The sequence below is a fragment of the Rhodanobacter aciditrophus genome (genome assembly GCF_050026795.1).
Classification (GTDB): domain Bacteria; phylum Pseudomonadota; class Gammaproteobacteria; order Xanthomonadales; family Rhodanobacteraceae; genus Rhodanobacter_A.
Genome location: NZ_JALBWP010000010.1, coordinates 515,377 through 630,719, shown reverse-complemented (window position 1 = coordinate 630,719; position 115,343 = coordinate 515,377). Strand labels below are relative to the sequence as shown.

Annotated in this window: 86 protein-coding genes (1 of these 86 running past the window's edge); 42 read left to right on the top strand and 44 right to left on the bottom strand. The window is 67.4% G+C overall.

The genetic code is table 11. From position 1 onward, the window contains the following. The 3 genes from ACQGNW_RS07620 to ACQGNW_RS07610 form a co-directional block, all read left to right on the top strand. Positions 1-449 carry the 3' portion of an NAD-dependent epimerase/dehydratase family protein gene (locus tag ACQGNW_RS07620; protein WP_426662534.1) on the top strand. 304 nt of this gene lie to the left of the window's left edge, so only the last 449 of its 753 coding nucleotides appear in the window; its start codon lies beyond the left edge, outside the window; its stop codon occupies positions 447-449. Then, on the top strand, positions 446-1,423 hold the full coding sequence (locus tag ACQGNW_RS07615) for a glycosyltransferase family 2 protein (protein ID WP_426662533.1): 978 nt from the start codon (positions 446-448) through the stop codon (positions 1,421-1,423). The genes ACQGNW_RS07620 and ACQGNW_RS07615 overlap by 4 nt, the downstream gene beginning before the upstream one ends. Positions 1,424-1,624: 201 nt before the next feature. After that, positions 1,625-3,739, top strand: coding sequence for an acyltransferase family protein (locus tag ACQGNW_RS07610; protein WP_426662532.1), 2,115 nt, complete (start codon positions 1,625-1,627; stop codon positions 3,737-3,739). Positions 3,740-3,864: 125 nt separating this feature from the next. Here ACQGNW_RS07610 and ACQGNW_RS07605 read toward each other — a convergent pair whose 3' ends face one another. The 7 genes from ACQGNW_RS07605 to ACQGNW_RS07575 all read right to left on the bottom strand — a co-directional run bounded on the left by ACQGNW_RS07605 (position 3,865) and on the right by ACQGNW_RS07575 (position 13,985). After that, positions 3,865-4,743, bottom strand: a complete 879-nt coding sequence (locus ACQGNW_RS07605; RefSeq protein ID WP_426662531.1) for a glycosyltransferase family 2 protein — start codon at positions 4,741-4,743, stop codon at positions 3,865-3,867. After that, positions 4,721-5,116 carry a GtrA family protein gene (locus ACQGNW_RS07600; protein WP_426662530.1) on the bottom strand — a complete coding sequence of 132 codons (396 nt, stop codon included), beginning with the start codon at positions 5,114-5,116 and terminating at the stop codon, positions 4,721-4,723. Before ACQGNW_RS07600 ends, ACQGNW_RS07605 begins: the two co-directional genes overlap by 23 nt. Before the next feature lie 102 nt (positions 5,117-5,218). Continuing rightward, positions 5,219-7,030: a hypothetical protein gene (locus ACQGNW_RS07595; protein ID WP_426662529.1), complete on the bottom strand. Its 1,812-nt coding sequence runs from the start codon at positions 7,028-7,030 to the stop codon at positions 5,219-5,221. Between the two features lie 168 nt (positions 7,031-7,198). Continuing rightward, entirely contained in the window at positions 7,199-10,381 is a 3,183-nt protein-coding gene (locus ACQGNW_RS07590) for a glycosyltransferase (RefSeq protein ID WP_426662528.1), read from the bottom strand. Then, positions 10,378-11,784 carry an ABC transporter ATP-binding protein gene (locus ACQGNW_RS07585; RefSeq protein ID WP_426662527.1) on the bottom strand — a complete coding sequence of 469 codons (1,407 nt, stop codon included), beginning with the start codon at positions 11,782-11,784 and terminating at the stop codon, positions 10,378-10,380. Before ACQGNW_RS07585 ends, ACQGNW_RS07590 begins: the two co-directional genes overlap by 4 nt. Beyond that, positions 11,774-12,520, bottom strand: a complete 747-nt coding sequence (locus tag ACQGNW_RS07580; protein WP_426662526.1) for an ABC transporter permease — start codon at positions 12,518-12,520, stop codon at positions 11,774-11,776. Before ACQGNW_RS07580 ends, ACQGNW_RS07585 begins: the two co-directional genes overlap by 11 nt. 298 nt (positions 12,521-12,818) lie before the next feature. Further along, complete coding sequence (locus tag ACQGNW_RS07575; protein ID WP_426662525.1) at positions 12,819-13,985, bottom strand: trans-sulfuration enzyme family protein; 1,167 nt, start codon at positions 13,983-13,985, stop codon at positions 12,819-12,821. 194 nt (positions 13,986-14,179) lie between these two features. Between ACQGNW_RS07575 and rfbB the strand changes: the two genes are divergently transcribed. The 6 genes from rfbB to ACQGNW_RS07545 all read left to right on the top strand — a co-directional run bounded on the left by rfbB (position 14,180) and on the right by ACQGNW_RS07545 (position 20,447). Beyond that, positions 14,180-15,229, top strand: a complete 1,050-nt coding sequence (gene rfbB, locus ACQGNW_RS07570) for a dTDP-glucose 4,6-dehydratase (protein WP_426662524.1) — start codon at positions 14,180-14,182, stop codon at positions 15,227-15,229. Continuing rightward, a complete protein-coding gene (gene rfbA / locus ACQGNW_RS07565) occupies positions 15,226-16,110 on the top strand; it encodes a glucose-1-phosphate thymidylyltransferase RfbA (RefSeq protein ID WP_426662523.1) in 885 nt (294 codons plus the stop codon). The genes rfbB and rfbA overlap by 4 nt, the downstream gene beginning before the upstream one ends. Beyond that, positions 16,107-16,664, top strand: a complete 558-nt coding sequence (rfbC, locus tag ACQGNW_RS07560; protein WP_426662522.1) for a dTDP-4-dehydrorhamnose 3,5-epimerase — start codon at positions 16,107-16,109, stop codon at positions 16,662-16,664. The genes rfbA and rfbC overlap by 4 nt, the downstream gene beginning before the upstream one ends. Beyond that, positions 16,661-17,596, top strand: a complete 936-nt coding sequence (rfbD, locus tag ACQGNW_RS07555) for a dTDP-4-dehydrorhamnose reductase (RefSeq protein ID WP_426662521.1) — start codon at positions 16,661-16,663, stop codon at positions 17,594-17,596. The genes rfbC and rfbD overlap by 4 nt, the downstream gene beginning before the upstream one ends. A gap of 109 nt (positions 17,597-17,705) precedes the next feature. Then, the gene (locus ACQGNW_RS07550; protein ID WP_426662520.1) at positions 17,706-19,118 is read left to right on the top strand and encodes a mannose-1-phosphate guanylyltransferase/mannose-6-phosphate isomerase; all 1,413 of its coding nucleotides are present in this window, start codon (positions 17,706-17,708) and stop codon (positions 19,116-19,118) included. A gap of 120 nt (positions 19,119-19,238) precedes the next feature. Further along, positions 19,239-20,447 (top strand): sulfotransferase family protein, encoded by a 1,209-nt coding sequence (locus ACQGNW_RS07545; RefSeq protein WP_426662519.1) that lies wholly within the window; start codon positions 19,239-19,241, stop codon positions 20,445-20,447. Between the two features lie 121 nt (positions 20,448-20,568). Here ACQGNW_RS07545 and ACQGNW_RS07540 read toward each other — a convergent pair whose 3' ends face one another. Both ACQGNW_RS07540 and ACQGNW_RS07535 read right to left on the bottom strand, forming a co-directional pair. Next, positions 20,569-21,357 (bottom strand): SURF1 family protein, encoded by a 789-nt coding sequence (locus tag ACQGNW_RS07540; RefSeq protein ID WP_426662518.1) that lies wholly within the window; start codon positions 21,355-21,357, stop codon positions 20,569-20,571. A 96-nt stretch (positions 21,358-21,453) separates the two neighbouring features. Continuing rightward, positions 21,454-22,785: an MFS transporter gene (locus ACQGNW_RS07535; protein WP_426662517.1), complete on the bottom strand. Its 1,332-nt coding sequence runs from the start codon at positions 22,783-22,785 to the stop codon at positions 21,454-21,456. A 222-nt stretch (positions 22,786-23,007) separates the two neighbouring features. Here ACQGNW_RS07535 and cyoA point away from each other — a divergent pair, with 222 nt between their 5' ends. Genes cyoA through cyoD form a run of 4 tightly spaced genes read left to right on the top strand, consistent with a single transcriptional unit; the run spans position 23,008 to position 27,059 of the window. Next, the gene (cyoA, locus tag ACQGNW_RS07530) at positions 23,008-24,015 is read left to right on the top strand and encodes a ubiquinol oxidase subunit II (RefSeq protein ID WP_426662516.1); all 1,008 of its coding nucleotides are present in this window, start codon (positions 23,008-23,010) and stop codon (positions 24,013-24,015) included. Between the two features lie 22 nt (positions 24,016-24,037). After that, entirely contained in the window at positions 24,038-26,068 is a 2,031-nt protein-coding gene (cyoB, locus tag ACQGNW_RS07525; protein WP_426662515.1) for a cytochrome o ubiquinol oxidase subunit I, read from the top strand. Further along, positions 26,065-26,682 carry a cytochrome o ubiquinol oxidase subunit III gene (gene cyoC, locus ACQGNW_RS07520; protein WP_426662514.1) on the top strand — a complete coding sequence of 206 codons (618 nt, stop codon included), beginning with the start codon at positions 26,065-26,067 and terminating at the stop codon, positions 26,680-26,682. Before cyoB ends, cyoC begins: the two co-directional genes overlap by 4 nt. After that, the gene (cyoD, locus tag ACQGNW_RS07515) at positions 26,679-27,059 is read left to right on the top strand and encodes a cytochrome o ubiquinol oxidase subunit IV (RefSeq protein WP_426662513.1); all 381 of its coding nucleotides are present in this window, start codon (positions 26,679-26,681) and stop codon (positions 27,057-27,059) included. The genes cyoC and cyoD overlap by 4 nt, the downstream gene beginning before the upstream one ends. A gap of 124 nt (positions 27,060-27,183) precedes the next feature. Here cyoD and glmS read toward each other — a convergent pair whose 3' ends face one another. The 5 genes from glmS to ACQGNW_RS07490 form a co-directional block, all read right to left on the bottom strand. Then, on the bottom strand, positions 27,184-29,013 hold the full coding sequence (gene glmS, locus ACQGNW_RS07510) for a glutamine--fructose-6-phosphate transaminase (isomerizing) (RefSeq protein WP_426662512.1): 1,830 nt from the start codon (positions 29,011-29,013) through the stop codon (positions 27,184-27,186). Positions 29,014-29,116: 103 nt separating this feature from the next. Further along, positions 29,117-30,487, bottom strand: a complete 1,371-nt coding sequence (locus ACQGNW_RS07505; RefSeq protein WP_426662511.1) for a pyridoxal-phosphate dependent enzyme — start codon at positions 30,485-30,487, stop codon at positions 29,117-29,119. 163 nt (positions 30,488-30,650) lie between these two features. Then, positions 30,651-30,878 carry an HP1242/YdcH family protein gene (locus ACQGNW_RS07500; protein WP_426662510.1) on the bottom strand — a complete coding sequence of 76 codons (228 nt, stop codon included), beginning with the start codon at positions 30,876-30,878 and terminating at the stop codon, positions 30,651-30,653. Positions 30,879-31,349: 471 nt separating this feature from the next. Continuing rightward, positions 31,350-31,961, bottom strand: a complete 612-nt coding sequence (locus ACQGNW_RS07495) for a hypothetical protein (RefSeq protein WP_426662509.1) — start codon at positions 31,959-31,961, stop codon at positions 31,350-31,352. Further along, on the bottom strand, positions 31,958-32,620 hold the full coding sequence (locus tag ACQGNW_RS07490; protein ID WP_426662508.1) for a DUF4398 domain-containing protein: 663 nt from the start codon (positions 32,618-32,620) through the stop codon (positions 31,958-31,960). The genes ACQGNW_RS07495 and ACQGNW_RS07490 overlap by 4 nt, the downstream gene beginning before the upstream one ends. Positions 32,621-32,702: 82 nt before the next feature. Between ACQGNW_RS07490 and ACQGNW_RS07485 the strand changes: the two genes are divergently transcribed. Next, positions 32,703-33,830, top strand: a complete 1,128-nt coding sequence (locus ACQGNW_RS07485; RefSeq protein ID WP_426662507.1) for a PilT/PilU family type 4a pilus ATPase — start codon at positions 32,703-32,705, stop codon at positions 33,828-33,830. A gap of 84 nt (positions 33,831-33,914) precedes the next feature. On the opposite strand, the gene maiA is transcribed toward ACQGNW_RS07485, so the two are convergent. Beyond that, entirely contained in the window at positions 33,915-34,577 is a 663-nt protein-coding gene (gene maiA / locus ACQGNW_RS07480; protein WP_426662506.1) for a maleylacetoacetate isomerase, read from the bottom strand. Between the two features lie 125 nt (positions 34,578-34,702). On the opposite strand from maiA, the gene ACQGNW_RS07475 reads away from it, so the two are divergent. Together ACQGNW_RS07475 and ACQGNW_RS07470 are read left to right on the top strand one after the other, a co-directional pair. Then, positions 34,703-35,884 carry a phosphoglycerate kinase gene (locus tag ACQGNW_RS07475; RefSeq protein ID WP_426662505.1) on the top strand — a complete coding sequence of 394 codons (1,182 nt, stop codon included), beginning with the start codon at positions 34,703-34,705 and terminating at the stop codon, positions 35,882-35,884. Further along, a complete protein-coding gene (locus tag ACQGNW_RS07470; RefSeq protein WP_426662739.1) occupies positions 35,884-36,516 on the top strand; it encodes an HAD hydrolase-like protein in 633 nt (210 codons plus the stop codon). Before ACQGNW_RS07475 ends, ACQGNW_RS07470 begins: the two co-directional genes overlap by 1 nt. A gap of 159 nt (positions 36,517-36,675) precedes the next feature. Here ACQGNW_RS07470 and tkt read toward each other — a convergent pair whose 3' ends face one another. Next, on the bottom strand, positions 36,676-38,676 hold the full coding sequence (gene tkt / locus ACQGNW_RS07465; RefSeq protein WP_426662504.1) for a transketolase: 2,001 nt from the start codon (positions 38,674-38,676) through the stop codon (positions 36,676-36,678). Between the two features lie 256 nt (positions 38,677-38,932). Between tkt and ACQGNW_RS07460 the strand changes: the two genes are divergently transcribed. Continuing rightward, the gene (locus ACQGNW_RS07460) at positions 38,933-39,544 is read left to right on the top strand and encodes a porin family protein (RefSeq protein ID WP_426662503.1); all 612 of its coding nucleotides are present in this window, start codon (positions 38,933-38,935) and stop codon (positions 39,542-39,544) included. A 252-nt stretch (positions 39,545-39,796) separates the two neighbouring features. After that, positions 39,797-40,390 carry an outer membrane protein gene (locus ACQGNW_RS07455; RefSeq protein WP_426662502.1) on the top strand — a complete coding sequence of 198 codons (594 nt, stop codon included), beginning with the start codon at positions 39,797-39,799 and terminating at the stop codon, positions 40,388-40,390. A 119-nt stretch (positions 40,391-40,509) separates the two neighbouring features. On the opposite strand, the gene ACQGNW_RS07450 is transcribed toward ACQGNW_RS07455, so the two are convergent. From ACQGNW_RS07450 to ACQGNW_RS07415, 8 genes are all read right to left on the bottom strand, one after another. Next, the gene (locus ACQGNW_RS07450; protein ID WP_426662501.1) at positions 40,510-41,514 is read right to left on the bottom strand and encodes a class I fructose-bisphosphate aldolase; all 1,005 of its coding nucleotides are present in this window, start codon (positions 41,512-41,514) and stop codon (positions 40,510-40,512) included. Positions 41,515-41,649: 135 nt separating this feature from the next. After that, positions 41,650-42,090 carry an energy transducer TonB gene (locus ACQGNW_RS07445; protein ID WP_426662500.1) on the bottom strand — a complete coding sequence of 147 codons (441 nt, stop codon included), beginning with the start codon at positions 42,088-42,090 and terminating at the stop codon, positions 41,650-41,652. 94 nt (positions 42,091-42,184) lie between these two features. Then, entirely contained in the window at positions 42,185-43,657 is a 1,473-nt protein-coding gene (gene pyk / locus ACQGNW_RS07440; protein WP_426662499.1) for a pyruvate kinase, read from the bottom strand. A 111-nt stretch (positions 43,658-43,768) separates the two neighbouring features. Next, positions 43,769-44,587, bottom strand: coding sequence for a S1/P1 nuclease (locus ACQGNW_RS07435; RefSeq protein ID WP_426662498.1), 819 nt, complete (start codon positions 44,585-44,587; stop codon positions 43,769-43,771). A gap of 69 nt (positions 44,588-44,656) precedes the next feature. Next, on the bottom strand, positions 44,657-47,890 hold the full coding sequence (locus ACQGNW_RS07430; RefSeq protein ID WP_426662497.1) for an efflux RND transporter permease subunit: 3,234 nt from the start codon (positions 47,888-47,890) through the stop codon (positions 44,657-44,659). After that, positions 47,887-48,978, bottom strand: coding sequence for an efflux RND transporter periplasmic adaptor subunit (locus tag ACQGNW_RS07425; protein WP_426662496.1), 1,092 nt, complete (start codon positions 48,976-48,978; stop codon positions 47,887-47,889). The genes ACQGNW_RS07430 and ACQGNW_RS07425 overlap by 4 nt, the downstream gene beginning before the upstream one ends. 18 nt (positions 48,979-48,996) lie before the next feature. After that, the gene (locus ACQGNW_RS07420; RefSeq protein ID WP_426662495.1) at positions 48,997-49,209 is read right to left on the bottom strand and encodes a YgaP family membrane protein; all 213 of its coding nucleotides are present in this window, start codon (positions 49,207-49,209) and stop codon (positions 48,997-48,999) included. Positions 49,210-49,239: 30 nt separating this feature from the next. Continuing rightward, positions 49,240-50,526 carry an NAD(P)/FAD-dependent oxidoreductase gene (locus ACQGNW_RS07415; protein WP_426662494.1) on the bottom strand — a complete coding sequence of 429 codons (1,287 nt, stop codon included), beginning with the start codon at positions 50,524-50,526 and terminating at the stop codon, positions 49,240-49,242. 168 nt (positions 50,527-50,694) lie between these two features. Between ACQGNW_RS07415 and ACQGNW_RS07410 the strand changes: the two genes are divergently transcribed. Next, on the top strand, positions 50,695-51,066 hold the full coding sequence (locus ACQGNW_RS07410; RefSeq protein WP_426662493.1) for an ArsR/SmtB family transcription factor: 372 nt from the start codon (positions 50,695-50,697) through the stop codon (positions 51,064-51,066). On the opposite strand, the gene ACQGNW_RS07405 is transcribed toward ACQGNW_RS07410, so the two are convergent. Further along, the gene (locus tag ACQGNW_RS07405) at positions 51,012-51,896 is read right to left on the bottom strand and encodes an MBL fold metallo-hydrolase (RefSeq protein ID WP_426662492.1); all 885 of its coding nucleotides are present in this window, start codon (positions 51,894-51,896) and stop codon (positions 51,012-51,014) included. The two genes, ACQGNW_RS07410 and ACQGNW_RS07405, sit on opposite strands and share 55 nt — an antisense overlap. Positions 51,897-52,344: 448 nt before the next feature. On the opposite strand from ACQGNW_RS07405, the gene gap reads away from it, so the two are divergent. After that, positions 52,345-53,346: a type I glyceraldehyde-3-phosphate dehydrogenase gene (gap, locus tag ACQGNW_RS07400; RefSeq protein ID WP_426662491.1), complete on the top strand. Its 1,002-nt coding sequence runs from the start codon at positions 52,345-52,347 to the stop codon at positions 53,344-53,346. Positions 53,347-53,465: 119 nt separating this feature from the next. Here gap and fdxA read toward each other — a convergent pair whose 3' ends face one another. After that, positions 53,466-53,789, bottom strand: coding sequence for a ferredoxin FdxA (fdxA, locus tag ACQGNW_RS07395; protein WP_426662490.1), 324 nt, complete (start codon positions 53,787-53,789; stop codon positions 53,466-53,468). A 180-nt stretch (positions 53,790-53,969) separates the two neighbouring features. Here fdxA and ccoN point away from each other — a divergent pair, with 180 nt between their 5' ends. From ccoN to ACQGNW_RS07355, 8 genes are all read left to right on the top strand, one after another. Further along, entirely contained in the window at positions 53,970-55,436 is a 1,467-nt protein-coding gene (gene ccoN, locus ACQGNW_RS07390; protein ID WP_426662489.1) for a cytochrome-c oxidase, cbb3-type subunit I, read from the top strand. 219 nt (positions 55,437-55,655) lie between these two features. Next, positions 55,656-56,309 carry a cytochrome-c oxidase, cbb3-type subunit II gene (gene ccoO, locus ACQGNW_RS07385; RefSeq protein WP_426662488.1) on the top strand — a complete coding sequence of 218 codons (654 nt, stop codon included), beginning with the start codon at positions 55,656-55,658 and terminating at the stop codon, positions 56,307-56,309. After that, entirely contained in the window at positions 56,306-56,488 is a 183-nt protein-coding gene (locus ACQGNW_RS07380) for a cbb3-type cytochrome oxidase subunit 3 (RefSeq protein ID WP_426662487.1), read from the top strand. Before ccoO ends, ACQGNW_RS07380 begins: the two co-directional genes overlap by 4 nt. Beyond that, entirely contained in the window at positions 56,485-57,396 is a 912-nt protein-coding gene (ccoP, locus tag ACQGNW_RS07375) for a cytochrome-c oxidase, cbb3-type subunit III (protein WP_426662486.1), read from the top strand. Before ACQGNW_RS07380 ends, ccoP begins: the two co-directional genes overlap by 4 nt. Further along, positions 57,377-57,589, top strand: a complete 213-nt coding sequence (locus ACQGNW_RS07370) for a hypothetical protein (RefSeq protein ID WP_426662485.1) — start codon at positions 57,377-57,379, stop codon at positions 57,587-57,589. Before ccoP ends, ACQGNW_RS07370 begins: the two co-directional genes overlap by 20 nt. Continuing rightward, on the top strand, positions 57,586-59,811 hold the full coding sequence (locus ACQGNW_RS07365) for a heavy metal translocating P-type ATPase (RefSeq protein WP_426662484.1): 2,226 nt from the start codon (positions 57,586-57,588) through the stop codon (positions 59,809-59,811). The genes ACQGNW_RS07370 and ACQGNW_RS07365 overlap by 4 nt, the downstream gene beginning before the upstream one ends. Beyond that, positions 59,808-59,996, top strand: a complete 189-nt coding sequence (ccoS, locus tag ACQGNW_RS07360; RefSeq protein ID WP_426662483.1) for a cbb3-type cytochrome oxidase assembly protein CcoS — start codon at positions 59,808-59,810, stop codon at positions 59,994-59,996. Before ACQGNW_RS07365 ends, ccoS begins: the two co-directional genes overlap by 4 nt. Then, the gene (locus ACQGNW_RS07355) at positions 59,993-60,403 is read left to right on the top strand and encodes a group III truncated hemoglobin (protein WP_426662482.1); all 411 of its coding nucleotides are present in this window, start codon (positions 59,993-59,995) and stop codon (positions 60,401-60,403) included. Before ccoS ends, ACQGNW_RS07355 begins: the two co-directional genes overlap by 4 nt. A gap of 63 nt (positions 60,404-60,466) precedes the next feature. Here ACQGNW_RS07355 and pgeF read toward each other — a convergent pair whose 3' ends face one another. Both pgeF and rluD read right to left on the bottom strand, forming a co-directional pair. Continuing rightward, a complete protein-coding gene (gene pgeF, locus ACQGNW_RS07350; protein ID WP_426662481.1) occupies positions 60,467-61,216 on the bottom strand; it encodes a peptidoglycan editing factor PgeF in 750 nt (249 codons plus the stop codon). Positions 61,217-61,333: 117 nt separating this feature from the next. Next, positions 61,334-62,308, bottom strand: coding sequence for a 23S rRNA pseudouridine(1911/1915/1917) synthase RluD (gene rluD, locus ACQGNW_RS07345; protein WP_426662480.1), 975 nt, complete (start codon positions 62,306-62,308; stop codon positions 61,334-61,336). Between the two features lie 94 nt (positions 62,309-62,402). Between rluD and ACQGNW_RS07340 the strand changes: the two genes are divergently transcribed. After that, positions 62,403-63,269: an outer membrane protein assembly factor BamD gene (locus ACQGNW_RS07340; protein ID WP_426662479.1), complete on the top strand. Its 867-nt coding sequence runs from the start codon at positions 62,403-62,405 to the stop codon at positions 63,267-63,269. A gap of 72 nt (positions 63,270-63,341) precedes the next feature. Here ACQGNW_RS07340 and ACQGNW_RS07335 read toward each other — a convergent pair whose 3' ends face one another. Beyond that, positions 63,342-64,964: an NAD+ synthase gene (locus ACQGNW_RS07335; RefSeq protein WP_426662478.1), complete on the bottom strand. Its 1,623-nt coding sequence runs from the start codon at positions 64,962-64,964 to the stop codon at positions 63,342-63,344. Positions 64,965-65,047: 83 nt separating this feature from the next. Further along, the gene (locus tag ACQGNW_RS07330) at positions 65,048-65,665 is read right to left on the bottom strand and encodes a LysE/ArgO family amino acid transporter (protein ID WP_426662477.1); all 618 of its coding nucleotides are present in this window, start codon (positions 65,663-65,665) and stop codon (positions 65,048-65,050) included. Positions 65,666-65,767: 102 nt separating this feature from the next. Here ACQGNW_RS07330 and ACQGNW_RS07325 point away from each other — a divergent pair, with 102 nt between their 5' ends. Further along, on the top strand, positions 65,768-66,667 hold the full coding sequence (locus ACQGNW_RS07325; RefSeq protein ID WP_426662476.1) for a LysR family transcriptional regulator ArgP: 900 nt from the start codon (positions 65,768-65,770) through the stop codon (positions 66,665-66,667). A gap of 238 nt (positions 66,668-66,905) precedes the next feature. On the opposite strand, the gene sucD is transcribed toward ACQGNW_RS07325, so the two are convergent. Next, positions 66,906-67,781, bottom strand: coding sequence for a succinate--CoA ligase subunit alpha (sucD, locus tag ACQGNW_RS07320; protein WP_426662475.1), 876 nt, complete (start codon positions 67,779-67,781; stop codon positions 66,906-66,908). 14 nt (positions 67,782-67,795) lie between these two features. Continuing rightward, positions 67,796-68,956, bottom strand: a complete 1,161-nt coding sequence (gene sucC / locus ACQGNW_RS07315) for an ADP-forming succinate--CoA ligase subunit beta (protein ID WP_426662474.1) — start codon at positions 68,954-68,956, stop codon at positions 67,796-67,798. Positions 68,957-69,274: 318 nt separating this feature from the next. On the opposite strand from sucC, the gene ACQGNW_RS07310 reads away from it, so the two are divergent. After that, positions 69,275-70,918 carry a sensor histidine kinase gene (locus ACQGNW_RS07310; RefSeq protein ID WP_426662473.1) on the top strand — a complete coding sequence of 548 codons (1,644 nt, stop codon included), beginning with the start codon at positions 69,275-69,277 and terminating at the stop codon, positions 70,916-70,918. Between the two features lie 16 nt (positions 70,919-70,934). Here the strand turns inward: ACQGNW_RS07310 and ACQGNW_RS07305 are convergent, their stop codons facing one another. Next, a complete protein-coding gene (locus ACQGNW_RS07305) occupies positions 70,935-71,894 on the bottom strand; it encodes a LacI family DNA-binding transcriptional regulator (RefSeq protein WP_426662738.1) in 960 nt (319 codons plus the stop codon). A gap of 295 nt (positions 71,895-72,189) precedes the next feature. On the opposite strand from ACQGNW_RS07305, the gene pgmB reads away from it, so the two are divergent. From pgmB to ACQGNW_RS07270, 7 genes are all read left to right on the top strand, one after another. Continuing rightward, on the top strand, positions 72,190-75,267 hold the full coding sequence (gene pgmB / locus ACQGNW_RS07300) for a beta-phosphoglucomutase (RefSeq protein WP_426662472.1): 3,078 nt from the start codon (positions 72,190-72,192) through the stop codon (positions 75,265-75,267). Positions 75,268-75,317: 50 nt separating this feature from the next. After that, positions 75,318-77,846, top strand: coding sequence for a TonB-dependent receptor (locus ACQGNW_RS07295; RefSeq protein ID WP_426662471.1), 2,529 nt, complete (start codon positions 75,318-75,320; stop codon positions 77,844-77,846). 190 nt (positions 77,847-78,036) lie between these two features. Beyond that, positions 78,037-79,302: an MFS transporter gene (locus ACQGNW_RS07290; RefSeq protein ID WP_426662470.1), complete on the top strand. Its 1,266-nt coding sequence runs from the start codon at positions 78,037-78,039 to the stop codon at positions 79,300-79,302. A 50-nt stretch (positions 79,303-79,352) separates the two neighbouring features. Beyond that, entirely contained in the window at positions 79,353-81,596 is a 2,244-nt protein-coding gene (locus ACQGNW_RS07285) for a glycosyl hydrolase family 95 catalytic domain-containing protein (RefSeq protein WP_426662469.1), read from the top strand. Positions 81,597-81,678: 82 nt separating this feature from the next. Then, positions 81,679-83,496, top strand: coding sequence for a tetratricopeptide repeat protein (locus ACQGNW_RS07280; protein WP_426662468.1), 1,818 nt, complete (start codon positions 81,679-81,681; stop codon positions 83,494-83,496). A 67-nt stretch (positions 83,497-83,563) separates the two neighbouring features. Next, positions 83,564-85,225 carry a trehalase family glycosidase gene (locus ACQGNW_RS07275; protein WP_426662467.1) on the top strand — a complete coding sequence of 554 codons (1,662 nt, stop codon included), beginning with the start codon at positions 83,564-83,566 and terminating at the stop codon, positions 85,223-85,225. A 243-nt stretch (positions 85,226-85,468) separates the two neighbouring features. Next, on the top strand, positions 85,469-86,863 hold the full coding sequence (locus ACQGNW_RS07270; protein ID WP_426662466.1) for a sigma-54-dependent transcriptional regulator: 1,395 nt from the start codon (positions 85,469-85,471) through the stop codon (positions 86,861-86,863). A gap of 921 nt (positions 86,864-87,784) precedes the next feature. Here ACQGNW_RS07270 and ACQGNW_RS07265 read toward each other — a convergent pair. The 4 genes from ACQGNW_RS07265 to ACQGNW_RS07250 form a co-directional block, all read right to left on the bottom strand. After that, positions 87,785-89,347 carry a response regulator gene (locus ACQGNW_RS07265; RefSeq protein WP_426662465.1) on the bottom strand — a complete coding sequence of 521 codons (1,563 nt, stop codon included), beginning with the start codon at positions 89,345-89,347 and terminating at the stop codon, positions 87,785-87,787. A gap of 33 nt (positions 89,348-89,380) precedes the next feature. Next, positions 89,381-89,827 carry a response regulator gene (locus tag ACQGNW_RS07260; RefSeq protein ID WP_426662464.1) on the bottom strand — a complete coding sequence of 149 codons (447 nt, stop codon included), beginning with the start codon at positions 89,825-89,827 and terminating at the stop codon, positions 89,381-89,383. Continuing rightward, the gene (locus tag ACQGNW_RS07255) at positions 89,824-91,620 is read right to left on the bottom strand and encodes a sensor histidine kinase (protein WP_426662463.1); all 1,797 of its coding nucleotides are present in this window, start codon (positions 91,618-91,620) and stop codon (positions 89,824-89,826) included. The genes ACQGNW_RS07260 and ACQGNW_RS07255 overlap by 4 nt, the downstream gene beginning before the upstream one ends. Positions 91,621-91,734: 114 nt before the next feature. Further along, entirely contained in the window at positions 91,735-94,071 is a 2,337-nt protein-coding gene (locus tag ACQGNW_RS07250) for a GH92 family glycosyl hydrolase (RefSeq protein WP_426662462.1), read from the bottom strand. Between the two features lie 146 nt (positions 94,072-94,217). Here ACQGNW_RS07250 and ACQGNW_RS07245 point away from each other — a divergent pair, with 146 nt between their 5' ends. From ACQGNW_RS07245 to ACQGNW_RS07230, 4 genes are read left to right on the top strand one after another with little or no spacing between them, the layout of a single operon-like run. Next, entirely contained in the window at positions 94,218-95,276 is a 1,059-nt protein-coding gene (locus tag ACQGNW_RS07245) for a LacI family DNA-binding transcriptional regulator (RefSeq protein ID WP_426662461.1), read from the top strand. 22 nt (positions 95,277-95,298) lie between these two features. Then, on the top strand, positions 95,299-96,621 hold the full coding sequence (fucP, locus tag ACQGNW_RS07240; protein WP_426662460.1) for an L-fucose:H+ symporter permease: 1,323 nt from the start codon (positions 95,299-95,301) through the stop codon (positions 96,619-96,621). A gap of 8 nt (positions 96,622-96,629) precedes the next feature. After that, the gene (locus ACQGNW_RS07235) at positions 96,630-97,604 is read left to right on the top strand and encodes a carbohydrate kinase family protein (RefSeq protein ID WP_426662459.1); all 975 of its coding nucleotides are present in this window, start codon (positions 96,630-96,632) and stop codon (positions 97,602-97,604) included. Between the two features lie 11 nt (positions 97,605-97,615). Beyond that, complete coding sequence (locus tag ACQGNW_RS07230; protein WP_426662458.1) at positions 97,616-98,848, top strand: AGE family epimerase/isomerase; 1,233 nt, start codon at positions 97,616-97,618, stop codon at positions 98,846-98,848. 173 nt (positions 98,849-99,021) lie between these two features. On the opposite strand, the gene ACQGNW_RS07225 is transcribed toward ACQGNW_RS07230, so the two are convergent. From ACQGNW_RS07225 to ACQGNW_RS07195, 7 genes are all read right to left on the bottom strand, one after another. Continuing rightward, positions 99,022-102,024 (bottom strand): TonB-dependent receptor plug domain-containing protein, encoded by a 3,003-nt coding sequence (locus ACQGNW_RS07225; protein WP_426662457.1) that lies wholly within the window; start codon positions 102,022-102,024, stop codon positions 99,022-99,024. Positions 102,025-102,411: 387 nt separating this feature from the next. Continuing rightward, complete coding sequence (locus tag ACQGNW_RS07220; RefSeq protein WP_426662456.1) at positions 102,412-103,779, bottom strand: alpha-L-fucosidase; 1,368 nt, start codon at positions 103,777-103,779, stop codon at positions 102,412-102,414. A gap of 3 nt (positions 103,780-103,782) precedes the next feature. Beyond that, complete coding sequence (locus ACQGNW_RS07215) at positions 103,783-106,227, bottom strand: GH92 family glycosyl hydrolase (protein ID WP_426662455.1); 2,445 nt, start codon at positions 106,225-106,227, stop codon at positions 103,783-103,785. Between the two features lie 36 nt (positions 106,228-106,263). Continuing rightward, a complete protein-coding gene (locus ACQGNW_RS07210) occupies positions 106,264-107,712 on the bottom strand; it encodes a glycoside hydrolase family 125 protein (protein ID WP_426662454.1) in 1,449 nt (482 codons plus the stop codon). Then, positions 107,709-110,306: a glycoside hydrolase family 3 C-terminal domain-containing protein gene (locus tag ACQGNW_RS07205; RefSeq protein ID WP_426662453.1), complete on the bottom strand. Its 2,598-nt coding sequence runs from the start codon at positions 110,304-110,306 to the stop codon at positions 107,709-107,711. The genes ACQGNW_RS07210 and ACQGNW_RS07205 overlap by 4 nt, the downstream gene beginning before the upstream one ends. Next, a complete protein-coding gene (locus ACQGNW_RS07200) occupies positions 110,303-112,924 on the bottom strand; it encodes a beta-mannosidase (RefSeq protein ID WP_426662737.1) in 2,622 nt (873 codons plus the stop codon). Before ACQGNW_RS07200 ends, ACQGNW_RS07205 begins: the two co-directional genes overlap by 4 nt. A gap of 308 nt (positions 112,925-113,232) precedes the next feature. Continuing rightward, complete coding sequence (locus ACQGNW_RS07195) at positions 113,233-115,191, bottom strand: serine hydrolase domain-containing protein (protein WP_426662452.1); 1,959 nt, start codon at positions 115,189-115,191, stop codon at positions 113,233-113,235. Between the last annotated feature and the right edge of the window lie 152 nt (positions 115,192-115,343).

Sequence of the window (115,343 nt, the reverse complement as noted above, 5' to 3'; positions counted from 1 at the left end):
TAAGCAGGGCGGCGAATCCTCACACGCTCACCAACTTCTTGCGCGACCGCATCGTAACTGGGGAGCATTTCACCGTCTGGAGCCGCGCCGAGCGTAACCTCATCGATATCGATGACATTGTCGACATCGCCGTCCACTTGATCCGGTGCCTCCCCCAGGAGGCAACCGCCGTTTCTGTCGCATCGCTACGATCGTTGCTCATGCCGGAAATCATCCAGATCTTCGAGCGCGTGCTCGGGCGCAGCGCAAATTGCACCTACCAGGATGCAGGCGCTCCCCTGAGCATCGACACCACAGTGGCCAGGGAAATCAGCCTCGAGCTCGGCATCGAGCTCGGCAATGGCTATGCCGAACGGATCATCAACAAGTATTACGCTACAGATTCAGTCTTCGCCTCAGACAAGTCCATCAATACTACGCAAGACAGCACACGGACGACCTCATCGTGAACATCGACGACCTCGCAAGCCATCAGACTAACGCGCCCCTGGATGTCTCCGTCGTGGTTCCGGTGTATGGCGGAAGCTCGGCCCTGGCCGAGCTGTGCGGCAGACTGGACGCCACCATGCGGGCCGCCGGCCTCGAATACGAAGCGATCCTTGTTGACGACCGTGGCCAAGCTGAGGCCTGGGGCATCATCTGTGCGATCGCAGCGCAAAAGCCGCAAGTACGCGGCCTGCGTCTAGGGCGGAATTTCGGGCAGCATGCGGCGACCATATGCGGCATCGCGCATGCTCGCGGCAAATGGATCGTCACGATGGATGACGACTTGGAGCATCCACCAGAATCAGTGCCAAAGCTGCTCGCTGCCGGGGACGAGGATCATCCCTTGGTGTACGGCGTTTTCAAGAAGCGCACCCATGCCGCCTACCGAAACATCAGTTCTGAGCTGATGCGTCGCACACTGAAGCGCGCATTCCCAGATCTCAACGAAGATTACTGCTCCTTCCGTGCCATCCGATCTCCGTTGGCAAAACAGCTCGATCGTTTCGGCCTGAACCGGCCCTACATCGACGGCATGCTTTCTTGGCTGACCTCATCCACGCGCAGTGTCGAAGTACCTCATGAACAGCGTCAGCATGGTGAAAGCACCTACACCATGCGTAAGCTGCTCTCACATGCCACGAACATCTTCGTCACGTTCTCCTATTTGCCATTGCGCATCGCAACTTTTGCCGGGGCTGGGCTGGCTGGTATCAGCTTCCTATATCTACTTTATGTAGTGTACGGAAAGCTGAGTGGCCAGATCACCAACCCCGGCTATGCCTCACTGATGTCGGTCGTACTATTCGCATGCGGCATCCAGTTACTGATATTAGGCGTGGTCGGTGAATATGTCGGACGATTGATGGGGGCAACCTTCCGCCGCCCGGTATATGTCGTGGACGGCGACACCGGCAGTCAGAAAGCACCCCAACCCTGAGTCGAAAAAATCGATTGGGACGGGCGTTGTCGCTTTTGGTGTCGGCAGAATCACCGTGAAATCTCGGATCAAAGATAATCGACGAGATTGACTCAGGACTAAATCCTGGCCTTCGACAAAGCCTGGGGCCGTACCAGTCGCGCGAAACCCACAGTTTCGACAAACTGTGCTGATGTGGGTACATCGCTCCTATAGTCATCGATGCCGCGGCGCGTAACGTCCATACGGAGTGAACTTGTGCGGCTTCATTTCATCCTCACCGACTCAATGAACACACGCAGCCAAACCTACATGCCTCACTTGGATGGACTCCGCTGCCTTGCGGTTATGTCCGTGCTGCTGTTCCACTTCGGCGTGCCAGGATGGAGAGGCGGCTACGTCGGTGTCGACATCTTTTTTGTTATCAGCGGCTACCTGATCACCAGAATCATCACCAGCGAGGTAGTCGACACAGGTAAATTCAACTTCCGCAACTTCTACGCGCGTCGCGTGCGTCGCATTCTTCCGGCACTAATTGGCACATCTGTCGTCACCACAATATTGGCGATCGCCAGCCTCACTCCGGCAGATCTAGTCGCTTACGGCAAATCCCTTGCTGCGTCGGCACTCTCGTTATCGAACGTCCTGTTCTGGTCTGAAAGTGGCTACTTCGATGCCGCATCCAAGACCAAGCCGTTACTTCATACTTGGTCGCTCAGTGTGGAAGAGCAGTTCTACTTGCTCTGGCCAGCTTTTATATATCTGAGCCACCGCTTCTTTGGTCGGAGGGGACTTGTCTGGAGTATAGCCATCGCTGGCATTGTGAGCTTCATAGCCAACTACCTAACCGTCGCTACTCACGGCGTCGGCTTCAAGTCCGACCTGTTCTTTCTGCCCCAATACCGCGTCTTCGAATTTGCCATTGGTGGCGTCGGCAGCCTTCTTATGAAAAAGCTGCCGCGATCACGCAGCCTGCACGAATTCATAATGGGCCTCGGGCTTGTATTGATCGCGTATTCGATTGCCTGGCTTCGGGACGGCATGGTGTTCCCTTATGTCAAAGGTATTGCTCCGTGCCTAGGTGCCTTGCTGATCATCGCGGGATCGGAGGCAAAGACAATCGGCACGCTGTTCACAAACCGGCTAGCAGTGTGGATCGGCACGATCAGCTATTCGCTATATCTAACCCATTGGCCCATCGTCGTTTTCGTTGGGCAGTACCTGCCAACAGCACCTTGGGCGACTCAGTTCACCTTGATGGCGGCGCTGTCTTTTGTGACCGCCACCGCCTTACACCGCTTTATCGAAACTCGCTTCCGTTACAAAGGGCCATCGACAGGACGCCTGAAGCTCGTCCCCAAGATTCTTGCCATCTCCGTAGCCATGAGCCTGCTTGGCGTGGTGGTGCTCGCCTCCAATGGGATGTTGTGGCGCTACAGCTACTTCACTCCCGGTTCCCTGTCTGACGACAAGACCGCCTTGATCAAGGACCAAGCGGACTCCTCGAAGCATCACGCCGCAAACACGACGCCATCGTTCCATCCGCTCAGCTCGGCGGACATCGATGCCGGCAAGGGGCGTCGCTTCAGAGACCTTGCGATGGCGTGCAATATCGAGGTGCTTAGCGATCCAAACCGGTGCTTCATGAATCGTCCTGTCCAGGTTCTTTTCTTTGGTAACTCACACGAGCCCGATGCCTTTAATGCTTTCAACCACATCTACGGCAAGGATCAGCGCGTCAATTTGATCAACTTTGGTACCGTAAACGATTGCGACATGGTTCTCCACGGCGACACCGCATATTCACCGCGACATGAGCTTGGTTGTGACAAACGCTTCGCAACATTGAGCGACAAAAATTTCCTGAAACACATTTCTGTCGTGGTCTACAACACCCACATGGGCTTCGATCTGGTCGCAAAGGATCTATGGCGTGTCTTGGCGATGATGAAGCGGAAGAATCCGTCTATTCATATCATAGCAATCGGCTCATATCTGCAGACGACAATTGACTGCTCGACCCTCTACAACAAGTACAAGACATACGATGCCTGCAAGAGCAGCAAATTTGTTAACCATTTCGGCCCTAACGAACGCGCAGCATCACCCATTCCACAGGTGAAGTCCCTCGATTACATCTACATAAGCAAGTATGAACTGTTCTGCAAGAATGGCGTACTATCCACCTGTACTGTTTTTGCCAACGGTGAACCAGCATTCTACGACCAAGATCATCTTTCCATGGGCTTTGCCCAATACATGGGTGACAGGATTGTGGAAACACACAGGGATGACCTTATTCGCGCTGGACTCCCAGCCCCCTCGGAACGCAAGTGATCACCGTTACTTGACTGTAGTCCGAACTGGAGGGAAGACCTTGGCGCGCTGAAGTGATTCAACGTGGCCAGGCTACTGTTCTCACCGGATTCACCACCTGATTGATTACATTTTTCCGACGCAGGTCACATGCGAGCACGCAGAAGCATGTACACAAACCTCCGAACATAAGCCATTGCCGTGGCCTTTGCGTCGCCGTACATCACATCTGTCCATGACAGCAGGTTTTCGTACTCGGAATATAGGGCCGCATGGAACTCTCTGGCTTGCCGCGCCTGCTCTTTCACCAGCTGTACACTCCATTGCCCCGCACTGATCCTGAAACTAGCTAGAACCCGTGGCAAGGCAACCAGATCCCCGTGCAACATGATCCGCGTATAGGTCGCTTGGTCTATCAAGTATGGAAACCGGTTATCCCACCCCCCTTCCTTCAGCAGGATATCTCGCCTGAAAAGCACGCATGCGGGTTCGCCAAAGATATTTGTTCCGGCTCGCACAGCCACTCTTGCGGCAACCCTGCCCGATATCAAACCACTCAAACCGGACAAGCCCCGCCGTTGCAGAATCAATTTGCCGGTCGAATCGACCAGCGAGCGAGGTGAAGCGACTAACACCGCAGATGGGTTGGCATCCAGCGCAGCGACTTGTTCGCTCAGCGCTGTTGGTGCGAGCAGGTCGTCACCACATACGAGCTTTATTAGCTCACCGCGCGCATGCTCTGAAACTCGATTCCAATTCGCTAACGCACCACCTCCGGCAGGTGTCGGCGGGAGGGCCCTTACACGGGGGGCCGTCGCATATGTGCTGATGATTTCACTCGTTCCATCCGTGGAGGAGTGATCTGCAAGGATCAACTCGAAATCACGATAGTCCTGGGCCAGGATCGATTCGATGGTCTGCGCCAGAAACCCAGCATTGTTATAGGCCGGGACTACGACAGAAACCCTGGGGGGCTTGCCGTCGCCCGCCACCGCGTTGCCATTAGCCCCGTCGGAATGAGACATGCTTGTGCCCGAGATAGTTAAAAATCACGATGAAACAGGTCACGCCGATCTGTACCGGGATTGCCGGCCAGCCGAGCACATCAGCTAGCACCGTCAAGGCCACCAGGTTGATGAGCAGGGATGTCAGGTTCGTCCCGGCAAACCTTACGAAATCAAGCCAGAGATGCCCTTTGACACGAAAGACGAACAACCGATAGGCAAAGAATGCGAGGATCAGCGACACGCTCCATGAAATCCCAAGGCACAACGAAGACGGTACACTTCGTCCAAGGAGCAGCACCAATCCTACAAACAACGCCGTGCTGAACAGCGTGTTGATCCCACCGACCAGCAGGAAAAGGAAGCGTTGGTCTGTCAGCAGCTTGCGCAACATGTTTTCACTTTTAAAGTCTCGTGATGACTGCGGAACAGGTGTAAGCACTCGGATGACGTCAGCCCACCTTCCCGCGACAAGGTTATTGACTACGTGGCACAACTAACGCTGTGCCGGCAGGTCGGTAGCGCCTGTCCCACAGGCAAATGCGTAACTGGCCAGGTAGGCCCCCAGACTTCGCGTGTCAGAGGATGCATTCGACATGTTCGCCGGTGTCGTCGTTGCCGACACTGAAAGATCGATGGCCCTTGCCACCTTGGAACTCCCAAGAGAAACCTGTACGTGCTGTCCAGGCACCAAGTTGACCTGCCTCCTGGAAGCGCCGTCCAAGATAGTTAACGTGCGTGCGGAAAAGTCTGCCGGAAGATAAATCCCGACCACGAGGTCGCAGCCGCAATCCGGAACCTGCATGCTGGCATCCTTGCCCATCCACGTGCCATGCGCTTCCTGCGCATACCAGCCACTCATGAATTGCACACCACTAGCTTCGCATTCGCTCACGGGTCGATTTGAAAACAGCGCGAAATGGTGTTCGCGCAAAACCTGATCCCCCAATCGGGCATTATCAAGCGGGGACTGCAACAGATTGGCAGCCGCCAGATCAGGCACCCCGGCTCTCAGAGCATCGTTCATAGCCTTGAATACCTGAGCCCGATACGGCGCGATGATCCATTCCTGCTTGTAGTCAAGCCTTTGTCCTTCGCCGACGACGAGACAGAGCGCCAGGAAGCCTATCATCGAAAAAACGGACTTCTTAGCCTCACCACGGATCAGGCTTTCATACCAAAGCCATATCAGACCCACGCAGAAAAGCATGATGTCCATGTAATAGCGGGAGGCCATGACAGCAGCAGGACCGTCATGACCCCTTGCCACGCTGACCGATACCGCAGTGAAGAAGCCGTAAGCAAGCAGATAGATCGGGAGCAGCGAACCAGTGCCAGAAGTGCTCCGCCAGAACCGTGAGAGCACCAGACCGGCAGCCGCCACGAGCATGCATGCACCGATCAATTCGGGAGCATGCAGGGAGATAACGTAACCCTGCATCGCCTCTTGGTCGATTACGCTTGAACCAAGTGCATAGAGTACGAGATCAGGAACATGGATCAATGCCGAAGATTTTGCGTTGGGGGGAGTCCCCCACATGCTCGCCACCACATACACCAACTGGGCAATCAGCAAGGTAACCAGTGGAATGGATTTGGCAATTTGCTCCCGCAGGCTCTTCTGCTTGAACGACGCGATCATTGCAGCCGCGCTCGCGGCCGCGACAGCCGCCACAAAGGCATAGGACCAGCCCATCCCAATGATCAGAACCACAACAGGCCCGGCCATGGTCAAGCCAAGACTGGCAATCCGCGTGACCCGCCGCCCAGGTGCTGCGCGCAGGTACCAGGCATGGATGGAGAAATAGATCACGAACGACAGGTTTTTAGTCCAGAGCGGCAGCCCCAGATCCAGGGTGAAGAGCTCCCAGCCAGCCCGACCGAAACAGACCGTGGCGATCAGCACCGAAACGGCCGCTTGAAGCACCAGACTAGCAACGGAGTGATTAATATCAGTCCGCTTGGTCGCCGAAACAAAATTGAACAGCAAGACCGCCGTCAGCAATGCTATGGCTATACCCGTCATCCTGTTGGCTAGGAGGACATTCATCGAGAAAAGCTTGATATTCGCGAGCAAGAAAAGCTGGTTGATGAAGCCCTGATGCTGGCCGCCTTTCCCCCAGATTTCGAGGAACGGCATGCGCCCAGAAAGCCATTGCTCCAGCTGATACACCAGCCTCAAAGTGTCCATGAATGGGGCATCTGGATGCGCACGCGTCACATACGCTTGATGAGCTACGGAAAAACAAACCACGATCACCAAGGCAACGAGATATCCGATGGCGTTCTTTCCTTTGACAATCTTCATGCTTCCAGTACCTGCAAGTAGGTTTCCCGGATGGGATCGTGGAGATTCGGGTGACGGCCCAGCCAAGGCCTCCCGAGGTCGACGGTCGATGGCGCGACGCCGTTAGCTAGGTGTAACGGGCGGACATAAACCCGCTGAAAATCATGAAAAACTGAGCCACAAAACGGCTCATCCAAGCTGGTCGCCAATCACGTTATAGACGGCTTCGGTCGAAAATCTTTCCAGAATGAATTTCTGCGAGTGTTCCGATCGACGCAGCCACTCGGTATCGTCATCGAGCAGGCCAAGGACACTCGCCGCGAAGCGCTCCGCGTCCTCCTCGACGTAAACAAACTCTTTCGCATCCGCTAGGCCTTGCAGTCCGGTAGGGGTGGTCACTATCGGCACGCCGCTCCACATTGCTTCCAGAACCTTGCCTTTCATGCCACCGCCAAATCGGAGCGGTACGACGATAACCCTTGCCCGCTTGTAAAGAGATGCGAGCACGTTATCGCTTACAAAGCCTGTAACATGGACTTTGTCTCCGGCAAGGGCCTTGACAGCGTCCGTGGGCTTCGAGCCAGCGAGCGTCACTTCGATATCCGGGCGAGCCTTCCTGACATGCGGAAGCACTTCCTGGACGAACCACTTGGCGGCATCGATGTTCGGCGGATGGCCGAAACCGGCCACAAACAAGATGCCCCTGCGCTCGGCCAAGTTATCACGGACGCCTGCAGGTATCCCGTCATAGGCGTAGAGCGGAATCGTGCGCGCATTTACCGACACACGATTGGTCTCGCCCCATTGTTCTACGAATACCGTTTCATGACTTGACGGATAGTAAATCACATCAGCTTTTTTCCAGAGCTCTTCTTCCATCACTCTGAATCGCTCCAGCTCGTCTTGGGCCTCTGCCGACGGCTGCACCTTAATTTCTTCGCTGAGCCGAAGATGATGGATATCGTGACCATAGTACAACCGCCGAGCCGAGCTCTTGGCCATCACGGCATCGATGAAATTCACGCTGATATGCGGCCGGCTGAAGATGACTGCGTCGATGCTCTGACCGTTCTCTTCAATCCAGCGGTCGAAAGAGCCGACATACTCCCTGCCGTAAAGCACCTCCACCCCTGCGTCCTGCAACGGTTGCGCGTACGCTGCGTCATACCACATGTTCTCCGGCCAGAATTTCACCGAGTAACCGCGTGACACGAGCAGCATCAGTAGCTGGTACATGGCACGCGAACCCGCATCGCAATCCGGCTGCGGAATGTAGTGGTCAATAACGAGCACAACCTTGCGGAGTTGACTACGATCGCGAGCCAGGAACGGCCGGTCCGCATTGGCAAGATTTTCGCGATCAAGCACTTCTCGCCAGCGCTCGCGAAACTTCTTCTGGTTCGCGACCTGGTAGGCCTTGACACCGGCACCGGTGTCGGTGCCATGCGATATTCCCTCGTAATGAACAACGACCGATTTCGGTTCGAACACTACCTGCAAGCCCGCAGCCCGTACTTTGAAAGCAAGGTCCGTATCTTCGAAATATGCCGGGAGGAATAGCTCGTCGAAACCTCCAAAGGATTCGAACAAATCGCGCTCAACCAAAATCGAGGCGCCGGAGACGTAATCCGTCTCGCGCGTATAGTTGTAAATACTGCGCGTCGGATCATCGAGGCGCCCGTAATTCCACGCGCTGGCGTCCTTCCAGACTATGCCCCCCGCCTCCTGCTGCCGGCCATCTGGGTAGACCAATTTAGAACCCACAAGACCGCAGCGTGGCCAATGTTGCATCGTGGTTACAAGCGCGTCGAGCCAACCTTCCGTGACCACGGTATCATTGTTGAGGAAATAGAGATAGCGACCGCGAGCCAGTGAAGCCGCCCGGTTACACGAGCGGATGAAGCCTAGATTCTCCACGTTCACTTCGTAACGCAGCCCGGGAACTGCCGCCAACGCATGGATATCTGTATCCCCCGAAGCATCCTCGACAACAATCACCTCGCACGCATTAGCCGGCAGGTGCTGCATGATCGACCGCAGGCAAGCAACGGTATAGTCCAAACGCCCATAGGCAGGAATAATAATGCTGACGACCGGCCGCTCGGTCGCTGGAATAACAAGGCCTTCGAGTACGCGCTTTGCTTCAGACACGCCTAGAAGTTCGGGCGGCCGAATCACCGTCTGCGCCTCCATAGTCTTGCGGATAAGCCACCTCTTGGCCGCACCCTTGAATGGCCGAAGCAGCCTCGCGCCGGCCAGCCCGCTTCCGTGCAATGATGCAACAACGCCAGCCCAATCCCCACGCAACAGCCGGCCAGCGAAACGCAACGGCCTTGTCATGCGCCATGACCGGGAGCGCTGCAACGCTTGGAGCTGCTCTCTAAGCTGCCATATCTCTTCACGCAGGCCACGAGCTTCTTCTGTAGCCGCCCCTCTTAGCTCAGCCATCTGCCGACGCACATCCAATTGAAGATCAGCATGCGTAGCACGCGCCAAGGCCAACTCCCTATCGACTCCTTGTGCCCATCTGACCGCCTCGTTCTTTTCATTTTCCAATCGACGAATATGCTCGCCGGCGACAGCCAACTCGCCGTCCAGCTTCTTCGCCCAATGAGCCACTTCGCGATGATGGGTGTAAAGATCTTCGGCCTCGGAGAACAATACGGAAGGTTTCAGCCGTTGGAAGACAGCCTCATTCACTGCACCGGCGATTGCGATGAAATAGACCGGGTCGGCCAACGATGCTGCGCGCTCGACGACTTCCGAACCAGTGTCGGTCATTGCTACGAGATAGCGAGCCTCCTCATCGGGCGCAAGGGTAAAGATCGACGAACCTACGGCAAGCCGCTGTCCGAAATAGACGATCCGATCAAAACGTCTCCTCAACGTTTCATCAAATTCGTTGAAATCAAGCTCCTTGACGTGATATTCGTTGTGATGTCCAGCCAACTCGGAATAAACTGTGCGGTTGGGCGAAGACATGACCAGTACGCCATCAGGTCGCAAGACCCGGCGAATCTCGGCAACCATTTCGTCATGCCGATCGTGATGCTCGATGGTCTCAAACGAGATGACGACGTCGATACTGCCATCGGGCAACGGAATCCGTGCCGCATTGCCTTGCATGTAATCAAGGCAAGGAACATCCCTATATGTGGCCCTGGCGTGGCGCACAGCCTCTTCCGAAATATCCACGCCGATAACCTTGCGGGCGGCGCGTGCCAACATGGCGCTGCCGTAACCTTCGCCACATGCGATGTCCAGCACATCTTTTCCGTCGACCAGCGGCGCACACCAAGCGTAGCGATGTAGATGTTCGTGCCTGATCTCACCTGCCTCAGTTGGCACGTACCGCTCACCCGTGAACTTCATGCGTTCGCCCCCGCCCGCTCAATTTCGATGGCCTGCATGGGAATGCCAACCAATCCATGACGCATGGTGCTTTCACTGGCCCTGAAAGCTAGAGCATCGTGAATCCAATGTTGTTGGGTGTGCTCCTGTTGTGTACCGGTAGCCACCGCCACATCGATCGAATAGTCGCCGCTCCGCAATATCGGCATGCGAAAGCGGAAACGAGCCTGTAGCCGTTCGCCGGCCACAGCTTGAATCAGGGCATCCTGATAAGTGATGTAGGTGTTGTCACCGAATAAGCGCTGCCCCAGACGATCTTTGATATAGAACCCGAACACGGGCCCGTCTATCGGCCAGAGCACATCCGCTTCGATCAGCAAGTCAACCAACTCACCGCCACAAGTCAACTGACACAGCTGGCCGTCTTCACCACACAAGCGCACATCCCTGATGCGTAGCGCTCCAGCGCCGAACTCGGAGTTTATCCGGCTTTCGTCGAACTCGAATATCTCGATCAGATTACGTTGTGCTTTGCCATTCAGAATGTCGATCCGTGAATCAACGATGTCGGTTGCCGCTCTTCCCCTACCAATGGCGTCCACCTCAGATCCCTTCGCGGCAGAGACACGCAGCGCGACCTTCTGACCCGTGGAATTTCGATCGTTCGCATGCTGCTCAGCCAGGTACTGCTCAACCACATCCCGCGCAGTCCCGTCCATCACCATGCGCCCGGATTCCAACCACACTGCCCTGTCGCACAGATTGAGCACAGCGCTTGTGTCGTGGCTGACGAAAAGCAGCGTCCCGCGCTGCTGAAAATCGCGCAGGTATCGCATGCACTTTTGTGTGAACCGGACATCTCCTACGCTAAGTGCTTCGTCGATGATCAGTGTCTCGGCATCTACGTGAGCTGCAATCGCGAAAGCCAAGCGCACATACATACCACTGGAATAGGTTTTGACCGGCTGATCAATGAAGCCACCGATGTCGGCAAAATCCACAATCTCTTTGAAGCGCCGGCGCAACTCATCCTCCGCAATGCCATAGAGCAAGCCACTCAGGAAGACGTTTTCCTTGCCCGTGAATTCGGGGTTGAAGCCCGCTCCCAGTTCAAGCAAGGCCGCGATCCGACCGGACACATGCACTGTTCCCTCGGTCGGATGCAGAGTTCCACAGATCATCTGCAACAGCGTGGACTTGCCAGACCCGTTGCGACCGATGATACCAACGGTCTCGCCCCGCCGCACACTGAAGCTCACCTCGCGCAACGCCCAGAATTCCTCGAAATACTTGCGCTCTCCCCGACCCGCAGCCTTCCACAGACGCGGCAACATCATCTGTTTGAGTCGGTCCGTGGGTTGCGCGTAGATCTCATAGCGCTTCCCGAGACCCTGGATACAAATGCTCAGGTCGTCAGAGGACATCGGCGAATCCCTTGCGCGTGCGTTCGAACCACACAAATGCAAGCCATGCGAATAGGCACGAACAGATCGCATAGCCTCCGAGCAGTAGCCATGATGGCTGTTGGCCCCATACCAATACGTCCTGTGACGATTCCACGATCACAGTCAGCGGATTAAGCAGCATCAAATCTTGGTATTGCACAGGGACCATGGTGCGCGGATACATAATCGGAGCCGTAAACATGAGCGCCATTGTCATAATGCCAACCGCCTGCTTCAGGTCGCGCAAGAAGACACCCAGCGATGCAAATAACCACATCGTACCCACGAGAAACGGCACGAAGCATGCTAGTACAATCGGGAACAGCACGACGGTCCCCGGTATGGAACCATCCGCCAGCAGGGAGATGATCAGCAGAACCAGAGTCGACACAGCCAAATGAAACAGCGCGGATCCTAGTGTGCTCCACGGCAAGGTCTCTAGTGGAAAGACGACCTTTTTGACGAAGTTGGTGTTTTCCACAATTAACATCGGCGCGCGATTTGCGCAGTCTGCGAACAATGCGTTGATGTTAAGCCCGGCAAAAAGAATCACCACAAATTCAACATGACCGCCGGTCTGCCCATTCCAACGGGACTTGAAGATGTAACCGAACACGAATCCGTAGATCGCCAGCATCAGCAGAGGGTTGAAGAAGGACCACAGCAAGCCTATGAATGACCCTCGATAACGACCGATCACGTCGCGCTTAGCCATTTGTAATACGAGCGCGAAATGACGGCGTAGCGCCCGATAAGGCGCAGTTGGGTCCGAAAGGTGATAAGCTGAAATCATTTGAATCTGTCACCCCTAAAAAAACATGGAATCAGCCCACCTGAGGCAATACGGGCCTGTGGTTACAGTCCGGCGACACAGAATTGCTTGGAGGCCGTGAGGCCGGAATCTACCGAGGCCTGAGATCCAATCTGTAGATGCAACAATACAGTGTTGCATTGCGGACCAAATAAGCCAGGCATTCCATAGCGCCGCTTGTTACTGATCGTGGGTGTCAAAATTACCCTAGGGCAACCTCCAACTCGCTTCGTAGATCCGCTACGTCCTCGACCCCTACCGACAGACGGATTAATCCATCACTGATCCCCAGCCGCTTGCGGTTGGCCGCAGGCACCGAAGCATGCGTCATGATCGCCGGGTGTTCGATGAGGCTCTCCACACCACCCAGCGACTCGGCCAGCGCGAACAGCTCGCAGCGCTCCAGCATGCGGCGCGCCTTCTTCAGGCCACCCTTGACCTCGATCGTGACGATGCCGCCGAAACCGTGCATCTGGCGCTTCGCCAGCGCGTGCTGCGGATGGCTTTTCAGGCCCGGGTAGATCACCCGTTCGACCGCCGGATGCTTCTGCAGCCAGCCTGCCAGTTCCAGCGCGCTGGCGCAGTGCTGGCGCATGCGCAGGTGCAGGGTCTTCAGCCCGCGCATCGCCAGGAAGGCATCGAACGGACCGGCCACCGCGCCCACCGAGTTCTGCAGGAAGGCCATGCGTTCGGCCAGTCCCTTGCTGCCTGCCGCCACGATGCCGCCGACCATGTCCGAATGGCCATTGATGTACTTGGTGGCCGAGTGCAGCACCAGGTCGGCGCCGAACTCCAGCGGGCGCTGCACCATCGGCGAACAGAAGGTGTTGTCCACCACCATGATCAAGCCATGCTTCTTGGCGAACGCGGCAACCTTGGCCAGGTCGACCAGCTTCAGCGTCGGGTTGGTGGGCGTCTCGGCCCAGATCATCCGGGTGTTCGGCTTCAGCGCCGCCTTCAACGCCGCCGTGTCGTTCAGGTCGACGAAGCTGAAATCCAGCCCCGCCGAGCGCCGGCGCACGCGCTCGAACAGGCGGTAGCTGCCGCCGTAGAGGTCGTCCATCGCGATCACGTGGCTGCCCGAGTCGAGCAGGTCCAGCACGGTGGCTGCCGCCGCGAGGCCGGAGGCAAAGGCAAACCCGGCCACGCCCCCCTCCAGATCCGCCACGCAGCGCTCGTAGGCCATGCGCGTAGGATTCTGCGTGCGCGAATATTCGTAGCCCTTGTGCTTGCCGGGGCTTTCCTGCACGTAGGTGGAGGTGGCGTAGATCGGCGTCATGATCGCGCCGGTCGAGGGATCGGGGTGCTGGCCAGCGTGGATCGCGCGCGTTCCGAGTCCGTGGCTGGCGGCGGGGATTTTCTTGGGCATGGCAGGCAACCGTACTGGGCAGCAGCCCTGGAACAGGCCGCCACGATCGATGGATCGCGCATTGTACCTTCGCGACGCGCGTTTGCCTTAACAATCAGTGGTGCCAAGGCTGCCCGTGGCCTACCCACGTATTTGATGGGCGAATAGGCCATGCGAGAATCGGGTTTTGTCGCCCAACGGATCAACTGCCACCCATGGAAACCCTTCTGGTCACCGGCGGCGCCGGCTTCATCGGCGCGAACTTCGTGCTGCAGGCGGTGGCCGACGGCCTTACCGTGGTGAACCTCGACAAGCTCACCTATGCCGGCAACCTCGACACCCTCGCCTCGCTGGACGGCAACCCCCGCCACGTGTTCGTGCAGGGCGACATCGGCGACCGCGCCCTGGTGGCGAAGCTGCTGGCCGAGTATCGGCCCGACGCGATCGTGAATTTCGCCGCCGAATCGCATGTCGACCGCTCGATCGACGGCCCCGCCGAGTTCGTGCAGACCAACGTGGTGGGCACGCTGGGCCTGCTGGAGTGCGCCCGCGACTACTGGCGCGGCCTCGAAGGCGGCGCGCGCAACGGCTTCCGCTTCCTGCATGTATCCACCGACGAGGTGTACGGCTCGCTGGGCGAGACCGGCAGTTTCAGCGAGACCACGCCGTACGCGCCGAACTCGCCGTATTCCGCCTCGAAGGCCGCTTCCGACCACCTGGTGCGCGCGTTCCACCACACCTACGGTCTGCCCACGCTCACCACCAACTGCTCGAACAACTACGGGCCGTTCCAGTTCCCCGAGAAGCTGATCCCGCTGGTGACCGCCAAGGCGCTGGCCGGCGAGGCGCTGCCGGTGTATGGCGACGGCCTCAACATCCGCGACTGGCTGTTCGTGGGTGACCACTGCGGCGCGATCCGCCGCGTGCTGGAGGCCGGCCGCGTGGGCGAGACCTACAACGTGGGCGGCAACGCCGAGCGCACCAACATCACCGTGGTGAAGACGATCTGCGCCCTGCTGGACCAGCGCCGTCCGCTCGCCGACGGCCGCAAGCGCGAATCGCTGATCACCTACGTGAAGGATCGCCCCGGTCACGACCGCCGCTACGCGATCGACTCCTCCAAGCTGCAGAGCGAACTGGGCTGGAAGCCTTCGCAGACCTTCGAGAGCGGCATCGCCGCCACGGTGGACTGGTACCTCGCGAACCAGCCGTGGGTGCAGCGCGTGCTGGACGGCAGCTACCGCATGGAGAGGCTGGGCGCATGACGACCAAGGGCATCATCCTCGCCGGCGGCTCCGGCACCCGCCTGCACCCGATCACCCGCGCGGTGAGCAAGCAGCTGCTGCCGGTGTACGACAAGCCGATGATCTACTACCCGCTGGCCACGCTGATGCTGGCCGGCATCCGCGAAGTGCTGGTGATCAACACGCCGCACGAACAGGACATGTTCCAGCGCCTGCTGGGCGACGGCTCGCAATGGGGCCTGGACATCCGTTATGCCGTGCAGCCTTCGCCCGACGGTCTGGCGCAGGCGTTCACCATCGGCCGCGACTTCGTCGCCGGCCAGCCCAGCTGCCTGGTGCTGGGCGACAACATCTTCTATGGCCACGGTTTCACCGAGCGCCTCAAGCGCGCCGCCGCGCGCGCGCGCGGCGCCACCGTATTCGGCTACTGGGTGAAGGATCCCGAGCGCTACGGCGTGGCCGAATTCGACGCCGCGGGCAGGGTGGTCGGCCTGGAGGAGAAGCCGGCACAACCGAAGTCGCACTACGCCGTCACAGGCCTGTACTTCTACGACGGCCGGGTGTGCGACTACGCCGCCTCGCTGCAGCCCTCGCCGCGCGGCGAGCTCGAGATCACCGATCTCAACCGCTGCTACCTCGACGATGGTTCCCTGCACCTCGAACAGCTGGGCCGCGGCTTCGCGTGGCTGGACACCGGCACCCACGAGTCGCTGATGGAGGCCGGCAACTACATCGAGACGATCGAGAACCGCCAGGGCCTCAAGGTGTGCTGCCCGGAGGAGATCGCCTACGTCAACGGCTGGATCGGCGCCGAACAGCTGCTTGCGCTGGCCGCGCCGCTGGCCAAGACCGGTTACGGCCAGTACCTGCAGCAGCTGGTCCGGCAGGGGCAGGCGCGATGAAGGTGATCGAGACGCGCCTGCCCGGCGCCGTGGTGATCGAGCCGCAGGTGTTCGGCGATGCCCGCGGCTTCTTCTACGAAAGCTACAACGAGGCCAAGTATCGCGAAGCGGGCATCGATCGCCGCTTCGTGCAGTCCAACGTGTCGCGCTCGGCGCGCGGCGTGCTGCGCGGCCTGCACTACCAGTGGCCGAACCCGCAGGGCAAGCTGGTCAGCGTGCTGGAGGGCGATGTGTATGACGTGGCGGTGGACATCCGCCAGGGCTCGCCCACCTTCGGCCAGTGGGCAGGCGTGATGCTCACTGCCGACAACCATCGCCACTTCTGGATACCTGAGGGCTTCGCGCACGGCTTCTGCGTGGTCTCCGAGTTCGCCACCTTCAGCTACCAGTGCACCGCGCTGTACGACCCCAAGGCCGATGCCGGCATCCGCTGGAACGACGCGGCACTGGGCATCGACTGGCCGGTGGCCGAACCACTGTTGTCGGACAAGGACGGCAAGGCGCCGCTGCTGGCCGAGGTGCCGGCCGAACGCCTGCCGGTGTACGCGGCATGAGGATCCTGCTGCTGGGCGCGAACGGTCAGCTCGGCCGCAACTTCGTCGAGGACGGCGGCCTGGTCGCGCGCGGCGAACTGATAACTGCCAGCCGTGATGGCCAACGCTACGATGGCGCCACCATCGAGACCGCCGACCTCGCCGCACCCGATACCCTGCCTGCCCTGCTAGACCGCCTGCATCCCGACGTGATCATCAACGCCGCCGCCTACACCGCGGTGGATCGCGCCGAACAGGAAGAGTCGCTGGCCACCCGCGTCAACGGCGAGGCGGCGGGCGTGCTGGGCCGCTGGGCCGCTGCGCACGGCGCATTGGTGGTGCACTACTCGACCGACTACGTCTTCGATGGTACGGCTAGCGCCCCCTACCCCGTCGACGCGTCCACCGCACCGCTGGGCGCCTACGGCCGCAGCAAGCTGGCCGGCGAGCTGGCGCTGCGCGACAGCGGCGCGGCGCACTTCATCTTCCGCACCGCCTGGGTCTATGCGCCGCACGGCCACAACTTCCTGCGCACCATGCTGCGCGTGGGCGCCGAGCGCGACGAACTGCGCGTGGTGGCCGACCAGATTGGCGCCCCCACCAGCACCGCGCTGATCGTGGCCGGCACGCTGGCCGCGCTCGATGCGTGGCAGGCCGGCGATGCCACGCGGCGCGGCGCGCTGGAAGGCATCCACCATCTGGTCGCCAGCGGCCACACCAACTGGCACGGCTTCGCCACGGCCATCTTCGACGGCGCGCACGCCCGCGGCCTGCTGCCGCGTCTGCCGCGCGTGGCGGCCATCGCCACGGCGGATTACCCCACGCCGGCCAAACGCCCGGCATGGTCGGTGCTGGACAATACCGGCTTCGCCCAACGCTTCGGCTATGCTTTGCCCGATTGGCAAGACGGCTTGCACGACGTGCTGGACGCGCTGTCGCACCAGCGCACATGACACCTGTAGGGCACCCCCTGTGCGCGAAGGGCTTAATCGCACACAAGGTGCGCCCTACACGCCAAGCCATGACGCCTTGGACCAACACACTCTTGCAGGTCGATCCACCATGCTCATTCCCCTGATCCTCAGCGGCGGCAGCGGCACGCGACTGTGGCCCGTATCGCGCAGGAACCTGCCCAAGCAGTTCCTCTCGCTGGCTGGCCACGGCACGCTGTTCCAGCAGACTGTGGCGCGCACGCGCCGGTTGCCCGGCGTGGCCGCCCCCATCGTGGTGGCCAGCGAGGATCACCGTTTCCTCGCCGCCGAGCAGCTGCGCGACGCCGGCGTCGAGGGCGGCGCCGTGGTGCTGGAGCCGCTGGCGCGCAACACCGCACCGGCGATCGCGCTGGGCGCGCTGGAGGCGCTGAAGCGCGATGCCGATGCACTGCTGCTGGTGCTGCCGGCCGACCACCTGATCGGCGACACTGCCGGCTTCGTCGACGCCGTGCAGCACTCGCTGCCGGCGGCCCGGCAGGGCTGGCTGGTCACTTTCGGCATCCGCCCGGACCGGGCCGAGACCGGCTTTGGCTATATCCGCCGCGGCGAGGCCATCGGCGACGGTGCGTTCCGCGTCGAGCGCTTCGTGGAGAAGCCCGACCTCGCCACCGCCGAGGGTTATCTTGCCGACGGCGGCTACGACTGGAACTCCGGCATGTTCCTGTTCCGCGCCGACCGCTACCTGGAAGAGCTCGGCGCCCACGCACCAGCGATGCTGGCGGCCGTGCGCGCCGCGCATGCCGCCGCCCACGCCGACCTCGACTTCGTGCGCGTGGACCGGGAACTCTTCGCCAAGGTGCCGGAGGATTCCATCGACTACGCGGTGATGGAAAAGACTGCGCGCGCCGCCGTGATCCCGGTAAGCTGCGGCTGGAGCGACATCGGCTCCTGGTCGGCGCTGTGGCTGGCCGGCGAGCGCGACGCGGACGGCAACCTGCGCGAGGGCGACACGCTCACTGTCGACACGCACAACTCGCTGCTGCGCTCGCACGACCGCCACCTCATCGCCACCGTGGGCGTGGACGACCTGGTGGTGGTGACCACGCCGGACGCCACGCTGGTCGCCCGCCGCGACGCGGCGCAGGACGTGAAGAAGGTCGTCGAGCAGCTGAAGGCTGCGGGCCGCAGCGAACACTCCTTCCATCGCGTGGTGCACCGCCCCTGGGGCAGCTACGACTCGCTGGAAGCCGGCGAGCGCTTCCAGGTGAAGCGCATCGTGGTGAAGCCCGGCGCCGCGCTCAGCCTGCAGAAGCACCACCACCGCGCCGAACACTGGATCGTGGTCTCCGGCACCGCCGAGGTCACCTGCGACGACCAGGTGTTCCTGCTCGGCGAGAACCAGAGCACCTACATTCCGCTCGGCAGCAAGCACCGCCTGCGCAATCCCGGCAAGGTGGCGCTGGAACTGATCGAGGTGCAGTCGGGCAGCTACCTCGGCGAGGACGACATCGTGCGCTACGACGACGTGTATGGCCGCGCGTGAACACGATAGGAGCATGGATAAGTACCATTCAGGCTCTGCGGATCAACACACGGATCTCGCAAAGGGCCTCAAAGTGTGAGAAGTTTCCCATGAAGTTTGATCGGCGAGGGAGCGATCAACATGGCAAATTTCCAGACAAGGGGCGGCAAGGGACCAATCTTCGTTGTCGGCTCACCTCGATCCGGCACGAGCATACTCACTTGGTGCCTCGGACAACACGCAAACATCCTTCCACAGGAAGAGTCGGTGTGGATGGGCGAATTAGCGGTGAGTCTCGGCGTGCAATTCCAGGTCGGGCATAAACGTGGCGAACGCTCACAACTGAGCGCTATAGGTGTCGATAGGGACGTCTTTTTCAGCACCTTCGGTGACGCCATCAATGACTTGATTCTTCGTCATCGTAGTAGTCTGGAACAAAATAGTCTGCTCAGCGCCGAACAAGACCCACTGCAGGTTCACTCCGCCTTTAGCGTATCGCGCTCAAGTCTTGAACCGAAGTTGCGCTGGGTTGACGGCACACCAGAATATTCCCTGTATATCTGCGGGCTCAGGAAACTTTTTCCGGATGCGAAATTCGTGCACATCGTGCGCGACGTGAAAGCCGCGGTCAATTCGCTACTGAATTTCAGACCGGACGGCCATCTTGCATTTGTGGAAACCGAGCAGCAGGCTTACGAATATTGGCTACGCACCGTGCAGGCTTGCGTACAGGCAGAGCAGGCGCTTGGCTCGCAAGTCGTCCACAGGCTGCGTTACGACGATTTGGTACAACGCCCCGAATGGGCCATTCGCAGAGTGCTTGAGTTCTTGGGCGAGCCCTTCATGTCCGCGTGCATCGAGCCGCTGGTCACCCAGATCAACAGCTCGAAGGTTCCCGAGAATTTTCGCGCATCGGATCCGCAAACCGATACAAACCTAGTCGGGCAAGCCCAACAATTGAGCGAGCAATTGCAGCAGCCCCCTGTGGATCATCCGCCGTCCTCTTACGCCATGCATGAATTCGTGGCAGCTTTCAGCCAACGCGTAGCCTACGCGGCAGGGCTTGATACGCAGTACGGATTGGCAAACCATGAAATAGGCAGGCTTGCCGCAGTCATTTCGCGATTGTTGATGAAATTGAACTGGTGCGGGGTGATGCTGGCTGCTCAGCTGCTGCTGGCGATCGCCGTGAATCTGGCCGTAGTCACATCAAGGCAGACTCTTCCCACTACTGACAAACTACTTTGGCTCATCACATCCGTGATCTGCACCGGAGCCTATGTCGTAATCCGTCCAACCAGTTTGAGGCACCTTGTCGCGAGAATCATCCATAAGAGTTTGCAGAAATAGGAGCTTCTTGTCCGCTGGTCAATGCAATGTGATGGGCTTACGACGACGCGGTGTTGCAACATCGCTATCCGGCGATTGAGGTCTCCGCCGGAGAAGTCCATCAATCGGCTGCATTATTCCACTACGCGGAATCCGTGGAAGCCTGCTTGCGCCGCAACCGCCATTCGTCCCGCGCCACGTAGCCCGCCGCGCCCAGCACCATCAGCGCCAGCAGGTACCAGGTGATCAGGTAGTTGAGGTGGTGGTTCGGGAAATGGATCACCGTCATGCCACCGCGCGGCCAGGCGGACGCTGCCGCGCCCGGCGCGGCATCGGCATCCACGAAGTACGGCGCCACGTCGGCGAGGCCGCGGGCCTTGGCGATCGCCGCCACGTCGCGGGTGTACCAGGTGTCGGCGGCGGGGTCGTTGCGACGGAACAGGCCGGAGGGTTCGCTGATCCGCAGCAGGCCGGTGATCGTGACCTGGCCACCCGGCGCAGGCGGGCAACGCCCCTCGAGATCGCACCAGCCGTCGGGAGCGAAGCCGCGGTTCACCAGCACGATGCTGCCATCGTCGCGGCGCAGTGGCGTGAGTATCCAGTAGCCGCTGCCGGCATCGGTCGCCGTCCACACCCGCGTCTGGCGGCCGCCGAGCCAGGTACCGGAGAGCCGCACGTGGCGATATTCGGCGTTGGCTGCCGTGATGCCGGCCCAATCCGCCCTGGCAGGCGCCGGCACCGGCGGCGCATGCACGCGTTCGTTGACGCGGGCGATCAGCGCCGTCTTCCAGGCCAGCCGGTGCACCTGCCAGGTGCCCAGCGCCACGAAACTGGCGAACAGCAGCAGTCCGAGCAGCGCCAGCAACGTCAGCGCGAGCGGCCCCCGCACGTTGCGCGTGGTTTCGTCCAACGAGGTGTCTGCATCTGGCATGGCCGCGCATGATCGCACCAAGCCCCGGCCATCACCACCGGCGACGGCAAAGGCCCGCACCGGGCGGCCTTGCCGCTCCTGCACCGGGCGCACCGGTCAATCGTTGGGAAGCCCGCCGGAACGCCGGCTGATCCACAGGGCGGCCAGCGTGCCGACTGCCCCGGAAAGCAGGTACAACCCCACGTAGGGAACCCCGGCATACCGGGCCAGCGCAAGCGCCACCAGCGGCGCAAAGCCGGCGCCGATCAGCCAGCCAAGGTCCGAGGTGATCATCGCGCCGCAGTAGCGGAACTCCGGCAGGAAGTTCGAGCTCACCGCACCGGCGGCCTGTGCGTGCGTGAAGCCGAGCAACGCATAACCGAGGACGATGAACAGGTAGCTGTTCACCGTGCCGCCGGAGAGCAGCAGCGCGGTCCACCCGCTGTAGACCGCGATCAGCACGCCACCGGCCGCCAGGGTGGTGCGCCGGCCGAACCGGTTCGCCACCCGGCCGGACAGGAACATGCACGGCAGGGCGACGAAGGCACCGATGATCTGCACCACGAGGAATCCGACCACCGATTGCTGCGTGAACAGCAGCGCCCACGACAGCGCGAAGATGGTCACCAGGTGGAACATCGCGTAGCTGGCCAGCGGGGCGAAGGCACCGAGGGCGATGTTGTCGCCCTGCGAACGCACCAGCTCGCGCATCGGCGAAGGCTCGAGATCACGCTCCTTGAGCTGTTCCACATAGCGGGGCGCGACCACCATGCGCAGGCTGGCAAACAGGGACACCACGTTGATGGCGAACGCCGCGAAGAACGGATAGCGCCAGCCCCAGTCGATGAACTCCTGGTGCGAAAGGCTGGCCCAGATATAGGCAAACAGCGCTGCCGCCATGATGAAACCGACCGGATCGCTCAACTGGGGCAGCATGGCGTACCAGCCGCGCCGATTCTTCGGCGCCTTGAGCGCCATCAGCGAAGCCAGTCCGTTCCAGCTACCGCCCAGCGCAAAGCCCTGCCCGAAGCGCAGCACCGCCAGCGCCAGGATGGCGGCCCAGCCGAATGTCGCGTAGCCGGGCAGGAACGCCGTACCCGCGGTCGCCATGCCGAGCAGGAACAGCGCGATGGTGAGCTTGGTGGGCAGCCCGAAATGACGCTGCAGCACCAGGAAGAACATCGAACCCAGCGGCCGCGCGATGAAGGCCAGCGCGAATATCGCAAACGAGTAGAAGACCCCATCGATCTGGCTGGCGAAGGGAAAGAACACGGCCGGGAACGCCAGCACGCAGGCGATGCCGAACACGAAAAAGTCGAAGGATTGGCAGGCGCGTCCCACCAGCACGCCGACAGCGAGATCTCCCGGCGTCATCTGCTCCGCATGGGTGTTGCCGCCATGCGCATGGACGGCCAAACCGGGAACCGACTGGGTGCTGCTGGTTGGCATGGCGATTCCCTGGCGACGATCGTGCAAGAAATTGCTGGACAGACCGGCTGCGACATCGCGCAACGCGGCGACCTGCTGCATCTGGCCGCCACGACATCCCTTTGCGGCTCCGACCATTTCCGGCATGCCGGATCGGTCGGTCAACGCGTTCGACGAGGGTAGTATAGACCTGCCTTTCGAGAGTAGTGTAGGCAACACTTCGTTGCCGATGCACACGCGCCCATGACAGTGAAACGTCTTCGCGGCCTGCTGTTGTCTCCGCTTGCGCTGCTCGGCGGCTGCCGCCTGGCGCTGCTGGATCCGTCCGGCGACGTGGCCCGCCAGCAGAGCGACGTCATGATCGTCACCACGGTCATCATCGCGCTGATCATCGTGCCGGTGCTCGTCGCGATCGGCATCATCGCTTGGCGTTACCGGGCCTCCAATCCGAAGGCCCTCTATGACCCGGATTGGGATCACTCGCCGCAGCTGGAGCTGGTGGTGTGGGCCGCTCCGTTGCTGATCATCATCGCCGTCGGCGCGATCAGCTGGATCGGCACCCACCAGCTCGATCCCTATCGTCCGCTCGACCGTGTGGCCAAAGGGCAACCCGTGGCAGCCGGCACCAGGCCACTGGAAGTGGATGTCGTGTCGCTGCGCTGGAAGTGGCTGTTCTTCTATCCGCAGTACGGCATCGCCACGGTGAACGAGCTGGCGGCGCCGGTAGACGTGCCGATCCGGTTCCGGCTCACCTCCGACGCCATGATGGATGCGTTCTCGGTGCCGGACCTGGCCGGCATGGTCTACACCATGCCCGGCATGCAGACGATGTTGCATGCCGTCGTCAACGAGCCGGGACGGTACCCGGGCTTCTCGGCCAATTACAGCGGCGCGGGCTTCACCGACATGCGCTTCGGCTTCGAGGGCATGAGCCCGCAGGATTTCGACGCATGGATCGCCAGGGTCCGCGCAGGCGGCACCGACCTCGATCGCGCAGCCTACGCGGTGCTGCGCCGGCCCCAGCGCGATGCGCCGGTGCAGTATTACGCCCGCTTCGAGCCCGACCTCTACACCCGCATCCTCGATCGCTGCGCTGGTCCCGGCCAGCAATGCATGGACCACATGATGTCGGCCGGTGATCCCGCCGGCGACGCCATGCAAGGCATGCGCGACCGCCCCACGCACGCCGGTGCCGCCTCGCTGGCGGATGCCGGGAAGACGCTCCCCGCGCAGGCTGCGGAGGCGCACTGACCTGCTTGCGGAGATTCACGCCATGCCCGAAGCCATGCCCCACCGTGCCACCGTCTGGAATTTCCTGTTCGGGCGGCTGACGCTCGATTCGCTGCCCTTCCTGAAGCCCGACCTCGAGGGCCGCATCGTCCTGGCGACCTTGATCGTGGTGGCGCTTGGCGGCCTGGCCATCCTCGGCCTGGTCACCAGGAAACGGCTGTGGGGCTACCTGTGGCACGAGTGGTTCACCAGCGTGGACCACAAGAAGCTCGGCATCATGTACATGATCCTCGGCACGGTGATGCTGCTGCGCGGCTTCTCCGACGCGATCATGATGCGCGCGCAGCAGGCCTACGCCTTCGGCCCGCAGATGGGCTACCTGCCGCCCGAGCACTACGACCAGATCTTCACCGCGCACGGCGCGATCATGATCTTCTTCGTGGCGATGGCCTACATCGTGGGGCTGATGAACTACGTGATGCCGCTGCAGATCGGCGCACGCGACGTGGCGTTCCCGTTCCTCAACAACCTGAGCTTCTGGTTCACGTTCTGGGGCGCCATCCTGTTCATGGTGTCTCTGTTCGTCGGCGACTTCTCGACCGCCGGCTGGCTGGGCTACCCGCCGGTGTCGGAGCTGCAGCAGGGCCCCGGCGTCGACTACTACATCTGGGGCCTGCAGTTGTCCGGCGTGGGCACGCTGCTCACCGGCGTCAACTTCGTCACCACCATCCTGAAGATGCGCGCGCCCGGCATGTCGATGATGAAGATGCCGGTGTTCAGCTGGACCACGTTGTGCACCAGCGGCCTGATCCTGGCGACATTCCCGGTGCTCACCGCCACCCTGCTGCTGCTCTCGCTGGACCGCTATCTCGGCACCCACTTCTTCACCACCGGCTTCGGCGGCAACGTGATGATGTACATCAACCTGATCTGGGTGTGGGGCCACCCGGAGGTGTACATCCTGATCCTGCCGATCTTCGGCGTGTATTCGGAGATCGTGCCCACGTTCTCGGGCAAGCCGCTGTTCGGCTATTCCTCGATGGTCTACGCCACCGTGGCGATCATGATCCTGTCGTACCTGGTGTGGTTGCACCACTTCTTCACGATGGGCTCGGGCGCCGACGTCAATTCGTTCTTCTCGCTGACCACGATGATCATCTCCATTCCCACTGGAGTGAAGATCTTCAACTGGCTGTTCACCATGTACCGCGGACGCGTGCGCTTCACCGTGCCGATGCTTTGGACGATGGGCTTCCTGTTCACCTTCACCATCGGCGGCATGACCGGCGTGATGCTGTCGGTGGCGCCGGCCGACTTCCTGCTGCACAACAGCCTGTTCCTGATTGCGCACTTCCACAACGTGATCATCGGCGGCGTGGTGTTCGGCGCGTTCGCGGCGATCAACTACTGGTTCCCCAAGGCGTTCGGCTTCAGGCTCGACGAGTCCTGGGGCAAGGCCAGCTTCTGGTTCTGGCTGGTCGGCTTCTGGGTGGCGTTCACGCCGCTGTACATCATGGGCCTGATGGGCGTGACCCGGCGCCTCAGCCACTTCGACAACCCGGCGCTGCAGCCGTATTTCATCGTCGCCGCGTTCGGCGCCTTGCTGATCGCGCTGGGCATTCTCGCGTTCGTGGTCCAGATCGCCGTCAGCATCCTGCGGCGCAAGGCCTACGCGGTGGGCGGCGACCCGTGGAACGGCCGTACGCTGGAATGGTCCACCTCGTCGCCGCCGCCGGCCTACAACTTCGCGTTCGTCCCGAACGTGCATGCACGCGACGCCTGGACGGACATGAAGAAGCACGGCTTCCAGCGCCCGCTGGAAGGCTTCCGCCCCATCCACATGCCGAAGAACACGGCCGCCGGCGCGATCATCGGCGCGCTGTCCTTCGCGTGCTGCTTCGGCCTGGTCTGGTACATCTGGTGGCTGGCCGCGGCGTCGTTCGCGGGCGTCGTCGTCGCATCCGTCGTCCACACCTTCAACTACCACCGCGACTACCACATCCCCGCGGACGAGGTGCGTCGGTTCGAACACACCGGCAACTGGCAGCCTGAAGCGCAGGGGGCAGGCGCATGAACACCACGGTTGCCGATACCGCGCCCTCGCGCTTCCTCTGCCACGAAGAGCCGCATGCGCACAGCGGAACCCTGCTCGGGTTCTGGCTCTACCTGATGAGCGACTGCTTCATCTTCGCGTCGCTGTTCGCCTGCTACGCCGTGCTCGGCACCAGCACCGCCGGCGGCCCCTCCGCCGCCGAGGTGCTCGACCTGCCAGGCCTGGCGGTGAACACTGCCCTGCTGCTGGTGTCGTCGGTGACCTTCGGCTTCGCGATGCTGGAGATGGCCCGGAAGAGACAGCGCGCCATGCTGGCCTGGCTTGCGGTGTCCGGCCTGCTGGCCGCCGGCTTCGTGACGCTGGAGATCCACGAGTTCGCCGGCATGATCGCCGAAGGTGCCGGCCCGGACCGCAGCGCGTTCCTGTCCTCGTTCTTCACCCTGGTCGGCACGCACGGGCTGCACGTGTCCATGGGCATCCTGTGGCTGCTCGTGCTGATGGTGCAGCTGGGCAAGTTCGGCCTGACCGAGGCGAACATCCGGCGCCTGCAGTGCCTCAGCATGTTCTGGCACTTCCTGGACCTGGTGTGGGTCGGCGTCTTCAGCTTCGTCTATCTGGCGGGAGTGCTGCGATGAGCCATCCGTCTTCCTCAGCCCACGGCGACGACACCATGCACGTGCACCAGGGCAGCCTGCGCGGCTACCTGACAGGCTTCGTGCTGGCGGCGATCCTCACCGTCATCCCGTTCTGGCTGGTGATGGGGCGCGTATTCCAGAACCACTGGCTGACCATCACCATCGTGCTGCTGCTGGCCATCGTGCAGATCCTCGTGCACGTCATCTACTTCCTGCACCTGGACACGCGCTCGGAAGGCGGCTGGAACATGCTGTCCTTCGTCTTCACCATCGTGCTGGTGGTGATCGTGCTGGGCGCATCGATCTGGGTGATGTACAACGAGAACTCGCTGATGATGCCGATGTCGTCGCAGTACCGGCACCAGACGGCGGGGTGATAGGCAGCGGGCGCGTCGCGAAACGAAAAGCCGGCGGATGCCGGCTTTTTTGCCCGAGAGGCACGGCCATGGACGGCCGCCCGCTTGGTCCTCGCGGTCAGGGATCACTGCGAGGATTCCGCACCTACTCCACCGTCACCGACTTCGCGAGATTGCGCGGCTGGTCCACGTCGGTGCCACGCAGCACGGCCACGTGGTAGGCCAGGAGCTGCAGCGGCACGGTGAACACCGCCGGAGCGATGAAGTCGCCGCCGGCGTCGATGCGCAGCAGGTGGCCGCGCGCGGCATTGCCGTCCATCGGCGCCGCGTTGTCGGCGAACACGATCAGCTCGCCGCCGCGCGCGCGCACTTCCTGCAGGTTGGACTTCAGCTTGTCCAGCAGCGGACCGCTGGGCGCCACCGCCACCACCGGCATGTCCTCGTCCACCAGCGCCAGCGGTCCGTGCTTGAGCTCGCCCGCGGGATAGGCCTCGGCGTGGATGTAGGAGATTTCCTTGAGCTTGAGCGAACCTTCCAGCGCCACCGGGAACTGCGCACCGCGCCCCAGGAACAGCGCGTGGTGACGCGGGATGAAATGTGCGGCCAGCTCCACGATCTGCGGCTCCAGCGCCAGTGCACGCTCGATCGCGCGGGGCAGCGCCTGCAGTTGCGCGCAGAGGTCCGCGTAGCGCGCGTCGTCCAGCCCGCGCTGCCGCGCCAGCTGCAGGGAGAGCAGCGCCAGCGCCGCGAGCTGGGTGGTGAAAGCCTTGGTGGAGGCCACGCCGATCTCGGGGCCGGCGCGGGTCATCAGCTTGAGGTCCGCCTCACGCACCACCGAGGATTCGGGCACGTTGCAGATCGCCAGCGTGCCGAGATAGCCGCGCCGCTTCGACTCGCGCATCGCGGCCAGCGTGTCGGCGGTTTCGCCGGACTGCGAGATCGCCACGAACAGCGTGCCCTCGGGCACCACCGCCTCGCGGTAGCGGTATTCGCTGGCCACCTCGACGGCCACCGGCAGGCGCGCGTATTCCTCGATCCAGTATTTCGCCACCAGGCCGGCGTGGTAACTGGTGCCGCAGGCGACGATGTGCACGCCGCGTACCTTCGCCAGCAGCGCGTCGCCGCCCACGCCGAAGACGTTCGGCAGCACGCCGTTCGCGCCCAGGCGCGACTCCAGCGTGTCGGCCACCGCGCGCGGCTGCTCGAAGATCTCCTTCTGCATGTAGTGGCGGTATTCGCCGCGCTCCACTGCATCGGCGGACAGCTCGCTCTCGTGCAGTGCGCGCTCGACCGGCCGACCGTCGAGGCCGAACACCTGCACGCGGTCGCGGGTGATCTCCACGACGTCGTCCTCGTCGAGGTAGATCATCTTGTTGGTGACCTGGACCAGCGCCTGTGCGTCGGAACCCAGGAAGTTCTCGCCGATGCCCACGCCCACCAGCAGCGGCGCGCCGCGGCGGGCGCCGACCACGCGGCCGGGCTCGTCGCGGCTGATCACGGCGATCGCGTAGGCGCCTTCCAGCTCGCGCACCACGGCCAGTACCGCCTCGCGCAGGCCCAGGCCTCCGGCGAGGCGCTCGTCGATCAGTGCCGCGATCACCTCGGTGTCGGTCTCGGAAGTGAACACGTGGCCGCGCGACTTGAGCTCCTCGCGCAGGCTGGCGTAGTTCTCGATGATGCCGTTGTGCACGATGGCGACACGGCCGGCGATGTGCGGGTGCGCGTTGGCCTCGTTCGGCACGCCGTGGGTGGCCCAGCGCGTGTGCGCGATGCCGGTGCCGCCGGGAAACGGCGCTGCCAGGTACTGCGCCTCCATCTCGCGCACCTTGCCCTTGGCGCGCACGCGGTGGATCTCGCCGCCTTGCAGCACGGCCAGGCCGGCCGAGTCGTAGCCGCGGTATTCCAGCGCCTTCAGCCCGGCGATCAGCAGCGGCGCCACGTCACGCTGGGCGGCGGCGGCAACGATTCCACACATGGCGGGAACTCCTTGACGGTTGGCGGTTGTCGGCCCGGCCGACGCAGGCAGCGACTGTGCCGCCTGCGCGTTTCAGCCAACTTTCGACACCCTTGCCGGACAGTCAGTTCACCTTGCGGCGCAGCCAGTTCAGCAGGTCGATGCGGGTGATCAGGCCCATGAACTGCTCGCCATCCATCACGATCGCCACGTGGCCGCGCTCGAACACCGGCAGCAGCGATTCGATCGGCGAACGCACGTCGAGCATCTGCAGGTCCGTGATCATCGCCACCGACACCGGGTCGCGGAAGCGCGTCTCGTCGGCGTGCACGTGCATCAGCACGTCCGACTCGTCGACGATGCCTACCAGCCGGTTGCCGTCCATCACTGGCAGCTGCGAGACGTCGTACAGCTTCATCCGGGTGTAGGCGGTGATCAGCAGCTCGTGCGGGCCGATCACCACGGTGTCGCGCTTGGCGAACGGACGCAGCAGCAGGTCGCGCAGGTCGCCGTGCTGCTCGCGTTCGAGGAAGCCGTTGTCCAGCATCCAGTAGTCGTTGTAGAGCTTGGAGAGGTACTTGTTGCCGGTGTCGCAGACCAGGGTCACCACGCGCTTCGGCGCGGTCTGCTCGCGGCAGTACTTCAGGGCGGCGGCCAGCAGCGTGCCGGTGGAGGAACCGCCCAGCACACCCTCCTTCGCGAGCAGTTCGCGCGCGGCGAGGAAGCTCTCCTTGTCGGAAATCGCGTAGGCCTTCTTCACCCGCGAGAAGTCGCTGATCGGCGGCAGGAAGTCCTCGCCGATACCTTCCACCAGCCAGCTCGACGACTTGGCGGAGAGCGTGCCCTCGTTGATGTACTGGGCGAGGATGGAACCCACCGGGTCGGCCAGCACGATTTCGGTGTGCGGCGAGGTCTTGGCGAAGTACTGCGACAGCCCGGTCAGGGTGCCGGACGAGCCGCAGCCCACCACGATGGCGTCGACGCGGCCGTCCATCTGCTCGAGGATCTCCGGCCCGGTGCTCTCGATGTGCGCGCGCGGATTGTCGGGATTGCCGAACTGGTTGATGAAGTAGGCACCGGGAGTCTCGCGCGCGATGCGCTCGGCCATGTCCTGGTAGTACTCGGGGTGGCCCTTGGCCACGTCGGAACGGGTGAGCACCACCTCGGCACCCATCGCCTTGAGGTTGAAGATCTTCTCGCGGCTCATCTTGTCCGGCACCACGAGAATCAGTCGGTAGCCCTTGGCCTGCGCCACCAGCGCGAGGCCGAGGCCGGTGTTGCCGGCGGTGCCCTCGACCAGGATGGCGCCGGGCTTGATCTTGCCGGCCTTCTCCGCGCCTTCGATCATCGACAGGCCGATGCGGTCCTTGATCGAACCGCCGGGGTTCGCGCTCTCCAGTTTCAGGAACAGCCCGCACGGCCCGGTATCGAGGCGCTGCGCGCGCAGCATCGGGGTGTGGCCGATCAGTTCGAGAACGCTTTGCTGCACCGTCATGGAGGCTCCGTCGCGTGGCTGGCCGGTGCGCGTCGGCGGCACCGGAGAGAGACCCCATGATAGCCGAGCGTGGCGAACGGACCGGGCGAAAATGCCGCGGCCCCGGCCATCTTCCTGGGCGGAAGCTGCCGGGGCCGTCGTGGCCACTGGATTCAGAAGGCGCTCAACTGGAAAGCTGGCGGCGCCCTTCCCACATGCGCTCCAGGCGCGTCCTGGCATGCAGCTTTTCCTTCTTCATGCAGGCGAGGGTGATGTCGTCGAGTGGCAGCACGCCGATCTCGGCGTCGTGCACCTTGCTGTCGAGTTCCCGATGGTGCTGATAGAGGCGGCGGAATTCCGCATCCGCCTTCATCAATGCTTCGACGTCATCACGCTGCTGGTTTTCGAACATGGTCCAACCTCCTCGTGAGTGAGCATGCGGGCGCACGGGCGCCCGTCCGCCGCCCCTGATCACGCGCACGCTCCCGCCCGCCCGCGCCGGCAAGCCGGCTGGCGGGCGGGAAACTGGCGGGGGAATGGTGCATGGTTCGGGCCGACGGTCATGGAGCGGAACGGCTCCACTGGGGTTGACCCTACTCCGCCCGGAAAAGTGCCGCAAGCCTTCGCGGCGGTGATCGACGACGCACTGCCGAGACCTTGTGAAATCCCCATAAAAAGCTGTCGGAACAGCTTGTTGCAGCTACCCGGAAATGACACGGCGCCGCTCTCGCGGCGCCGTGTTCGAGGTGCATCGGTAGCGGCCTTCATTGAACAGTGCAGCCAGGGATGGCGCCCCGTTTGATTCCCGCAATCAGGGACGATTGCAAAGACCACTGGCTGCCCATTTGACCTCCGTGATCATGGACGATCGCAAAAGTCAAACCTACGGCTTGCCACCGCTGTCCTGCTGCATCTGCGCGCGCATCGCCTTGGCGGCCTTCGCGGCCAGCTCGGCCTCGCGCTTGGCGGCGCGCGCCACCCGGCTCTGCGCCGCGGCCAGCCGCTTGGCCTTGGCCGCTTCGGCCTGGGCCTGCTCCGCAGCCTGCGAATAGGCCTCGCCCTGCGCCTGCAGGCGCTGCGCCTCTTCCTGGGCCATCTGGTACTGCAGGCGCTGGCGCTCCAGTTCACGGCGGGCCGTCTCGGCCTCGCGGCGGGTATTTTCCAGCTGGATCTGGTCGTGCTCGCGGTCGAGCTGGGCCAGCTTGGTCTGGGCGTCCTGCAACTGGGCGGACGCCCTGGCCAGGTCCACGCGCCGCTCGGCCATGTACAGCGCGTGCGGTCGATCGTGCGAACTGGCCTCTGCCAGCTGGGCGATCGCATTGCGGGCGAGCGCCTGCTCGGCCTGGGCGTAATTGCCCAGCACCGGATCGCTGGCCAACTGGTCGAGGTTGCTGGTCAACCGGCTGACGTCGATGTCGTCGCGCCTCGCCTGGGCGGTGCCGACAATGCCCAGTGCCATCGCGGCGGCGGCAAACAGGGTGGCGGCACGCTTCATGGCTGGCCTCCTGCAGGCTGGAAGCCCTGTGTTGCGTTCGGATTCTGGCCATCCGACTGCGGATTCTGCGTTGGCACCGTCTGGAAACCCTGCCCCGACGGCGGCGCCGACAGCACCGAGGCGGAGGGTGCAGGCATGTCCTCCAGCGGCGCGGCAGGCGGCAGCGCCACCGAGCCCGCCGGCGCAGGAACCGAACCGGCGGTGGCCGGCATCGGCAGCGGCTTGGCGAACTCCGCCGCGGCCGCGGCGGCGGCCTGGGCTCCCTGCTCGCGCAGCTCGGCATTGGCGTTCATCTTGGACTGGATCTTGGCCCGGGCCGCACCGAGGTTGGCCTTGACCCGCGCCAGTTCGGAGTCGGCGCGCGACTCCTCCGCCAGGTCGGCCGCCAGCGCGTATTTGCGGTCGGCCATCGCACCCTGCGCCTGCTGGAACTTGTCCTGGGCAAAGCCGAGATCCACCGGGTCGTAGTCGGCCGCCCCGGCGTCGCGCGCGGCCTGCAGCTGCGATTGCGCCAGGTTCATCGACTCGTTCGGCGGGGGCACGCTGGCGCAACCGGCCAGGAACAACAGGCCGGCCAGCAGGCCGGCCTGCGCGAGCCGTCGCGCCGGCCTGTACGGGCGCGCCGGGCGCCGGGTCGGTGAAGGGGAGATGTGCACCATCACGCATTCCTGATTAAGCTTCTACGCGTATTGTGGGCGTGCACAATCGCTCATTGCAACGAGCACAACCAGGGGATTTGGCGTGGATATCGGTTACTTCCTCAAACTGATGGTCGACAAGGGCGCCTCGGACATGTTCCTGTCCACGGGCGCCCCGGTGAACATCAAGGTCGAGGGCAAGCTCTACCCGCTCGGCAACACCGGACTGCCCGGCGGCATGGTGAAGAAGATCGCCTACTCCCTGATGGACGAGGGTCAGGTGCCGCAGTTCGAGCGCGACCTCGAGCTGAACATGGCGCTGGCGGTGAAGGAGGCCGGGCGCTTCCGCATCAATGTGTTCAAGCAGCGCGGCGAAGTGGGCATGGTGATCCGCGCGATCAAGAGCGAGATCCCCAACGTCGAACAGCTGCAGCTGCCGTCGATCTTCCGCGACCTGATCATGGAACCGCGCGGCCTGATCCTGGTGGTGGGTGCCACGGGCTCGGGCAAGTCGACCACGCTGGCCTCGATGATCGACCACCGCAACACCAACTCCGCGGGCCACATCCTCACCATCGAGGACCCGATCGAGTACCTGCACCGGCACAAGCGTTCCATCGTCAACCAGCGCGAGGTGGGCCTGGATACGCACACCTACCACGAGGCGCTGAAGAACGCGATGCGCGAGGCGCCGGACGTCATCATGATCGGCGAGATCCGCGACACCGACACCATGGAGGCGGCGATCTCGTTCTCCGAAACCGGCCACCTGTGCCTGGCCACCCTGCATTCCAACAACGCCGACCAGACGCTGGAGCGCATCCTCAACTTCTTCCCCGAGTCGGCGCACAAGAACGTGCTGATGAACCTCGCGCTGAACCTGCGCGCAGTGATCAGCCAGCGCCTTGTGGTGGGCAAGGACGGCCGCCGCCTGCCCGCGGTGGAAGTGCTGCTGAACACGCCGCTGATCCGCGACATGATCCGCCGCGGCCAGATCCACGAGGTGAAGGAGGCGATGGACCGCAGCCTGCAGGACGGCATGCAGACCTTCGACCAGTCGCTGTACCGGCTCTACAAGGAGGGTCGCATCGAGCTGGAGGAGGCGCTCAACAAGGCCGACTCCCGCGACGGCCTGGCGCTGAAGATCCGCCTCGCCGAAGGTGGCGGCAACAGCTCGGACGGCAACGCGCTGATGGGCGGCAGCAACGACCCTTACGGGATGGGGTTCTGACAGGCTGCCGCAGAGCCTGTCACGCGGGCCACGGATGGCGCGCCCGACCTCAAACAACCGCCTTTGCTCCTCGAGCCGCAGCCGCTACGGTGCCGGCGCATCCGGCTGCGCCTCCGGTGCGGCGCCACGAAACGCCTCCAGCTCGCCGCATGCCGCATCGATGCGGCGGATCGTCGGATAGTCGTCCAGGGGCAATTTCCAGCGCCGCGCGTTGTACACCTGCGGCACCAGGCAGGCATCGGCAAGCCCCGGCGTGTCGCCGTGGCAGTAGCGGCCGGTGGCCGCGTTGCCGGCCAGCATCGCCTCCATCGCGGCGAAGCCGCTGGCGATCCAGTGCCGCGACCACGCGCCGCGCTGTGCCTCGCCGGCGCCTAGCTCGCGCTCCAGATACTGCAGCACGCGCAGGTTGCCCAGCGGGTGGATGTCGCAGGCGACCAGTTGCGCCAGCGCCCGCACCCGCGCCCGGCCGCGCGCATCGGCCGGCAGCAGCGGCGGCTCGGGACGGGTTTCCTCCAGGTATTCCATGATCGCCAGCGACTGCATCAGCACTCGCTCGCCGTCGCGCAGGGTGGGCACCATCTGCTGCGGATTCATCGCCGCATAGCCCGCCGCATGCTGCTCGCCACCGTCCTTCACTAGGTGCACGGGACGGCTTTCCCAGGCCAGACCCTTCAGCGCCAGCGCGATGCGCACGCGATAGGCGGCACTGGAGCGCCAGTAGCCGTACAGCACGAGACCGGAAGGCATGCGTCCACTCCTTGCGATGGAAGGCCTGCAGTTTAATTTGCATCGCCCCGGGACGGGCCGGACAATACGGGGTTTCTGCCGCCCGGGTTCCTGGGCAGCCCTTTACGAACCACGGGAGTTCCCACGTGTCCGTCACCCGCATGAGCGACCTCGACCTGCGCGGCAAGCGCGTGCTGATCCGCGAAGACCTGAACGTGCCGATCGACGACCACGGCCGGATCACCTCCGCCCAGCGTCTCGACGCCGCCCTGCCCACGATCAAGGCCGCGCGCGACGCCGGCGCCAGGGTGATGGTGCTCTCCCATCTGGGCCGGCCGAAGGAGGGCCAGTTCGACGAGGCCTCCTCGCTGGCGCCGGTGGCCGCCTGGCTGGGTGACAGGCTGGGCAAGCCGGTGCGGCTGGTGCGCGACTATCTCGACGGCGTGGACGTCGCCGAGGGCGAGGTGGTGGTGCTGGAGAACTGCCGCATGAACGTGGGCGAAGGCAAGGACGACGACGCGCTGGCGAAGAAGTACGCCGCGCTTTGCGACATCTTCGTGATGGATGCCTTCGGCACCGCGCACCGGGCGCAGGCCTCCACCCATGGCGTGATCAAGTTTGCCCCTGTCGCCGCCGCCGGCCCGCTGCTCTCGGCCGAGCTGGATGCGCTGGGCAAGGCGCTGGAAAACCCGGCGCACCCGTTGCTGGCCATCGTGGCCGGCTCGAAGGTCTCCACCAAGCTCACCCTGCTGGAAAACCTGATCGGCAAGGTCGACCAGCTGATCGTCGGTGGTGGCATCGCCAACACCTTCATCGCCGCCATCGGCCACTCGGTGGGCAACTCGCTGGTGGAACCCGACCTGGTCGACGCCGCGAAGAAGGTGCTCGCCGACGCCAAGCGCCGCGGCGCCGAGGTGCCACTGCCGGTCGACGTGGTGGTGGCGCCGGAGTTCTCCGCCAACGCCCCGGCCACGGTGAAGCCGGTGGATCAGGTGCGCGACGGCGAAATGATCCTCGACATCGGCCCCGAGACCGCGCAGCGCTACGCCGCGCTGATCGCCAAGGCCGGCACCGTGGTGTGGAACGGCCCGGTCGGCGTGTTCGAGTTCGATGGGTTCGGCAAGGGCACCGAGACGCTGGCCCGCGCGATCGCCGCGTCACCCGCGTTTTCGATTGCCGGCGGTGGCGACACGCTGGCCGCGGTGGACAAGTACGGCATCGCCGACAAGGTGTCCTACATCTCCACCGGCGGCGGCGCCTTCCTCGAATTCCTCGAAGGCAAGGAGCTGCCCGCGGTGGCTGCGCTCAAGGCGCGAGCCGCGAGGTGATGCTCTGCCTGTTCGACCTCGACGGCACGCTGATCGATTCCGAACCCGGCATCACCGCCTGCATCCGCCACGCGCTGGCGAAGCTGGACGTGCCCGCGCCCGCCGACCTGCGGCCGTGGATCGGGCCGCCGCTGCGGCACAGCTTCGCGCCGCTGCTCGATCACGACGCCGCGCGCGTCGAGGCGGCGGTGGATTACTACCACCAGCGCTTCGCCGTGCTGGGCTGGCGCGAGCACGCGGTCTACCCCGGCATCGCCGCGGCGATCGAACGCCTACGGCAGGCCGGCCACACACTCGCCGTGGTCACCAGCAAGCCGGTGCGGCATGCCGCACCGATCCTCGAGGCGCTGCCGTTCGGCGCTGCCTTCGACAGGCTCTACGGTCCCGACCCGGCCAGTGCGCATTGCGAGAAGGCCACGATGATCGCCACCGCGCTGGCCGATTTCGGCGCCGCGCCGCGCAAGGCCGCGATGATCGGTGATCGCCGCTACGACATCGAGGGCGCGGTGGCCAACGGCATCGCCGGCATCGGCGTGCTGTGGGGCTTCGGCAGCCGCGAGGAACTGCAGCAGGCCGGTGCAGAGGCCCTGGCGCAGGACCCGGCGCATCTCGCCGACCTGCTGTCGGCGTAGCCAGGCGCAGCCACCTGCTCCGCAGGAGCGCATCCTGCGCGCCATGGTTCTGCGTGCCAATCGGGGCGAGAGGCGATCGCGCAGCGGATGCGCTGCTGCGCCAGACGAAGACGCCGCGGGATTCCCGCCGCGTCTTCGTCCGGGAAGAAAGCCCGTCCCTCAGCCGGCGACGCGCTTCACCGCATCGACCACGTTCGCCACGGTGAAACCGAAGTAGTCGAACAACTGCTCGGCCGGTGCCGAGGCGCCGAAGGTGGTCATGCCGACCACCTCGCCGTCCAGGCCCACGTACTTGCGCCAGAAGTCGGCGATGCCGGCCTCCACCGCCACGCGCGCGCGGCACCAGCCGGGCAGCACGCCTTCGCGGTACTCCACCGGCTGTGCATCGAAGGCCTCGGTGCACGGCATCGACACCACGCGTACCGGCACGCCCTGCTGGGCCAGCGTGCGCATCGCCTCCATCGCCAGCTCCACCTCGGAGCCGGTGGCGATCAGGATGGCCTTGAACTTGGTGTCGGCCGGCTCGGACAGCACATAGGCGCCGCGCGTGATGTCGGCCACCTGCTGCGCGTTGCGCTGCTGGTGCTTCAGCGTCTGGCGCGAGAACACCAGGCAGGACGGGCCGTCCCGGCGCTCGATCGCCGCCTTCCACGCCACTGCCGATTCCACCGCGTCGCAGGGACGCCACACGCGGTTGTTCGGGATGTAGCGCAGGCTGGCCAGGTGCTCCACCGGCTGGTGGGTGGGGCCGTCCTCGCCCAGGCCGATCGAGTCGTGGGTGTAGACGTGGATGGAGTGCGCCGGGATCAGCGCGCTCATGCGCACCGCGTTGCGCGCGTAGTCGGAGAACACCAGGAAGGTGGCGTCGTACGGAATGAAGCCGCCATGCAGCGCCAGGCCCGTGCCGATCGCGGTCATGCCGAACTCGCGCACGCCGGAATGGATGTAGTTGGCGTTCGGGCCAGCCTCGGTGACGCTGACCGAACCCTTCCACAGGGTGAGGTTGGAACCGGCGAGGTCCGCCGAGCCGCCGATCAGCTCCGGCAACAGCGGGCCGAACGCGTTCAGCGCCATCTGCGAGGCCTTGCGGCTGGCCACGTCCGGACCCTCGGCCTGCAGCTTCTCGACCCATGCCTGCGACTCGGCCGCCCAGTTCTCCGGCAGCTTCGCGGCGAGACGGCGCTGCAGCTCGGCGGCCAGCTCCGGATGCGCCTTGGCATAGCCGGCGAACAACGCGTTCCACTCAGCCTCGTACCTGGCGCCGGCCGGCCTCGCGTCCCAGCCGGCATAGATCTCGGCGGGGATCTCGAACGGCGCATAGCGCCAATCCAGCATGTCGCGCGCGGCGGCGACCTCGTCCTTGCCCAGCGCCGCGCCGTGGCTGGATTCCTTGCCTTCCTTGTTCGGCGCGCCGAAGCCGATGATGGTCTTGCAGATCACCAGGCTCGGCTTGCCGGTCTCGGCCTTGGCGGCGGCCAGCGCGGCCTTGATCTGCCCGGCGTCGTGGCCGTCCACGTCGCGCACCACGTGCCAGCCGCAGGCCTCGAAGCGGGCGGCGGTGTCGTCGGTGAACCAGCCCGGCACCTCGCCGTCGATGGAGATGTTGTTGTGGTCGTAGATCAGGGTGAGCTTGCCCAGCTTCCAGGTGCCGGCCAGCGAGATCGCCTCCTGCGAGATGCCTTCCATCAGGCAGCCGTCGCCGCAGAACACCCAGGTGTGATGGTCGACCACGTCGAAGCCGGGACGGTTGAAGCGCTCGGCCAGCACCTTCTCGGCCAGCGCGAAGCCCACGCCGTTGGCGATGCCCTGGCCCAACGGGCCGGTGGTGGTTTCCACACCCACCGTCTCGTGCGCCTCGGGATGCCCCGGGGTCTTCGAGTGCAGCTGGCGGAAGCGCTCCAGCTCGGCCATCGGCAGGTCGTAGCCGCTCAGGTGCAGCAGTGCGTACTGCAGCATCGAGCCATGGCCGTTGGAGAGCAGGAAGCGGTCGCGGTTGAACCAGTGCGGATTGGCCGGGTTGTGGCGGTGAAAGTCGTTCCACAGCACCTCGGCGATGTCGGCCATGCCCATCGGCATGCCCGGATGGCCGGACTTGGCCTTCTCCACGGCGTCCATGGCAAGGGCGCGCACGGCGTTGGCAAGTTGGCGGCGGGTGGTCATGGGTGTTCTCCGGGGTGGGCGTCGGCGAAAAACCCGCATTGTCGCCGATCCGCCCGATGCTGTCGCGCCATCGTTGCGCCGGGCTTCGGTCCGCGGCTTGACATTAACTCGCACTTAATTCTGAACCAATCGGTATCGAATTCCTTCAGCTGGCCCGCCGTCCAATGGCCCGGCACCGCCCAAGAGCGGATGCCGAGCCGCGACATCGCCTTTCCCCGAGGCGCCGCGGACTGACCAGAACAAAAGGAATCCCCCAATGAAAAAGAATCTGCTCGCCCTCTCCCTGGCTGCCGCCGGCTTCGTCGCCGTGCCGGCCGCCTTTGCCCAGGACCAGGCATCCGTCGCCGCCAACGCCCAGCAGGGCTGGTACGTCAGTGCGGACGCCGGCTACGCGAACGTCAGCAAGGGCCCCTATGACGACGGCAAGTTCGCCGGCGGCATCAAGGGTGGCTATCGCTTCGCGATCAATCCAGAGACCTCGCTGGGCGTGGAAGTGGGCTACCAGTGGCTGGGCCGCCTGTCCGCCCGGAGCCAGTACGCCGACCGGATCGCCGGCAACAGCAAGTCCAAGCTGCGCGGCAGCACCGCCGGCGTGGATCTGCGCTACAGCTTCAGCCCCAACTGGTACGGCGAGCTGCGCGGCGGCCTGTTCTACGCCCAGGGCGAGGGCATCACCAACGGGTCGAACCCGGAGTTCCGCCAGTACAACCGCACCAAGTACTACGCCGGTGCGGGCGTGGGCTACAACCTCAGCCAGAACTGGAGCCTGGGCGTGAACTACGACTACTACGCCGGTTCCGACAACGGCGAGCAGCGCGTGCAGCTGGCCACCAGCAAGTACTCGTTGAGCGCCGAATACCGCTTCTGAGTCGTTTCGACGATTGCATCGCGCGATTGCGTCGCGTGACCGGGAACGGGCGCCTCCGGTGCCCGCTCCTTTTCCGGTCAAGCACTTGCCGTGAAAATTAATCGCCACTTAATAATGTACTAACAAGTATTGAATCTTTCCGGCCCTGCAACCATCCAAGTGATGTGCCCGGCGATTTCCCCAGCGCCAGGCATGCGGTACCGCCCCATTCCCCATGGGCGGCAGCCGCCTTCCCATAACAGGAGACTCTCCATGAAAAAGACTCTTTTCGCCCTTGCTCTCGCCTCCGCCGGCATGCTGGCCGTCCCCGCCGCCTTCGCGCAAAACGCGCCGACCGACAACGGCGGCTGGTTCATCAACGGCAACGTGGGCCGCACCTCCATCAACAAGGGGCCGTACGACGGCCACGACACCGGTTACGCGCTGAATGGCGGCTACCGCTGGTCGCTGGCGCCGAACTTCGCGCTGGGCGCCGAGGTGGGTTACAACGACCTGGGCAACATCCGCGCCAAGAACATCTTCAACAGCTCGCCGGTAATCGCCCCCGGCAAGTCGCAGCTGCACGGCTGGACTGCTGGCGCGAACGCCCACCTCGACCTCAGCCCGAACTGGTACCTGAGCGGCCGCGCCGGCCTCTACAGCTGGACCGGTCACGGCCTGAGCAACGACGTGAACCCGGTGCGCAAGAGCCTGGACAAGACCAGCTGGTACGCTGGCGCGGGCGTGGGCTACAACATCACCCCGAACCTCAGTGTCGGCCTGAACTACGACTACTTCGACGCGAAGAAGAGCAGCGTAGACCTCAGCACCGACATGGTCTCGGCCAGCGCGGAATACCGTTTCTGAGCGGATCGCCGATCGACGCGGAAAACGAAACGGGCGCCTTGCGGCGCCCGTTTCTTTAGGCGGTGCAGCCTTGGATGGCTGCCTGCCTGGCTCTCGCGATCTTGAACAATCGCGAAAAGTCACCCGTTCCAGCGGCCCAGCGCGGCCAGGCCGTTGTCCTTCGCACGCGCGTGCACGGTCTTCTGCGCCTCGGCGTAGTTGCCCTTCATGTCCTTGGCCCACAGCTTCAGCGCGGCCTGCTGCATGGCGCGGCCATAGGAGAACGACAGCGGCCAGGGGTGCGGGCCGATGCGGTTCATCGCGTTGAGGTGTGCGGTCGACTGCTCGTCGGTCTGGCCACCGGACAGGAACACGATGCCCGGCAGCGAGGCCGGCACGCAGGTCTTCAGCACGCGCACGGTGGCCTCGGCCACTTCCTCGACATCGGCCTGCTCGGCCGAGTCCTTGCCCGGGATCACCATGCTGACCTTCAGGATGGTGCCTTCCAGCATCACGTTCTGCTCGTAGAGCGCGTTGAACAGGCTGCGCAGCACGGCCTCGTGCACCTCGTAGCTCACCTCGATGCTGTGGTCGCCGTCCATGATCACTTCCGGCTCGACCATCGGCACCAGGCCGGCTTCCTGGCACAGCGCGGCGTAGCGGGCCAGCGCGTGGCAGTTCGCCTCGATGGCGGTGGAGCTGGGGTTGTCCTCGGAGATGTTGATCACCGCGCGCCACTTGGCGAACTGCGCGCCCAGCTTCACGTACTCGGCGAGGCGTTCGCGCAGGCCGTCCAGGCCCTCGGTGACGACGTCGCCGGGGAAGCCGGCCAGTGGCACCGGGCCCTTGTCCACCTTGATGCCGGGGATGATGCCGGCCTTCTTCATCACCTGGGTGAACGGCACACCGTCCTTGGTGGACTGGCGGATCGTCTCGTCGTACAGGATCGCGCCGGAGATGTGCTCGTTCAGGCCCGGCGTGGTGAGCAGCAGCTCGCGGTAGGCGCGGCGGTTCTCCTCGGTGTTCTCGATGCCGACGGCCTCGAAACGCTTCCTGATGGTGTTGGTCGACTCGTCGATGGCGATGATGCCCTTGCCGGGGGCCACCATGGCCAGGGCGACGCTTTCGAGATCTTCAATACTCATGACGGCTCCGTACAGCGAGGCGATACCGGCCCGCGCGGGGTGGGCGCCGCCCCGGACCGGGGACGGCATGGTTAAAGCCGCAGATTATAACGGAACCGCGCCACCCCGCAGGACCGGAGCCGACCCCGCCCTGGCTCAGCCGCCGTAGCCCGGCAGCTTGCAGGCGTCCATCAGCTTCTGCCGGCCCGCCGCGTCGTCCGGCGCGTTGAACGGCACGATGTAGTAGGTGGCGATCGGCTGGCCGATCTTGTTGCTCAGCGAGGGGCCGTAGCGGAAGTTCTTCACCGCGGTCACCGCGGTGGGACCGAGGTCGCTCTTGGGCACCAGCTTCGCCAGTTGCACCTGCATCGGCACGCCGTCGGAGCCGATCGTGTAGGTCACCGCCGCGCAACCGGGCTTGGTGAGATTGAGCCCGGAATTGGGCAGGTCGGTGTTCACCTTGGTGTTGAGCAGGATCCAGTAGTGGTACAGGTCCTGCGGATCGACCCTGTTCGCCTGCGCCAGCACCGGCGTGGCACAGGCCAGCGCCGAAACCAGCAACAGCGGGCGAAGCAGACGGCGGGTGCGCGAGTTCATGGGAAACCTCCGGTGGCAGGGGAACGACGGCGCCAGTCTAGCCGCGTGGCGCTCCGTCGGCGTGCTTGCCGGCTTGCCGGCACAACGGTCCGGCTCAGAGATCGCGCAGGCTGTCCACCGCACCGCCCGCACCCACCGCCAGCAGTTTCAGGGTGTTGGTGCCGCCGACGTGGCCCACGCGGTCGCCGTAGGTGATCACCACGCTGTCGCCCTCGTCCAGCTTGCCCTGCTCGAACAGCAGGCGCACCGCGGCACGGGTGGAGGCGGCCATGCTCTGGTTCTCGCCGTGGCTGAACTCCACGGCCCGCACGTCCCGCAGCACCTGCATGCGCCGGCGCGAGGCGGCAAACGGCGACAGGCCGTAGATCGGCACCGCGCTGCGGTAGCGCGACAGCCACTGGGCGGTGGCGCCGGATTCGGTGAGCGCCACGATCGCGCGCACACCGAGCTGGGCGGCAAGCACCATCGCGGCGAGTGCGATCGCCTGATCGGTGCGGCTGAGATGGTGGCCGGCGCTGGCCAGGTCTTCCTTGGGCTCGAACTGCCGCTCGGCACCGAGGCAGATGCGCGCCATCGCCGCCACCGCCTTGTCCGGGTGCGAACCGGCGGCGGTTTCTTCCGACAGCATCACCGCGTCGGTGCCGTCGATCACCGCGTTCGCCACGTCGAGGACTTCCGCGCGGGTGGGGATCGGCGAACGCACCATCGACTGCAGCATCTGGGTCGCGGTGATCACCGCGCGGTTGCGCTGCACCGTCTCGCGGATGATCTTCTTCTGCAGGCCCGGCAGCTCGGCGTCGCCGATCTCCACGCCGAGGTCGCCGCGCGCCACCATCACCACGTCCGAGGCGTCGATGATCTCGCCCAGCACCGGGATCGCGTCGGCGCGCTCGATCTTGGACACCAGCGCGGCACTGCCGCCGGCCTCCTGCAGCAGGCGGCGGGCCTGATGCATGTCGTCGGCCGAGCGGACGAAGGAAACGGCGAGGAAGTCCGCGCCGATCTCGGCAGCGAGCCTGATGTCGGCCTTGTCCTTGTCCGACAGCGCGGAGACGGACAGCCCGCCGCCCTGGCGGTTGAGGCCCTTGCGGTCGGAGAGCTTGCCGCCGACCAGCACGGTGCAGCGCACCTCGGTGCCGGCCACTTCGTCCACGGTGAGCGCCACCAGGCCGTCGTCCAGCAGCAGCACGTCGCCGGGGCGCACGTCGCGCGGCAGGTCGAGGTAGCTCACGCCCACGCGGGTGACGTCGCCGGGCGGCGCATCGGCGCGGCAATCCAGCACGAAGGGCTGGCCGACCTCGAGCTGGACCGGGCCGTTCGCGAACTTCTCGACGCGGATCTTCGGACCCTGCAGGTCGGCCAGCACGCCCACCTCGCGGCCAGCGGCGGCAGCGGCGGCCTTCACCGCGGCCGCGCGCGCGCGGTGGTCGTCCGGCTGGCCGTGCGAGAGGTTGAGCCGGACCACATCGACGCCGTTGGCGATGATGCTTTCGAGCATGCCCGGCGCGTCGGTAGCGGGGCCGAGGGTGGCGACGATCTTGGTGCGGCGGAGCGGCGTATGGGTCATGCGGGGGCCTGATTGGCTATGGACGTCTGAATGCGGTCGACTGTCGTGGAGGCTAACAGATGCCGGACGCCATGCCAGCCTGCATTCGTATGTAATGCGTTATGGAATGTCTCAGTTCGCCAAGGCGAGGTTGAGCACCTCGGCCAGCCGGCGCCCGGCGATGCGCAACCGGTTCTCGGCCACCGGCAGCTCGGCATCGACGTAGGCCCGGCCGATCTTGTGGCCGTCCGGATAGAAGCCCGGCGCGGCGGTGAGGCGGCAGGATTCCTCCGCCCACTGCGCATACGGATTGTCCAGCGGCGCGATCGGCGGAGGCCGCGTCACCGGGCCTTCCGCATCAAGCTTGCGTGCGTACGCCCGCCAGTCCAGGCCGCGCGTCGCCAGCAGGCCGGAGTCCCACACCCGATGCAGGTTGCTGCCCTCGCCCTCGAACTGCACCTGGTATCTGTTGCCGCCAAGGTCGTCGCGATGGCCGGCGTGCAGCGGTTGGTGCATGTCGCCCACGAAGTGCACCACGAACTTCAGGGCTGCCAGGCGTGCGGCATCGGACCGCGACCTGTCTCCGAGGATCGCCACGTAATGCGCCACACCCGCCACCACGCACTCGCCGTCACGGCAGTCGCGCGGCGGCACGTAGCCGCAGGCCGGGCCGCCGCGGAAGTTGATGTAGTGCAGCTTGCGCGTGCGCTGCCACAGCGTGGCCTGCGCGGGGTCGTCCTGAAGCTGGTCGGGCCAGTTGGCGACGTCGGCCAGTCGCGTGGTGTGGTCCGCCGCCAGCAGGCGTTCCACCTCGAGCCCGGCGGCAGGACTCAGGTGGCGCTGCGCCAGCGCGGCGACGATGCTGTGGCCCAGTGGCCCCCAGGCCCGGGCGGCGGGAGCCAGGAGGATGCCGCAGAGGATGGCGGCAAGCAGGCGGCGGCGGAACGGCACGGAGGCACCTCGACGGATGGGGAACCGCCTATCCTGCCACCGTCCCGCGCGATGAGCCCGTCCGAGGGCTCACGCATCGCCCGGAAGTTCCTCCTGACCGCGGCGTGACAGCCACGCGTAGTACAGCAGCGGGATCACCGCCAGCGTGAGCACGGTCGACACCAGGATGCCGAAGATCAGCGACACCGCCAGGCCCTGGAAGATCGGATCGTCGAGGATGAAGAAGCCGCCCAGCATCGCCGCGGCAGCGGTCAGCGCGATCGGCTTCGCGCGCACCGCCGCCGCGTCGATCACCGCGTCTGCCAGCGGCCGGCCCGCGGCCAGCGCGTGGTTGACGAAGTCGATCAGCAGGATCGAATTGCGCACGATGATGCCGGCCAGGGCGATCATGCCGATCATCGAGGTGGCGGTGAACTGTGCGCCGAACAGGGCGTGGCCGGGCATCACGCCGATCACGGTGAGCGGGATCGGCGCCATGATGATGAGCGGCACGAGGTAGCTCCTGAACTGGCCGACCACCAGCAGGTAGATCAGCACCAGCCCGCCGAGGTAGGCCAGCCCCATGTCACGGAAGGTTTCGTAGGTGATCTGCCACTCGCCGTCCCACTTCACCGCGATGCCCGCGGTGTCTGCCGGCTGGCGGATGAAGTCCTGGGTCACCGCCTGGCCGTCGAGCCGGGCGTGCGCAAGCTTGCCCACCAGCGCGAACATGCCGTAGAGCGGGCTGTCGGTGTGGCCGGCGTCGTCGCCCGTGACGGTCGCATAGGGCAGCAGATCCTTGTGGTAGATCGCATCCTCCCAGCCCGCTTCGTGCACGCTGGCCACCGCCGAGAGCGGCACCAGCGCTCCGCCCTGCGCACGCACGCGCAGCGCCAGCAGGCGATCCATGCTGGCCTGGTCGCCGGCAGCGAGGCGCAGGCGCACCGGCACGGCACGGCGCGAGTGGCCGTCCATGAGGTACGTGGCGTCGTCGCCGGCGAGCGCGGTGCGCAAGGCCTGCACCACGGCCGCCTGGCTGAGCCCCAGCCGTGCGGCGCGCTCGCGGTCGATGGTCACCACTGCGCGCGGCGCATCGGCTTCCTCGCTGGTGTCCACGTCCACGATGTCGGGATTGGCCCGGAATATCGTTTCCAGCTGCAGCGCCGCCTGGCGGATGCTGCGCGCATCCGGGCCGTAGACCTCGGCCACGATGGGCGCCATCACCGGCGGGCCGGGCGGCACCTCCACCACCTTCAGCGAGGCGCCGTAGCGCGCCGCGATCCTCGCCAGCGCAGGGCGCGCGGCCAGCGCGATCTCGTGGCTCTGGCGATGGCGCGCGTCCTTGTCCACCAGGTTCACCTGCAGGTCGCCCACCAGCGGGCCCTGGCGCAGGTAGTACTGGCGCACCAGGCCGTTGAAGGTGATCGGCGCCGCCGTGCCGGCGTAGCCCTGCCAGTCCTTGACCTCGGGAATCGTCGCCACCTGCGCGGCCAGTTCGTGCAGCAGCTGGTTGGTGCGTTCCAGCGTGCTGCCCGCGGGCATGTCCACCACCAGCTCGAATTCGCTCTTGTTGTCGAACGGCAGCATCTTCAGGATCACTGCCTTGGCCACCACCAGTCCCACCGAAGCCAGCACCAGCGCCCCCATGCCGGCGAACAGCAGGCGCCGGCGACGCGATGCGCGTGCGCCTTCGAGGAAAGGTCGCATCAGGCGCTGGAACAGGCGCAGCGTGCGCCCGCCCGCCGCCTCGTGGGCGGTACCGCCGGTGCCGCCGTGCGCGTGGTGGCGCAGCAGGCGCAGTGCCAGCCACGGCGTCACCACCAGCGCCACCGCCAGCGACAGCAGCATGCCGGCCGAGGCGTTGATCGGGATCGGCCGCATGTACGGCCCCATCAGCCCCGACACGAAGGCCATCGGCAGCAGCGCCGCGATCACCGTGAAGGTGGCCAGGATGGTGGGCCCGCCCACCTCGCTCACCGCCTCGGGAATCGCCTCGCGCAGGCTGCTCCCGCCCAGCGCCATGTGCCGGTGGATGTTCTCCACCACCACGATCGCGTCGTCGACCAGGATGCCGATGGAGAAGATCAGCGCGAACAGCGACACGCGGTTGATGGTGAAACCCATCGCCCACGAGGCGAACAGGGTGAGCGCCAGCGTGATGATCACCGCGCTGCCCACCACCACGCCCTCGCGCCAGCCCAGCGCGAACACCACCAGCAGCACCACCGACAGCGTGGCCAGCAGGAGGTGCAGCAGCAGGCTGTCGGCCTTGGCGGTGGCGGTCTGGCCGTAGTCGCGGGTCACCGCCACGTGCACGCCGGCGGGGATGTCCACGTTGCGCAGCGCGTCGAGCCGCGTGCGGATCGCACGGGTGATGTCGGCGGCGTTGCTGCCGGCCTTCTTGGCGACGGCGATGGTCACGGCCGGCGCGTTGCCGGTGGCCGGGCCCGCCTTGCCCGCCGGAGTGCCGAACCAGGCATAGCTGGCCGGCAGGTCGGCGCCGCGATGGATGGTGGCCACGTCGGAAAGATGCACGGGCGCGCCGTCCTTGAGCCCGATCACCAGGTTCGCCACGTCGCCGGCGCTGGCGAGGAAGCTGCCTGCCGTGACCGGGACATCGCGGTTGCCCGCCACCTGGTCGCCGGCCTGCGCCACCACGTTGGCGGCCTTGAGCGCGTTCACCAGGTCGCCCACGCCCATGCCGTAGGCAGCGAGCTTGCCTGGGTCGAGCTCCACCATCACGGCGCGCTCGGGCGCGCCGAGCGCGTATACGTCGCGTGTGCCGGGCACACGCTTGAGCTCCGTCTCCAGCGTGCGCGCCACCTCGGCGAGTTGCACCGGGCCGGTGTCGGGGCGGTCGCTCCACAGCGTCAGCGCCATCACCGGCACGTCGTCGATGCCCATCGGCCGCACCAGCGGCTGGCCCACGCCGAGGCCGGTCGGCACGAAGTCGCGGTTCTGGTAGATCTGGTTGTACAGCCGCACGATCGCGGTCTGCCGCGGCACGCCCACCTCGTACTCCACCGTGAGCACGGCCACGCCCGGCCGACTCGCCGAATAGACGTGCTTCACGCCCTGCAGCTCGGAGAGCTTCTGTTCCAGCGGAAACGTCACCAGGTTCTCGACATCGCGCGCGGAGGCGCCGGGAAACGGCACGGTGACGTTGGCCATGGTGACGTCGATCTGCGGCTCCTCCTCGCGCGGCGTGATCGCCATCGCGGCCAGGCCGAGCAGCAGTGCCGCCAGCGCCAGCACCGGGGTCAGCGGCGAGGACTGGAAGATGCGCGCGATGCGTCCCGCGAAGGACAGGGCCGGCGCGCTCACGGCGTCCCCTTGCCACGCTGGGCGATCAGCCAGCGTGCGGCGGCGTCGGGATCGGCGGCGATGCGCTCGCCCGGCACGAGCCCCGCCAGCACCGTCGCGCGGTCGCCCTGCACGTCGCCGATGCGCAGCTGGCGCAGCGACACGCCGCTGGCGTCGACCACGTACACGCCGGTCAATTCGCCACGCCGCACCAGCGCATTCGCGGGTACCGACGGCGGCCCGCCGCCGGTCATCGCGCCGGCGCCGGCGAAGGCGAGCTTCACCGTCATGCCCGGATACAGGCCGCCGGTGCCGGCCGGCAGCTCCAGTCGCACCGCCACCGTGTGGGTAGCCGGGTCGGCCACCGGGAACACGGTGAGCCTGGATGCCGCGATGCGGCGACCGCCGTCGACCAGCACCTCGGCCTGGCCCGCGTTGCGCAACGCCTCGGCCACCGCCTGCGGCAGCTTCGCCTCCACGCGCAGTTGCGCGAGCGAGGCGATCGCGATCAGCTGCTGCGGGAACGGCGGTCCGGCCACCGCCTCGCCCACCTGCACGTAGCGCTTCGTCACCACGCCGTCGAACGGCGCGCGCACCACGGTGTAGTCCTGCTGGGCGCCCACCCCGCGCCATTGCTCCTGTGCAGCGTCGAGCTGCGCCTTGGCGGCATTGCGCTGCGCCAGCGCCTGGTCATACGCCGCCTTGGAGACATAGCCCTGCGGATAGATCGCCGCGTAGCGCCGGTAATTCGCCTCGGCCTCCACCCAGGCCGCCCTGGCTGCGGCGATCTGCGCCTGCGCCGCGCGCGCGGCGGACGCCTGCTCCACGTCGGTGAAGCGCACCAGGACGTCGCCCTGCTTCACCGTGTCGCCGACGTCATGCGGCAGCGCCAGCACGCGGGCGTTGGTCTGCGCGGTGAGCACCGCCGCGTCGACCGCCTCCACCGTGCCGTCCCAGCGCTGCTGGCCGGGCACGGCGCCCGCGGCCACCGTCAGCGTGGCCAGCGGCGGTACGGCGCGGCCGGCCGCGGACGTGGCCGGCTTGCCGCCGCACGCGGCCAGCGCGGCGGCGAGCAGGATCGGGACAAGGCGCGACGGAGGATATTTCACGGTGTGGTTCCGATGCATTCAGGAGCGGCCCGGAAAGGCACAGCCCGGTTGCAGGCCGAACCTGGCGAGGATGCGCGCCAGCGGGCAGAAGCCGGTGAAGGAAGACTGCAGCAGGTTGGCGCCCACGAAGACGGCCAGCCACAGCCAGTACGGCGAGACGAAATACGCCAGCGCCACGCTGGCAAGGATCATGGTGCCGGCAAAGGCGAGGACGGCGCGGTCGATGTTCATGGTGTTTCTCCGGTGGGTGATGTCGCGGGGTCAGCGGGTTCCCGCGTCCTGTTTCAACGCGGCGATGCGCAGGAACTTCAGCACCGCGCGCTCGTAGATCGGATGGGTGTTGCCGGTGCGCACCTTGCGCAGGTGGTAGCGCTCGAAGGCCAGCTTGGCCAGATGCACCCACTTGCCGATGCGCGCCCAGGTCACGTTGCGCGGCGGGATCTGCGGCAGCGCCACGAAGGCCGCGCCGGTATCGCCCATGTCGGCCAGGCACACCGCGTTCCAGGTGGCGCGGGCCAGCGCCGGCCGGCCGGCCAACTCGTCGCGCAGGTTCGCGGCGATCGCGCTCACCATCGACTCGATCATGAAGCCGGTCTTGGGCGCGCCGGTGGGCACCGGGGTGGCCTCCACCGGCGGGATCGCCACGCACACGCCGGCGGCGAACACGTTGCGCCAAGCGGGGTTGCGCTGGTGCTCGTCGATCAGCACGAAGCCGCGCGGATTGACCAGCCCCTCGATGCCGCGCACCGCGGGGATGCCGGTGAAGGCCGGCAGCAGCATCGCGAGGGCGAACGGCAGCTCGCGGGCCTTCGCGGCGCCGGCGGCGTCCAGCTCCTCCAGCAGCAGCTTGCCGGGTTCCGCCGCGGTGACGCGCGCATTGGCGACCCAGCGGATGTCGCGCTCGCGCAGCGCCGATTCCAGCAGGCCTTTCGAATCGCCCACCCCGCCCAGCCCCATGTGGCCGATGTAGGGCTCGGGGGTGACGTAGGTGAGCGGCACGCGGTCGCGCAGCCTGCGCCGACGCAGGTCGGCGTCGACGATCATCGCGAACTCGTAGGCCGGACCGAAGCAACTGGCACCGGGCGCAGCGCCGATCACCACCGGGCCAGGCCGTTCCAGCAGGGCCTGGTAGGCCAGCCAGGTTTCCTCTGCGTGTGCGCCGGTGCAGATCGAATGGGTGTGGCCGCCGCCCGGCCCCAGCCCCGGCACCTCGTCGAAGGCCAGCCGCGGGCCGGTAGCGATCACCAGGTAGTCGTAGGCCAGCTCCTGGCCGTCGCTCAGGCGCAGGCGGTTCTCCGCCGGCAGCACGCGTTGCGCCGGGACGCCGACGAAGCGGATGCCGTGACGCCGCATCGGCTCCTCCAGCGCGACGCGGATCGCCTCCGGCTTGCGCCAGCCGACCGCGACCCACGGGTTGGACGGGGTGAACTGGAAGTACGGACCGTCGCCGACCAGCGTCACCTCGTGCGCCGCCCCCAGGGCCGCCTTGATTTCGTAGGCGGCTGCCGTGCCGCCAAGCCCCGCGCCCAGGATCACGATCTTTGCCATGACGCATCCCTCCTCGCCGTTGTCAGGATGGGCTGTCGCCCGTGGTGGTGTCTGACGCAGGTCAACCGAATGACTTTGAAAGGTCTATCTAAATTAGATTTATCTTAATTAGATGGTTGTGCTAAAGTCAAGCATCGAAGCCGCCGGATCATTCCCCTCGAGGGCGCCATGCCGACACCCGCCAAGCACGACCTGACCGCCATGCGCGAACGCGCCGAGGAGGCGTCGCAGCTGCTGAAGGCGTTGGGCAATCCGCAACGCCTGCGCGTGCTGTGCCTGCTGGCGGACCAGGAAATGTCGGTCGGGCAGATCAACGAGCAGTTGCCGGACCTGAGCCAGTCGGCGCTGTCGCAGCACCTGGCCAAGCTGCGCGACGAAGGGCTGGTGCGCACCCGGCGCGAATCGCAGACGATCTGGTACACCCTTGCGCACGGCCCGACCGAGCAGATCATCGCCACGCTCTACGGCATCTATTGCGCTCCCGATCAGGCGCCGCTGTGCGCGCCGCCGCCGCGCAAGCGCACCGGCAGCCGCAAGTAGCTCGTGCCGTTGGGTTCCGCCGGCGGCAACCGACCGGCGCGGATGTTGACCTGCAGCGCGGGCCACAGCAGCCGCGGCACGGCCAGGGTGGCGTCACGCGCGGTGCGCATCGCCACGAAACCCGCTTCGTCGGTGTCTTCGCGCAGGTGGATGTTCCGCGCGCGCTGCTCGCTCATCGGGATTTCCGCGCGCGCCGCGATGCCGGCCGGCGGATAGTCGTGGCACAGGAACATGCGTGTCGCTGGCAGGCCGTAGAGCCGCTGCACCGAGCGATAGAGCGCGTGCGCGTCGCCGCCCGGGAAGTCGCAGCGCGCCGAACCGCTGGCCGGCGAGAACAGCGTGTCTCCCACGAACACCGCATCGCCGATCAGGTAACTCATGCTGTCGGGGGTGTGGCCCGGCGTGGCCAGCGCCTGCACCGTCAACGACCCCGCGCGTAGCACCTCGCCATCGGCCAGCAGGTGGTCGAACTGGCTGCCGTCGGCGACCAGCGCGCCATCGTCCAGGTTCAGGCGCTCCTTGAAGGTCCGCTGCACGCGGACGATGCCGGCGCCGATCGCCACCCGCGCTCCGGTGTGTCCGCGCAGCCAGGCCGCGGCCGACAGGTGGTCGGCGTGCGCATGGGTCTCGAGTATCCACTCGATGCGCAGCTGCGCGGCCTCTGCTGCGGCCAGCACCGTTGCCGCGCTCTCCGTGTGCACCTCGCCGGAAGCGGCGTCGAAATCCAGCACCGGGTCGATCACCACCGCCGCCCCGTCGCCCGGCGCATGCACCAGGTAAGTCCAGGTCGCGGTGTCCTCATGGCGGAACGGGATGACGATCGCTTGCATGGCGGAAGGCTCCGGCGGAGGGCTTGGCCATTACATTAGATATCTCTAATTTATATGTCAATCCGATCCGGCCTTCATGACGCACGCATCGCCGACCAGCTCCGTCCGGAAACCGGCCGTTCGGCGGCGGCCCGTCCGACCAGGCCCGGCCCGCCGACTTTGCCGCCCGACTCCGGCGGCCGCGCGATCGGCCCGCATCCGGCGGCAGGGGCCGACGAGGGAACGAAGCGGCCGTCGCCGCGAGCCGCCGGTTCGACTGCTGCGGCACCGGGAAATGCCGGCTGCCGTCGGCTCGACCATCCCGGCCCGGCTGCAACGGGAGCGCTGTCCCTGCGGCCGCAGCATCGGGTGTCGCCGGACCCGTACCGGACGCTTCGGCTAGAATGCCGGTTTCGGCGGCCACTCCCGACCGCCACGTGCCCGTCATCGAATCGGAGGAAGTGTCCCCATGACCATCAGGGTCGGCATCAACGGCTTTGGCCGCATCGGTCGCAACGTGCTGCGCGCGGCGGTGCAGAACTTCGGCAAGGACATCCAGATCGTGGGGATCAACGACCTGCTGGAGCCGGACTACCTTGCCTACATGCTGCGCTACGACTCGGTGCACGGCCGCTTCAAGGGCGAGGTGTCGATCGAGAACGGCCAGCTGGTGGTCAACGGCAACCGGATCCGCCTCACCCAGGAACGCGATCCGGCCAACCTGAAGTGGAGCGAGGTCGGCGCCGACGTGGTGATCGAATCCACCGGCCTGTTCCTCACCAAGGAAGCGGCGCAGAAGCATCTCGACGCCGGCGCGAAGAAGGTGATCATGTCCGCGCCGTCCAAGGACGACACGCCGATGTTCGTCTATGGCGTCAACGACAAGGGCTACAAGGGCGAGGCGATCATTTCCAACGCCAGCTGCACCACCAACTGCCTCGCGCCGGTGGCCAAGGTGCTGAACGACAAGTGGGGCATCAAGCGTGGCCTGATGACCACCGTGCACGCCGCCACCGCCACGCAGAAGACCGTGGACGGCCCGTCGAACAAGGACTGGCGCGGCGGCCGCGGCATCCTGGAGAACATCATCCCCTCCTCCACCGGCGCGGCGAAGGCGGTGGGCGTGGTGATCCCCGAGCTCAACAAGAAGCTCACCGGCATGAGCTTCCGCGTGCCCACCTCCGACGTCTCCGTGGTCGACCTCACCTGCGAACTGGAGAAACCCGCCAGCTACGCCGAGATCTGCGCGGAGATGAAGGCGCAGAGCCAGGGTGCGCTGAAGGGCGTGCTCGGCTACACCGAGGACAAGGTGGTTGCCACCGACTTCCGCGGCGAGACCTGCACCTCGGTGTTCGACGCCGACGCCGGCATCGCGCTGGACTCCACCTTCGTGAAGCTGGTGAGCTGGTACGACAACGAGTGGGGCTACTCCAACAAGTGCCTGGAAATGGTGCGCGTGGTGGCGAAGTGAGGCTGAATCCTCGCGATCGTCCCTGATCGCGGGAATCCGATGGGCGGCCATCCATGGCCGCCCCCTTCAAACAAGAAAGCCCGCGCGAGCGGGCTTTCTTGTCCCCCGTCCCCTTCCCCCTAGCGTTTCAGCAGCGGCAGCTTGTCCGGCACGCCGTCCCACTTGTCGGCGTCCTCCATGGAAGGGATCTTTTCGGTGATGACCGGCCATTGCCTGGCCAGTTCGGCGTTCAGCGCGAGAAAACCCTCCTGTCCCGCCGGCACGTCGAGTTCCGGAAAGATCGCGCCCACCGGGCACTCCTCCACGCACAGCGTGCAATCGATGCACTCGTCGGGGTCGATCACCAGGAAGTTCGGCCCCTCGTGGAAGCAGTCCACGGGACACACCTCGACGCAGTCGGTGTGCTTGCAGTTGATGCAGTTCTCGGTGACGACGTGTGCCATGGGATGATGCCGGTGCCGCTCGGTTCGCGCCGACACAGCATCGCCCACCGCCCGGACGGCGCGCCATGACCTGGATCAGGGTGCCGCGCCATCGGGCAGAATGCCGCACCCACCTGACGCCGGTCATCGCGACACACGCGCGCGCCTGCGAAAATGGGTGGTCCAGACTTGGGGAACCTCATGCCCAACACCGAGTACTACAACGACCGGGTCGTCCGCCAGTTCCTGCTGGCCGCTGCGGTCTGGGGCATCGTCGGCATGTCGGTGGGCGTGTACATCGCCGCCGAGCTGATGTGGCCCGCGCTCAACTTCGACCTGCCGTGGATCACCTTCAGCCGGCTGCGTCCCGACCACACCTTCGGGGTGATCTTCGCGTTCGGCGGTTCCGCGCTGATCGGCACCTGCTACTACGTGGTGCAGCGTACCGGCCACGCGCGGCTGGCATTCGACCGGCTGGCCGGGTTCACGTTCTGGGGCTGGCAGCTGGTCTGCGTGCTGTCGATGGTGTCGATGCCGCTGGGCCTCACCCAGAGCAAGGAATACGCCGAGCCGGAATGGTGGATCGACATCCTGATCGCCGTGGTGTGGGTGAGCTTCGGCGTGGTGTTCTTCGGCTCGCTGGCGCGCCGTCGCATCAAGCACATCTACGTGGCGAACTGGTACTACGGCGCCTTCATCATCGCGGTGGGCCTGCTGCACATCGTCAACAACCTGGCCATTCCGGTGTCGATGTGGAAGTCCTACCCGATCTACTCGGGCGTGGTCGACGCGATGGTGCAGTGGTGGTACGGCCACAACGCGGTGGCGTTCTTCCTCACCGCCGGCTTCCTGGGGATGATGTACTACTTCGTGCCGCGCCAGGCGCAGCAGCCGCTGTGGAGCTACCGCTTCTCCATCGTCAATTTCTGGGCGCTGATCTCGGTCTACATGTGGGCCGGGTCGCACCACCTGATGTACACCGCCCTGCCGGACTGGGTGCAGTCGGTGGGCATGGCGTTCTCGCTGGTGCTGCTGATGCCCAGCTGGGGCTCGGCGGCGAACGGCCTGCTCACCTTCAACGGCTCCTGGCACAAGGTGAAGAGCGACCCGGCGGTGAAGTTCATGGTGATGGCGCTGGTGTTCTACGCCGCCGCCACCTTCGAAGGCTCGATGATGGCGATCAAGACGGTGAACTCGCTGTCGCACTACACCGACTGGACGATCGCCCACGTGCACTCCGGCTCGCTGGGCTGGGTGGCGATGATCACCATCGGCTCGCTGTACGCGATGGCGCCGCGCGCGCTGGGCCGCCCGGCGATGCACTCGACGCGCGGCATGAACCTGCATTTCTGGCTGCACATGCTGGGCACGCTGTTCTACGTGGGCGCGATGTGGACCGCCGGCGTCACCGAGGGCGAGATGTGGCGCGCCACCCTGCCCGACGGTTCGCTGAAGTACGGCTTCCTCGACAGCCTGATTGCGATCAAGCCGATGTACCTGATCCGCTGGCTGGGCGGCGTGCTGATCCTTTCGGGCATGTGGGTGATGGCGTGGAACCTGTGGCACACCGCCGCCGATGCCCGCGCCCGCATCATCAAGCCGATCCCGGTGCCGATCCCGGAGCCGGAGCCTCACCAGATCCCGGCCCCGCTGCCGGCCGTCGCCTGATGCACCCAGCCGTGGGCGCCGCTTCGACCGGATTCCCGCCACGGGAAGGCTGCCCGGTCCCGCCAGTCCAGCTGCGGCCATCCGTGGCCGCAGCGGTTCGCCCGATGCGCCCGTCCGTGATCGCTGCTTCGGCGAGGTTCCCGCTGCGGAACGGCGATTCGATCCCGCAAGTCCAACCGCGGCCGTGCATGGCCGCACATTTCAAGTAGAGCTGACACCATGGCCTACAGGCATTTCGAAGCGATCGAGAAGCACGCCGGCCTGCTCGGCATCGGCATCGCGATCATGGTTTCGCTCGGCGGGCTCGCCGAGATCACGCCCCTGTTCATGCAGGCGCATGCGGTGAAGGCGCCGCCGGGCGTGAAGCCCTACGATCCGCTGCGGCTGGCCGGAAGGGACGTCTACGTACGCGAGGGTTGCTACCTCTGCCACTCGCAGATGATCCGCGCGCTGCGCTTCGAGACCCAGCGCTACGGCCACTACTCCACCGCCGAGGAATCGGTCTACGACCGGCCGTTCCAGTGGGGTTCCAAGCGCACCGGCCCCGACCTCGCCCGCGTGGGCGGCAAGTATTCCGACGACTGGCAGCGCATGCACCTGATGAACCCGCGCAGCGTGGTGCCGCAGTCCAACATGCCCGGCTACCCGTGGCTGGCGAAGGCCGGCATCGACGGCGCCGACATCCAGGCGCGCATGCGCGTGTTGCGCAGGCTGGGCGACCCGTACAGCGAGGCCGACATCGCCGCCGCGCCCGAGGCCGTCAAGGGCAAGACCGAACTGGACGCGCTGATCGCCTACCTGCAGGGCTTGGGCATCGACAACGAACCACTCAAGCCGGGCGCCGCGCCGGCCAGCGACGGAGGCGCGCCATGAACCCGTTCTGGGGCCACCTGGCCGGCGTGCTGATCGTGCTGATGATGGCGAGCTTCATCGGCATCTGGATCTGGGCCTGGCGCAAATACCACAAGCCGGTGTTCGACCGGATGGCGCAACTGCCGATGCAGGACGAGGATCCGCCCGCCGCCGGCGCAAAGCAGGAGAAGGCGCGATGAGCACCGGCTGGTCGTTGTGGGTGATGTTCCTGGTGGTGCTGAACCTCGGCATCACGTTCTTCCTGTTCCTGTGGGGCCCGCACGCGAAGATCCCCACCGAGCCCGACGGCACCAGCGGCCACGTGTGGGCGCACGGCGCGCTGCGCGAGGGCGTGCGCCGCCTGCCGGTCTGGTGGATCGTGTTCTCCGGCGCGATGTTCGTCGCCGCCTTCGCCTACCTCGTGCTGTACCCGGGCTTCGGCAGCCACAAGGGCACGCTGGGCTGGACCGCGCACGGCCAGCTGGCCCGCGAACAGGCCGCCAACCAGGCGAAGCTGGAGCCGCTGATGCAGCGCTTCATGCTGTACACGCCGGAGCAGCTGGCCGGCGACCCTGCCGCGGAGCAGCTGGGCAAGGTGCTGTTCGAGGACAATTGCGCCGCCTGCCACCAGCGCAGCGGCAAGGGCAACCAGCGCCTCGGCGCACCCAACCTCACCGACCAGGACTGGCTGTACGGCGGCAGCGGCAAGGACATCACCACCTCGATCCATGACGGCCGCAACGGCGTGATGCCACCCTGGGCCAGCCTTGGCGAGCAGAGCGTGCAGAACCTCGCCCAGTACGTGCTGAGCCTGTCCGGTGCGCCGCACGACGCGAAGATGGCGGCTGCCGCCGAGCCGATCTTCAAGTCCACCTGCGCGGCCTGCCACGGCCCCGGCGGCAAGGGCAACCCGGCGCTGGGCGCGCCCAACCTCACCGACCACATCTGGCTGCACGGCGGCACCCTCGCGGACATCACCAAGACCATCCACGACGGCCGCCAGGGTCACATGCCGAACTGGGACAAGCGCCTCGACAACGAACAGATCCACGTGCTGGCGGCCTATGTCTACCATCTGTCGCACCCCGATGCCGGCGCCCCCGACTAAGCCTGGCGGCCGCTGGTACCGCCAGCCGGTCCTGTGGCTGGGCATCGCCGTGTTCATCGCCTCGATGGCCGGCTGCGTGTGGATCATCGTGGTGAGTGCGCGCCACGCCGACACGCCGCTGGACACCTCCCACACCGAGACGGTGTTCGGTGTACCCGCCAGCGCGCACGGCAGCCGCACCAAGCCGCGATGAACGCGCACGCCGTCTGGGCCCATCCGCTGTTGCTCGCCCAGGTGCTGCGGCCTCGCCGCGACGGCCGCAGCGAGGTGGCGCTGCGCGTGGATGCGCTGGGCAACCCGCGCCAGGCGCTCGCGCTGGAGCAGGCGATCCGCGCCCTGCCCGGCGTGCAGCGCGTGGCGATCCTTCCCGCCGCCCGCCGCCTGCGCGTGGTGTGGGACGCGCAACGGCTCACGCTGGATGCGCTGGTGGAACGCTGCGCCGCGCTGCGCTGCCCGGCCACGCCGCTGCCCCACGACGACGCCGACGACGCGCGCGCGGCGGAACTGCACGACGCGCTGAAGCGCCTGCTGGTCGCCGGCATGTGCATGATGCAGGTGATGGCCTACGCCCTGGTGATCTACATCGGCGCGGTGGACTTCGTGGACTTCACCACGCGCGGCCTGTTCCGCTGGCTGGGCTTCCTCACCACCATCCCGCTGGTGGCCTATTCCGCGCAGCCGTTCTTCGCCGGCGCGGTCGGCGAGCTGCGCGAATGCCGGCTCGGCATCCACCTGCCGGTGGCGCTGGCGGTGGCGCTGGTGTTCCTCGCCAGCGCGGTCAACACGCTGCGCGGCAGCGGCGAGGTCTACTTCGACTCGGTGAGCATGTTCGTGTTCCTGCTGCTGGCCGCGCGCTACGTGGAACTGCGCGCACGCCACCACGGCACCGCGCAGGGCGACGCCGCGATCGATGCGGCCCCGCTGCTGGCCCAGCGCCGCCGCGGCGACGGCACCCTGGAAACCGTGCCCGCGCTGGCGCTGCGCACGGGCGACCGCGTGCATGTCGCCGAAGGCGACACCGTGCCCGCCGATGGCGTGCTGGAAACTGCTTCGGCACGGCTGGACGAGGCACTGCTCACCGGCGAGTCGCGTCCCGTGCTGCGGCGCCGTGGCGACGCGCTGGTGGCCGGCAGCGTGCTGCTGGACGGCCCGGCGACGCTGCGGGTGGAGCGCAGCGGCAAGGCCACCACGGTGGCGCGTATCGGCGCGCTGGCCGCGCGCGCGCGCCAGTCGCGCAGCTTCGCCACCGCCAGCGACCGCGACATCGCCCGCTTCGTGGCCCGCGTATTGGCGCTGACCGCGCTCACCGCCATCGGCTGGCTGCTGGTCGACCCCGCGCGCGCCTTCGACGCCGCGCTCGCCGTGCTGGTGGTGGCCTGCCCCTGCGCGTTCGCGCTCACCGCACCGGCCGCGTCCATCCGCGCGCTGGCGGCGCTGGCGCGCCGTGGCGTGCTGGTCACCGACAGTGCCGCGTTGAGCCGGCTCGCGCGCGTGGACATCGCGCTGTTCGACAAGACCGGCACGCTGGGCGTGCCGCGGCTGGACCTCGCCGCGATCGAGCCGCTGCGCAGCGGTTCCCGCGAGGAGGCACTCGCGCTGGCCGCCACGCTCGCCCGCGAAAGCTCGCATCCGCTGGCCCGCGCGCTCGCCGATGCCGCCGGCCAGACCGCCCCCGCGCAACAGGCCGAGCGGGTCGAAGCCGTGGCCGGCGCCGGCCTGCGCGGCACGCTGGCCGGACGCGAACTGCGCCTGGGCCGCGCCGACTTCGCGCTGGGCCATGCGCCGCCCATCGAAAGCCAGCACGACGCCCTGCTGCTGGCCGACGCGGATGGCGCCATCGCCGCATTCCGCCTCGACGAGTGCCCGCGCCACGATGCGCAGGCCACGCTGGATGCGCTGCGCACCGACGGCGTCGCGCCTCTCGTTGCCAGCGGCGACGCGCCCGGGCGCGTAGCCGCGCTGGCCGCCGTGCTGGGCATCGCGGACTGGCGCGCCCGGCAGACCCCGGACGACAAGCTGGCCCTGCTGCGCCAGCTGCGCGCCGACGGCCACGTGGTGCTCGCGGTGGGCGACGGCAGCAACGACGCGCCCATCCTCGCCGGCGCAGACGTCTCTGCCGCGCTGGCCAGCGGAACCGGCCTCGCCCAGGCACACGCCGACCTGCTGCTGATGGACGACCGCCTCGCCGGCCTCGCCTTCGCGCGCGGCGTCGCGGGCCAGGTGCAACGGATCGTGGCGCAGGGCCGACGCTGGTCGCTGGCCTACAATCTGTGCGCGGTACCGTTTGCCGCATTCGGTTTCGTGCCGCCTTGGCTGGCAGGCATCGGCATGTCGCTCAGCTCGCTGGCGGTGGTGCTGAACGCCTTGCGCGCCGGCCGCGACGGTGGCGAGCCTCGAGAGGAGCTGCGCGCATGAACATCCTGCTGGTGCTGATCCCGGTGACCGCCCTGGTGGTGATCGCGGGCGTGGCGCTGTTCTTCTGGGCGGTGAACCACCAGCAGTTCGACGACCTCGACACGCCGGGCATCCTGCCACTGCTGGACGAACCCGCCGCGGACACGCCATCCGCACCAGCCGAAGACTCCGCAGGCAAGCCATGAGCACGCTCGACGAAACCCGCATCGCCGCCCTGGTCGACCGCTTCTACGACAAGGTGCGCGCCGACCCGGCGATCGGTCCGATCTTCAACGCCGTCGTGCACGACTGGCCCGGACACAAGCGCCTGCTCACCTCGTTCTGGTGTTCGGTGGCGCTGCGTGCCGCCAGCTACCGCGGCAATCCGATGGCGGCACACCGCGCCCAGCCCGCGATACGCGCCGAGCACTTCGTACGCTGGCTGGAGCTGTGGCGCGAGACCACGGCCGAAATGCTGGACGCGGACGACGCCGCGCAGATGCAGGACTACGCCGACCGCATCGGCCGCAGCCTGCGCATGGGCATGGGATTGCCGGAACGGCTGGACGCGCGGCCGCTGGGAATTCCGATGGCGGGGCTGGCCCGGCCCTGACGATTCGCCGGACTCCCGCTTTCACGGGACGGCAAGGCCCGCAACACGGCGACGGATGGACGGTCAGCCGCCCGCCAGCCAGACCAGGCTAGCAAACCGGCCGCTGCGCGCCCCTTCCCGCCGGTACGAGTAGAACCGTGCATCGGCAAAGGTATCGAAGCCGCCACCGTGCACACGCACAACGCCGGCCGCCGCCAGCCGCTGCCGCGCCAGCCGTTCCAGATCGCAATGCCAGTGCCCCGGTCGCGTCGGCGCGAAGCCGGCAGCCGCGGCAGCCGCGTGATCCACGAACGCGGCGCGCACCTCCTCGCCCACCTCGTAGGAAGGTCCGCCGATGCACGGGCCCAGCCACGCCAGCAGGCGCGACGGCGCCAGCTGCAGCTGCTCGATGGTGGCCTCCAGCACGCCCGCGGCGAGGCCGCGCCAGCCGGCATGGGCGGCGCCGATGGCGCTGCCGTCGTCCGCGCAGAACAGCACCGGCAGGCAGTCGGCGGTGAGGATGGCGAGCGCGGTGCCGGGGATGTGCGAGACCGCGGCGTCGGCCTGCGGTTCGGCGGCGACGGACAGCGGGCCGAGTTCGGCCACGGTGCAGCCGTGCACCTGGTGCAGCCAGCGCGGCGCGCTCGGCAAGTCCAGCGCCTGCTGCAGCACGCCGCGGTTGCTGGCCACCACCTCAGCCGATTCGCCGCTGCGCAGGCCGAGGTTGAAGCGGCCGAACGGGGGCGCCGAGACGCCGGGGCCTTCGCGGGTGCTCACCGCCGCGCGCACGCACGCGGGCGCCGGCCAGTCGGGGAAGATCCAGGTGTCGGTCATGTCCTTCGACGCGGGTGGGGCGGGGAAACGGCAAGCATCGCACAGGCACGCCGCCGGCGCGCGGCGACGGCCGGCCCGGGAGCCGAAGCCCCGCCGCACCGCGGGGAGCCGCGCGGATCAGTCGTCGTCGTGACCGTGCGCCGCGAGATCGGCACGCAGGGCCTCGATCAGCGCGGTCATGTCGGCCGGCCGCTCGGCGGCGAAGGCCAGCGGTTCGCCGGTGACGGGATGCGCGAACGCCAACCGCTCGGCGTGCAGCGCCTGGCGGCGGAAGCCGCGCAGCGCGGCGACCAGCTCCGGGGTGGCGCGCCTGGGCAGCTTGAGGCCGCCGCCGTACAGCGGATCGCCCACCAGCGGGTGGCCGACGTGGGCGAGATGCACGCGGATCTGGTGGGTGCGCCCGGTCTCCAGGTTGCACTGGATCAGGCTGTGGGCGCGGAAGCGTTCGCGCAGGCGGTAATGGGTGACGGCATGCTTGCCGCCTTCCTCGTCGCGCACGGCCTGGCGCAGGCGGTCGCCCATGCTGCGGCCGATCGGCGCGTCGACCGTGCCGCCGGAAACGAGGCTGCCCAGCACCACCGCCTCGTACTGTCGTTCGACGTCGTGGTGCGACAGCATCTCCACCAGCGCGGTCATCGCGGGCAGGGTCTTCGCCACCACCATCAGGCCGGAGGTGTCCTTGTCCAGCCGATGCACGATGCCGGCGCGCGGCAGCTCGGCCAGTTTCGCGTCGTGGTGCAGCAGCGCGTTGAGCAGGGTGCCGGAGGGATTGCCTGCGCCCGGATGCACCACCAGGCCGGCGGGCTTGTCCAGCACCAGCAGGTGCTCGTCCTCGTGCACGACGGCAAGCGCGATGGCCTCCGGCGCGCTTTCCACCTCGGCTTCCAGCTCGGCTTCCAGCCGCACCTGCTCGCCGCCGCGCAGCAACTGGCGGGGCGGCACCACGGCGCCGTCCAGCGTGGCCGCACCGGACTTGATCCAGGCGGCGAGGCGCGAGCGCGAATAGTCCGGGAACAACTCGGCCAGCGCCTGGTCGAACCTGCGTCCGGCCGCCGCCAGCGGCACCCGGGCTTCATGGCGTATCGCGGTCATGCGCGGTCCTCCGCGCGGCAGGCGGCGGCCTGCCGCGGAGCGGCAGCGGTTTCGGCTATCATGCCTTTTCGATCAAACATCTGAATCCTTTTCCATGCGTCCAACTATCGACTCGCTCAAGCTGCCGATGACCACCCGGTTCTGCCTCAGGACGCTCGCCGTGCTTGCGCTGGCGCTGACGATGAGCGCCTGCTCGCTGTTCGGCCACAAGCGCGACAACATCGATACCATGCCGGTGGACGCCCTGTACAACAACGCGCACACCTCGCTGGAGAACGCCGACTACTCCGCGGCCATCAAGGCCTATCAGCGCCTGATCGCCCGCTTCCCGTCCGGCGACTACAACGAGCAGGCCCAGCTGGAACTGGCCTACGCACAGTACAAGGACAGCCAGTCGGACGACGCGTACTCGACGATCAACCGCTTCATCAAGACCTACCCGGCCAACAAGCATGTGGATTATGCCTATTACCTGCGCGGCCTGATCAACTTCGACCGCACCACCGGCTTCATGGACCGCGTTTCGCACGACAAGCAGGCGCAGTCGCGCCGCGACCAGGCCTACAACCTGCAGTCCTTCGACGACTTCGCCGAGCTGTCGCGCCGCTTCCCGAACAGCGCGTACGCCGCCGACGCCCGCCAGCGCATGATCTACCTGCGCAACGTGCTGGCGCAGTACGAGATCAACGTGGCCGAGTTCTACCTGTTCAACCGTGTCTACATCGGCGCCGCCGACCGCGCGCAGTACGTGATCGAGCACTACCAGCAGGCGCCGCAGACCGGCGACGCGCTGGCCATCCTCACCCGCAGCTACCTCGCGCTGAAGCAGGACAAGCTGGCCGCGCAGACCCGCCAGGTGCTGGCGCTCAACTACCCGGACCACCCTTATCTGAAGGACCCGAAGTGGCCGCACGAGGTATCCATCTGGCGCAGGATGGTGCCGTTCGTGCGGCACCACTGAGCGCGGCGACGCTGCAACGAAGGCACCGGGCGAAGGCCCGGTGCTTTTTCGTATCCGGCGCGGGATCGCTGCTCAGCGCCAGCCCGAGGTGATCGGGTAGCGCCGCTCGCGGCCGAACGCGCGGGTGGTGACGCGCGGCCCGGGCGCCGACTGGCGGCGCTTGAACTCGTTGGCCAGCACCAGCCGCACCACGCGGTGCACCACGTCGGCGGCGAAGCCGGCCGCGGCGATCTCGGCCTGCGACTGCTCGCCCTCGATGAAGCGCGCGAGGATCGCGTCCAGCACCTCGTAGGGCGGCAGCGAGTCCTGGTCGGTCTGGTTGTCGCGCAGCTCGGCCGAGGGCGGGCGGTCGATCACCGCCACCGGGATCGCCTCCTCGCCGCCGGCCTGCGCGTTGCGCCAGCGCGCGAGGCGGTACACCACGGTCTTGTAGACGTCCTTCAGCGGCGCATAGGCGCCGCACATGTCGCCGTACAGCGTGCAGTAGCCCACCGCCATCTCGCTCTTGTTACCGGTGGCGAGCAGCAGCCGGCCGTGCTTGTTGGACAGCGCCATCAGCATCACGCCGCGGGTGCGCGACTGCAGGTTCTCCTCGGTGGTGTCGGCGCCCTTGCCGGCGAACGCGGGCGCCAGCGCGCCGAGGAAGGAACGGTAAGTCGGCTCGATGTCGATCACGTGGTAGTCCACGCCCAGCCGCCCGGCCTGGGCGCGGGCGCCGTCCAGCGACAGCTGCGAGGTGTGGCGGCTGGGCATCATCACCGCGGTGACGCGGTCGGCGCCCAGCGCGTCCACCGCCAGCGCCAGGGTCAGCGCCGAATCGATGCCGCCGGACAGGCCCAGCAGCACGCCGGGAAAGCCGTTCTTGTCGATGTAGTCGCGGATGCCGCGCACCAGCGCGGCGTACAGCACCGCCTCGCTGCAGGCGTCGCCGGCTTCCGGCCAGCTTTCGGCGCGCAGCGTGCGCGTGGCGGAGTCGAACTCGGCCCACAGCAGCGCGTCGACGAAGGCCGGCGCGCGCGCCGCGATGCTGCCGTCGCCGTTCACCAGCAGCGCGCCGCCGTCGTAGACCACCTCGTCCTGGCCGCCGACCAGGTTGAGGTAGACAAAGGCGCAGCCGGTTTCCCGTGCGCGCGCGACCAGCACCGCCTCGCGCTCGGCCTGCTTCGCGTCGTCCCAAGGCGAGGCGTTGGTCACCACGACCAGTTCGGCGCCGGCGCGGGCCGCGGCGGCGGCCGGCTCGGGCCGCCACACGTCCTCGCAGATCAGCAGGCCTACGCGCACGCCGGCCAGCGTGGTCACCGCACTGGCATGGCCGGGGCGGAAATAGCGCTTGTCGTCGAACACGCCGTAGTTGGGCAAGGCCTGCTTGTGCGCGATTTGCGCAATGCGCCCATCGCGCAGCAGCGCGGCCGCGTTGAACACCTCGCCCTCGCTGTGCGGGAAACCCACCAGCGCGGCCAGGCCGTCCGTGCCGGCCGCCAGCGCCTCCAGCTCCTGCTGGCAGGCGGCGAGGAAACTCGGGCGCAGCAGCAGGTCTTCCGGCGGGTAGCCCGAGAGGGTCAGCTCGGGAAACACCACGAGATCGGCGCCGCCGCTGCGAGCCTGCGCCGTCAGGTCGCCCACCTTCGCGGCATTCGCCGCGACCGCGCCGACCGGGAAATCGTGCTGGGCCAGCGCCAATCTGAGGACGGCCATGGATCAAGCTCTTCGGGGGATGGGATCGGGGACGAAATGGTAGTGCATCACCACCCGGACAAGAGCCCCGAATGCCCCCGGCCTCAGGTCATCGGCTGCAACAGCAGCACGCTGGCCAGCCCCCACATCAGCGCCGCCACCAGCACGTCGAACGCGCGCCACGCGGCCGGGCTGCGGAACACCGGCAGCAGCAGCCGCGCGCCGTAGCCGAGCGCGCTGAACCACAGCACGCTGGCGCTGCCCGCGCCGGCGGCGAACGACCACCGCCCGGTGCCGGCGTAATGGGTGGACAGGCTGCCGAGCAACACCACGGTATCCAGGTACACGTGGGGGTTGAGCAGCGTGAATCCGAGGCAGGCGAGCAGCGTGCGTCCGCGCCCGTCCGCCGCCGCATCGGCGGGGCGCAGCCCGCTTTCGCCGCGCCAGGCGCGCCGCGCGGCCAGCAGGCCGTAGGTGGCGAGAAAGGCCGCCCCGATGAAGCGCAAGACCTGCAGCAGCCCGGGCTGCTGCCTGACCGCCAGCCCCATGCCGGCCACGCCCAGCGCGATCAGCACGAGGTCGGCCAGCGCACAGACCAGCACCACCGCGCCGACGTGCCGGCGCTGCAGCCCCTGGCGCAGCACGAAGGCGTTCTGCGCGCCGATGGCGACGATCAGGCCGGCGCCGGTGCCGAGCCCGGCGAAATAGGCGGATGGAAGCATGGAAACCTCGCGGAAGGAGGCCTACTTTCGTATGGCCGTCCGCATCAGTAAAACTATATTTGCTTAACTTGATTCAGTTTCGCTAACTTCGGGAGAGTACCCGTGCGCATGCTCAATCCCCAGCTGGCCGCCTTCGTCGCCGTACTGGAGGAAGGCGGCTTCGACGCTGCCGCGCGGCGGCTCGCGTTGACCCCTTCGGCCATCTCCCAGCGCATCAAGGCGCTGGAAGATCGCCTGGGCCAGGTGCTGGTGCTGCGTCAGTCGCCCAGCCGGGCCACGCCCGCGGGGGAGCGGCTGCTGCGGGGCGTGCAGCAGATGCGCCTGCTGGAAGCCGAGATCCTGGGCGACTTCGCCGTCGAGACCACGCCCGCCACGCCGGTCACGGTGGCTATCGCCGTGAACGCCGACTCGCTCGCCACCTGGGTGCTCGGCGCCCTGGTCGAGCCGCACCGGCGCGACGGATTGCTGTTCGACGTGCGGGTGGAGGACCAGGACCACTCCGCCGACCTGCTGCGCGACGGCTCGGTGCTCGGCGCGATCACCGCCGATGCCCGCCCGGTGCAGGGTTGCACGGTGAAGAAGCTGGGCGTGATGCGCTATCTGCCGATCGCCTCGCCGGACTTCGTCGCCCGCCATTTCGCCCGCGGCCTCGATGCCGCCGCGCTGGGCACGGCACCGATGCTGGTGTTCAACCGCAAGGACGCCCTGCAGTGGCGTTTCGTGCGCAGCGTGACTCATGCCCGGCTGGCCCCGCCCATGCACTATCTGCCTTCCTCCACCGCCTTCGTGGAGGGCGCGGCGCTGGGCCTGGGTTGGGCGATGGCGCCGGAGACGATGCTGGAACAGCCCTTCGCCCAGGGCACGCTGCAGCCGATCGCGCCCGGGCGCTGGCTGGACGTGCCGCTGTACTGGCAGCACTGGTCGATCCGCTCGGCTGCCCTGGCCAAGGTCACCGACGCCCTGCTGCGTGCGGCGCGGCATGGTCTGCGCCCCGCGCAATAAGCCTTGCGATCATCCCTGATCGCGAGAATCAAACGGGCGGCCATCCATGGCCACACTCTTCTAAGCCTTGCGATCATCCCTGATCGAGAATCAAACGGGCGGCCATCCATGCCCACACTCTTCTAAGCCTTGCGATCATCCCTGAGCGAGAATCAAACGGGCGGCCATCCATGGCCGCACTCTCCAAAGAAAGGGCCGCACTATGGCGGCCCTTCTGGCGTCGATCGGACGGAACCGATTACTTCTTCATCAGCTGGGCGAGCGTCTTGCCGAGATCGGCCGGCGACTTCACCGTGGTCACGCCCGCCTTCTCCAGCGCGGCGAACTTCGCGGCCGCCGTACCCTTGCCGCCGGAGATGATCGCGCCGGCGTGGCCCATGCGCTTGCCGGCCGGGGCCGACGCGCCGGCGATGAAGGACACCACCGGCTTCTTGACGTACTCGCCGATGAACTCGGCGGCGTCTTCCTCGGCGCTGCCGCCGATCTCGCCGACCATGATGATGCCCTCGGTCTGCGGATCGTCCTGGAACAGCTTCAGGCAGTCGATGAAGCTCAGGCCGTTGATCGGGTCGCCGCCGATGCCGATGCAGGTGGACTGGCCCAGGCCCTCGTTGGTGGTCTGGAACACCGCTTCATAGGTCAGCGTGCCCGAACGCGACACGATGCCGACCTTGCCCGGCTGGTGGATGTGGCCCGGCATGATGCCGATCTTGCACTCGCCCGGGGTGATGATGCCGGGGCAATTCGGCCCGATCAGCACGGTTTCCGGATGCTGCGCCAGCACGTTCTTCACGCGCAGCATGTCCAGCACCGGGATGCCCTCGGTGATCGCCACGATCACGCGGATGCCCGCGTCGACGGCTTCGAGGATCGAATCGGCCGCAAACGGCGGCGGCACGAAGATCACCGACGCATCGGCGCCGGTCTCGGCGACGGCTTCGTCGACCGAGTTGAACACCGGCAGGCCGATGTGCTCGCTGCCGCCCTTGCCCGGGGTGACGCCGCCGACGACCTGGGTGCCGTAGTCCAGCGCCTGCTGCGCGTGGAAGGTGCCCTGCTGGCCGGTGAAGCCCTGCACGATCACCTTGGTGTTCTTGTTGACGAGAACGCTCATGTCTTAATTGCTCCTCACTTCGCGGCGGCCACGGCTTTCTGCGCCGCGTCGTTGAGATCGTCGGCCGGCGTGATCGCCAGGCCGGAATTGGCCAGCAGCTCGCGGCCCAGCTCCACGTTGGTGCCCTGCAGGCGCACCACCACCGGAATCTTCAGGCCCACTTCCTTCACCGCGGCGATGATGCCCTCGGCGATCAGGTCGCAGCGCACGATGCCGCCGAAGATGTTGACCAGGATGGCCTTCACCTTGTCGGAGGAGAGGATCAGCTTGAACGCCTCGGTCACGCGCTCCTTGGTGGCGCCGCCGCCGACGTCGAGGAAGTTGGCCGGCTCGCCGCCCGCCAGCTTGATCACATCCATGGTGGCCATGGCCAGGCCCGCGCCGTTGACCATGCAGCCGATGGTGCCGTCCATGGTCACGTAGTTGAGGTTGTGCTGCACGGCGGCCGCTTCGGCCTGGTCTTCCTGGGTCAGGTCGCGCATGGCGACCAGCTCGGGATGGCGGAAGTCGGCGTTGTCGTCGGAGTTGACCTTGCCGTCGAGCGCGGCGAGGTTGCCGTCCTCGAGGATCGCCAGCGGGTTGAGCTCGACCAGCGACAGGTCCTTCTCGTTGAACAGCCTGTACAGGCCCAGCATGATCTTGGTCAGCTGGTTGACCTGCTTGGCGTTCAGGTCCATCGCGAAGCCGAGGTTGCGGCACTGGTAGGGCTGCAGGCCTTCGACGAAGTCCACCACGATGGTGTGGATGTCCTCGGGCGTGTCGCGGGCGACCTGTTCGATGTCCACGCCGCCGTGCTTGGAGGCGATGAAGGAGACCGCCTTGGAGTCACGATCGACCAGCACCGACAGGTAGAGCTCCTTGGCGATGTTCGTCGCGTCGGTCACCAGCACCAGGTTGACCGGCAGCGCGCGGCCGGCGGACTGGTAGGTCGCCATGTTCGTGCCCAGCATGCCCTTGGCGGCAGCGCGCACGTCGTCGAGGCTCCTGCAGAACTTGACGCCGCCGGCCTTGCCGCGGCCGCCTGCATGGATCTGCGCCTTGACCATCCACTGCGAGCCGCCCAGCGCCTTGGCGGCGTCGACGGCGGCATCGGGGGAGTTGGCAACCTTGCCCGGCGGCACGGCAATGCCGTACTGCGCGAACAGTTCTTTGGCCTGGTATTCGTGGAAATTCATTCGATAGCCTCGAGCGAACGGGAGAACAGCCTCGCGCGGAAGGGACGCGGCGCGGGCTTGCGGGGGTCGGACGGCGTTGCGGCGCTGCCGGCGGGGCGGTGCGCGCCGCCAGCCCGACAGGGCAAAACCGCGCAACACGGCCGCCTATTTTCGCGGAAGCGCCTCCCGATGGAAAGAGGTGGCCCCGGAACCCGCCCGGAACGCCGCCGGACCGTCGGCCATTCGTGCCGAACGGATCGGCGCGGCCGCCCCGCGGCTCGAAGTTTCCGCGGAGGCAACCCTATACTCGTCCACGATCGCCCCGGAGTGCCATGCACCGTGTCCAGCACCGTCCTGCCGCAGCTCAACGCCCAGCGAGCCGTTCCGGCGGCGATCCGCCACGAGATGCTGTTCCTCAACGCGTTCCGGCTGGTCCAGGCGCTGGTCTACATCGGCCTGGCGTTCGCGCCGATGCAGGTCGGCGGCGTGCTGCCGAGCTCGCCGCAGCTCGCCCTGCTGGTCACGCTGCCCTACCTGCTGTTTGCCGTCGCGGCGCTGGCGCTGACCGGGCGCTGCGTGCCCTACGCGAAGGTGACCGTGTCGATCTGGCTGGTGGTGGACATCGCCGCCGCCGTGCTGGCACTCAGCGCGATCGACTACGCCCGCATCGGCATCGCGATGATGCTGGCGGTGAACCTGGGCGTGGGCGCGCTGATCCTGTCGCTGCGGCTGTCCAGCTTCTTCGCCGCGCTGGCCACGCTGGGCCTGCTCGCGCACGCCCTGCTGGCCGAGCCCGGCGGTGCCCATGGCGACCGCAACCTGCTGGAGTCGGCGCTGTTCGGCCTGGCCTACTTCGCGATCACCACGCTGTGCCACGTGCTGGGCCGGCAGTTGCGCGCCAGCGAGGCACTGGCCGAGCAGCGCAGCACCGACCTGGCCAACCTCTCACAGGTCAATGAGCTGATCATCCGCCGCATGAAGACCGGCGTGCTGCTGGTGGACGACGCCAACCGCATCCACCAGATCAACGAGTCGGCCTGGATGCTGCTGGGCAACCCCAGCGCCGAACAGCGCGACCTGGGCCGCCTCGCACCGGAGCTGTCGCGCCGGCTTTACCACTGGATGACCTCGGGCAAGCTGGACGAGACCGCCACCCAGCTCGCCGACGGCGTGCCCGAGGTGGTGCCGCGCTTCTCCCGCCTCGCGCCGAACGACGATTCGCTGGTGCTGATCTTCCTCGACGACACCTCGCTGCTGTCGCGCCGCGCCGAGGAGCTCACGCTCAGCTCGCTGGGCCGGCTGTCCGCCTCGATCGCGCACGAGATCCGCAACCCGCTGGCGGCGATCCGCTATTCCGCGCAGCTGCTCGCCGAGTCGGAAAAGATGGACGCCGCCGACCAGCGCATGGTCGAGATCATCAACAACCACTGCGTGCGGCTCAACGAGATCATCGAGAATATCCTGCAGCTGTCGCGCCGCGAACGCTCGCGGCCGGAGACGCTGGACCTCGGCCGCTGGGCGCAGGGTTTCGTGGACGAATACAAGCTCGGCAACGACCTCGGCAACGACACGCTGCGCGTGGTGGTGGGCGGCGCCACCGCGGTGGCCGCGATGGCCGATCCGCAGCAGCTGCAGCAGGTGATGTGGAACCTGGTGCAGAACGCGCTGCGCTACGGCCGCCTGCCCGGCGAGCCGGCGCGGGTGATAGTGATCGTGCGCAACGGCGAGCACGGCGAGCCGATCCTGGAAGTGACCGACCGCGGCCCCGGCATCGCGCCGAAGGTGGCCGCGCAGATCTTCGAGCCGTTCTACACCACCCACGAATACGGCACCGGCCTCGGCCTGTACCTGGCGCGGCAGATGGCCGAGGCGAACCAGGCCTCGCTGGAATACGTGCGCGTGGCCGGCGGCGGCAGCTGCTTCCGGCTGGTGCTCACGCCGCCGCAGATGAACCGCCTGGCGGGCGAGGCGGCCGCGGGCTGAGCGCCCCGCTCCCGGTTCAGGTCGCCCGCACCACCAGCGTGGTCGGCAGCATCTGCGAGGTCACCGGCTGGCCGTCGATCAGCGCCAGCACCTTGCGCGCCAGCAGCACGCCGCCCTCCTGCCAGTTCTGCCGCACCGTGGACAGCGGCGGCAGGAAGCTGGCGCCGTGCGGGGTGTCGTCGTAGCCCACCACCGAGACGTCGTTCGGCACCGACAGGCCCTGTTCCACCAGCGCGCGGATCGCCCCCATCGCCAGCAGGTCGCTGCAGGCGAAGATCGCATCGAAGCGCACCTTGCGGGCGGCCAGCGAGCGCACCGCGTCGACGCCCGACTCCAGCGTCCAGTCCACCCGCTGCAGCAGCAGCGGCTTGATGCCGTGGCCGGCCAGCTCGTCGACGAAGCCGTGCAGGCGCTGGGCCATTTCCGGATGGTCGGAGTTGCCGATGAACACCGGGTGGCGCCGTCCGATCGAGAGGAAGCGCTCGGCCACGCTGATGCCGCTCTGGCGGTTGTCGCTGCCCACCACGATGTGGCTGTCCCGCGCCGACTCGGCGCCCCACACCACCATCGGCAGGCCCATGCGGTCGTACAGACGCACCGCGTCCTGATGCACGCCCTGACCCAGCAGGATCAGGCCGTCGGCGGCCTGCACCGCGGCGTTCGCCGCGTCGTGGCGCGTGGTGAGCAGCACGCTGTAGCCGGCCGAGGTCAGCTCCTGCGAGATGCCGCCCAGCAGCGACAGCGGGTACGGGTCCCACATGGTGCGACCGGCAGAGGGCTTCATCTCCACGATCACCGCGACCGTGTGGCTGCGCCTGAGGCGCAGGTTGCGCGCACTGACATTGAGCTTGTAGCCGTGCTTGCGTGCCAGCGCCTGGACGCGCTCGCGTGTTTCCGTCGTCACCAGCGGGCTTTCGCCCAGCGCCCGCGACACGGTGATCTTGGACACCCCGGCCAGCTTCGCCAGGTCCGCCATGGTCAGGCCGGACTGGGCCGCGGCGGGCTGCTTCTTCTTGGCGGAACTCACGCGACAGCCCTCCGGGCAGTGAATGCGGGCGGCAGACGGCCGGCCTTGGCAACGGCAAGTGTCTCCCGTGGTGGCGATGCGTTCAATGCGACGCGTCGCGGCTCGCTCCGGGGGCCATTCCTGACCTGTCCACGGCGAATGATATCGATATCTTGATATCGATATCATTCGCCCGTATGCTGCGCCCGGACACGCGCCGGGCCCACTCCGGCGCCCACTGCGGCCATGCGAGGGGAAACATCACGTGCAGATCCATGATGCGGCTCCGCCTGCCCGACCCGCCGATGCGGGCGCGGCGCCGCATGCCTCGTCCGCCCTCGACCCGTGGCAGCTCGTCCGCCGCGGCCACGCGCGTGGCGGCTTCGCCACCGACGAGAGCCTGTTCGCGCTCGCCAACGGTTCGCTGGGTGTGCGCGGCGGCCTGGAGGAGGACGACAGCCCCAGCCAGGGCTGCTTCCTCGCCGGCGTGTGGGAGCGTTCACCGATCGCCTACCACGAACGCTTCACTGGCTTCGCCCGCCACACCGACACGCGCGTGCCGGTGGCCGACGCCAGCCGCATCCGGCTGTGGCTCGGCGAGGTGCCGGTGCGGCTGGACGAAGGCGAGTGGCTGGCACTGGAACGCCGGCTCGACCTGCGCGACGGCTGCTACCGGCGCACGCTGCGCTGGCGCGCGCCGGGCGGCGGCACGCTGGAAATCACCGCCGAGCGCCTCGTGCCGCTGGACCGGCCCGGCCTGCTGGCGATCCGCTACCGGGTGCGTTCGGTCGACTACCAGGGCCCGGTCACGCTGGAATCGGCGATCGACACCGCGCGCACGGCCACGGGCCAGGGCGACGACCCGCGCATCGGCGCACACCTGGACGGCGGCCTGCAGCTGCACGACGCGCAGGCCGGCGAAATGCAGGCCTGGGTGGCGCAGCACACCACGCACAGCGGCATCCGGCTGGTCTGCGCGCAGGCGCACCGCCTCGCCGACCCCGCACTGGCCTTCCGCGGTGCCACGCGCACGCCGCACGGAGTGGCGCAGACCTACGCCGGCACGCTCGCCCCCGGCGGCGAACTGACGCTGGAGAAATACGCGGCCTGGGCCTGGTCCCCGCCGGGCGCCACGGCCGGCGTCGACCCCGTCCTGCTGTCCAGCGCCGCCGCCGCGCTGGAGTCGGCCGGCCACGCAGGCTTCCCCTCCCTGCTGGCCGGCCAGGCGGGACAACTCGATGCGCTGTGGCGAACGGCCGACCTAGCCGTTGACGGCGCGCCGGAGGTGGAACAGGCGCTGCGCTTCAACCTGTTCCAGCTGTTCCAGTGCGGCAGCCGCGACGACCACGGCAGCGTCGCCGCCAAGGGCCTCACCGGCGAGGGCTACGAGGGCCACTGCTTCTGGGATGCCGAGGCCTTCATGCTGCCGGTGCTGGCCACGACCGCGCCGCAACTGGCGCGGCACATGCTGGCGTGGCGCCACGCCACGCTGGACCGGGCCCGCGCCCATGCCCGCGAACTTAACCACACGCACGGCGCGCTGTACCCGTGGCGCACGATCAGTGGCGACGAATGCTCGGCCTACTTTCCCGGCGGCTCGGCCCAGTACCACATCAACGCCGACATCGCCTGGGCGATCCGGCTGTACGTGGACGCCTCGGGCGACGAGGCGTTCCTGCGCGAGATGGGCGCGGAGATGCTGTGCGAAACCGCGCGCATCTGGCTGCAGGCGGGCCACTACAACCCGCGCCGCGGCGGCGCCTTCTGCATCCACGAGGTGACCGGGCCGGACGAATACTCCGCCCTGGTCGACAACAACCACTACACCAACCGCATGGCGCAGCGACACCTGCGCGATGCCGCCGCCACCATCGCGTGGCTGGCCGAGAAGCATCCGGCCGAGCACGCCGAGCTGGCGCGGCGCATCGGCCTCGCCGCGGACGAGGCGGCGCAGTGGCGGCACGCCGCCGACGCGATGTACCTGCCGATGGATGCCGAACTGGGCATCTTCCCGCAGGACGACGGCTTCCTTGACAAGCCCCGCCTCACGCCCGCGCAGATGCGCGATCCCGCGCTGCGTCCGCTGCTGCTGCACTGGCATCCGCTCACCATCTACCGCCACCAGGTGTGCAAGCAGGCCGACACCCTGCTGGCGCTGGTGCTGGCCGGCGAGGACGTGGACGTGGCCGCCAAGCGGCGCAACTTCGACTACTACGAAGGCGTCACCGTGCACGACTCCACGCTGTCCGCCTCCACCTTCGCAGTGCTGGCCGCCGAGACGGGCCGCGCGGCGGAGGCGTACCGCCATTTCCTCGACACCCTGCGGGTGGACCTGGACGACTCGCACGGCAACGCGGGACACGGCCTGCACATGGCGGCGATGGCCGGCAGCTGGCTGGCGCTGAGCTGGGGCTTCGGCGGCCTGCGCGTGCGGGACGGACGGCCTGCGCTGGCGCCGCAACTGCCGCGCGCCTGGCGCGGCTACCGCTTCGGCCTGCGCTGGCGCGACGCGCAACTGCGCATCGCGGTGGACGCCGGCGGCGTGCGCTACACGCTGGCCGCAGGCGAGAGTCTCGATTTCCTGCACCGCGGCCAGCCGCAGCGCCTGCGTCGTGGCGAATCGCTGCACCTGCCGCATCCCGCCGCGCCGGCGCACGCGGTGAAGGCGGTGATCTTCGACCTCGACGGCGTGCTCGCCGACACCGCGGTGCTGCATCGCATGGCCTGGCAGCAGTTGGCGGCCGAGATCGATGCGCCGTTCGACGAAGCGATCGCCGAGCGCATGAAGGGAGTGGACCGCACGGGTTCGCTGGAGATCCTGCTGGAGCGCGCGCCGCGCCGCTACAGCGACGAGGAAAAGGCCGAACTGGCCGCGCGCAAGAACGCCCGCTACGTGGAGCTGATCGGCCGCCTCGACCCGCGCCACCTGTTGCCCGGCGCGCGCGCCGCGGTGGAATCGGTGCGCCGCGCGGGGCTGAAGACCGCGCTGGCCTCGGCCAGCCGCAACGCGCCGCAGCTGCTCGAACGACTGGGCATCGTGGAGTTGTTCGACCACGTGGTCGACGCCAGCCGCATCGGGCGCTCCAAGCCCGACCCGGAAATCTTTCTCGCCGCCGCCGCCGGCCTCGGCTTGGCGCCGGCGGACTGCATCGGCGTGGAGGACGCCGCGGCAGGCATCGCCAGCATTCACGCCGCGGGGATGGCGGCGATAGGCATCGGCCGGGCGGAGGCCCTGGCCGAGGCAGACGTACTGTTGTCGGACATCGCCGCGTTCGACATCGGCCGGATCACAACGACAAGCGGCACATCGGCTCGGCCTCGCGCCGACGCCGGATCACCATGAAACCAGAACTGATGGGGAGTCAGAAGATGAGCGCTCGGCTATTCACAAGCTTGACACTGTCCGCGGCGATCGCGGCCGCCCTGGCCTCCGGCGCCGCACTGGCGCAGGACAACGGCCAGGCCACCGCCGGCACGCCGGCAACCACCACCGCGAAGAAAACCGGCGACCAGACGAAGAAGGTCCAGTCGCTGGAAACCGTCGTCGTCACCGGTTCGGCCAGCACCGTGGGCGTGCGCAAGATCGACGCCAGCTACTCGATCACCACCGCCTCCGCCGCGCAGATCCAGCAGGACAACCCGCGCAGCGCGGCCGACCTGCTGAAGATCTCGCCCGGCGTGTGGCCCGAGTCCACCGGCGGCCAGACCGGCGCGAACATCGAGATCGCCGGCTTCCCGGGCGGCGGCGACGCGCCGTTCTACACCAACCAGATCATGGGCACGCCGCTGTACGGCATGCCCTCGCTGTCGTTCTTCGAGCAGAGCTCGATGTTCCGCCTCGACGACACCATCGACCACGTGGAAATCCTGCAGGGCGGCCCGTCGGTGGTGTTCGGCGACGGCCAGATCGGACTCACCTCCAACTACATCCTCAAGCAGGGCACCGACACGCCGTCGGGCAGCATCGGCGTCACCTACGGCACCGAGAACCTCCGTCGCGTCGACGGCTTCTACGGCTTCCCGATCGGCAAGGGCGGCTGGTACGGCAGCGTGGGCGGCTTCTATCGCGACTCCGACGGCGTGCGCAATCCGCAGTTCCCCTCCGACAAGGGCGGCCAGCTCACCGCCACGCTGACCAAGGACTGGGACAACGGCTCGCTGGTGTTCTGGGCGCGAGGGCTGGACGACAAGAACCAGTTCATCACGCCGATCCCGCTGATCCAGACCGGCTCCGGCCAGTTCACCGCCTACCCGGGCTTCGACCCGCAGACCGACACCTACTACAGCCGCGCGATGCAGCACGTCTACCTGGAGAGCTATCCGGGCGGCGGCACCAGCGCGAACCTCGCCGACGGCCGCGGCGCCCAGCTCGGCTTCTTCGGCGCGAACTTCGACTGGGACTTCGGCAACGGCTGGACCGTCAGCGACAAGTTCCTGGTCGACGGCGGCAACATGGACACCAACGCGCTGTTCTCCGGCTCCAACCCGCAGACGCTGAGCAGCTGGGAGAACTCCGGCGGCACCTATCCGGACGGCAACGTTCCTGCCGGCGCCGTCTATACCGCCAGCTACACCAACGGTTCCGGCATCGTCACCGACCCGAACACGGACGTGATCAGCCAGGGCTGGTGGCATATCCACAAGAACCTGAAGAGCGCGGTCAACGACTTCCGCATCAGCAAGGAGCTGTTCGAGGGCAACACGCTGACCGCCGGCCTGTACCTGGCGCACTACACCGACAACGACCGCTGGTCGCTCGGCAACCCGATGCTGATGGGCAACACGCCGAACGCCACGCCGATCGCGGTGAGCTACGTGCAGAACGGCCAGACCTACTACGTCACCAACGGCCAGGGCCTGATCTACAACGGCGGCTACAACATCACCGAGAACGGCTCGGCCACCAACAAGGCGTTCTACCTGTCCGACTCGTGGAAGCTCGGCCAGTGGCTGTTCGACGCTTCGGCGCGGCTGGAGAACGAGAACGCCCGCAACACCGTGTGCAACCTGTCGAACGTCAACATCGACGGCAACCCGAACACGCTGTACGACAATGCCGTGGCGATGTGCAACGGCACCTACGCACGCACCAGCTACGACAAGACCCACACCTCGTGGACGGCCGGCGCCACCTACAAGATCCAGGACGACATGGCCGTCTACGCCCGTGCCAACAAGGGCGTGCACTTCAACAGCTTCGACGACCTGCGCGGCAGCGTCACCGGCGATACCTTGCCGGTGCTGAAGGTGCAGAACTTCGAGGTGGGCTGGAAGTACCAGCTCCCGGTGTTCAGCGCCGACATCTCGTACTACCACCGCCAGTTCGACGGCCTGAGCTACCAGCCCTCGCTGCTGGGCGTGCCGTTCGGCAGCAAGTCCACCTACGGTTCGGACTCCAAGGGCGTCAACTTCATCCTGAGGGCGAACACGCCGGACCAGATCTTCTCGGTGACCGCGGTCGGCAACTGGCTGGAGGGCCACTACTCGCACTTCAAGGGCGACGCGGTGTTCTACGGCCTGCCGACGCCGGGCAACCCCACCGGCCAGTTTGTCGGCACCTACCAGGGCAAGCAGCTGCAGCGCCAGCCGAAGTTCCAGATGCGCCTGACGCCGGCCCTGCGCCTGCCCACCGCCTACGGCGACCTGCGCCTGTGGGTGACCATGGAGTACGTGGGCAACCACACCCAGGACCAGCTCGCGCTGCAGCAACTCGGCACCTACACCGACTTCAGCGTGGGCGCGCAGTACAACTACGGCCCGCACTGGCTGTTCACCCTGGTCGGCTCCAACGTGACCGACACGCTGGGGCTGACCGAATCGAACTCGCGCATCGCGGGTTCGGCGGCCGGCGCATCGGGGGTGATCCTGGCACGTCCGCTGGAGGGCCACGAGTACAACCTGCAGGTGAAGTACCAGTTCTGAACCAGGCGCCCTGGGCGGCGGAAAATGCGGGCTGCGCGACGACCACCGACCGGCTTCGCCGTCGCGTAGCGTCCTGCCCCGAATGCCTCCGCCGCCCAGGCCCTAGACTGTTGCCCCGCGTAGCGGCCCGGATCGCGCGATGGCGGTTCGGGCCGCCTTTTTCCGCCTGGCCCACCCGCCCGAGGTGCGCATGAACCGTTTCCGCATGATCGCCGCGCTCGCGCTGACCTACGTGGTCTTCGCGATCCTGCTCAACAGCGTGGGCACCGTGATCCTGCAATCCATGGCCAGCTTCGGCGTCGGCAAGACCGAGGCCAGCCTGCTCGAACTGTTCAAGGACCTCACCATCGCCGTGGTCTCCTTCGGCGTGGCCTCCTTCCTGCCGCTGATCGGCTACCGGCGCGCGATGATCCTGGCGCTGGCGCTGCTCGGCGGCGCCTGCGTGCTGATGCCGCTGTTCCCCGGCTTCCGCACCACCGAAGTGCTTTTCACCTGCGTCGGCATCTCCTTCGCGCTGGCCAAGGTCGGCGTGTATTCGTCGATCGGCCTGCTCACCAGCGACCGCGCGGCGCACGGCCGCCTGACCTCGACGATCGAAGGCACCTTCATGCTCGGCGTGCTGGCCGGCAACTGGCTGTTCAGCGCCTTCATCAACCACGCCGCGCCCGCCGACCTGGTGTGGCTCGACGTGTACTGGCTGCTGGCCGCGCTGTGCGTGGCAGTGATCGCGCTGCTCGCCAGCTCGCGCATGGACGAGTCGGCGGCGCGCAACGTGCACACCTCGACGATGGCCGGCTCGCTGGTCGAGATGCTGCAGCTGTTCGTGCGGCCGCTGGTCTACGTGTTCCTGATCTCGGCCTTCCTCTACGTGCTGATCGAGCAGAGCTTCTCCACCTGGCTGCCGACCTTCAACAACGAGATCCTCAAGCTGCCGAACGCGATGAGCATCCAGCTGGCCAGCATCCTGCCCGGCGCGATCGCGCTGGGGCGCCTCGCCGCCGGCCAGGCGCTGCGGCGGCTGCACTGGTACACCCTGCTCAACATCTGCGTGGTCGGCATGGCGGCGATCGTGGCCGTGAGCCTGCCGCTGGCGCGCGACATCGTGCCGAGCGCGCACATCAGCTGGGGCGACGCCCCCGTCGCGGCCTACCTGTTCCCGCTGGTGGGCCTGCTGATGGCGCCGATCTATCCGGTGATCAACTCCGTGGTGCTGAGCTCCCTGCCCAAGCCCGCGCACGCGGCGATGACCGGGCTGATCGTGATCTTCTCCGCGCTGGGCGGCACGCTTGGCTCGCGCATCACCGCGATCGTGTTCGCCCGCTACAACGGCATCGACGCGTTCTACTTTTCGCTGCTGCCGATGAGCCTGGTGCTGCTGGCGCTGTTCTTCTTCAAGCGCCAGACGGACCGCACGAACCCGGCCGGCCGGGTCGCCATCGGCCTGGTCGCCAAATGAACCGCTCCACCACCGCACGCCCGCCGATCCACGCCCCTGCCGGAGCACGCATGAAAGCCCGTCTCGTCCGCCTCGCCTGCCTTGCCGCCGCGGCGCTGTTCGCGATCCCCGCCGTGGCCGCCACCGACCCCAGCTTCCTGCTGACCGGCACCAGCGAAAACTTCGGCAGCTATTTCCCCGGCTACCTGGCGAACGGCCATTTCTCGGTGATGACCTCGCCGCGCGGCACCGAGCCCGACCGCAGCTACATGGTCGCGTTCATGGACTACGCCAAGGGCGACATCTCGCGCCCCGCGGCGATCCCCGGCTGGAACGAGGTCGACTACAACCCGGGCGGCGGCTGGCTCAATTCGACGCGTCTGGACGCGAAGATCTTCGCGGGCTACGCGCAGACGCTGGACATGCACGATGCCACGCTCACCACGCGCTACCGCTTCGACTACGCGAACAAGTCCACCGGCGTGGAGGTGCAGAGCTTCGTCAGCCAGGCCGATCCGCACCTCGCCGCGATCCGCTTCACCATCACCCCGAAGTTCAGCGGCGACGTCGCGCTCAGCTTCCCGATCCGGCTGTGGTCGGAACACCAGCCGCGCTTCCCGATCGGCAGCATGAGCGGCGACCAGATGATCGCCGCGGTGATCGCCAGCGGGCAGAACCTGGACAACAAGCCCGTGCCCACGCCGGACCGTGCGGCGGTGTGGTACCCCGGCTACACCCGGGTGCTGTCGGACGACGGCGACGCGAAGACGCTGACGCTGTGGCTGGACGGCCGCGCCGAACAGGGCCTGGCGATGGCCGAAGCCGCCGCGCTGCAGTTGCCGGCCGGCATCGCGGTGAAGAGCGCGACGGTGACGAAAGGCCCGTACAAGCTGTCGCTCGACCTCGTGGTGCACGTCGAACAAGGCAGGCGCTACGCGTTCACCAAGTACGTCGCCGTCTCGCGCGAAGGCTGGGGCGGCGACGCCAAGGCCGACCTCGCGCTCGCCACGCAGGCGCGCATCGACGGCTTCGACAGGCTGCTCGCGCGCCATCGCGACGCCTGGCACGCGCTGTGGCAATCCGACATCGTGGTCGACGGCGATCCCGCGGTGCAGAAGGCCGTGCACTCAGACCTGTACTACCTGCTGTCGAACACCACCGTGGGCACCGCCTGGCCGATGGGCGCCTGCGCGCTCACCCCGAACTACGCCGGCCACGCGTTCTGGGACAGCGACTCGTGGGTGTTCCCCGCGCTGCTGCTGCTGCATCCCGAACGCGCCAAGCCCATCGTGATGTTCCGTCACCGCACCATGCAGCCCGCGCGGGAGCGGGCCAGGCAGTACGGCGCGAAGGGCCTGATGTATCCGTGGGAGTCCGATCCGCAGACCGGCGTGGACAACACGCCGCATTTCGCCTACGGCGTGTACCGCGAGATCCACGTCAACGCCGACGTCGCCATCGCGCAGTGGCAGTACTGGCTCGCCAGCGGCGACCGGGACTGGCTGAAGCGGTACGGCTGGCCGGTGATCAAGGGCGTGGCCGAGTTCTGGACGAGCCGCGTCACGTACGACAAGGCGCACGACCGCTACGAGATCCTGCACGTCACTTCGCCCGACGAGGCCTACGACGACGTGCCCAACGACGCGTTCACCAACGCCGCCGCGCAGAAGGCGCTGCGCATCGCCGTCAAGGCGGCCAGGCAGATCGGCACCGCACCCGACCCGCAGTGGTCGCGCATCGCCGACAGGATGTACATCCCGTTCGACGCCGCCGCGCAACGCCACTACGACTTCGATCCCTCGGTGCCGCACGACAAGATCACCTGGATGGGCTCCTCGCTGGCCTGGCTGATGTATCCCAACCTGGACCTGTCGATGTCGCCGCAGGTGCGCCGCAACGACTTCGACTTCCAGCTGCACGAACTGAAGACGCACGGCGACGATCCGAACGAGATGATGATGGTGATGCTCGCCGTGGGCGAGGCGGAGCTCGGCGACGGCAAGGCCGCCGGCGACTGGCTGCAGCGCAACCTGGTGGGCTTCCTCAAGCCGCCGTTCAACGTGCGCACCGAGACCGTGGCCAACAACGCCGGCTACATCCTCGCCACCTCGGCCGGCTACATCCAGAGCCTGGTCTACGGTCTCACCGGCCTGCGCATCGACGGCAAGGGTCTCGACCCCGCCTACGCGCCGGTGCTGCCGCCTGCGTGGAAGTCGCTTACGCTCAAGGGCGTGAGCTTCCGCGGCAAGCGCTACGACATCAGCATCGAACGCGACGCCGCGGGCAAGGCGAAGCTGGTGCAACGAGCGCTGTGAGGAGTTCCGGATAATGCGCATGTCCCTGTGCCGGAACGACGGGCAGATGCCCGCGCAGGACTGACGGGCCGGAAAGCATCCCATGGCCACGCCTTCAGCTGCGCTGCTTGAATCCATGCGCCGGGCCGGCGCACTGCTGCAGGCCGGCGACCTGCGCCACGCCCACGAGCTGCTGCAGGCCGCCGTGGCGGAACACCCGGATTGCGCCGAGGCGCTGCGCCTGCTCGGCGGCCTGCGCCAGCACTTCGGCGATGCCGAAGGTGCGGAGGCATTGCTGCGCCGGGCGCTGGCGCTCGACCCGGGCTGGGCGCCTACCCTCGCCACGCTGGGCGAGCTGCTGCTCAACGCCGGCCGCGATGCGGAAGCCGAGCCGCTGCTGCGGCGGGCGGCCACGAAACTGCCGCAGGCCGCCCTGCGCCTGGCGCGCCACTGCAACGACAACCAGCGTCCGGCCGACGCGCTCGTCCTGCTCGCACCGTTGTGCGCCGCCGGCAATGCCGTCAGCGCCGAGCTGGCCACGCAGCACGTGGCGGCGCTGGCAGCGCTGGGCCGTCACGACGAGGCCGTCGCGCGCTACCGCCGCGCGGCGGAAGCCGCACCGGACGATCCGGCCGCCGCGCAGGCACTGGCGATCGCGCTCGGCGCGGCCGGCCGGCACGCCGAAGCCGAAAGCACCGCCGCGCGAGCCATCGCGCTCGGCACTCCGGACGCCGCTGCTCGTTTCACCCGCGCGCGCAGCCTGGTCGCGCTGGGCGAGTTCGCGCGCGCCGAGGCGGACCTGCGCGACGGCCTGCGGCTGGAGCCCCGCCATGCCGAGGCGCACGACCATCTTGCCCGGCTGGTCTGGATGCGCAGCGGCGACCTCGCCGAGACCACAGCCACGCTCGACGCCGCGCTGCGCCAGTTCCCCGGCGACACCGCGCTGCTCGCCGCCAGGGCCGCCATCCTGCAGGGCGCGGGCGACGCGCGCGGCGCCTACGCCTGCCTTGCCGAAGCCGCCGCTCGCACACATGTCGCGCCGGCGCTGCTGGTGCGCGCGGGGCTCTCCGCCCTCGAGTTCGATCCGGCCACTGCGCTCACGCTGGCAGGACGTGCGCTGCGTCTTTCGCCCGCCAGCACGGCCGCGCGCAGCCTGCTGGCCGCGGCCCTGCTCGGCACCGGCGACGCCCGCGGCGCGCTCGCGCACTGCGATGTCCTGCTCGCCGGCGCACCCGACGACCAGTACCTGATCGCGCTGCAGACCACCGCATGGCGGCTGCTCGGCGACGCGCGCCACGACGCGTATTGCGACTACGCGCACCTGGTGCGGCGGTTCCGCCTGCAGGCGCCGCCGGGCTGGGCCGATCTCGCCGGCTTCCTCGCCGACCTCAAGCGCAGCCTGGAACGCCTGCACGACCCGCAGGGCCATCCGCTGCTGTTCCAGTCGCTGCGCCACGGCACCGAGACCACCGGGGACCTGGCGCGTTACGCCGACCCGGTGATCCAGGCGCTGTTCAAGGCGTTCGACGCGCCGATCCGCGACTACCTCGCACACATCGGCCACGGCGACGATCCGCTGCGCCGGCGCAACCGCGGCGACTACCGCTACAACGGCAGCTGGTCGGTGCGGCTACGCAGCGCGGGCTACCACACCAGCCACGTGCATCCGCGCGGCTGGATCTCCTCGGCCTGCTACATCGACCTGCCCGACGGCATCGCCGGGGCCGCCACGCCGGACGGCTGCCTCGCCTTCGGCGAGCCCGGCATCGTCACCGTGCCGCCGTTGCACGCGCAGCACGCGGTGCGCCCCGCGCCCGGCGAACTGGTGCTGTTCCCCTCCTACCTCTGGCACGGCACGGTGCCGTTCCGCAGCGCGCAGGCGCGGCTCACCGTGGCCTTCGATGCGGTGCCACAGGCATGAAGCCGGCGCGCACGCCTCCACGCGCCGTATCGCGCATTCCCCGTCACGTCCCGCCGGGAGCACACCCATGAAACTCCGTTCGTGCCTCGCCACCGCCCTGCTCGCATTGCTGTCCACACCCGCGGCCGCCGCCACGCCCGATGCCGCGAAAACGCTGGACTACATCCACCGCGCGTGGCCCACGCTCACGCGCCGGATGGACGACTGCTCCGCCTTCGGCAAGGGACCGGGCGACAGGCAACTGGCGGTCTATCTGCCGCAGCGGCTGCCGATGCCCGCCGATCTGCCGCGCATGGCGAAGGCCTGTCACGTGGAAGTGCGGCGGCTGCCGCGCGTGATCCGGCAGATCGGCGACGTGGACGCCGCGAAGCTGCCGGTGCAGGGCCTGCTCTACCTGCCGCACCCCTACGTGGTGCCCGGCGGCTTCTTCAACGAGATGTACGGCTGGGACAGCTATTTCATCGAACTGGGCCTCATCGCCGACCACCGCGAAGCGCTCGCGCGCGACATGGTGGACAACGCGCTGTTCGAGGCGGCGCACTACGGCGGCGTGCTCAACGCCAACCGCAGCTACTACCTGAGCCGCTCGCAGCCGCCGTTCCTCGGCGCGATGATGCGCGCCCTGCTCGACGACCCGGCCGGCTTCCATGACGACGCCGCGAGGCGCGCCTGGCTGGCGCAGGCCTACCCGCTCGCCGTGCGCAACCACGACGTGTGGATGCGCCCCGGACACCGCGCCGGCGACACCGGCCTCGCGCGCTACTTCGACTACGGCCACGGCCCGGTGCTGGAAGCGCGCGACGCCACCTACTACCAGGGCGTGATCCGCTGGCTGCTGGCGCATCGCGCGCAGGACCCCGGCTACCTGGTCAAGGCGCCGCAGCATCCCGACGACGCCGAGGCGGCACGGCTGGAGACCGCGAGCTGCAACGTCGCCGCGTCGCAGGTGTGCGCCGACGCCTGGGTGGACGGCTACCGCCTGACGGCCGACTACTACCTCGGGGACCGCGCGATGCGCGAGTCCGGCTTCGACGTGAACTTCCACTTCGGCCCGTACGCCGGCCTCACCCACCACTACGCGCCGGTGGGACTGAACAGCCTGCTCTACCGCTACGAACGCGACCTGCACGATTTCGCCGTCGAACTCGGCAGGACCGCCGACGCCGCACGCTGGGCGCGGATCGCCGCGGCGCGCAAGGCAGCCATGGACAAATACCTGTGGCAGCCCGCGCAGGGCATGTACATGGACTACGACTTCGTGGCGGGCAAACCCTCGGACGATCCCTACCTCACCGCGTTCTATCCGCTGTGGGCCGGCGCCGCTTCCACCGCGCAGGCGCAGGCGCTGCGTGGCAAGCTGGCGCTGTTCGAGCGGCGCGGCGGCCTCGCCATGAGCACGCGCGCCACCGGTGCGCAGTGGGACGCACCCTATGGCTGGGCGCCCACGAACTGGCTGGCCATCGCGGGCCTCGACGCCTACGGCTTCCACGACGACGCACACCGCCTCGCCGGCAAGTTCATGGCCACCGTGGACCGCAGCTACGCCAGCGACGGCACGATCCGCGAGAAATACAACATGGCGCGCGGCGACGCCGACGTGCGGATCACCGCCGGCTACACGCAGAACGTGGTCGGCTTCGGCTGGACCAACGGCGTGTACCTGAAGCTGCACCAGTTGCTCGGCGGCGGCAGCGGCAAGCCCGTCAGCCAGCCGGCTGCGACCCGGTGAATTCCATCGGCGCGGCGCGGGGAGATCCCCTGCGCCATCGGCGCCTCCCGCGCCCCGCCCCGCCGCCGGTCGGCCCCCGCTCGCCACAGGCAGCGGTCGAGCAGATGCGCGGCACGACGGCTCCGTCGCCATCGCCGTCCTCCACCGGCACTGGCCGGCCTGCCGGGCGCGGGCTCCCGCGCTTTGCCCCCTGTCGGCGCGGCGGGTATCCTCACCGGCAACGCCGCCACCACCCCACAAGCCATGAGCCAGCAGACCGTCCTGGTCATCGACGACGAGCGCGACATCCGCGAACTGCTCACCATCACGCTGGGGCGGATGGACCTGCAGGTCGACGCCGTGGGCACCGTCGCCGAGGCGCGCCAGGCGCTGGCCGGCAAGACCTACGACCTGTGCTTCACCGACATGCGCCTGCCCGACGGCAACGGCCACGAGATCGTCGAGCACATCGCGGCCAACCACCCGGACATGCCGGTGGCGATGATCACCGCCTACGGCAACGTGGACGCGGCGGTGAACGCGCTGAAGGCCGGCGCGTTCGACTTCGTCTCCAAGCCGGTGGACATCCAGATGCTGCGCCAGCTGGTGCGCACCGCACTGCGGCTGGCCGAGGAGCGGCGCACCGGCAAGGCCGCGGCGAAGGCCGGCAACGCGGGCGAACGGCTGATCGGCGACTCGCCGGCGATGCAGCAGGTGCGCGCCACCATCGCCAAGCTCGCGCGCAACCAGGCGCCGGTGTACATCGCCGGCGAATCCGGCGTGGGCAAGGAACTGGTGGCGCGGCTGATCCACGAGCAGGGCCCGCGCGCCGGCGGCCCGTTCGTGCCGGTGAACTGCGGCGCGATCCCGTCCGAGCTGATGGAGAGCGAGTTCTTCGGCCACAGGAAGGGCAGCTTCACCGGCGCGCACACCGACAAGGAAGGCCTGTTCCAGGCCGCCCACGGCGGCACGCTGTTCCTGGACGAGGTGGCCGAACTGCCGCTGCACATGCAGGTGAAGCTGCTGCGCGCGATCCAGGAGAAGGCGGTGCGCCCGATCGGCGCGCGCGAGGAAGTGCCGGTGGACGTGCGTATCCTCTCCGCCACGCACAAGAACCTCGCCGCGCTGGTCGAGCAGGGCCAGTTCCGCCAGGACCTGTTCTACCGCATCAACGTGATCGAGCTGCGCGTGCCGCCGCTGCGCGAACGCCGCGGCGACGTGCCGCTGCTGGCCAACTTCATACTGCAGGGCCTGGCACGCAAGGACGGCGGCAACCCGCGCCAGCTGCTGCCCGAGGCTCGCCAGGCGCTGGAAGCCTACGATTTTCCCGGCAACGTGCGCGAGCTGGAGAACATCCTCGAGCGCGCCACCGCGATGTGCGACGGCGAACGCGTCGACGCCGACGACCTGATGCTGCCGCAGCGCATGCCGCGCACGGAGGCCACGCACGCCGTCCCAGGCCAGCCCGCCCCGGCCGCACCGCCCCCGCCGAGCGCCACCGGCGACGGCGGGCTGGACGACTACATCAGCAACCTCGAGCGCGGCGCGATCATGAAGGCGCTGGAGGAATCGCGCTACAACAAGACCGCCGCCGCGAAGAAGCTCGGCATCACGTTCCGGGCGCTGCGCTACAAGCTCAAGAAACTCGGCATCGACTGATGCCGCTTGCAACCCTCTCCTTGCCGGAGAGGAAGTTGGGTAAGGGGTCGTCCTTCACCACACGCCGCCACGCGCGAGCCTCCCCTCGCCCACCTGTGGGATAGTGGGTCGGGGGAGAGAGGCTCTATGCTCTTCTCTCGAAAGTTTCAAAGCGGTTTCGTGCGCCTGCCGGCGCCCGAGTTACTTTTCTCTTGCGTGGCCAAGAGAAAAGTAACCCAAAGAGAAGGCCACCCCGGGGCGGCGCTCTCCGGGCCTCCTGCCCTGCGAGTGCGTGAGGCGACGCCGGGCTTTTCGAGCGGGCTCCTGCCCGCGCGAAAAGGCGAGTCCATCCGTGGCCTCGCCCGCTGCGCGGCCTGTTCGTCCCTGCCTCACCGCCGCCCAGGGGCCCCGGAGAAGCAGCGCGCTCCCGGCGCGCAGATGCAACAGCAACCGCCAGAACGAAGCGACAGCAAGGCCAGAGCAAAGCGAGAGCCAAGCCAAGGCGGCCTACGCGCCGCGAGGCTTCGCCCCCTCAGTCCCCAGATACGTCGCAATGTGGCCGCCACGTCTATCGCATAGGCGGGAGTAGCTCCAAAGCCATCGACACGCCGGGCTTGTATTCCCGGTGGATCGAACCAGGCCATTTCTCTGGGTTACCTCTCTTGACTCCGGGCATCCTGTGCCCTCCGCCCTTCGGGCCGGCTTCGCCGTTCGCCGCCGCTCCTGCGGCGGCGTGGGCCAGCAAAGAGAAGGGACTCGGGCGCCGGCAGGCGTCCGAAACCGCCTTGTCCCTTGCGGCCAGGCGGACGAAACCGCCCCGTCGCTGGTGATGACCCTCGGGCAAAACCCACCTCCCGCACGTGAGAAAGGGAAGTGCAGCGAATCGCGAGCACCCGCCCCTCACCCAACCCTCTCCCCAGCGGGGAGAGGGCTTGTGCGATGTCAGTCCATAGTGCTCGCCAGTGCCAGGCGCAACGTGCGCAGCAGCTTGCGCGTGGTGACCGGCTTGTCGAGCACGTGCAGGCGCGGCAGCGGCGGCAGTTCGTCGAGCTGCGGAGGGGCGTCGGGGCGCACCAGCATCACCACCGCGCCGTCGTAGCCCTGTTCGATCAAGGCGGCCAGCGTGCGCACGCTGGTGAACAGGTTCATGTCGGCGTCCATCAACACCAGGTCGGGCAGGCCGTGCGCGCCGATCCACTGCAAAGCGGCGGTGCCGCTCTGGCTGGCGCTGGCCTGGTAGCCCCAGGCATCCAGCGTGTCGCTGAGCAGGGACAACTCGCTGGCCGCCTCAGCCACCACCAGCACCCGCTCGGCGGCGCCTTCGAGGCTGTCGCTGTCGTCGCCGTTCGCCTCGGCGGCGTCAGCCGACGGCTCCTGCAGCGGAATGTAGAGATCGAAACGGGTGCCGCGGCCCGGCTCGCTGTCCACTCGCATCACGCCGCCGTGGCTGGCCACGATGCGCCGGCAGGACACCAGGCCCAGCCCGGTGCCGTTCTCCTTGGTGGTGAAGAACGGCTCGAACAGGCGCGCCAGCACCTCGTGGCTCATGCCGGGGCCGTTGTCGATCACGCTGAGGCACAGGTGGCGGCAGATATGCGGCTCCTCGCCGGGAAGGAAGAAGTCCGCGGCCAGTCGCTGCTGCGCGGTCTCGATGCGCAGCTCACCGCCTTCCGGCATTGCCTGGATCGCGTTGAGGCAGAGGTTGAGCAGGCATTGCTGCAGCTCGGTGTGATTGCCGGCGAACACGAGCTCGGGCGCGTCGACCGCCATCTCCATGCGGATCGTGCGCGGCACGCTGCCCTTCAGCAGCAGGCCCAGCGCGTCCATCAACGCGCCGAGCCGCACCTGTTCGGCGCGGCGCGCGCCGCGCGCGAAGGACAGCATGGACTGCACCATCTCCAGCCCGCGCTTGCCGCAGTCGCGCACCAGCTCGCCCAGGCGCGCCACCTGCGGATCGTCGGCGCGGCCGCGCAGGCTCTCGCCCGCCAGCAGCAGCGGCTGCAGCAGGTTGCGCAGATCATGGCTGAGGCCACCGGCGAGCATAGCCAGGCTCTCGAAACGCTGGGCACGGATCAGCTCGGCCTGTGCGCGCTGGCTGGCGCGCCGCTCGGCGGCCTCGGCCAGTGCGCGGCGCACCGCGCTGGCGAGGCGGGCGGGGTTCTGCTTGAGGATGTAGTCGGTGGCGCCGTTGCGCAGCGCCTCGATCGCCGCCTCCTCGCCCAGCGTGGCGGAAACGAAGATGAAGGGCAGCTCCGTGTCGCGCTGGCGCAGCAGCTCCAGCGCGCGCTGGCCGGAGAAGCCCGGCAGGCTGAGGTCGGACAGCACGATGTCGGGCCGGAACTCGCGCAGCGCGACGATGTAGGCCTCCTCGTCGTCGACCACCTGTGCGTCGTGGACGAGCCCGTCGTCGTCGAGCTCGGCCAGCGCCAGCTCGGCGTCGTTGCGGTTGTCCTCCACCAGCAGCACCCGGATCGGGCGCGTGTCGCTGCCGTGCGAACCAAGCATGTGCCGAACTCCTCCTGCCGCGATCGGGCCGCCTCAGTCCTGCTCCGGCGCCTGGTTCAGCACCGCCCAGAATTGCCCCAACGTGCGCACCGCGGTGAAGAACTGGTCCACGTCCACCGGCTTGATCACGTAGGCGTTGACGCCGAGGTCCCAGCTGCGCGCAAGGTCGCTTTCCTCGCGCGAGGAGGACAGGATCACCACCGGGATGCGCCGCAGCCTCTCGTCGGCGCGCATGCGCGTGAGCACCTCGAGACCGTCCATGCGCGGCATCTTGATGTCAAGCAGCACCACCGCCGGGTCGCCCGGCTCGCGCGTGGCCCAGTCGCCGCGGCACTGCAGCCAGTCCATGCACTCCACGCCGTCCTGCAGGTGCACCACCGGGTTGGCGAGATTGGCCTCGCGCAGCGCGTCCAGCGACATTTCGGCGTCGGCCATGCTGTCCTCGACCAGCAGGATGCTGCGGATGTGGCGATTGATCATGAAGGCCTCTCGATGGATGTGCCGGACAGATCCCGTGCCGGCAGGGTGAAATGGAAGCGCGCGCCGCGGTCCGGTTCGGCCTCGGCCCATACCCGGCCACCGTGGCGGGCGAGGATGCGCCGCACGTTGGCCAGGCCGATGCCGTTGCCGGGGAAGTCCGAGGCGCGGTGCAGGCGCTGGAACACGCCGAACAGCTTGTCGGCGTACTGCATGTCGAAGCCGGCGCCGTCGTCGCTCACGATGAACTCGTAGTCGCCGTTGCGGCCGCGCTGCATGTCCACCGCGATGTGCGCCACCTCGCGCCGCCCGGTGTACTTCACCGCGTTGCCGATCAGGTTCTGCCACACCGTGCGCAGCATGTTCTCGTCGCCCACCACGATCGGCAGCGGCGCGATCGACCACACGATGCGCCGCCCGGGCGCCTCCGACTCGCACAGCGCGCGCGCCTCCTCGGCCAGCGACTGCATGTCCACCGGCTGCAGCCGCAATGCGCCGCGGCCGAGGCGCGAGAACACCAGCAGGTCGTCGATCAGCTGCGCCATGCGCTGCGCCGAGTTGCCGATCACGTCGAGGTAGTGGCTGCCGGTCTCGTCCACCCGCTCGCCCAGGTGCTGGCGCAGCTTGCGCGCGAAGCCGGCGATGTGGCGCAGCGGCGCGCGCAGGTCGTGCGAGACGGAATAGCTGAACGCCTCCAGCTCGCGGTTGACGTCGGAGACCTGCGCCACCTTGCCTTCCAGCTGGTGATTCAGCTCGTTGACCTTCTGCTCGGCCAGCGCGCGCGCGGTGACATCGCTCACCGTCAGCAGCAGCGCCTGCGCGTCGCTGTCCTGCTGCTGGATGCGCCGCGCGTTGATCACCACGTGGCGCTCCACGCCGTCGGCGGTGCGCTGCACCAGCTCGTAGTCCCACAGCTCGCGGTTGCGCAGCAGCACGTCGTTGAGCCGCTGCAGCAGCGCGCCGTCGCTCCAGGCGCCGTCACCGATCTGCGGCAGCGGCAACGCGCGGTGATGCTTCGGATCCAGTCCGTACAGCTCGCTGAAGGCGGCATTCACCAGCAGGCTGCGCAGCTGCTCGTCGAACAGCGCGATCGGCTCGCGCACCGCCTGCACGATCATCTGCGAACGCAGCACCGCTCGGCCCTCGCGGGTTTCCGCCAGCTGGCGCCTGCCGATCTGCCGCTCGGACGAGATCACCACCACGATCAGCAGCAGCAGCTGCGCCAGCGCGGTGAGGCCGAGCACGAACTGGCTGCGCTCGACCTGCTGCGCGACGTCGCGGGTGCGTTCGGCCAGCAGGCGGTCCTCGGTATCCGCGATGCCGTCGATCAGCACGTGCATGTGGAACAGGTCGCCGGTGTCGCGCAACGACTGCCGCGCACCGGCGGCGTCGCCGGCATGCAGCCGCGCCAGCGCCTGGTCGACCAGCGTGATGCGGCCGCTGGTGACGCTTTCCAGCGCGCCGATGCGCGCCTGCTGGTCGGGGTTGTCACGGGTGAGGTTGCGCAGCTGCTCCAGCAACGCCGGCACCTGGGCCTTGGCGCCGCTGGCGCGCTGCTCGGTCGGCGCATCGCCGTCGCCGGCGAGGATGCGGTAGCTCGCCGCCTCGCTGTCGCGGACCAGGTAGGCGATGCGGTAGGTGAGCGCCTTGACCGTGCTGGCGTGGTTGAGCCAGAGGTTGGCCTGCTGCGTCTCGTCCGCCATCACGCGGGTGACGAGGTACGGCAGCGCCACGATGGCGACCATCGCGAGCAGCAGGCCGGCGACGCGCCAGCGCAGCAGACCCCTGACTTTCATTGGACAGTCGTCACTGGCGGCTCCCGCTCGGCGGCACCAGGCCGTTCCGGGCACCGGGCTATTCTGCGCAGGTTTGCCTCCCGCCACCAGCCCGGCGCAGTGGCGGGATGGGGGTCATCGCGGATAGGGGCTCATCGCGGCTGGCCGCGCCGCCGCCGCCGTGCCCCATTGCCGGTTCGGGCTGGCCTGCATCACGAAGCGCAGCTCGCCGCCGGCGAGGATCTCGCCATGGCGCAGGTAGACGCGCTCCAGCGGTTTGCCGTTGAGCGTGACCCGGCCCACGTAGGGATGCGCCGCGTCCAGGTGTTCGGCCACCACGGTGAAGGCATGGCCGTTGGTCAGGTGCAGCACCGCCTTCGGCACGAACGGCCGGCCGATCGCGTACTCGTCGCTGGCCGGCGTCACCGGATAGAAGCCCAGCGCGGTGAACACGTACCAGGCCGACATCTGGCCGAGGTCGTCGTTGCCGGCCAGGCCATCGGGGCGCGCGGCGTACTGGCTGTCCATGATCTGTTTCAGGCGCTGCTGCGTCTTCCACGGCGCGCCGGCGTAGTCGTAGAGATAGGCGATGTGGTGGCTGGGCTCGTTGCCGTGCGCGTACCAGCCGATCAGGCCGGTGATGTCCTCCACGTTCTTGAAGTGCGCAGGGTCGACCCTGGCGTCGAAGAGTTCGTCGAGTTTGGCGACGAACCTCGCATCGCCGCCCATCGCGGCGATCAGCCCGGCCACGTCCTGCGGCACGTACCAGGAGTACTGCCAGGCGTTGCCTTCGGTGTAGTCGCTGCCGTAACCGGCGAAGGTGGGATCGAACGGAGTGCGGAACTGGCCGTTGCTCAGCTTCGCGCGCATGAAGCCGCTCTGCGGGTCCCACGCGTTGCGCCAGTTCGCGGCGCGCTTGTCGAACTCGCCGGCAATCCTTGCCTTGCCCATCGCCTTGGCCATCTGCGCCAGCGACCAGTCGTCGTAGGCGTACTCCAGCGTCTTGGAAGCGGCTTCCGGCTCCTTGTCGATCGGTACGTAGCCGAGCTTCATGTAGTCGGCCAGGTCGCCGTAGGGACCGTAGCTGGCGCTGGCCACCATCGCCTTCAGCGCCTGCCCCGCATCGAAGCCGCGCACGCCCTTGATGTAGGCGTCGGCGATCACCGGCACCGCGTGGTAGCCGATCATGCACCACGTCTCCAGCCCCTGGTACGCCCACACCGGCAGGATGCCGAACGGGCTGGCCTGCTGCGCGGCGACCAGCGAGCGCACGAACTGCGAGCTGAGGTCGGGCCGCAGCAGCACCATCAGCGGCTGCTGGGCGCGATAGACGTCCCACAGCGACCAGCTCGAATAGAAGTCGAAGCCGTCCGCCTTGTGCACCGCGTGGTCGGGTCCGCGGTACTCGCCGTTGACGTCCATGCTCAGCGTGGGCGACAGCATCGCGTGGTACAGCGCGGTGTAGAACTGCGTGCGCTGGGTTTTCGTGCCGGACACGTCGATGGCCGACAGCGCCTTGTCCCACATCGCCGTGGCCTCGGCGCGGCGGGCGTCGAAGTCCCAGCCCCGGCCGTCCCGGTCGAGGTTGGCGACGGCGTTCGCCTCGCTCACCGGCGAGATCGCCACCTTCACCAGCAGCGGCTTGTCGAGCCGGCCGAAGTCGAACACGCCTTCCAGCGCACGGCCGTTCTCGGCGTCATGGTCCTCGGGCTGGTTGCCCGGGCCCTTGAAGCCCTTGTAGGTGACGTCCGTCTCGCGGTCGTACAGCGTGCGCGAGACCATCGGCTGCGAGAAGCGCATCGCGAAGCAGAGCTCGCGCCCCGGTGCCCAGCCGCGCGTGGTGCGGCAGCCGGTGACGGTGCCGTCCTTGCGCACGCGCAGGCGCGACCACAGCACCTTGCCGGGGTAGTCGTAGATGCTGGGGCGCAGGTCGAGCAGCAGGTGCGCCGGCCGGTCCTTCGGGAAGGTGTAACGGTGCCAGCCGATGCGCCGCCCCGCGGTCAGCTCGGCGCGGATGCCGTAGTCGCTCAGGGTCACCGCGTAATAGCCCGCCTGCTCCACTTCGCTGGCGCGGCTGAAGCGCGAGCGGTAGCCGCTGCCCGGCCGGTCCGCGTCGCCCGGGTCGAGCTTCACGTCGCCGGCGATCGGCATCACCAGCACATCGCCCAGATCCGAATGGCCCGAGCCGGAGAAATGCGTGTGCGAGAAGCCCATGATGGTGGGATCGCCGTACTGGTAGCCCGCGGCCCACCTGTACGCATGCTTGAAGTCCGGCATCGCGGTGTCGGGCGACAGCTGGATCTCGCCGAACGGCACCGTGGCGCCGGGGAAGGTGTGGCCGTCGCCGCCCGTGCCGATGCGCGGATCGACCGCCGCCGCATGGCCGCCCGACGCCACGGCGCCGCTGGACCAGAGGGCGAGGCCCGCCGCCAGCGCGGGTACCAGCCAGGCGTGCGTTGCGTGCTGTTTCATCGACTCTCCCCTTGCATCGCAATTTGGATCGTTCCAAGCTGCAGACGCTAACACCGGGTTGCGCACCGGCGCATGTTGCATCGCGGAACCATCTGCGGCGCGCTTCCGGTACATTTTGATCGTTCCAATCGACCACGACGACACGCATGGCCACGGACAGCACGCCTCACGCCAATCGCAAGATTACCCTCGCCGACATCGCCGCAGGCTGCGACGTGTCGCGCGCCACGGTATCGCTGGTGCTGCGCGGCAGCCCGCTGGTGAACAAGCTCACCCGCGCCCGCGTGGAGGAGGAGCTGCGCCGCCAGGGCTATGTCTACAACCGCGCGGCCGCCAACCTGCGCCGGCGCACCTCGTCCAGCATCGCCCTGGTGCTGAACGACCTCGCCAACCCGTTCTTCGCGGAGTTCGCCACCGGCGTGGACGAGGCGCTGGGCGCCGCCGGCTACGTCACCCTGCTCGGCAGCACCGGCGAATCCATCGCGCGCGAGCAGGCCGTGCTCGGCTCGCTGCTCGAACACGACCCGGCGGGCATCATCCTGTCGCCCGCCGAGGGCAGCGACGCCGGCCAGGTGCTGAAGACGATCGGCACACGCACGCCGCTGCTGCTGTTCAACCGCGAGCTGGCCGGCGCGGCTTCGCCGGATGCGCCATGGGACCGGCTGATGCTGGACAACCAGCGCGGCGCGCGGCTCGCCACCGAGCACCTGATCGCGCTGGGCCAGAAACGCATCGCGTTCTTCGGCGGCCACCAGAGCTCCAGCTCCTGCCAGCAGCGCCATGCCGGCTACGTCGAGGCGATGCAGGCGGCCGGCCTGCCGATCGAACCGCACTGGCGCATCGAATGCGCGCCGAACCGCGTGGACGCCGCGGCGCAATGCGGCGCACTGTTCTTCGATACCCCCGCGCCCACCGCGGCGGTCTGCTACAACGACGCGGTGGCGCTGGGCCTGATGCTGGGCCTGTACCAGCGCGGCATCAAGCCCGGCCGCGACTTCGCGGTCACCGGCTTCGACGACATCGCCGAGGCCGCGCTGAGCGCTCCGCCGCTCACCACGCTCGCCTCCACGCCGCGCGCACGCGGACGCCAGGCCGCCGAACTGCTGCTGCAGCGGCTGCGCGACCCGCAGGCGCAACCGCGGCGCACCGTCGCGCCGGTGCAGCTGGTGGTGCGCGGCAGCAGCTGCCCTCCGCCCAGCGCCTGACCCACATCGAATAGGGGACCCCATGGCCTTTGCCACACCGCCGTCCGCCACTGCTGCCCGCACGGGCAACGACAGCGGCCGCTACACCGACTATCCCGGCGCGCTGACGATCACTACCACAGTGTTCTTCATGTGGGGCTTCCTCACCGCGCTGAACGACAGCCTGATCCCCCACCTCAAGGCGGTGTTCGAACTGGACTACACCCGCGCGATGCTGGTGCAGTTCACCTTCTTCGGCGCCTACTTCCTGATGTCGCTGCCGTCGGGCCGGCTGGTGGCGCACCTCGGCTTCAAGCGCGGCATGGTGGCGGGACTGGCCATCGCCGGCGCGGGCGCGGCGGCGTTCTGGCCTGCCGCGCAGTGGCGCAGCTATCCGCTGTTCCTCGGCGCGCTGTTCGTGCTGGCCACCGGCATCACCGTGCTGCAGGTGGCGGCCAACCCCTACGTGGCGCTGCTCGGCCCGTCGCGCACCGGTTCCAGCCGGCTCACCCTGGCGCAGGCGCTGAACTCGCTGGGCACCACGCTGGCACCGCTGTTCGGCGGCTGGCTGATCCTCTCCGGCACGGTGCTGGGCAGCACCCAAGTGGCCGCGCTGCCGGCGGCCGAGCAACTGGCCTACCGCAGCCACGAGGCGCAGTCGGTGCAGGGGCCGTATCTCGGCCTGGCGCTGGTGCTGGTGCTGCTCGCAGTGATCGTGGGCCTGTTCCGGCTGCCTGTGCTGGCCGAAGCCACCGAACAGGCCGACCGCGAGAAGCACACCCTGCTCGATGCGCTGCGCCACCCGCATGTGGCGTTCGGCGTGCTGGCGATCTTCTTCTACGTGGGCGCCGAGGTGTCGATCGGCAGCTTCATGGTGAACTACCTGGCGCTGCCGGAGATCGGCCACATCAGCGAGCAGCAGGCGTCGCACTACGTATCGCTGTACTGGGGCGGCGCGATGGTCGGCCGGCTGGCCGGCTCGGCGCTGCTGGCCTGGCTCGATCCGCGCAAGCTGCTCGCCATGTTCGCCGTGATCGCCGGTGCGCTGGTGCTGACCAGCGTGCTCACCCACGGCGACGTGGCGATGTACAGCATCATCGCGGTGGGCCTGTTCAACTCGATCATGTTCCCCACCATCTTCGCGCTCGGCATCGAGCGGCTGGGGCCGCTCACCGACAAGGCGTCCAGCCTGCTGATCATGGCCATCGTGGGCGGCGCGCTGGTGCCGGTGGCGCAAGGCGCGCTGGCCGACGCCATCGGCATCCAGCACGCCTTCGTGCTGCCGCTCCTGTGCTACGCCTACATCGTCTTCTACGGCCGTCGCGGGTCGAAGGTCCGCGACGTCGCCGCCGCAAGCTCCAGGTAATCCCGTTCATGCATTCCATACTCTGCTTCGGTGAAGCACTGATCGATTTCCATGCCGAGGGCCGCGACCCGCACGGCTATCCGCGCGCCTTCGTGCCGTTCGCCGGCGGCGCGCCCGCCAACGTGGCGGTGGCGGTGGCCAAGCTCGGCGGCGTCGCGCGTTTCGCCGGCATGCTGGGCACCGACCTGTTCGGCGACCTGCTGCTGGACAGCCTGCACCATGCCGGCGTGGACACCCGCGACGTGGTGCGTACCGGCGAGGCGAACACGGCGCTGGCCTTCGTGGCGCTGGACGCGCACGGCGAACGCAGCTTCAGCTTCTACCGTCCGCCTTCGGCCGACCTGCTGTTCCGCCCGCAGCATTTCCGTGCCGACGCATTCGCCGACACCGCGGTGTTCCACGTCTGCTCCAACAGCATGACCGAGCCGGCCGCTGCGGAGACCACCCGCGAAGGCATGCGCCGCGCCCGCGCCGCCGGCGCCCTGGTCAGCTTCGATCTCAACCTGCGTCCCGCGCTGTGGCCGCGCGACGCGGACATCCACGCGCAAGCCTGGCCGGCGCTCGAACTGGCCGACCTGGTGAAGCTGAGCGCCGAGGAATTCGCCTGGCTGGCGGCGGACGGCGAAGCCTCCGCGCTCGAACGCCTGTGGCGGGGCCGCACGCGTCTGCTGGTGGTCACCGACGGCCCGAATCCACTGCGCTGGTTCCATCCCGACGCCGAGGGCGAACTGCCCGCCTACCACGTTCCCGCGGTGGACAGCACCGCGGCGGGCGACGCGTTCGTCGGCGGCCTGCTGCTGCAGCTCGCCGGGCAGGAGATCGGCGCCGCCGGACTCGACACCCTCGTTGCCACGCTGCCCCGCCTGCACGCCACCCTGCGCCATGCCGCCGCCGCCGGTGCGCTGGCCGTTACGCGGCAGGGCTCGTTCGCCTCGCTGCCGACCGCCGACGAAGTCCACGCCTTCATGGCATCCCACGCCTGAGTCCGATACGCATGAGCACCGTCCTCCCCCTCGCGCCGCTGCCCGACTTCCGTTCGCCTGCCTTCCTGCGCCGGCACATCGCCGACACCATGGCGTTCTACCACCCGCGCGCGATCGACCCGGCCGGCGGCTTCTTCCACTACTTCAAGGACGACGGCACGATCTACGACCGCAGCCACCGCCACCTGGTGAGCAGCACGCGCTTCGTCTTCAACTACGCGATGGCGGCGATCGAGTTCGGCGACGACGCCGGGCTCGCCGCCGGGTACCGCGACGCCGTGCGCCACGGCCTGCGCTACCTGCGCGAGGTGCACCGCAACGCGCAGACCGGCGGCTACGCCTGGACGATCCGCGACGGCGCGCCGGAGGACCGCACCAACCACGCCTACGGCGTCGCCTTCGTGCTGCTGGCCTACGCCAGCGCGCGCAAGGCCGGCGTCGCCGAGGCCGCCGCGTGGATGGACGAAACCTGGGACTTGCTGGAACGCCGCTACTGGGACGCCGGCGCGGGCCTGTACCGCGACGAGGCCGACGCGGAGTGGAATTTCAGCGGCTACCGCGGCCAGAACGCCAACATGCACATGTGCGAGGCGATGCTGGCCGCCTACCAGGCCAGCGACGAGGTGCGCTACCTCGATCGCGCACTCACGCTCGCCGACCACATGACGCGCCGCCAGGCCGCGCTGGCCGACGGCCTGGTGTGGGAACACTACGACGCGCAATGGCGCATCGACTGGGAGTACCACAAGGACGATCCCAAGCACCTGTTCCGCCCGTGGGGCTTCCAGCCCGGCCACCAGACCGAGTGGGCCAAGCTGCTGATGATCCTCGAGCCGCTGCTGCTGGAGCGCAACCGCGAGGAACGCTGGATCGTGCCCACCGCGCGTCACCTGTTCGATACCGCGGTGAAGCACGCCTGGGATCAGGCGCACGGCGGCCTGTGCTACGGCTTCGCGCCCGACGGCAGCGTATGCGACGACGACAAGTATTTCTGGGTGCAGGCCGAATCGCTCGTCGCTGCCGCCCTGCTGCATGCGCGCACCGGCGACGGCAGCTACGCCGCGTGGTACGACAAGCTGTGGTCGTACTCGTGGACGCATCTCGTCGACCACGAATATGGCGCCTGGTACCGCATCCTCACGGTTGACAACCGCAAGTACAGCGACGAGAAGAGTCCCGCCGGCAAGGTGGACTACCACACCATGGGCGCGTGCCACGAGCTGTTGCAGCTGTACCGACGCTGATACCGCCCTCCTTACGTTCTTTCCGACGTCATGCCCGCGCAAGCGGGCATGTGTCTTTCTGCTGCCGCGCATATGCGCCTGCGCGGGCACGGGTCACGCGCGGATACCGCCACGCGGCCAAAAAAACGCCCCGGCAAATGCCGGGGCGCGGGGGAAGTTCAACCTGAGAGGGATCAGTTGAACTTGTAATCGAACGTGAGGAACATCTCGCGGCCGACGTATTCGTCGGCGGTCTGGTTCGTCGGGACGAACTCGAAGCCACCGGCGTAATACGGGATCGAAGCGACCTTGTCGAAGATGTTGGACACCGTGAAGGTCAGCTTGGTCTCCGGGTTGATCTGCCAGCCGATCGCGCCGTTCCAAGTGATCCACGGCGGGATGCGACCCTTGTACATGGTGTCTGCAACGGGCACTGTGTTGCCGTCCTGTGTCACCGTGCAAACCCCGGTGCTGTACACGGTGCCATTGGCCGCTGTGGCCGTGACCATGCCCGGCTGGATGCCATTGGGCAGCACATCGCAACCGCCATAGTTGTTGGCTCGCACGCTGCCGACGCGCACGCCGGAAATCGACACGTTCCAATCACCCTTGTGCCAGGTGCCGATCCACGAAATCCTGCTCGCCGCGTTGTTGTAGCGGGTGTTCAACAGCGGGTCGGAGGCCAGCACGCGCTGCTTGTACTCAAGGTTGTCGGTGTAGTTGATGCTGGTGGTGAAGTCGCCGTAATCGTCGCTGCGCCACTTGTAGTCCAGCGAGGCATCCACGCCGCTCACGTACAACGATGCCTCGTTGATCGGACCGGATTCCTCCGAAACGATCTGACCGGCCGCATTGCGCTGAACCATCTGGAGCACCATCTGGCAATACGCCGAGCCTGGCACGTGCGCCGTATACGGCGACAAGCCGGTTGAACCGTTCGCCTGAACGCCGGTAAGGCAACCGGCCTCGTCTTGCAACACGGTTTCCTTGCCGAGGTACTGGATGGCGTTGTCCACGCCCATGTGCCAGTAGTCGGCCGACACCGAAAGACCCTGTACGCCCGGGATCTGCCACACGAAACCGTAGGTCCAGGAGTGGCCGGTTTGCGGCTTCAACAAGCGGCTGCCGCTCGTGTACAAGGTGTAGTACTGCGATTGCGGGCGCTGCACGGTGGAACACCACGTGCTGTCGCTCACGCCCGCCTTGATGGCGTTGATACATTGCAGGGGATCGGTGTAATCGCCCACCGGCGAGGTAGCACCGGTCATGTAGATGGCCTGCATGTCCGGCGCCTTGAAGTTGGTGCCGTAGCTGCCGCGCAGCAACAGGCCGTCGTACGGGCGCCATTCGATGCCGGTACCCCAGGTGCGCGCGATGTCGGCGCTGCTGGCGTCGTGGTATTTGTCCACGCGCCCGGAGATGGTCCAGGTCAGCGAATTGAGCACCGGCACGCGGAACTCCGTGCCAAGCGAGTAGCGCTGGCGAGTGCCGGCACCGGTGTTGTCCGAATAGAACGGGTTCACGAACGTCGCCGAATCCGCCGCCCGTGCGTCGGGCGAAAGCCGGAAGCCGTTGTGCGCTGCTTCCAGCACCGCCGCCCAACCCACCGACTCATCCACCCACGGGAACTTGAACAGGTCGCCGTTGATGCGGAACTGCGCCTGGTCCAGCCACGACGATGCGGTGTCCTGGCCATTGACCGCAAACTGGCTGTACTGCTGCGGCGTGATGGGGTTCCACCACTGCTGCCAGTTCATGGCATAGATCGGGATGGTGTTGCCGCTACTGTCGGTGGTGGTACCCAGTTGCTTGCCGAGGAAGAAGTTGTTCGTGGCCGTCTGGTTGAAGGCCGTGTAATCCTCGCGCACGATGTACTTCTGGGTGTTGAGGCTCAGGTCCCAGTTGAAGTTGCCGTCGAACATGGTGCCGCGCAGGCCGCTCGTGATGTTCCAGTTCTGTTCGCGGTCATGGGTATTGCCCGAAGTGCCGATTTCCTGCGCGGTGAACTGGCGGATGGCATTGCTGATGACCTGTCCCGTAGACTGGTCGTAGAACTCGCCCGTACCCTCGCCCCACAGCTGGGTGTTGGAAATGCCAACAGTGTGGTAAAGGGCCGCCGAGCCGTAGAGCTGCAGGCCGTTGCTGAAGTCGTATTCGCCAGCCAGGTAGCCGTTTGTGCTGCGGCTGCCCGGCGTCAACACCCAGTTCTGGAACAGGGCAGGCTGCGAGCAGTAATAACCCCTGTCGGTCGTACCGGTGATCTGGGTGCCGTTGGTGGTGACCGTGTGCGACTGGCTCAACTGCGAGTTCGAGAACTTCCCGCAAGTACCCGCCGGCGGCGTGATGTACTGACCGTTGCCGTTCATCGCGGAGAGCGCGATGGCGCCGGACGCATCGTACTGGTAGCCGAACATGCGTGAGGCCGGCCCCCAGGCGCCGTAGCCTGCGGAAGACACCGAGTCCTGATACGGACGATCCATGCCCCACAATGCCGTGCGGTTGGATTTCTCCAGGTTGTAGAGGATGTGCCAGTTGTCGCCGGACTTGCCGCCGAAGAAGTTGATGTCGCCGTAGGCGCGGCCGCCACGCTGGGCGCCGCCACCGGTCACCTGCAGCTCGTCACCCTGGTAGTTCTTCTTCAGGATCACGTTGACCACGCCCGCCACCGCATCCGAGCCATAGATCGACGAGGCGCCGGACGCCAGGATCTCGACATGGTCGATCATGCCGGTAGGGATATTGCTGTAGTTCTGGAAATTGCTGCGCGCGTAGAGCGGCTGCGGGTAGTCCACCACGCGGTGGCCATCGATCATCAGCAGGCTGAAGCCGGGGCCCAGGTTACGCAGATTTAGCGGGCGCGCATTGACCGCAGTGGCACCCCAGGAAGCCGGATCCTGCACCTGCGGCCCCGCCTGCGGCAGCGAATCAAGGAACTCCCACATGGTGGTGAAGCCCTGGGCCTTGATCTGCGCGCCGCTGATGCTGACCACGGGCGTCGGACCCTCGATCTCCACGCGCGGGATCATCGAGCCGGTGACGGTGACAGCCTGCAGCTGCTTCGCCTTGGCCTGGTCAGGCTGCGTGCTGGACGAATTCGCCTGCGGCGAGCCCGGCTGCGCGGATGGGGCAGTGCCTGGCGATGCCTCCTGCGCCTGTGCGACGAACGGCGACAGCAAGGCGATGGAAAGTGCACTCACGAGTGCTGTGTGACGCAATGCGATGGCGTGACGCATGGAAACCCCTCCCTCAAGCATGTTTGTTGTCTGTGTTGTTGCGTGGCCGGGAGAGCCCCTGCTTCCCGGCCTTTCGTCAATCAGGTCTGGCGACCAAGGAACACATTTGGATCGTGTCAATCAATTGCGGCATAGCGCGCGCCATGGCCCGCGAAACGCCACGCAATACCCTCTTTTCTCTTGCCCTGCTGCCTGGACCGGGCAACCCCTGCCAGGTTTAGATCGATTCATATTTGAAACTATCACTCACCCATGAACGATGCAAGCGGCATTGCAATATGGCGGTCACCTCCATCGGGCAGGCCGTCACCGGATGGCACCACGGCAACGCCATGCGCAATCCGCCGCGGCTCAGTTGCTCTCGATCGGCTTCACTTCGTCGTGGAACAGGCGCACCGGTCCGTCCAGGGTGAGCGCCAGCACGGTGACCTCGGCGTCCAGCGTGGCGGGCGGCACGGTGATGTAGAGCAGGCCCGGCACCTTGCTCCAGTACGGCTTGCCCACCACCTGCGTATCCAGCGTCGTGCCGTTGCCGACCACGCGCGCGTGCAGCACGCGGTTCATCAGCCCCTTCACCAGCACCGGGCCGTTTGGACGTCCATCCACGAACAGGTACAGCGTGCTGCCGTCCTTCGACAGCGTGCTGGAGCCGGCGTAGTAGTCCTTCGGTATGCCGGCCTGCGTGCCGTAGATCGCCTCGGCGTGCTTGTGCGTCCAGCGGCCGATCGCCTTCAGCGTGTCGGCCTCCTGCTGCGGGATGGTGCCGTCAGCACGCGGGCCGATGTCGAGCAGCAGGTTGCCGCCCATGCTGATGGTGTCGGCGAGGATGCGGATCAGCTGGTTGGCGCTCTTGAAGTGCTGGTCGTTCGGCTGCCAGCCCCAGGAGTTGTTCATGGTCATGCACAGCTCCCAGTACTTCCGGGGAGGCGGCGTGATCGGCACGCCCTGTTCCGGCGTGGCGTAGTCGCCGTAGCCGGCGAGGCGCGAGTTGATGATGGCCATGGGGTTGCGCGCCAGCAGCATCGTGCGCACCTGCTTCGCATGCCACTCCACGGCGCTGTGTTCCCAGTCGCCGTCGAACCAGTACAGGTCGGGGTTGTAGCGCTGCGACAGGTCCTTCAGCTGGCCCTGGTAGTAGCGCACGAAGCGGTTCCAGCGCGCGGGATCGGCCTTGGCGTCGTAGCGCGACTCGGTCTTGGTGAAACCCGGATAGTCCTTGTAGGACCAGTCGATCAGCGAGAAGTACAGCCCCACCTTGAGGCCGTCCCTGCGCAGCGCCTGCACGAACGGCCCAACCAGGTCGCGCTTCGCCGGCGTGTCCTTAACCACGTTGAGGCCCTGCGCAGTGTCCCACAGCGCCACGCCGTCGTGGTGCTTGGCGGTGAGCACCGCGTAGCGCGCGCCGCTCTCCCGGATCAGGTCGGCCCAGGCTTGCGGGTGGTAGTTCGCCGCGGTGAAGCCCTTGAGCTGCTGCATGTAGTGGTCGTAGCTGACGTAGCCGTCGTAGAACGACCAGGACTCGTCGATGCCGTCCACCGCGTAGATGCCGTAGTGGATGAAGATGCCGAATTTCGCATCGGCGAACCACTGCATGCGCTGCGCCTCGGTGGGCGCGGTTTCCGCAGCTGCCGCTGCGACGGCTGGCGTCGCAGCATGCGTCGCGAGACTGGCACAGGCACAGGCCAGCAGCAGGCCAAGGCGATGCGGCTTCAAACGCATCGCTCAGGCCTCGCCCTTCTCGGGCATCGCGCCGAACGACGGCGGACGATCCTCCGGCGCGGCGCCGAACTTCCTGTTCGGCGTGTCGCCCATCACGAACGTCAGCGTGCCGCCGGCGGCGAGTTCCGCGTGGCTGATCCAGCTCCGGGTCCACGGCTTGCCGTTCCACGTCACCGACTGGATGAAGGCCTTGCCCGGGCCGTTGCCGCGCGTCTCGACGACGAGCTTCCGGCCTTCGCCCAGCGCCACCTCCGCGCGATCGAGCAGCGGGCTGCCGAACACGTAATTCGTGCTCACCGGATCGACCGCGTACAGGCCCAGCGCGCCCAGCACGTACCAGGCCGCCATCTGGCCGCAGTCGTCGTTGCCGGCGATGCCGTCGGGCAGCGGCGGGTACATGGTCTCCAGCAGCATGCGCACCCGCGACTGCGTCTTCCAGTGGCTGCCGGTATAGGCGTAGAGGTAGGCCACGTGGTGGCTGGGCTCGTTGCCGTGCGCGTACTGGCCGACCATGCCGGCGATGTCCGGCGGCGCACCGGGGGGAAGCTTGGAGCTGGTGGTGAACAGCTCGTCCAGCTTGCGCTCGAACGCGGCCACTCCGCCGAACATCGGCATGTAGCCGTAGAGGTCATGCTGGTTGAGGAAGGTGGCCACCCACGGGTTCGACTCGGTGAAGTCGCGCCACTTGTCGAAGTGGCCCATCTCGCGCGGATCGAACGGCTCGATCCACCGGCCCCTGCTGTCGCGCGGGCGCATGAAGGTGAGCTTCCTGTCGAACACGTTGCGGTAGTTGCGCGAACGCTCGCGCAGGCGGTTCGCATCGTCCTTCTCGCCCAGGCGTTCGGCCAGGTGCGACAGCGCCCAGTCGTCGTAGGAGTACTCCAGCGTCTTGCTCACCGACTCCCATTCCTGGTCGGCCGGGATGTAGCCGAGCTTGCGGTACAGCGGCAGCCCGCGGTAGTCGTCGTCGAAGGCGCGCTTGCGGTAGATCGGCCACGCCTTGGCGTAGTCGATGCCGGTGAAGCCCTTGGCCTGCGCCTCGGCGATCACCACCGCGGAGTGGTAGCCGATCATGCAGCCGGTCTCCACGCCCTGCAGCGGCCACACCGGCGGGCCGTCCGGGCTTTCCGCGGCCATGCGCACCAGGCCGTTGACCAGGTCGGGCACCTTGTCCGGCTGGTACAGCGTGTAGAGCGGATGCAGTGCGCGGTAGGTATCCCACAGCGAGTACGTGCTGTAGTTGTGCTGGCCCTGCGGCAACTGGTGCACGGCCAGGTCCATGCCCCGATAGCGGCCATCCACGTCGCTGAACAGCGTGGGCGCGAGCATGGTGTGGTAGAGCGAGCTGTAGAACGAGCGCTTCGCCGTCTCCGACGACGTGTCGATGCGGATGCGCGACAGCTCGGCTTCCCAGCGCTCCGCCGCGGCCTCCCGCACGTGCTCGAAATCCCAGCCGGGTAGCTCCGACTCCAGGTTGCGCAGTGCGCCGTCGATGTCCACGCCGGAGATGCCCACCTTGACCAGCAGCGGCGCCTTGCCGGCATCGTCCAGGTGCAATGCGGCCTTGAGATGCGTGCCGCTGGCCTCGCCCGTGCCGCTGGGCAGCGGCTGGTTCTCGCTGTACAGCGTGGCCTGCGCGAACGGCCGCGACAGCTTCATCGCGAAGTAGATGTGGCGCCCGTTCGCCCACTGGTGCACGCGGCGGCCGCCGACCAGGGTGTCCTTGCCCACCAGCTTCAGCGTGGCATCCGACACCTTGCACGGCACCTTGGGATCGTCGTGGTAGCCGTGCGCGAGGTCGACCAGCAGGTGCGCCTTGCCGCCCCTGGCGAAGGTGTAGCGATGCAGGCCGGCGCGCAGCGTGGCGGTCAGCTCCGCGAGGATGTCGTGGTCGGTGAGGCGCACGCGGTAGTAGCCGGGCACGCCCTGCTCGGAAGCCTTGTCGTAGCGCGAGCGGTAGCCCTTGCCCGGGTGCGCCTCCGAGTTCGCGGTGAGGTGCGGCCCGTGCGCCGCGCCGTCGAACCGGGAGTAGTAGTTCTCTTCCGGCAGGCCGCGCGCGCCCGGGTCGAGCAGCACCTCGCCCTGTGCGGGCATCACCAGCACGTCGAGCATGTCGCTGGCACCGGTGCCGCTCAAGTGGGTGTGCGAGAAGCCCATGATCGAGCCGTCGGCCTGGTGGTAGCCCGAGCAGGCGTCCCAGCCGAAGTCGTTGGTGTCGGGCGAGAGCTGCACCATGCCCCACGGCATCGACGCGCCGGGATAGGTGTGGCCATGGCCGCCGGTACCGACGAACACGTCCACCCAGCGCGACACGCCGTTCTTCGCCAGGCCGGTCAGCGCCGCCGCGCTGCCTTGCCCGCGCGGCGCGGCCAGCGTGCCGCGCGGATCAATGCCGCCAAGCAGCGTCAGCGCCGCTGCGCCTTGCAGGAATCGTCTGCGGGTCACCATGATCGTGGCTCCTTCGGGGTATGTGGGGTGTGGCGCTTAGCGCAGCATCTCGGGATGACGGTCGGCCAGGTCGACGATCAGCTCGCCGAACAGGCTGTTGGCCCAGGCGAACCAGGGCCGCGTGAATTTCGCGGGATCGTCCTGATCGAAGGCCTCGTGCATGAAGCCGGTGCCGGCGTGGGTGGTCTTCAGCCAGTGCAGGCACTGGCGGATCTCGCCGGCATCGTCCGTGGTGAGCGCACGCATCATCAGCGACATCGGCCAGACCATGCGCAGGCCCTCGTGCGGGCCGCCGATGCCTTCCGCCGCCCTGCCGCGGAAGAAATACGGGTTGCGTTCGCCCCACGCGCGGGCGCGGGTACGCCGGTAGCGCGCGTCGTCGCGCGCGCAGAAGCCGAGGTACGGCAGCGACAGCAGGCTGGGCACGTTGGCGTCGTCCATGAACAGCTGGTTGCCGTAACCGTCCACCTCGTAGGCCCAGAAGTCTGCGCCGGCTTCGGTCATGACGGCATGCTTCCCGAGCGCCGCCTGTACTTCGGCGGCCAGCGCCTCGCAATCGGCGGCGAATGCGGCATCGCCGTGCAGCGCGCGCGACATCTCCGCGAGCTGGCGCAGCGACACCACGGCGAAGGCATTCGCCGGCACGAACAGCGGGTAGATGCAGGCGTCGTCCGAGGGCCGGAACATCGAGAAGATCATCCCCACCGGCTTCGCCGGGTTGCCGTAGCCGTCCAGCGGCACCGTGTCCGTGGGCACCGCCGACGCGCGCTGGAAGCGGTACGGCCCCGGCCCGTGCTTGCGCTGCTGGGCACGGAACGTCGCCAGCACCAGGTGCATCGCGGCGCGCCAGTCGTCGTCGAACGGCGCGCGGTCGCCGGTGGCTTTCCAGTAGCCGTGGGCGATGCGAATCGTCCAGCACAGCGAATCGATCTCCCACTTCCGCTCGGCCACGCCGGGCCTCATGTCGGTGAGGTCGTGCTGCGCCCAGCTCAACGTTGTCTTGCCCCGCGGATCGGGCAGGAAGGCGTTCGCATAGGGATCGATGGCGATGCACGCCACATGGCGATGGATCAGCCCGCGATACAGCCGGCGCAGGCTCTCGTCCTTCGCCGCCAGCGGCAGGTACGGCCACACCTGGGCGGAGGAATCGCGCAGCCACATCGCGTCGATGTCGCCGGTGATGACGAAGGTATCCGGCTTGCCGTGCAGCGTGTCCATCTGCACCGTGGTATCCAGCGTGTTCGGGTAGCAGTTGCCGAACATCCAGGCCAGCTCGGGATCGCCGATCCTGGCCTGCACGCGCACGATCTCCGCCTCCACCGCTGCACTCGTGAACTTGCGCCTGGCGGGCGGGGGACGATGGCTGGGGAACGTTTTTGCAGCACCGGCCGCGGCAAAACCCGGCAAGGCCAGGGCAGCGGCGCCGGCCCCCATCAGCTTGAGCATGTCGCGGCGGTTGAGCGTGGTTCCGATGCGATCAGTCATGGCGCGATCACCTGCTGGCCTTCGATGGTGAAAGTGGCGGTGACGCCCGCGGCATCGCCGGGCTGGCCGCCGCCGATGAAGACCCGGTAGTGGCCGGGCACGACAGCGCGCACGCCTGCCGCGTCCACGCTGCCCAGTTGACGCGGCGACAGGGTGAACGCCACGCGCCGGCTTTCGCCCGGCGCGAGATGCACGCGCCGGAAACCCACCAGCGCATGCCGCGGCGCCAGCGGCGACGGCGGCACGTCGAGATACACCTGCACCACCTCGTCGCCTGCGCGCGGGCCGATGTTGCGCAGCTCCGTGCCCACCTGCAGCGTGCCGCCCGCCTGCAGCGCGTCCGTCGACAAGCGGGGCTCGGCATAGGCGAAACGGGTGTAGCTCAGCCCGTAGCCGAACGGATACAGCGGGGTGCCGTGGAAATAGCGGTAGGTGCGCCCCTGCATCGCGTAGCTGGTGAATGGCGGCAGGTCGTGCACCGAGCGGTAGAACGTCACCGGCAGGCGGCCGCCGGGATTGGTGTCGCCGGCCAGCGCCTGCGCGATGGCGGTGCCGCCGGACTGCCCCGGATACCACGCGGCGAGGATCGCGTCGGCGTGCTGCTTCGCCCAGTCCAGCGCCACCGCACCGCCGGACATCAGCACCACGACCAGCGGCTTGCCGGAGGCCGCCGCGCGTTCCAGCAGAGCGCGCTGCGTCGCCGGCAACGCCAGCGAAGTACGGTCGCCACCGGCGAAGCCCGGCACATCGACCTGCAGCGCCTCGCCTTCGACGTCGGGCGACAGGCCGACGAAGGCGACCACCGCATCCGCCGCATGGATCGCGCGTTCGGCCTCGGCGAGTTGCGCCGCGGGCGGTGCCAGCCATTGCAGGCGCACGCCCTGGTCCCGACTCGCATGCACCAGTTCCAGGCGCAGCGCGTGCGGCCTGCGGTCGGCGAAATGCAGGCGCGCCTCGAGCTGGCTCTTGTCGCTGCCGCCGTCGGCGATCACCGGCTTGCCGTCCACGAACAGGTGCACCGCATCGTGCGCCTTGCAGTCGAAACAGCGGTCCACGTGCACGGCCAGCAGGTAGTCGCCCGGCCCCGGCGGCAGCAGCTCGCCGCGCCAGCGCACAGCGTAATGGCCGGCGTCGAGCCCCGCGGCGGGCGCCGCACGGTCCCAGTCGAAGTCGATCCGGCGGTCGGTGCGCACCTGCGCCGCGACGCCGCTGAAATCGGCTTTCGCGTGGTACGCGCCACGGAGGCCGACGGCGCCGTCCGGTGTGCGCAGCGCCGTCTCCGGCACGGGAACCGGCACGCCGGCGGCCACCGGCGCGCCCTGCGCATAGCTCACGTTGGCGGCGCCGAAACGCGTGCGCAGGCCTTCGAGCGGGGTGGCCGGCGCACGCGCGGTGCCGTGGTAGTTCGCCTCCAGCGTCTCCAGCGTGTCGGCGTCGGGGCCGATGACGGCAAGACGCGGCATGCCATGCAGGGGCAGCGTGCCGTGCGCGTTCTTCAGCAGCACCAGCGACTCCTGCGCGGCCCGCAGCGCCAGCTTGCGGTGTGCCGCGCTGTCGATCTCGTTCGCGCCGATAGACGCATACGGATCGTCGCCGCCGAGCTCGCCGAGGCGGTAGCGCGCCGCGAACAGGCGCACCAGCGACGCGTCCAGCGCGGATTCGGGCAGCGCGCCCTTGCTCACCTCGGCGGCCAGGCTGGCGTAGGTGTGGCCGCAGTCGAGGTCGGTGCCGGCGTGCAGCGCGGCCATCGCCGCCTGCCCGTCGTCAGGCTTGTAGTGATGGAAGGCCGAGATGTCACCCACCGCGTCGCAGTCGGACACCACGTAGCCCTTGAAGCCCCAGTCCTTGCGCAGCCACGTGTCCAGCAGCGTCGCGTCGGCGCAGGTCGGCACCCCGTTCAATGCGTTGTAGGAACACATCACCGAGCCCGCACCGCCCCGGGTGACCGCCGCGCGGAAGGCCGGCAGGTAGGTGTCCTCCAGGTCGTGCGGCGAGACCACGGCATTGAAACTGTCGCGGCCGATCTCTGGCCCGCTGTGCGCCACGAAGTGCTTGGGCGTGGCGATCGCGCGCGGATGCCGCGGGTCGTCGCCCTGCAGGCCGCGCACGAAGGCTACGGCGAGGCGGCCGGTGAGGAACGGATCTTCGCCGTAGGTTTCCTGGCCGCGGCCCCAGCGCGGATCGCGGTCGATGTTGATGTTGGGCGACCAGATGGTCAGGCCCTGGTAGCGCGCATGCGCATGGCCCGCGCCGACCGCGTTGAAGCGGGCGCGCGCCTCGACCGATACCGCCGTGCCCACCGCCTGCAACAGCGGCGCATCCCAGCTCGCGGCCAGCCCGATGGCCTGCGGGAACACGGTGGCGTAGCCGTCGCGCGCGTGGCCGTGCAGGCCTTCGTTCCACCACTCGTACGCAGGCACGCCCAGGCGCGGGATCGCCGGCGCGTCGTTCTGCAGCTGCGAGACCTTTTCCGCCAGCGTCATCTTCGCCACCAGCGCCTTCGCGCGCGCCTCGGCGCCCCGCGTTTGCGCAGCAACGGAGCCCGCCGCCAGCAGCAGCGCAACAAGCGCAGTGCCGATCGCGCGCCTCGTCACGGCGTGGCCACCGTGGCGCCGTGCAGGCTGCGCACGGTCAACGCGCGACGCAACGCGGCCGGGTCGGCGGTGCTGTCGACGTGCAGCGTCACCGACTCGCCGGGCAGCAGGTCGAAGGCGTTGTCGGACAGGCGCGCGTCGGGATCGACGTCGCCGAAGTCCACCCACACCTCGCGCGCGAGCTGCCGTGCGCTCACCGTGACGCTGCGGCCATCGGCGGAAAGCACCGCCTTCAGGCCGGGGTCGGGCAACGCGAGTTTTTTCGCGTCGTCGAAATAGACCAGGTGGCGCGACACCGGCTTGCCGTGCTCCAGCCATTCGAACACCGCCGCCGTGCGGCGCGGGTCGGCGCCATGCAACAACTGCGCGTCGGCATAGCTGCCGGCGGGCGTGCTGGCCAGCGCCGCCACGCGCACGTCCTGCGTGCGCTCCCACCGCGGCTTGCCGTCCATGTCCAGCACGCGTACGCGCAGCTCGGCATCGAGCGGCACGGTGCGATCGGAAACCAGCGACACCTGCGTCTTGCCATCCTTGCGGATCGCCACCACGCGCAATGGCGCATAGAAACGCTTCGCGTGGTACTGCAACGCCTTCCAGCGGCCGTAGTAGTCGATGCTCGACCAGGTGACGCCGGGCCACACGTCGTCGAGCTGCCAGTAGAGCGAGCCCATGCTCCGTGGGCGCGAGGCGCGCAGGTGCTCGGCGGCGAGCTGGATGCCCTCGGCCTGCATCACCTGGCTGAGGTATACCAATGACGCGAAGTCCTTCGGCTTGCCGTACTCGCGCTCCACGTACATCAGCAGGCGCCGGCTGCCCCTGCCCTTGTCGAACTTCTGGTGCGCGCGCAGCACGGGCGAGTCGATGTCCAGATCCGCGGGAGCCAGCACGCTGTGCAGCGTCGCCAGCGACGGGAAGGACTGCAGGCCGTATTCGGACTGGAAGCGCGGGGTGACGTCGAGGTAGGCGGTCGGCGGCAGCGCCTTGCCCGACCAGACGTTCCAGTAGTGGTAGTCGCCGTCGTCCAGCACGTTGGCCTTGCCGTCGTAGTCGCTGCTGGGCGTGCTGGGCCAGTACGGCACCCCGGGCGACTGCGTCGCCACCACGTCGCGCAGCGTGTGGTCGAACAGCTCGCGCATGCCCTGCTCCACACGTGCACTCTCGGCCTTGCCCTGCCTGGCCTGGAAATCCAGGCTGGTGTCCCAGGACTCCCACGCGGTCTCGACCTCGTTGTTGCCGACCCACACCACGATGGACGGATGGTCGCGCAGGCGGTCCACCTGCTGCACCGCCTCGGCGCGCACGTTGTCGCGGAAAGCCTGGTCGTAGGGCGTTATCGCGCCGCCAAACATGAAGTCCTGCCACACCATCAGGCCGAGCTTGTCGGCCTCGGCGTAGAACGCGTCCTCGAGGTAATAGCCGCCGCCCCAGACGCGCAGCATGTTCATGTTGGCGTCGCGCGCGGACTGCAGCATCGCATCGATGCGCGCCGTGGTGACGCGGTTCGGGAAGCTGTCCAGCGGGATCACGTTCGCGCCCTTGGCGAAGATCGGCACGCCGTTCACCACGAAGGCGAAGCTCTTGCCCCACGGGTCCTTCTGCCGGCGCAGTTCGACGCTGCGCAAGCCGGTCTCGCGATCCGCGCTGGCCATGACCTCGCCGTGCAGCGCTACGTCGACATGGAAGTCGTACAGGTTCGGCTTGCCGTAGCCCACCGGCCACCAGCGCTCGGGATGGGCGATCTGGAACGGCAGGGACACTTCGTTGTCGCCGGCCTTGAGCGCCACCTCGCGCATCAGCGACTGCGCGCCGCCGTCCGGCGCGCGCCAGCGCAGCGTCACCCGCACCTGGCCTGCCGCATCGGCGGCGAGGCGCAGCTGCGCCTGCAGCCGCGCCACGTCGGCATCGACCTTCGGCTGCGCGATGTGGAAATCGGCGAGGCGCAGCGCGTCCCAGCTTTCCAGCCGCACGCCCTTCCAGATGCCCTCGGTGACGATGCGCGGACCCCAGTCCCAGCCGTACTGGTAGGCGGCCTTGCGCACGTAGTTGGCCGTCTGCTTGCCTTCGGGCTCGTCGCCGAAGGCCGAGTCGAACTCGCCCGGCAGGGCATACGGCTGCTTCAGCAGCCAGGGCTGCAGGCGCGCGATCGGCGAATGCAGGGTGACTTCCAGCGTGTTGGTGCCGGCGTGCAGCCATGCCTTCGCCGGCACCCGCCAGCGGCGGAACATGTTGTCGGCGGCCAGCAGCCGGTGGCCGTTGAGCGAGACATCGGCGAAGGTGTCCAGCCCGTCGAACACCAGGTCCACCTGCCGGCGCGCCAGCGTGGCGGCGTCCACCTCGAACTGCGTGCGGTACTGCCAGTCGGCCAGGCCCGCCCACTGGATCTTCGCCTCGTTGTCGCGCCGGTAGGGATCGGGCAACAGCTTCGCGGCCATCAGGTCGGTCTGCACCGTGCCGGGCACGCTGGCCGGAAGCCACCGCGCGGCGCGCGGATGGGCCGCGGCATGGCTGTCGCCGGGCGCGAGTCGGAACTGCCAGTTGGCGTCCAGCGCCTGCGTCACCAGCGACGCCGCCATGACCGGCAACGGCGCCGCCAGCACCAGCGCCAGCAGCGCGCCCATGAGCCGGCGCACGCGGCCTTGCGTGGATACATCCCTCGTGCACTGCACCGCCCGGTCTGCCATCGCCCCCTCCTGTGTCTGGTCCATGTGCCGGGAGATGGTTCTGCCGCGGCGCGGAGGCGACGCCCATCGCTGTCGTCGTCACCATGGATTTAGATCGATCCATGTGGACGCTAGCACCGACCCGGTGCGCGACGCATGCCGCAATGCAAAAATCCGGAGGGAAGTAGACCGAAGTCGCGGCGGTCCGAGGCTTCAACCGATCCAAAGCCTGGCTCCAAGCCCTGCCCTGTCGAGCGGCGGCCCGGTCAGTAGTCCAGATGCAGACCGAGCAGATGCAGGCTGCCGACGAACCACAGACTGGCGAGGCAGGCCAGCAGCAGGACGAGGCTGTTGAGCCTGCGCCACCAGCCACCCGGCACGCGCCATGCGTGCCAGGCGTTCATCGCCGCCGCGACGATGCCGAGCACCGCCAGCACGCCGATCAGCTGGATCGCTCGCACGGTGCCGTCGAGGCCGCCGCCCGGACTGGCAATGCCCGTCTGCAGCCGCAGCAGTACCCCGCCCCAGCCGGCGTAGAACAGCAGCTGCAGGATCGCCGCCACACGGCTCAACCGGTACCAGAGCCGCGCCCGCCCCGTCAGCGCAAGCGGCCTGCCGCAGGCGCGACGTACCAGCGCGGCCACCGGCCACAGCAGTGCCGTCACTGCGAACGCCAGCACGAGCAGCCCCAGCAGCGGCAGGTTCCACGCCGCCGAACGCCAGGGCGATACCGGCAGGAACACCCTCGTCGGCGACGCCGTGCCGATCGAGACCCAGCGCACCCGGCCGTGCTCGATCCGTGCGCCGAGTCGCTCCCGGCCATCCACCGCGCGCCACAGGAACGGCGCCATCTCGCGCCAATGCCGCGGCGGGCCCGCGGGGTTGCGAAAATCCGGCGTCAGCAGCTCGCCGTTGGCCGCCTGCCCGATGCGCACCTGCGAGAACAGGCCGGCCATTGCCAGGAAATTGGACACCGAGGCGCGACTGCTGGCATAGCGCCCCGCCAGCAGGGCGCCGTCACTGCGTGCGCTCGCCGGCGCGGGCTTCGGCACCTCCGGAGGTGCCGGGAAGTAGCGGTCGACGAAGCCGTCGAGCAGTCGCTTGCGCAGGCCGCCGCCGTCGCGTCCGTCGATGGCCACGAACACGCCCACGCCCTGCTGCGGCAACAGCGCCAACTCGCCGTGGAACCACCGGGTGTCGCCGGCGTGGCCGAGGATGTCCTGGCCGTTGCGGTCGAGGTGCTGGAAGCCCAGCGCCATCGCGCCCGGGCCGGGCAGGGCGCTACGGTAGCCCAGCATCTCGCGCACGGTGGCGGGCGCGAGGATCTGCGCGCCATCGACGCTGCCGCCCTGCAAGCCGGCGAGCATGAAGCGCGCCATCGCCCCGCCGCTGGCCGACAGCGCCCCGGCCGCCTCCGCGTTCACCAGTTCGAAGGGCTTCGGTGCCGCATCGGCCCGCCCGTAGCCCTGCGCCATGTGCGGCGCCAACGCAGCCGGCAGCGGCTGGCGGAAGCTCGCGTAACGCATCCCCAGCGGCCGCAGGATGTGCGCCTCCATGTAAGCATCGAAAGGCTCGCCGGACACGCGCTGCACGATGTAGCCCGCCAGCGCCGTGCCGTAGTTGGAATACGCCGGCACTTGGCCCGGCGGATAGACACGCTCGGGCACCCACTCCCTCACCCACGCGGCGTTGCCGAGGAAGTGCTGCGGTTCATCGGCATACACATTCCTGATCGCTTCCTCGAAGCCGGCCGTGTGCGTCATCAGCTCGCGCAGCGTCACCGGCTGGCCGTCGCGCGGCGGTATCCGGAAATCGAGGTAGCGGTTCACGTCCGCATCGAGATCGAGCTTGCCCTGCTCCACCAGCTGCATCACCGCCGTCCAGGTGAACAGCCCGGAGATCGGGCCCACCCGGAACAGCGTGGTGGCCGGATCCACCGCCGTGCCCGCCGCCACATCGGCGTGGCCGTAGCCCCTGGCCAGCAGCACCTGGCCGTCCTTCACGATCACCACCACCGCGCCGGCAAGATCGTTCTGCGTCAGCGCTTGCGGTATCAGGCTGTCCAGCCAGGCCCCCGCATCCTGTGCAGTCATCTCGCGGGCGCCCAGCGGCAACGGCTTGGGCGGCGCGTGTTCCGCCAGCGGGCGAATCTCGATCTGCGCCGTCGCCGCCGTCGCCAGCATCGACAGCAGCACACACAGCAGCAGGTGCAGCGGGCGGCTCATGAAGGTATCCGTGGCGATGGCGGAAGCAACGCCGTCCATCAAACCACGCCGTTCGTGAAATCCACCCAACAGCACACGACCGTGCACTGGAATCGCGACCGCGCTCGCATCTTGCGCGTGCTGCCGGCCGCCAGCCCCATCGAACGGACCGC

Excerpts from the sequence above, each read along its gene's own strand:
- gap (WP_426662491.1), top strand. The coding sequence starts at position 52,345 with ATGACCATCAGGGTCGGCATCAACGGCTTTGGCCGCATCGGTCGCAAC.
- ACQGNW_RS07605 (WP_426662531.1), bottom strand. The coding sequence starts at position 4,743 with ATGTCTCATTCCGACGGGGCTAATGGCAACGCGGTGGCGGGCGACGGC.
- rluD (WP_426662480.1), bottom strand. The coding sequence starts at position 62,308 with ATGACCGCGATACGCCATGAAGCCCGGGTGCCGCTGGCGGCGGCCGGA.
- ACQGNW_RS07210 (WP_426662454.1), bottom strand. The coding sequence starts at position 107,712 with ATGACTGATCGCATCGGAACCACGCTCAACCGCCGCGACATGCTCAAG.
- ACQGNW_RS07500 (WP_426662510.1), bottom strand. The coding sequence starts at position 30,878 with ATGTTCGAAAACCAGCAGCGTGATGACGTCGAAGCATTGATGAAGGCG.
- ACQGNW_RS07380 (WP_426662487.1), top strand. The coding sequence starts at position 56,306 with ATGAACCCGTTCTGGGGCCACCTGGCCGGCGTGCTGATCGTGCTGATG.
- ACQGNW_RS07195 (WP_426662452.1), bottom strand. The coding sequence starts at position 115,191 with ATGAGCCGCCCGCTGCACCTGCTGCTGTGTGTGCTGCTGTCGATGCTG.
- ACQGNW_RS07260 (WP_426662464.1), bottom strand. The coding sequence starts at position 89,827 with ATGATCAATCGCCACATCCGCAGCATCCTGCTGGTCGAGGACAGCATG.
- ACQGNW_RS07280 (WP_426662468.1), top strand. The coding sequence starts at position 81,679 with ATGGCCACGCCTTCAGCTGCGCTGCTTGAATCCATGCGCCGGGCCGGC.
- maiA (WP_426662506.1), bottom strand. The coding sequence starts at position 34,577 with ATGCCTTCCGGTCTCGTGCTGTACGGCTACTGGCGCTCCAGTGCCGCC.
- ACQGNW_RS07230 (WP_426662458.1), top strand. The coding sequence starts at position 97,616 with ATGAGCACCGTCCTCCCCCTCGCGCCGCTGCCCGACTTCCGTTCGCCT.
- ACQGNW_RS07200 (WP_426662737.1), bottom strand. The coding sequence starts at position 112,924 with ATGGGCGCGCTGCTGGCGCTGGTGCTGGCGGCGCCGTTGCCGGTCATG.
- ACQGNW_RS07590 (WP_426662528.1), bottom strand. The coding sequence starts at position 10,381 with ATGAAGTTCACGGGTGAGCGGTACGTGCCAACTGAGGCAGGTGAGATC.
- ACQGNW_RS07550 (WP_426662520.1), top strand. The coding sequence starts at position 17,706 with ATGCTCATTCCCCTGATCCTCAGCGGCGGCAGCGGCACGCGACTGTGG.
- ACQGNW_RS07600 (WP_426662530.1), bottom strand. The coding sequence starts at position 5,116 with ATGTTGCGCAAGCTGCTGACAGACCAACGCTTCCTTTTCCTGCTGGTC.
- ACQGNW_RS07355 (WP_426662482.1), top strand. The coding sequence starts at position 59,993 with ATGAGCACGCTCGACGAAACCCGCATCGCCGCCCTGGTCGACCGCTTC.
- ACQGNW_RS07420 (WP_426662495.1), bottom strand. The coding sequence starts at position 49,209 with ATGAACATCGACCGCGCCGTCCTCGCCTTTGCCGGCACCATGATCCTT.
- ACQGNW_RS07265 (WP_426662465.1), bottom strand. The coding sequence starts at position 89,347 with ATGCTTGGTTCGCACGGCAGCGACACGCGCCCGATCCGGGTGCTGCTG.
- ACQGNW_RS07335 (WP_426662478.1), bottom strand. The coding sequence starts at position 64,964 with ATGGCCGTCCTCAGATTGGCGCTGGCCCAGCACGATTTCCCGGTCGGC.
- cyoA (WP_426662516.1), top strand. The coding sequence starts at position 23,008 with ATGACAGTGAAACGTCTTCGCGGCCTGCTGTTGTCTCCGCTTGCGCTG.
- ccoS (WP_426662483.1), top strand. The coding sequence starts at position 59,808 with ATGAACATCCTGCTGGTGCTGATCCCGGTGACCGCCCTGGTGGTGATC.
- ACQGNW_RS07595 (WP_426662529.1), bottom strand. The coding sequence starts at position 7,030 with ATGAAGATTGTCAAAGGAAAGAACGCCATCGGATATCTCGTTGCCTTG.
- ACQGNW_RS07290 (WP_426662470.1), top strand. The coding sequence starts at position 78,037 with ATGAACCGTTTCCGCATGATCGCCGCGCTCGCGCTGACCTACGTGGTC.
- pgeF (WP_426662481.1), bottom strand. The coding sequence starts at position 61,216 with ATGACCGACACCTGGATCTTCCCCGACTGGCCGGCGCCCGCGTGCGTG.
- ccoN (WP_426662489.1), top strand. The coding sequence starts at position 53,970 with ATGCCCAACACCGAGTACTACAACGACCGGGTCGTCCGCCAGTTCCTG.
- ACQGNW_RS07305 (WP_426662738.1), bottom strand. The coding sequence starts at position 71,894 with ATGGCGGACCTGGCGAAGCTGGCCGGGGTGTCCAAGATCACCGTGTCG.
- ACQGNW_RS07410 (WP_426662493.1), top strand. The coding sequence starts at position 50,695 with ATGCCGACACCCGCCAAGCACGACCTGACCGCCATGCGCGAACGCGCC.
- ACQGNW_RS07450 (WP_426662501.1), bottom strand. The coding sequence starts at position 41,514 with ATGAGTATTGAAGATCTCGAAAGCGTCGCCCTGGCCATGGTGGCCCCC.
- ACQGNW_RS07460 (WP_426662503.1), top strand. The coding sequence starts at position 38,933 with ATGAAAAAGAATCTGCTCGCCCTCTCCCTGGCTGCCGCCGGCTTCGTC.
- ACQGNW_RS07610 (WP_426662532.1), top strand. The coding sequence starts at position 1,625 with ATGCCGCGGCGCGTAACGTCCATACGGAGTGAACTTGTGCGGCTTCAT.
- ACQGNW_RS07490 (WP_426662508.1), bottom strand. The coding sequence starts at position 32,620 with ATGGTGCACATCTCCCCTTCACCGACCCGGCGCCCGGCGCGCCCGTAC.
- rfbB (WP_426662524.1), top strand. The coding sequence starts at position 14,180 with ATGGAAACCCTTCTGGTCACCGGCGGCGCCGGCTTCATCGGCGCGAAC.
- ACQGNW_RS07235 (WP_426662459.1), top strand. The coding sequence starts at position 96,630 with ATGCATTCCATACTCTGCTTCGGTGAAGCACTGATCGATTTCCATGCC.
- glmS (WP_426662512.1), bottom strand. The coding sequence starts at position 29,013 with ATGTGTGGAATCGTTGCCGCCGCCGCCCAGCGTGACGTGGCGCCGCTG.
- ACQGNW_RS07535 (WP_426662517.1), bottom strand. The coding sequence starts at position 22,785 with ATGCCAACCAGCAGCACCCAGTCGGTTCCCGGTTTGGCCGTCCATGCG.
- ACQGNW_RS07455 (WP_426662502.1), top strand. The coding sequence starts at position 39,797 with ATGAAAAAGACTCTTTTCGCCCTTGCTCTCGCCTCCGCCGGCATGCTG.
- ACQGNW_RS07415 (WP_426662494.1), bottom strand. The coding sequence starts at position 50,526 with ATGGCAAAGATCGTGATCCTGGGCGCGGGGCTTGGCGGCACGGCAGCC.
- cyoC (WP_426662514.1), top strand. The coding sequence starts at position 26,065 with ATGAACACCACGGTTGCCGATACCGCGCCCTCGCGCTTCCTCTGCCAC.
- ACQGNW_RS07495 (WP_426662509.1), bottom strand. The coding sequence starts at position 31,961 with ATGAAGCGTGCCGCCACCCTGTTTGCCGCCGCCGCGATGGCACTGGGC.
- ACQGNW_RS07285 (WP_426662469.1), top strand. The coding sequence starts at position 79,353 with ATGAAAGCCCGTCTCGTCCGCCTCGCCTGCCTTGCCGCCGCGGCGCTG.
- ACQGNW_RS07255 (WP_426662463.1), bottom strand. The coding sequence starts at position 91,620 with ATGAAAGTCAGGGGTCTGCTGCGCTGGCGCGTCGCCGGCCTGCTGCTC.
- ACQGNW_RS07275 (WP_426662467.1), top strand. The coding sequence starts at position 83,564 with ATGAAACTCCGTTCGTGCCTCGCCACCGCCCTGCTCGCATTGCTGTCC.
- ACQGNW_RS07575 (WP_426662525.1), bottom strand. The coding sequence starts at position 13,985 with ATGCCCAAGAAAATCCCCGCCGCCAGCCACGGACTCGGAACGCGCGCG.
- ccoO (WP_426662488.1), top strand. The coding sequence starts at position 55,656 with ATGGCCTACAGGCATTTCGAAGCGATCGAGAAGCACGCCGGCCTGCTC.
- ACQGNW_RS07470 (WP_426662739.1), top strand. The coding sequence starts at position 35,884 with ATGCTCTGCCTGTTCGACCTCGACGGCACGCTGATCGATTCCGAACCC.
- cyoB (WP_426662515.1), top strand. The coding sequence starts at position 24,038 with ATGCCCGAAGCCATGCCCCACCGTGCCACCGTCTGGAATTTCCTGTTC.
- rfbC (WP_426662522.1), top strand. The coding sequence starts at position 16,107 with ATGAAGGTGATCGAGACGCGCCTGCCCGGCGCCGTGGTGATCGAGCCG.
- rfbA (WP_426662523.1), top strand. The coding sequence starts at position 15,226 with ATGACGACCAAGGGCATCATCCTCGCCGGCGGCTCCGGCACCCGCCTG.
- ACQGNW_RS07505 (WP_426662511.1), bottom strand. The coding sequence starts at position 30,487 with ATGACGGTGCAGCAAAGCGTTCTCGAACTGATCGGCCACACCCCGATG.
- pyk (WP_426662499.1), bottom strand. The coding sequence starts at position 43,657 with ATGACCCATACGCCGCTCCGCCGCACCAAGATCGTCGCCACCCTCGGC.
- ACQGNW_RS07330 (WP_426662477.1), bottom strand. The coding sequence starts at position 65,665 with ATGCTTCCATCCGCCTATTTCGCCGGGCTCGGCACCGGCGCCGGCCTG.
- ACQGNW_RS07245 (WP_426662461.1), top strand. The coding sequence starts at position 94,218 with ATGGCCACGGACAGCACGCCTCACGCCAATCGCAAGATTACCCTCGCC.
- sucD (WP_426662475.1), bottom strand. The coding sequence starts at position 67,781 with ATGAGCGTTCTCGTCAACAAGAACACCAAGGTGATCGTGCAGGGCTTC.
- fucP (WP_426662460.1), top strand. The coding sequence starts at position 95,299 with ATGGCCTTTGCCACACCGCCGTCCGCCACTGCTGCCCGCACGGGCAAC.
- tkt (WP_426662504.1), bottom strand. The coding sequence starts at position 38,676 with ATGACCACCCGCCGCCAACTTGCCAACGCCGTGCGCGCCCTTGCCATG.
- ACQGNW_RS07545 (WP_426662519.1), top strand. The coding sequence starts at position 19,239 with ATGGCAAATTTCCAGACAAGGGGCGGCAAGGGACCAATCTTCGTTGTC.
- ACQGNW_RS07585 (WP_426662527.1), bottom strand. The coding sequence starts at position 11,784 with ATGTCCTCTGACGACCTGAGCATTTGTATCCAGGGTCTCGGGAAGCGC.
- ACQGNW_RS07215 (WP_426662455.1), bottom strand. The coding sequence starts at position 106,227 with ATGGTGACCCGCAGACGATTCCTGCAAGGCGCAGCGGCGCTGACGCTG.
- fdxA (WP_426662490.1), bottom strand. The coding sequence starts at position 53,789 with ATGGCACACGTCGTCACCGAGAACTGCATCAACTGCAAGCACACCGAC.
- ACQGNW_RS07445 (WP_426662500.1), bottom strand. The coding sequence starts at position 42,090 with ATGAACTCGCGCACCCGCCGTCTGCTTCGCCCGCTGTTGCTGGTTTCG.
- ccoP (WP_426662486.1), top strand. The coding sequence starts at position 56,485 with ATGAGCACCGGCTGGTCGTTGTGGGTGATGTTCCTGGTGGTGCTGAAC.
- ACQGNW_RS07340 (WP_426662479.1), top strand. The coding sequence starts at position 62,403 with ATGCGTCCAACTATCGACTCGCTCAAGCTGCCGATGACCACCCGGTTC.
- ACQGNW_RS07220 (WP_426662456.1), bottom strand. The coding sequence starts at position 103,779 with ATGCGTTTGAAGCCGCATCGCCTTGGCCTGCTGCTGGCCTGTGCCTGT.
- sucC (WP_426662474.1), bottom strand. The coding sequence starts at position 68,956 with ATGAATTTCCACGAATACCAGGCCAAAGAACTGTTCGCGCAGTACGGC.
- cyoD (WP_426662513.1), top strand. The coding sequence starts at position 26,679 with ATGAGCCATCCGTCTTCCTCAGCCCACGGCGACGACACCATGCACGTG.
- ACQGNW_RS07580 (WP_426662526.1), bottom strand. The coding sequence starts at position 12,520 with ATGGCTAAGCGCGACGTGATCGGTCGTTATCGAGGGTCATTCATAGGC.
- ACQGNW_RS07250 (WP_426662462.1), bottom strand. The coding sequence starts at position 94,071 with ATGAAACAGCACGCAACGCACGCCTGGCTGGTACCCGCGCTGGCGGCG.
- ACQGNW_RS07365 (WP_426662484.1), top strand. The coding sequence starts at position 57,586 with ATGAACGCGCACGCCGTCTGGGCCCATCCGCTGTTGCTCGCCCAGGTG.
- ACQGNW_RS07540 (WP_426662518.1), bottom strand. The coding sequence starts at position 21,357 with ATGCCAGATGCAGACACCTCGTTGGACGAAACCACGCGCAACGTGCGG.
- ACQGNW_RS07405 (WP_426662492.1), bottom strand. The coding sequence starts at position 51,896 with ATGCAAGCGATCGTCATCCCGTTCCGCCATGAGGACACCGCGACCTGG.
- rfbD (WP_426662521.1), top strand. The coding sequence starts at position 16,661 with ATGAGGATCCTGCTGCTGGGCGCGAACGGTCAGCTCGGCCGCAACTTC.
- ACQGNW_RS07370 (WP_426662485.1), top strand. The coding sequence starts at position 57,377 with ATGCCGGCGCCCCCGACTAAGCCTGGCGGCCGCTGGTACCGCCAGCCG.
- ACQGNW_RS07270 (WP_426662466.1), top strand. The coding sequence starts at position 85,469 with ATGAGCCAGCAGACCGTCCTGGTCATCGACGACGAGCGCGACATCCGC.